At 51.7% G+C, this 115343-nt stretch carries 96 protein-coding genes and 2 pseudogenes (2 of these 98 only partly in view); 45 read left to right on the forward strand and 53 right to left on the reverse strand.

Annotated features, from left to right (window positions below; genetic code table 11):
* The 3 genes from cysI to E2566_RS16805 all read right to left on the reverse strand — a co-directional run.
* Positions 1 to 719 carry the 5' portion of an assimilatory sulfite reductase (NADPH) hemoprotein subunit gene (gene cysI / locus E2566_RS16795; RefSeq protein WP_107169037.1) on the reverse strand. The gene continues 1015 nt to the left of window position 1, outside the view, so the window shows 719 of its 1734 coding nt (coding positions 1-719); it begins with the start codon at positions 717 to 719; the stop codon falls past the left edge of the window.
* Entirely contained in the window at positions 719 to 2542 is a 1824-nt protein-coding gene (gene cysJ / locus E2566_RS16800) for an NADPH-dependent assimilatory sulfite reductase flavoprotein subunit (RefSeq protein WP_107169036.1), read from the reverse strand. Before cysJ ends, cysI begins: the two co-directional genes overlap by 1 nt.
* 278 nt (positions 2543 to 2820) lie before the next feature.
* Positions 2821 to 4545 (reverse strand): PilZ domain-containing protein, encoded by a 1725-nt coding sequence (locus E2566_RS16805; protein WP_107169035.1) that lies wholly within the window; start codon positions 4543 to 4545, stop codon positions 2821 to 2823.
* Positions 4546 to 5073: 528 nt separating this feature from the next.
* Here E2566_RS16805 and E2566_RS16810 point away from each other — a divergent pair.
* Both E2566_RS16810 and E2566_RS16815 read left to right on the forward strand, forming a co-directional pair.
* Complete coding sequence (locus E2566_RS16810) at positions 5074 to 5814, forward strand: EAL domain-containing protein (protein WP_107169034.1); 741 nt, start codon at positions 5074 to 5076, stop codon at positions 5812 to 5814.
* 205 nt (positions 5815 to 6019) lie between these two features.
* Complete coding sequence (locus E2566_RS16815) at positions 6020 to 7699, forward strand: hypothetical protein (protein WP_107169033.1); 1680 nt, start codon at positions 6020 to 6022, stop codon at positions 7697 to 7699.
* Positions 7700 to 7735: 36 nt separating this feature from the next.
* Here E2566_RS16815 and E2566_RS16820 read toward each other — a convergent pair whose 3' ends face one another.
* Positions 7736 to 9028 carry an ABC transporter substrate-binding protein gene (locus E2566_RS16820; protein WP_107169032.1) on the reverse strand — a complete coding sequence of 431 codons (1293 nt, stop codon included), beginning with the start codon at positions 9026 to 9028 and terminating at the stop codon, positions 7736 to 7738.
* 68 nt (positions 9029 to 9096) lie between these two features.
* Here E2566_RS16820 and E2566_RS16825 point away from each other — a divergent pair, with 68 nt between their 5' ends.
* The 3 genes from E2566_RS16825 to queD all read left to right on the forward strand — a co-directional run bounded on the left by E2566_RS16825 (position 9097) and on the right by queD (position 11368).
* On the forward strand, positions 9097 to 9264 hold the full coding sequence (locus E2566_RS16825; protein WP_165800644.1) for a hypothetical protein: 168 nt from the start codon (positions 9097 to 9099) through the stop codon (positions 9262 to 9264).
* 311 nt (positions 9265 to 9575) lie between these two features.
* On the forward strand, positions 9576 to 10910 hold the full coding sequence (locus E2566_RS16830; RefSeq protein ID WP_107169031.1) for a glycoside hydrolase family 28 protein: 1335 nt from the start codon (positions 9576 to 9578) through the stop codon (positions 10908 to 10910).
* A 95-nt stretch (positions 10911 to 11005) separates the two neighbouring features.
* Positions 11006 to 11368 carry a 6-carboxytetrahydropterin synthase QueD gene (gene queD, locus E2566_RS16835; protein ID WP_039306667.1) on the forward strand — a complete coding sequence of 121 codons (363 nt, stop codon included), beginning with the start codon at positions 11006 to 11008 and terminating at the stop codon, positions 11366 to 11368.
* A gap of 77 nt (positions 11369 to 11445) precedes the next feature.
* On the opposite strand, the gene queE is transcribed toward queD, so the two are convergent.
* Positions 11446 to 12117 carry a 7-carboxy-7-deazaguanine synthase QueE gene (gene queE / locus E2566_RS16840; RefSeq protein ID WP_107169057.1) on the reverse strand — a complete coding sequence of 224 codons (672 nt, stop codon included), beginning with the start codon at positions 12115 to 12117 and terminating at the stop codon, positions 11446 to 11448.
* Positions 12118 to 12307: 190 nt separating this feature from the next.
* Here queE and E2566_RS16845 point away from each other — a divergent pair, with 190 nt between their 5' ends.
* On the forward strand, positions 12308 to 13291 hold the full coding sequence (locus E2566_RS16845; RefSeq protein WP_107169030.1) for an MBL fold metallo-hydrolase: 984 nt from the start codon (positions 12308 to 12310) through the stop codon (positions 13289 to 13291).
* Between the two features lie 8 nt (positions 13292 to 13299).
* Positions 13300 to 14046 (forward strand): SDR family oxidoreductase, encoded by a 747-nt coding sequence (locus E2566_RS16850; protein WP_107169029.1) that lies wholly within the window; start codon positions 13300 to 13302, stop codon positions 14044 to 14046.
* Between the two features lie 234 nt (positions 14047 to 14280).
* On the opposite strand, the gene bglB is transcribed toward E2566_RS16850, so the two are convergent.
* The 3 genes from bglB to E2566_RS16865 form a co-directional block, all read right to left on the reverse strand.
* Entirely contained in the window at positions 14281 to 15420 is a 1140-nt protein-coding gene (bglB, locus tag E2566_RS16855) for a beta-galactosidase BglB (RefSeq protein WP_107170051.1), read from the reverse strand.
* A gap of 43 nt (positions 15421 to 15463) precedes the next feature.
* Positions 15464 to 17023, reverse strand: coding sequence for an MFS transporter (locus E2566_RS16860; protein ID WP_107170050.1), 1560 nt, complete (start codon positions 17021 to 17023; stop codon positions 15464 to 15466).
* Positions 17024 to 17325: 302 nt separating this feature from the next.
* A complete protein-coding gene (locus E2566_RS16865; protein ID WP_107170049.1) occupies positions 17326 to 18216 on the reverse strand; it encodes a LysR family transcriptional regulator in 891 nt (296 codons plus the stop codon).
* 170 nt (positions 18217 to 18386) lie between these two features.
* On the opposite strand from E2566_RS16865, the gene E2566_RS16870 reads away from it, so the two are divergent.
* A complete protein-coding gene (locus E2566_RS16870) occupies positions 18387 to 19805 on the forward strand; it encodes a coniferyl aldehyde dehydrogenase (RefSeq protein WP_107170048.1) in 1419 nt (472 codons plus the stop codon).
* Positions 19806 to 19852: 47 nt separating this feature from the next.
* Positions 19853 to 20530 (forward strand): type 1 glutamine amidotransferase domain-containing protein, encoded by a 678-nt coding sequence (locus tag E2566_RS16875; protein ID WP_107170053.1) that lies wholly within the window; start codon positions 19853 to 19855, stop codon positions 20528 to 20530.
* 78 nt (positions 20531 to 20608) lie between these two features.
* Here E2566_RS16875 and E2566_RS16880 read toward each other — a convergent pair whose 3' ends face one another.
* The 7 genes from E2566_RS16880 to rlmD form a co-directional block, all read right to left on the reverse strand.
* A complete protein-coding gene (locus E2566_RS16880) occupies positions 20609 to 21691 on the reverse strand; it encodes an ABC transporter substrate-binding protein (RefSeq protein ID WP_107170047.1) in 1083 nt (360 codons plus the stop codon).
* A gap of 5 nt (positions 21692 to 21696) precedes the next feature.
* Complete coding sequence (locus E2566_RS16885) at positions 21697 to 23889, reverse strand: TonB-dependent receptor (RefSeq protein ID WP_107170046.1); 2193 nt, start codon at positions 23887 to 23889, stop codon at positions 21697 to 21699.
* Between the two features lie 563 nt (positions 23890 to 24452).
* Positions 24453 to 25748: a phosphopyruvate hydratase gene (gene eno / locus E2566_RS16890; RefSeq protein ID WP_107170045.1), complete on the reverse strand. Its 1296-nt coding sequence runs from the start codon at positions 25746 to 25748 to the stop codon at positions 24453 to 24455.
* A gap of 98 nt (positions 25749 to 25846) precedes the next feature.
* Positions 25847 to 27484: a glutamine hydrolyzing CTP synthase gene (gene pyrG, locus E2566_RS16895; RefSeq protein WP_107170044.1), complete on the reverse strand. Its 1638-nt coding sequence runs from the start codon at positions 27482 to 27484 to the stop codon at positions 25847 to 25849.
* A gap of 226 nt (positions 27485 to 27710) precedes the next feature.
* Positions 27711 to 28523 carry a nucleoside triphosphate pyrophosphohydrolase gene (gene mazG / locus E2566_RS16900; protein WP_107170043.1) on the reverse strand — a complete coding sequence of 271 codons (813 nt, stop codon included), beginning with the start codon at positions 28521 to 28523 and terminating at the stop codon, positions 27711 to 27713.
* Positions 28524 to 28911: 388 nt separating this feature from the next.
* Positions 28912 to 31149: a GTP diphosphokinase gene (relA, locus tag E2566_RS16905; protein WP_107170042.1), complete on the reverse strand. Its 2238-nt coding sequence runs from the start codon at positions 31147 to 31149 to the stop codon at positions 28912 to 28914.
* Positions 31150 to 31202: 53 nt separating this feature from the next.
* Positions 31203 to 32552, reverse strand: a complete 1350-nt coding sequence (gene rlmD / locus E2566_RS16910; protein WP_107170041.1) for a 23S rRNA (uracil(1939)-C(5))-methyltransferase RlmD — start codon at positions 32550 to 32552, stop codon at positions 31203 to 31205.
* Positions 32553 to 32661: 109 nt separating this feature from the next.
* Here rlmD and barA point away from each other — a divergent pair, with 109 nt between their 5' ends.
* On the forward strand, positions 32662 to 35457 hold the full coding sequence (gene barA, locus E2566_RS16915) for a two-component sensor histidine kinase BarA (RefSeq protein WP_107170040.1): 2796 nt from the start codon (positions 32662 to 32664) through the stop codon (positions 35455 to 35457).
* Between the two features lie 262 nt (positions 35458 to 35719).
* On the opposite strand, the gene E2566_RS16920 is transcribed toward barA, so the two are convergent.
* The 5 genes from E2566_RS16920 to E2566_RS16940 all read right to left on the reverse strand — a co-directional run bounded on the left by E2566_RS16920 (position 35720) and on the right by E2566_RS16940 (position 41735).
* A complete protein-coding gene (locus tag E2566_RS16920; protein ID WP_107170039.1) occupies positions 35720 to 36865 on the reverse strand; it encodes a glycerate kinase in 1146 nt (381 codons plus the stop codon).
* A gap of 176 nt (positions 36866 to 37041) precedes the next feature.
* The gene (garR, locus tag E2566_RS16925; RefSeq protein ID WP_010285153.1) at positions 37042 to 37926 is read right to left on the reverse strand and encodes a 2-hydroxy-3-oxopropionate reductase; all 885 of its coding nucleotides are present in this window, start codon (positions 37924 to 37926) and stop codon (positions 37042 to 37044) included.
* Positions 37927 to 38179: 253 nt separating this feature from the next.
* Entirely contained in the window at positions 38180 to 38950 is a 771-nt protein-coding gene (gene garL / locus E2566_RS16930) for a 2-dehydro-3-deoxyglucarate aldolase (RefSeq protein WP_011095077.1), read from the reverse strand.
* A 69-nt stretch (positions 38951 to 39019) separates the two neighbouring features.
* On the reverse strand, positions 39020 to 40360 hold the full coding sequence (gudD, locus tag E2566_RS16935; protein WP_107170038.1) for a glucarate dehydratase: 1341 nt from the start codon (positions 40358 to 40360) through the stop codon (positions 39020 to 39022).
* A 37-nt stretch (positions 40361 to 40397) separates the two neighbouring features.
* Positions 40398 to 41735: an enolase C-terminal domain-like protein gene (locus E2566_RS16940; protein WP_107170037.1), complete on the reverse strand. Its 1338-nt coding sequence runs from the start codon at positions 41733 to 41735 to the stop codon at positions 40398 to 40400.
* Positions 41736 to 42400: 665 nt separating this feature from the next.
* Here E2566_RS16940 and E2566_RS16945 point away from each other — a divergent pair.
* Positions 42401 to 42567, forward strand: a pseudogene (locus E2566_RS16945) (integrase core domain-containing protein); the annotation flags it as partial.
* 166 nt (positions 42568 to 42733) lie between these two features.
* A complete protein-coding gene (gene yjjJ, locus E2566_RS16950; protein ID WP_107170036.1) occupies positions 42734 to 44038 on the forward strand; it encodes a type II toxin-antitoxin system HipA family toxin YjjJ in 1305 nt (434 codons plus the stop codon).
* 147 nt (positions 44039 to 44185) lie between these two features.
* Here yjjJ and E2566_RS16955 read toward each other — a convergent pair whose 3' ends face one another.
* Positions 44186 to 45538: an MFS transporter gene (locus tag E2566_RS16955; protein ID WP_107170035.1), complete on the reverse strand. Its 1353-nt coding sequence runs from the start codon at positions 45536 to 45538 to the stop codon at positions 44186 to 44188.
* Positions 45539 to 46092: 554 nt separating this feature from the next.
* Here E2566_RS16955 and garD point away from each other — a divergent pair.
* The 4 genes from garD to E2566_RS16975 all read left to right on the forward strand — a co-directional run bounded on the left by garD (position 46093) and on the right by E2566_RS16975 (position 51022).
* Positions 46093 to 47667: a galactarate dehydratase gene (garD, locus tag E2566_RS16960; RefSeq protein WP_107170034.1), complete on the forward strand. Its 1575-nt coding sequence runs from the start codon at positions 46093 to 46095 to the stop codon at positions 47665 to 47667.
* 668 nt (positions 47668 to 48335) lie between these two features.
* Positions 48336 to 49871: a methyl-accepting chemotaxis protein gene (locus tag E2566_RS16965; RefSeq protein ID WP_165800661.1), complete on the forward strand. Its 1536-nt coding sequence runs from the start codon at positions 48336 to 48338 to the stop codon at positions 49869 to 49871.
* 181 nt (positions 49872 to 50052) lie between these two features.
* A complete protein-coding gene (locus tag E2566_RS16970; protein WP_107170032.1) occupies positions 50053 to 50469 on the forward strand; it encodes a FlxA-like family protein in 417 nt (138 codons plus the stop codon).
* Between the two features lie 196 nt (positions 50470 to 50665).
* The gene (locus tag E2566_RS16975; RefSeq protein ID WP_107170031.1) at positions 50666 to 51022 is read left to right on the forward strand and encodes a FlxA-like family protein; all 357 of its coding nucleotides are present in this window, start codon (positions 50666 to 50668) and stop codon (positions 51020 to 51022) included.
* A 91-nt stretch (positions 51023 to 51113) separates the two neighbouring features.
* Here the strand turns inward: E2566_RS16975 and E2566_RS16980 are convergent, their stop codons facing one another.
* The 5 genes from E2566_RS16980 to E2566_RS17000 all read right to left on the reverse strand — a co-directional run bounded on the left by E2566_RS16980 (position 51114) and on the right by E2566_RS17000 (position 59264).
* The gene (locus E2566_RS16980) at positions 51114 to 51335 is read right to left on the reverse strand and encodes a DUF3820 family protein (RefSeq protein ID WP_107170030.1); all 222 of its coding nucleotides are present in this window, start codon (positions 51333 to 51335) and stop codon (positions 51114 to 51116) included.
* A gap of 4 nt (positions 51336 to 51339) precedes the next feature.
* Positions 51340 to 53394 (reverse strand): NAD-dependent DNA ligase LigA, encoded by a 2055-nt coding sequence (gene ligA, locus E2566_RS16985; protein ID WP_107170029.1) that lies wholly within the window; start codon positions 53392 to 53394, stop codon positions 51340 to 51342.
* Between the two features lie 137 nt (positions 53395 to 53531).
* Complete coding sequence (hldE, locus tag E2566_RS16990; protein ID WP_107170028.1) at positions 53532 to 54968, reverse strand: bifunctional D-glycero-beta-D-manno-heptose-7-phosphate kinase/D-glycero-beta-D-manno-heptose 1-phosphate adenylyltransferase HldE; 1437 nt, start codon at positions 54966 to 54968, stop codon at positions 53532 to 53534.
* A gap of 56 nt (positions 54969 to 55024) precedes the next feature.
* Positions 55025 to 57880 carry a bifunctional [glutamate--ammonia ligase]-adenylyl-L-tyrosine phosphorylase/[glutamate--ammonia-ligase] adenylyltransferase gene (gene glnE / locus E2566_RS16995; RefSeq protein ID WP_107170027.1) on the reverse strand — a complete coding sequence of 952 codons (2856 nt, stop codon included), beginning with the start codon at positions 57878 to 57880 and terminating at the stop codon, positions 55025 to 55027.
* Positions 57881 to 57932: 52 nt separating this feature from the next.
* Positions 57933 to 59264, reverse strand: coding sequence for a CYTH domain-containing protein (locus E2566_RS17000; RefSeq protein ID WP_107170026.1), 1332 nt, complete (start codon positions 59262 to 59264; stop codon positions 57933 to 57935).
* A gap of 286 nt (positions 59265 to 59550) precedes the next feature.
* Between E2566_RS17000 and E2566_RS17005 the strand changes: the two genes are divergently transcribed.
* Together E2566_RS17005 and E2566_RS17010 are read left to right on the forward strand one after the other, a co-directional pair.
* Entirely contained in the window at positions 59551 to 60171 is a 621-nt protein-coding gene (locus E2566_RS17005) for a TIGR04211 family SH3 domain-containing protein (protein WP_107170025.1), read from the forward strand.
* Positions 60172 to 60279: 108 nt separating this feature from the next.
* Positions 60280 to 61524, forward strand: coding sequence for a multifunctional CCA addition/repair protein (locus tag E2566_RS17010; RefSeq protein WP_107170024.1), 1245 nt, complete (start codon positions 60280 to 60282; stop codon positions 61522 to 61524).
* Between the two features lie 63 nt (positions 61525 to 61587).
* Here the strand turns inward: E2566_RS17010 and bacA are convergent, their stop codons facing one another.
* Both bacA and folB read right to left on the reverse strand, forming a co-directional pair.
* The gene (gene bacA / locus E2566_RS17015; RefSeq protein ID WP_107170023.1) at positions 61588 to 62406 is read right to left on the reverse strand and encodes an undecaprenyl-diphosphate phosphatase; all 819 of its coding nucleotides are present in this window, start codon (positions 62404 to 62406) and stop codon (positions 61588 to 61590) included.
* A 147-nt stretch (positions 62407 to 62553) separates the two neighbouring features.
* A complete protein-coding gene (gene folB, locus E2566_RS17020) occupies positions 62554 to 62907 on the reverse strand; it encodes a bifunctional dihydroneopterin aldolase/7,8-dihydroneopterin epimerase (protein ID WP_107170022.1) in 354 nt (117 codons plus the stop codon).
* Between the two features lie 107 nt (positions 62908 to 63014).
* Between folB and plsY the strand changes: the two genes are divergently transcribed.
* Positions 63015 to 63650 carry a glycerol-3-phosphate 1-O-acyltransferase PlsY gene (gene plsY, locus E2566_RS17025; protein ID WP_107170021.1) on the forward strand — a complete coding sequence of 212 codons (636 nt, stop codon included), beginning with the start codon at positions 63015 to 63017 and terminating at the stop codon, positions 63648 to 63650.
* A gap of 54 nt (positions 63651 to 63704) precedes the next feature.
* On the opposite strand, the gene E2566_RS17030 is transcribed toward plsY, so the two are convergent.
* Positions 63705 to 65291: a methyl-accepting chemotaxis protein gene (locus E2566_RS17030; protein ID WP_107170020.1), complete on the reverse strand. Its 1587-nt coding sequence runs from the start codon at positions 65289 to 65291 to the stop codon at positions 63705 to 63707.
* Positions 65292 to 65539: 248 nt separating this feature from the next.
* Between E2566_RS17030 and ppa the strand changes: the two genes are divergently transcribed.
* Positions 65540 to 66070, forward strand: a complete 531-nt coding sequence (gene ppa / locus E2566_RS17035) for an inorganic diphosphatase (RefSeq protein WP_039486249.1) — start codon at positions 65540 to 65542, stop codon at positions 66068 to 66070.
* Between the two features lie 131 nt (positions 66071 to 66201).
* Here the strand turns inward: ppa and E2566_RS17040 are convergent, their stop codons facing one another.
* The 3 genes from E2566_RS17040 to tamA are packed head-to-tail and all read right to left on the reverse strand — an operon-like array spanning position 66202 to position 72292.
* Positions 66202 to 66549 (reverse strand): gamma-glutamylcyclotransferase family protein, encoded by a 348-nt coding sequence (locus tag E2566_RS17040; RefSeq protein WP_107170019.1) that lies wholly within the window; start codon positions 66547 to 66549, stop codon positions 66202 to 66204.
* Between the two features lie 2 nt (positions 66550 to 66551).
* A complete protein-coding gene (gene tamB, locus E2566_RS17045) occupies positions 66552 to 70580 on the reverse strand; it encodes an autotransporter assembly complex protein TamB (protein ID WP_107170018.1) in 4029 nt (1342 codons plus the stop codon).
* Positions 70577 to 72292, reverse strand: a complete 1716-nt coding sequence (tamA, locus tag E2566_RS17050; RefSeq protein WP_107170017.1) for an autotransporter assembly complex protein TamA — start codon at positions 72290 to 72292, stop codon at positions 70577 to 70579. Before tamA ends, tamB begins: the two co-directional genes overlap by 4 nt.
* 480 nt (positions 72293 to 72772) lie before the next feature.
* Between tamA and msrA the strand changes: the two genes are divergently transcribed.
* Both msrA and paeA read left to right on the forward strand, forming a co-directional pair.
* Positions 72773 to 73411, forward strand: coding sequence for a peptide-methionine (S)-S-oxide reductase MsrA (msrA, locus tag E2566_RS17055; RefSeq protein WP_107170016.1), 639 nt, complete (start codon positions 72773 to 72775; stop codon positions 73409 to 73411).
* Between the two features lie 171 nt (positions 73412 to 73582).
* Positions 73583 to 74908: a polyamine export protein PaeA gene (gene paeA / locus E2566_RS17060; protein ID WP_107170015.1), complete on the forward strand. Its 1326-nt coding sequence runs from the start codon at positions 73583 to 73585 to the stop codon at positions 74906 to 74908.
* Positions 74909 to 74967: 59 nt separating this feature from the next.
* On the opposite strand, the gene E2566_RS17065 is transcribed toward paeA, so the two are convergent.
* Positions 74968 to 75174 carry a DUF1107 domain-containing protein gene (locus E2566_RS17065; protein ID WP_005974755.1) on the reverse strand — a complete coding sequence of 69 codons (207 nt, stop codon included), beginning with the start codon at positions 75172 to 75174 and terminating at the stop codon, positions 74968 to 74970.
* Between the two features lie 348 nt (positions 75175 to 75522).
* Here E2566_RS17065 and E2566_RS17070 point away from each other — a divergent pair, with 348 nt between their 5' ends.
* Positions 75523 to 76101 carry a YtfJ family protein gene (locus E2566_RS17070; protein ID WP_107170014.1) on the forward strand — a complete coding sequence of 193 codons (579 nt, stop codon included), beginning with the start codon at positions 75523 to 75525 and terminating at the stop codon, positions 76099 to 76101.
* A gap of 2 nt (positions 76102 to 76103) precedes the next feature.
* Here the strand turns inward: E2566_RS17070 and cysQ are convergent, their stop codons facing one another.
* Positions 76104 to 76844, reverse strand: coding sequence for a 3'(2'),5'-bisphosphate nucleotidase CysQ (gene cysQ, locus E2566_RS17075; RefSeq protein WP_107170013.1), 741 nt, complete (start codon positions 76842 to 76844; stop codon positions 76104 to 76106).
* Between the two features lie 204 nt (positions 76845 to 77048).
* Here cysQ and E2566_RS17080 point away from each other — a divergent pair, with 204 nt between their 5' ends.
* Together E2566_RS17080 and E2566_RS17085 are read left to right on the forward strand one after the other, a co-directional pair.
* A complete protein-coding gene (locus E2566_RS17080; RefSeq protein WP_107170012.1) occupies positions 77049 to 79001 on the forward strand; it encodes a bifunctional 2',3'-cyclic-nucleotide 2'-phosphodiesterase/3'-nucleotidase in 1953 nt (650 codons plus the stop codon).
* A gap of 185 nt (positions 79002 to 79186) precedes the next feature.
* Complete coding sequence (locus E2566_RS17085; RefSeq protein WP_107170011.1) at positions 79187 to 79741, forward strand: flavodoxin family protein; 555 nt, start codon at positions 79187 to 79189, stop codon at positions 79739 to 79741.
* 53 nt (positions 79742 to 79794) lie between these two features.
* Here the strand turns inward: E2566_RS17085 and E2566_RS17090 are convergent, their stop codons facing one another.
* A complete protein-coding gene (locus E2566_RS17090) occupies positions 79795 to 80217 on the reverse strand; it encodes a DUF2502 domain-containing protein (protein WP_107170010.1) in 423 nt (140 codons plus the stop codon).
* A 301-nt stretch (positions 80218 to 80518) separates the two neighbouring features.
* Here E2566_RS17090 and ipdC point away from each other — a divergent pair, with 301 nt between their 5' ends.
* On the forward strand, positions 80519 to 82186 hold the full coding sequence (gene ipdC / locus E2566_RS17095; RefSeq protein WP_107170009.1) for an indolepyruvate decarboxylase: 1668 nt from the start codon (positions 80519 to 80521) through the stop codon (positions 82184 to 82186).
* Positions 82187 to 82353: 167 nt separating this feature from the next.
* Positions 82354 to 83019: an iron-sulfur cluster repair protein YtfE gene (gene ytfE / locus E2566_RS17100; protein WP_005974769.1), complete on the forward strand. Its 666-nt coding sequence runs from the start codon at positions 82354 to 82356 to the stop codon at positions 83017 to 83019.
* 109 nt (positions 83020 to 83128) lie between these two features.
* On the opposite strand, the gene fklB is transcribed toward ytfE, so the two are convergent.
* The gene (gene fklB / locus E2566_RS17105; protein WP_107170008.1) at positions 83129 to 83749 is read right to left on the reverse strand and encodes a BamJ family beta-barrel-assembly machinery protein; all 621 of its coding nucleotides are present in this window, start codon (positions 83747 to 83749) and stop codon (positions 83129 to 83131) included.
* A 353-nt stretch (positions 83750 to 84102) separates the two neighbouring features.
* Between fklB and E2566_RS17110 the strand changes: the two genes are divergently transcribed.
* Positions 84103 to 84816 carry a LysM-like peptidoglycan-binding domain-containing protein gene (locus E2566_RS17110; protein ID WP_107170007.1) on the forward strand — a complete coding sequence of 238 codons (714 nt, stop codon included), beginning with the start codon at positions 84103 to 84105 and terminating at the stop codon, positions 84814 to 84816.
* Here E2566_RS17110 and E2566_RS17115 read toward each other — a convergent pair.
* The 6 genes from E2566_RS17115 to yjfP all read right to left on the reverse strand — a co-directional run bounded on the left by E2566_RS17115 (position 84813) and on the right by yjfP (position 87693).
* A complete protein-coding gene (locus E2566_RS17115; protein ID WP_107170006.1) occupies positions 84813 to 85175 on the reverse strand; it encodes a DUF488 domain-containing protein in 363 nt (120 codons plus the stop codon). The genes E2566_RS17110 and E2566_RS17115 overlap by 4 nt on opposite strands.
* A gap of 139 nt (positions 85176 to 85314) precedes the next feature.
* The gene (gene rplI / locus E2566_RS17120) at positions 85315 to 85767 is read right to left on the reverse strand and encodes a 50S ribosomal protein L9 (protein ID WP_107170005.1); all 453 of its coding nucleotides are present in this window, start codon (positions 85765 to 85767) and stop codon (positions 85315 to 85317) included.
* Between the two features lie 41 nt (positions 85768 to 85808).
* Positions 85809 to 86036, reverse strand: coding sequence for a 30S ribosomal protein S18 (gene rpsR / locus E2566_RS17125; protein WP_005974788.1), 228 nt, complete (start codon positions 86034 to 86036; stop codon positions 85809 to 85811).
* A 4-nt stretch (positions 86037 to 86040) separates the two neighbouring features.
* Positions 86041 to 86361: a primosomal replication protein N gene (gene priB / locus E2566_RS17130; protein ID WP_107170004.1), complete on the reverse strand. Its 321-nt coding sequence runs from the start codon at positions 86359 to 86361 to the stop codon at positions 86041 to 86043.
* A gap of 5 nt (positions 86362 to 86366) precedes the next feature.
* Positions 86367 to 86759, reverse strand: a complete 393-nt coding sequence (gene rpsF, locus E2566_RS17135) for a 30S ribosomal protein S6 (protein ID WP_005974793.1) — start codon at positions 86757 to 86759, stop codon at positions 86367 to 86369.
* Positions 86760 to 86940: 181 nt separating this feature from the next.
* Positions 86941 to 87693, reverse strand: a complete 753-nt coding sequence (yjfP, locus tag E2566_RS17140) for an esterase (protein WP_107170003.1) — start codon at positions 87691 to 87693, stop codon at positions 86941 to 86943.
* 294 nt (positions 87694 to 87987) lie between these two features.
* Here yjfP and E2566_RS17145 point away from each other — a divergent pair, with 294 nt between their 5' ends.
* The 3 genes from E2566_RS17145 to prfH all read left to right on the forward strand — a co-directional run bounded on the left by E2566_RS17145 (position 87988) and on the right by prfH (position 92099).
* Positions 87988 to 89928, forward strand: a complete 1941-nt coding sequence (locus E2566_RS17145; protein WP_107170002.1) for a methyl-accepting chemotaxis protein — start codon at positions 87988 to 87990, stop codon at positions 89926 to 89928.
* Positions 89929 to 90357: 429 nt separating this feature from the next.
* Complete coding sequence (locus E2566_RS17150) at positions 90358 to 91479, forward strand: RNA ligase RtcB family protein (protein ID WP_107170001.1); 1122 nt, start codon at positions 90358 to 90360, stop codon at positions 91477 to 91479.
* Positions 91476 to 92099, forward strand: a complete 624-nt coding sequence (gene prfH, locus E2566_RS17155) for a peptide chain release factor H (protein WP_107170000.1) — start codon at positions 91476 to 91478, stop codon at positions 92097 to 92099. Before E2566_RS17150 ends, prfH begins: the two co-directional genes overlap by 4 nt.
* Positions 92100 to 92207: 108 nt before the next feature.
* Here the strand turns inward: prfH and E2566_RS17160 are convergent, their stop codons facing one another.
* The gene (locus tag E2566_RS17160) at positions 92208 to 92606 is read right to left on the reverse strand and encodes a DUF350 domain-containing protein (protein ID WP_014701248.1); all 399 of its coding nucleotides are present in this window, start codon (positions 92604 to 92606) and stop codon (positions 92208 to 92210) included.
* A 356-nt stretch (positions 92607 to 92962) separates the two neighbouring features.
* On the opposite strand from E2566_RS17160, the gene E2566_RS17165 reads away from it, so the two are divergent.
* A complete protein-coding gene (locus tag E2566_RS17165; protein WP_107169999.1) occupies positions 92963 to 94498 on the forward strand; it encodes a methyl-accepting chemotaxis protein in 1536 nt (511 codons plus the stop codon).
* 56 nt (positions 94499 to 94554) lie between these two features.
* On the opposite strand, the gene rlmB is transcribed toward E2566_RS17165, so the two are convergent.
* The 3 genes from rlmB to nsrR form a co-directional block, all read right to left on the reverse strand.
* Positions 94555 to 95286: a 23S rRNA (guanosine(2251)-2'-O)-methyltransferase RlmB gene (rlmB, locus tag E2566_RS17170; protein ID WP_107169998.1), complete on the reverse strand. Its 732-nt coding sequence runs from the start codon at positions 95284 to 95286 to the stop codon at positions 94555 to 94557.
* Between the two features lie 103 nt (positions 95287 to 95389).
* On the reverse strand, positions 95390 to 97846 hold the full coding sequence (gene rnr, locus E2566_RS17175; protein WP_107169997.1) for a ribonuclease R: 2457 nt from the start codon (positions 97844 to 97846) through the stop codon (positions 95390 to 95392).
* Between the two features lie 41 nt (positions 97847 to 97887).
* Positions 97888 to 98313, reverse strand: a complete 426-nt coding sequence (gene nsrR, locus E2566_RS17180) for a nitric oxide-sensing transcriptional repressor NsrR (protein WP_103160677.1) — start codon at positions 98311 to 98313, stop codon at positions 97888 to 97890.
* A 288-nt stretch (positions 98314 to 98601) separates the two neighbouring features.
* Here nsrR and E2566_RS17185 point away from each other — a divergent pair, with 288 nt between their 5' ends.
* Positions 98602 to 100173 (forward strand): methyl-accepting chemotaxis protein, encoded by a 1572-nt coding sequence (locus E2566_RS17185; protein WP_107169996.1) that lies wholly within the window; start codon positions 98602 to 98604, stop codon positions 100171 to 100173.
* Between the two features lie 511 nt (positions 100174 to 100684).
* Complete coding sequence (locus E2566_RS17190; protein WP_107169995.1) at positions 100685 to 102517, forward strand: sensor domain-containing diguanylate cyclase; 1833 nt, start codon at positions 100685 to 100687, stop codon at positions 102515 to 102517.
* Here the strand turns inward: E2566_RS17190 and E2566_RS17195 are convergent.
* A complete protein-coding gene (locus E2566_RS17195) occupies positions 102486 to 103502 on the reverse strand; it encodes a type IV pilus twitching motility protein PilT (RefSeq protein ID WP_107169994.1) in 1017 nt (338 codons plus the stop codon). The genes E2566_RS17190 and E2566_RS17195 overlap by 32 nt on opposite strands.
* Before the next feature lie 21 nt (positions 103503 to 103523).
* Between E2566_RS17195 and E2566_RS17200 the strand changes: the two genes are divergently transcribed.
* The 9 genes and pseudogenes from E2566_RS17200 to E2566_RS17240 all read left to right on the forward strand — a co-directional run bounded on the left by E2566_RS17200 (position 103524) and on the right by E2566_RS17240 (position 109013).
* Positions 103524 to 104237, forward strand: coding sequence for a YggS family pyridoxal phosphate-dependent enzyme (locus E2566_RS17200; protein ID WP_107169993.1), 714 nt, complete (start codon positions 103524 to 103526; stop codon positions 104235 to 104237).
* A gap of 86 nt (positions 104238 to 104323) precedes the next feature.
* A complete protein-coding gene (proC, locus tag E2566_RS17205; RefSeq protein ID WP_107170052.1) occupies positions 104324 to 105145 on the forward strand; it encodes a pyrroline-5-carboxylate reductase in 822 nt (273 codons plus the stop codon).
* Between the two features lie 49 nt (positions 105146 to 105194).
* Positions 105195 to 105749 carry a YggT family protein gene (locus E2566_RS17210; protein WP_107169992.1) on the forward strand — a complete coding sequence of 185 codons (555 nt, stop codon included), beginning with the start codon at positions 105195 to 105197 and terminating at the stop codon, positions 105747 to 105749.
* Positions 105746 to 106036 carry a DUF167 family protein YggU gene (yggU, locus tag E2566_RS17215; protein WP_052902894.1) on the forward strand — a complete coding sequence of 97 codons (291 nt, stop codon included), beginning with the start codon at positions 105746 to 105748 and terminating at the stop codon, positions 106034 to 106036. The genes E2566_RS17210 and yggU overlap by 4 nt, the downstream gene beginning before the upstream one ends.
* A 17-nt stretch (positions 106037 to 106053) precedes the next feature.
* Positions 106054 to 106647, forward strand: a complete 594-nt coding sequence (locus E2566_RS17220; RefSeq protein ID WP_107169991.1) for an XTP/dITP diphosphatase — start codon at positions 106054 to 106056, stop codon at positions 106645 to 106647.
* A complete protein-coding gene (hemW, locus tag E2566_RS17225) occupies positions 106640 to 107779 on the forward strand; it encodes a radical SAM family heme chaperone HemW (RefSeq protein ID WP_107169990.1) in 1140 nt (379 codons plus the stop codon). Before E2566_RS17220 ends, hemW begins: the two co-directional genes overlap by 8 nt.
* A gap of 231 nt (positions 107780 to 108010) precedes the next feature.
* A pseudogene (locus E2566_RS17230) lies at positions 108011 to 108160 on the forward strand (ribbon-helix-helix domain-containing protein); the annotation flags it as partial.
* A 72-nt stretch (positions 108161 to 108232) separates the two neighbouring features.
* The gene (locus E2566_RS17235; protein ID WP_107169988.1) at positions 108233 to 108796 is read left to right on the forward strand and encodes a hypothetical protein; all 564 of its coding nucleotides are present in this window, start codon (positions 108233 to 108235) and stop codon (positions 108794 to 108796) included.
* A complete protein-coding gene (locus E2566_RS17240) occupies positions 108783 to 109013 on the forward strand; it encodes a hypothetical protein (RefSeq protein WP_133169871.1) in 231 nt (76 codons plus the stop codon). Before E2566_RS17235 ends, E2566_RS17240 begins: the two co-directional genes overlap by 14 nt.
* 550 nt (positions 109014 to 109563) lie before the next feature.
* Here the strand turns inward: E2566_RS17240 and E2566_RS21995 are convergent.
* From E2566_RS21995 to E2566_RS17260, 3 genes are all read right to left on the reverse strand, one after another.
* On the reverse strand, positions 109564 to 109836 hold the full coding sequence (locus E2566_RS21995) for a GNAT family N-acetyltransferase (RefSeq protein ID WP_338090073.1): 273 nt from the start codon (positions 109834 to 109836) through the stop codon (positions 109564 to 109566).
* Positions 109837 to 110103: 267 nt separating this feature from the next.
* On the reverse strand, positions 110104 to 110433 hold the full coding sequence (locus tag E2566_RS17255; protein ID WP_107169986.1) for a hypothetical protein: 330 nt from the start codon (positions 110431 to 110433) through the stop codon (positions 110104 to 110106).
* Positions 110434 to 110534: 101 nt separating this feature from the next.
* A protein-coding gene (locus E2566_RS17260) for an IS3 family transposase (protein WP_107171070.1) occupies positions 110535 to 111700 on the reverse strand; the annotation gives its coding sequence in 2 pieces (ribosomal slippage) (positions 110535 to 111454 and positions 111454 to 111700; 1167 coding nt in all).
* 565 nt (positions 111701 to 112265) lie between these two features.
* Here E2566_RS17260 and E2566_RS17265 point away from each other — a divergent pair.
* Positions 112266 to 112835 carry a histidine phosphatase family protein gene (locus E2566_RS17265; protein WP_107168108.1) on the forward strand — a complete coding sequence of 190 codons (570 nt, stop codon included), beginning with the start codon at positions 112266 to 112268 and terminating at the stop codon, positions 112833 to 112835.
* A gap of 230 nt (positions 112836 to 113065) precedes the next feature.
* A complete protein-coding gene (locus tag E2566_RS17270; protein ID WP_025919328.1) occupies positions 113066 to 113194 on the forward strand; it encodes an entericidin A/B family lipoprotein in 129 nt (42 codons plus the stop codon).
* Positions 113195 to 113283: 89 nt separating this feature from the next.
* Here the strand turns inward: E2566_RS17270 and E2566_RS17275 are convergent, their stop codons facing one another.
* The 3 genes in view from E2566_RS17275 to aas are tightly spaced (at most 11 nt apart) and all read right to left on the reverse strand, a layout consistent with a single transcriptional unit that may run on beyond the window.
* A complete protein-coding gene (locus E2566_RS17275) occupies positions 113284 to 113739 on the reverse strand; it encodes a GNAT family N-acetyltransferase (RefSeq protein WP_107168107.1) in 456 nt (151 codons plus the stop codon).
* Positions 113740 to 113750: 11 nt separating this feature from the next.
* Complete coding sequence (lplT, locus tag E2566_RS17280) at positions 113751 to 114974, reverse strand: lysophospholipid transporter LplT (protein ID WP_107168106.1); 1224 nt, start codon at positions 114972 to 114974, stop codon at positions 113751 to 113753.
* Positions 114971 to 115343, reverse strand: partial view of a bifunctional acyl-ACP--phospholipid O-acyltransferase/long-chain-fatty-acid--ACP ligase gene (gene aas, locus E2566_RS17285; RefSeq protein WP_107168105.1) — the final stretch only. Its footprint extends 1799 nt past the window's final position; the window shows 373 of its 2172 coding nt (coding positions 1800-2172); the start codon falls outside the window, past its right edge; its stop codon occupies positions 114971 to 114973. The genes lplT and aas overlap by 4 nt, the downstream gene beginning before the upstream one ends.

Consider the following 115343-nt stretch of genomic DNA (forward strand, 5'->3'; position numbering starts at 1 on the left):
TCGTTCGCATGCAGATCGATATCATTCTGCGGCGGGATCACCACTGTGGTTTTGAACTTACGCGGCAGATATGTCGAACCCAGAATTGGCTCCTCATCCGTCGTTGCCACCTTTTCCTGATCCATCCAGATCTCAGCATAGGCGCGCGTGCGCGGCAGCAGATGCTCAGAAATCTTTTTCGCCCACTCATACGCCTGCTGATGCAGTTCGGATTCTATCGGGTTAGACGTACACAACACGTTACGGTTCATGTCGTTCGCCGTCGCCAGCGCATCCAGACCGATGCTATTCAGCATCTGGTGTACCGGTTTCACGTTCGATTTGAGAATACCGTGATACTGGAACGTCTGACGATTCGTGATGCGAATGCTGCCATAGATCGTATTTTCAGTCGCAAATTTGTCGATCCGCAGCCACTGCTCTGGCGTCATCACGCCACCGGGCAGACGGCAGCGCAGCAGCATCGCATGGCGCGGCTCCAGTTTCTGCTCAGCACGTTCGGCGCGAATATCGCGGTCATCCTGCTGATACATTCCGTGGAAACGGATCAGCAGAAAGTTATCGCCCTTAAAGCCGCCGGTCAGACCATCGTTCAGGTCGTCAGCAATCGTGCCGCGCAGAAAGTTACTTTCTGTCTTCATGCGCTCAGCATCAGCGAGTTTCCCTTCTACCACCAAAGGACCGGGGTGTTTTTCACTGAAAACGTATTTTTCACTCATTAGTACACATCTCGCTGATAACGGCGCTCAAGGCGCAGATCGCTTAAAAACTCATCGGCCTGTTCACTGTCCATGCCGCCATGCTCAACTATCACATCCAGCAGTGCCCGCTCGACGTCTTTCGCCATACGGTTGGCATCACCACACACGTACAGGTGCGCGCCATCCTGAATCCAGCGCCAGACTTCCGCGCCTTTTTCCCGCAGTTTGTCCTGCACGTAAACTTTATGCGCCTGATCGCGCGACCAGGCCAGATCGATGTTGGTTAGCAGGCCATCTTTAACGTAGCGCTGCCATTCAACCTGATACAGAAAATCTTCCGTAAAGTGCGGGTTGCCGAAGAACAGCCAGTTTTTCCCTTCAGCCCCATCGGCATCGCGCTGCTGCATAAAGGCGCGGAACGGCGCAATTCCGGTGCCCGGCCCGATCATGATGACCGGCGCGTCGGAATTAGCAGGCAGACGGAAGTTATCGTTATGCTCGATGAAAACACGAATTTCATCGTCTTCACTCAGTCTGTCAGCCAGATAGCTAGAGGCGCCACCGGCACGCTCGCGGCCTTCGTATTCGTAGCGCACCACGCCAACGGTGATGTGCACTTCGCTTTCGACTTCCGCCTGCGAGGAGGCAATAGAGTAAAGGCGCGGCGTCAGCGGACGCAGCAGGCTCAGTAGCTGTTCTGCCGTCAGTTCAGTCGGCGCCTGTCGCACCATATCCACCAGCGGCGTTCGCTGTGCAAACTGCTGGAGAGCTGGCTTATCGGCCAACAGCGACAGCAGCGTTTCATTACGCGACAGTGCCGCGTATTTCTCGACAATCGGTGCGGTGTTCTGCGTCAGCTCAAAGTGACTTTTCAGCGCCTGCGATAGTGGCAGCGTCTTGCCGTCAACGCTGACGGACTCATCGCCTTTCAGCCACAGTAATTCCAGCAACTCCTGCACCAGCGCGGGGTCGTTATCGAACCACACGCCCAGCGCGTCGCCCGGCTGGTAGCGCAAACCGGAATCGCCCAAATCGATCTCGATATGGCGAACATCCTTTTCGGAATTACGCCCGGTCACTTTCTGGTTCACAGCAAACGTGGCATGCAGCGGTGAGGATTTGCTGTACGGGCTGCTGGTAATTTCATCCAGTGCACCCTGAGAGGCAATTTGCGCGACGGCTTCGCCCTGAACCGGCACTCGAGCCTGCAAAATATCAACCAACTGGCGTCGCCACTGTTCGGCGAGCGCCTGATAATCGACATCGGCATCGACGCGATCCAGCAGGCGTTCAGCGCCCAGCTCAGCCAGACGGTTATCGAAATCTTTACCCGCCTTACTGAAGAATTCGTAAGAGGTATCACCCAGGCCAAACACGGCAAACGCGGTGTCTTTCATCTCCGGGGCTTTTTTGGACAGCAGGAACTTATGCAGCGCGACCGCCTCTTCCGGCGGCTCCCCTTCCCCCTGCGTCGAGGCGACGATTAGCAGCAGCTTTTCCTGTCCGATTTGCTTGAACTTGTAATCACCCGCATTGACCAGATTGACAGACAGCTTGGCCGCCAGCAGATCGTCACGCAGTTGTTCCGCGACCCGACGCGCATTACCTGTCTGCGAGGCGGAGATCAGCGTAATGGTTTGCACTGGCACCGTGACAGCGGACGCCGCCGTGGCCGTTATCGCGCCTGACTGCACGTTCCCAGGCTGCTGTACCAACCCCCAGAAATAGCCAGATAGCCAGGCCAGCTGCGTCGATGAGAAATCACCGGTTGCCGCCTGTAAACGCGTTAATTGCTCCGCACTCAGCGGAAGCAATGAAGTGGGGGAAACCGGAGTAGTCATTGTGATTTCTGTTTCCTTGTGCCTGTGCAGTTAGCCAACGACGCTAATACAAAAACATGCAATAAAAAGATGAATGGAGGATAAGGGTAACGATCTGCATCTTAACAATTAAAGAAATGATGGAAATATTAAATAACCAAAATGACTAAATGGTTTTTCTGATAGTCCTTATTGCTTAAAGTGTTATAGCTGATGGCATGCGCGTTGCGTGGCGATATCGGTAAGAATGCATTCAGAAAGAGGGGCTGCCGCGCAGCCCCATACAAACAGGATGTGGGCTAAATTTTCAGCACTTTCATGCCAAAATCGTCGGGATGTACGACGTTTTCAAGCTGGCCGACCTGCAACAAATCCCCTTTAGAGACGACGCTGCTGATATTGGTATCAGGAAAGCGCAGATTCTTGACGAGGTGCACCACGATCGGTTTACCCTTTTTATCAATATCCATCACCCAGCCAAGAAACCCCCCCGAGTATTTAGCCAGACTACCTATTGGATAGAGGCCGTAAATCTGCACGTAATTGACCAACACCGCTTTATCATAGGCACCGTTCGCCTCATAGATTTTCCGGTAGGCTGCCAATGGCGTACGGGGAGAAATGCCATTGCGCGTATGCCTCAGCTTATTAATCGCCTTAATCACGGAGACTAAGCGGACGAGCTCCGATAGTCGATCGCCGTGTTTACCCTGTGGATAGCCGCTGCCATCCAAACGCTCGTTAGCATTCTCAATCACATCGCGACACGTGGGGGTTATCACCCAATTTAGCTCACGTAATTTCGCACACAACACGCCCACATGGCCGCTAAGGATCGCTTTCTGCGCCGGGTTCATGTTTACTTTCAGCGACGGAAGGCTGGCGTTCACCAACAGCGGCTTGCCCATGGTGTGAAGTAACGCACCTAGCACCGCCTCACGCACGTGAGGCGCATGGGGATCGGAAATTAACAGCATATCGGCCAGTTTCCCCGCGACCTGCACGGCATGCCTGACCCAATCCGCCTCATCACGCAGGAACGACAGCGCATACAAAAAAGCCTTTCTCTCTTTTTTGACCATATAAAGCAGAGTGTCAACACAGTCATAGAAGATCTCAATAGGCAGTTGATTGCGCGTTTTCATGTACATCAGCCCAATCTGAAGCCGATGGGCGACTTCCATTACCCCGCGTTCCATCGGCGTTTGCCGGGTACGTTTCTCTCGCTCCTGACTTTCTCGCAGCAATAGACTTTTCTCCTTGGTGCCCGGAATAAACAATGGGGACGAATACACCATGCTGCCAGTCACGCCGGTTCGGTATGCTGCTTCTCTTTCCGATTCATTCGTATAACGGAGCAACGCTTCAGACTGTGATGAAGACAAATTAATAAATTGGATGCCAACAGCGGCGTAGCCATTATTCCCAAAAGGTCGTATATGGCGAATTTTCCCCTCGGCATAAAAGCTTTCTCCGTTAGGGAATTCAAGCGCGACGCCGGGAATGTCTTGACCAACTTCAATTGCAATGCTCTCAACCAGATCGATTTCGACCATACACCCACCGGTCGATAAATTGCGTAACGTTCCAGGTACGTTAAGCGTGTGCATATAGACTTCAAGGCGAGCACGAGCCTGCATGCCAAGAATAAAAGGAATACGAATCGCGCCTCTGTTTTCCGTGACAAAAACAGATTCCGGCAAACGACATTCCAGACGATAAAACATACTGTCCATCTTGAATAATTGTGTGGAAATATTACAAAGACTGTAGGTTTCTCGTTCGATGTTCTCCGTCCCTTTGAGAGCTTCCAGATCAAAATTCAAACCACCATCTGCAAGATATCTGTCGATATCCGAACCAGAATATTCCACATCCAACACGATTCGACTTTTATCCAGATTCAGTTCTGCAACATCTGCTTTTAATGCATATAGCATATCTTTAGCATAAATAGACATCACATAAGTATGTTGCAGCAATGCGCTAATCACTTTAGCGGGAGGGGGAGAAAATTTTTCCACTATAAGATCCACCTATTAACGCGATGGTGATATATCCCAAAAAATCCCCAAAAGGACTTCTCTCTTTTTAATAAAACGAATTCTACCGTGGGATGTAATGATCTAGAAATGTGCCTACTTTTACTGGGTAAAACGTCAACCAGGCTCAATTTCTTATTTTTCTCATCCCAATATCATTACGAAACGACGATTTCATCGTTGTTTATCATCCTAACAAGGATACCCAAAAGCCACAACGACTACACATACGCCAAAATAAGATCAAAATACAAACAAAATGAATTTTAAATTCAAAATACTAAAAATAACAAAAATTAAAAACCACAAAAATACAAATTATCAGAGCAAAAAACCAACACCAACATAGATTTAAACGATCATTATTTTTTAATCAATAGCCAATGACTATCAAATGAGAATTATTGATCATTTAAAACAATTTCCAAACATTCTAAATTACTGTGTAGAATCCAGACGAGCCATGTTATGAAATTGCTAATTCTATGGAGAGGGTGAGTAATCAGTAAAATGAATACAACAACATTGCATATCGATGGGAAAATTTTTAGGCTGTCAGCAGAGTTTCAGCCTATTATCCATCTCCCTCAAAATAAAATATTTCGCTATGAAGCCCTTGCCAGGTTTTATAACTCCGAAGGTGTGTTAGCACCAACCCAGCAAACAATAGATAAAATTGAGAAGTGTGAAGCAATTGATGAAGTAACAGATTTCATGTTTGATGTTGTCTGTCAGGTAATAAAAATCAAAAGCAGCATGACAATATCATTTAATTTGTCACACTTGCTTTTTAATAACTCAGCGTATTTGGAAAAATTGTATCAAAAATGCGTAATACATAAAGTCAGCCCACAGAATATAGAAATAGAGATCAGTGAAAAAACAACTCGACAACAGTTGATTGATGGAATCCCCTTTTTAAACCAGGCTAAACAATATGGTTTTATGATTTCATTAGATGATTTCGGCGCAGGAAATTTACAGATAGACAGCCTGAGCTTGTTTAACTTTGATACAATAAAAATCGATCGTTCCATTATCGATGGCATAGGTAAAGAAGAGACAAAATCACAAAAGCTGAAAATCTTATTGAACAAACTCATTCCACTTGGGGTAAATATTATCTGTGAAGGCGTTGAAAAAGCCACCGATTTGAATCGGTTAAATAAATATCATCCGATTGGGATTCAAGGGTATATTTTCTATCGCCCATTAACATTCAGCCAATTAAGGCTGCTGGAAGGTTTTTAACTGATATCCTTGGCTTCAGTTGTCTAATTCCCCATTGGTCAACGCATTTTTGACCTCAATGCCCGCCAAAAATCCCCCGCCAACCACACCTTAGACGATCGACATTAGCGAACAGGCTCACATTTCTGGCGTTCGCCGCAGGAATTTATCCTTTGCGATAACCCATCAATGCGATACTCACGCCAGTGGCAACGGGAGAGAAATGATGTGGCAACGACGCGCGCTGGAACTTAATACGCAAGATATTTGGCACTGGCAACAGGTCATCTCGGTTGTCGATTACGCTCGTGAACAGGGCTTCAATACGTTAGTGCTGGGGGCGGCAGATTTACTGGATAAACTGGTAACGCCGGATGCCTACAACAACGCGCGTTTTGACGATCGCATCAGCAGCCAGCAGCGTTCCCGCTGCGTTTACCTGAATCAAGTCGCAGCGCACTGCCGCGAACAAGGTCTGGCGCTGTATCTGCAATGCAAAGAGCTGTCGTTTCCCACGGATCTACTGCTTCATCATCCAGAATTACTGGACGACAAACATAGCCTCCGCATGGATACCGATTTTTGGTGCGACTACCTTGCAGCCAAAGTCGAACTGCTGATGCAGCAAATCCCGCGATTGAGCGGCCTGCTGCTAGCAATCTCCAACAGCGACAGTTTACTGCGCTTTTCTGCGCCTTCCGGCGATGAGATTAACGGCACCGTTCCTGTTACCACACACTGGCCGACCAACGCCACCAGCGAGCAGATCTACCACCGTTTGTTCTCCGCCGTCGCCCGTGTGATGCATTATCACCAGCGCCATCTGGTGTTGCGCGCCTTTCCCGCCAGCCATCAGGATATCGGTAACGTTCTGAACGCGATTCACACACTGCCGGAGTCCGTTTCCGTCGCGATCAAAGTCACACCGGAACGCTTCTGGCCTGAGTTTCCCAATAATCCGACACTTCTGGACGTCAACGGGCGTGAAGTCTGGGTTGAATTGGACCTGGCAGGCGAAGAAGTCGGCTGGGGCAATCTCCCTTTTCTACGTTACACCGAAGTTCAGGGTCGACTGCTGTGGTGTCGGGAGAAAAATCCCGCGATTGTCAGCGCACTGTGCCGCATCAGTTGGGAAGGCGTAGACAATCACAGCGTGATAGGCACACTCAGTGAGTTCACCCTGTTCGCCTGCTCTCGCTTACTCACGAACCAGACTGCATCGGCAAACGAAAGTACGCTATTCGCACAGTGGGTAATGGCACGCTACCAGTGGCAGCCGGACGATAACGTACTGCACACCATGCAAGCCTTGTTGGATCAGGCGCATCAGGCTATTTCACTGTCGCTCTATGCCAGGCACCACGTTTTTCATCGTCACAGCCTGCTGCCGACCAGCTTTGGTCAGGCAATCTGGAGTCTGTACGGTCAGCTAAATCGTAATCACTGGCTACCGGGCTCTGGGCAAGATATTACTTTCGACCCGCAGCACGCAGAGCTCGCATCGCAAAACCTCTATCACATTGCAAAAGAGAAAGATGCCGCGTGGCAGTTGGCGGAGCAGTGCCAACAGGCCGCACTGCAATTTTTTCGTGAACACACGATGCCGGAGGCGCTCAGACAGCGCTGGCAGCAGGAATGGCGTGGTCTGGCGCTGTATTGCCGCGCCTTTGTTCACGCGCAGAAAGCCTTCTTTACGCTGCACTACTGCAAACAGGTGGAAAACAACTGGACGCTGCGGGAAATCGCCAAAACCAATATTCAGGCGCTATACGGCATCGGACATGAAATGGAGGATTTCTGCCTGCAACACCGGGATTACCCGGTGAGCATGCATGTGATGTTTGATGCCGGACGCCCACGCGCGTTAGCCGATAGCCTACAACAGCAGTTGGCTGAACTGACGTAACGCGCTGGCCAGTAACGATCTTAGCCCTTCATTCGATTAGCGAATCACCCGTTTCAGGATGCGCTCCCCTGAACTACTGAAGTTTTTCGCCGATTCTTCTACGCTCTTTTTGCCATAATCAAGCTGTTCAATCGTTTGTAGGATCAGACTCGCCAGTTGGGGATCTTCAAGATAAGAGGAAACGGGCGTTTGCATCGGCTTTTGCAGCGCCAGCGATAATCCGGCAACCGACAGATCGTTAGTATCCAGCCTCTGCTTTTCTTCCAGCGCTTGTCTGGCGATGCGGCTGAGCGGAATACCGCGCTCGGTCCCCATCAGCAGCGCCCCTTCAGGATCGTTCATCAGGAAATTCAGCAACAGCGCCGCTTCTTTCGGGTGTTTGGTATTTTTGCTAATGGCAAACAGCATCGACGGTTTGAAGAACTGCCCTGAATTCTCCGAACCCGGCGTCATGATGTACGGTCCTAATTCGAGCTTGCCGGGCGCGGCCAGCGGATCGGCGTATTTTTTCACGACCGAAATCCACAGATGTGCACCACCGTATTCCCCGTTAATCCAGGGGCGCGTTTCATACATGCCAACTTTGCCAAACGCGTTGTAATACTTCGAAGACGGCATCACATGTTCATCGATCAACCGCTTATAGAAGCGAAATGCCTCAACCCATTGCGCCTCGCTGTAGTTAAAGCGTTTGTTCTTTTCGTCGATCATGCCGATCTGATATTTCTGCGTCATGTAATAGTTGATCAATTCCAGCACGCCTTCACCGCTGTCCTGAGCAGGCGAAGCAATGGGGAAATAGTTATCACCCAGTTTTTCTTTAAATACCTTACCCGCATGGAACAGATCATCCCAGGTCGTGGGATACAGTAGCCCGGCCTTCTTCCAGGTTTCCGTGTTGTAGTACATCATCAGCGCATTTAGCGAGGTGGAAATCGCGTTCACCTTGCCATCAATGGTCGCTGGCTTCAGGGCATCTTCGGGGAAATCCTGTAATTTCAGCGTATCTTTCAGCTTATTCAGATCATAAAAACCAGTGCCCGTCTTGGAGAAAATCGGCAGCCAGTTCCAGTTTACCTGAAGCACATCCGGTTCTTCGCCGCTGGCAATCTGCGTCGTCAGGCGAGATAGGTGCCCATCCCAACCGGTATATTCGGGTTTTACGCTGATATGCGGATATTGTTTCTGAAACGCTTCCAGCGCGGTCAATGTCGCCTGATGACGACTGTTTCCTCCCCACCAGGAGAGGCGTAATTCCACGGGTTCAGCAGCCTGCGCGAGTGAACAGAGCGCAGAGAAGGCGATGGCAATCAGTCCAGGTAATCTCATTTTTCCCCCAACGACATTATTATTGTGGTGTGTCTGGTGTGGCGTATAGATGAGAACAGGTAGGGTACATGGCTACATTTCTCGACCCTGACAAGATAGGCAGAACCTTTTTTATCGCGCCAGTCGCCACGGCGAGAAAACGCGTGATTTGCGGGGCTGATGGAAGAAATATCGCGGACAACGCAGCGCTAATGAGCGTTTCAATCACATCTCGTAAGCGCTATCTGGCGCGGTAGGGATATCCCTCACATCATTAACCGACGCATCACACCAAAAAGAGATTTAATTCACAAATAAGATACACAAAAACAACAAAACCACTTCAGGCATGCGGCAAAAGAGAAAAATCGGCGTAAAAGCGTGATGAAACACACACGGAATGAAACAGTACGCCGCCCTCTTCGTTATGCCTTTCACATTCTCTTGAGCGGTATACCCTGCGCTGTGAAGCCCGCTCCAAGCTCCACAGATTTCATCGTGGCAGCGCCTGCCGAACACGCCAAAACGTGCTGCAATGCGCTCATGAAGGACAACATGGGATCTCATCATGAAACACTCTATTCAGTCATACTCCCCCGCCGCTGATGGCATCACACTGGATACTGTCATTTTTCAGCAGGCTATCGATCGAATTGCGGCACAGGGCGGCGGCACGCTGACGGTGGAACCGGGACGTTATCTGTTAGGGGGATTACTGCTGCCCTCCAATTTTTGTCTGCAACTGGAGGCGGGTGCGGAGCTCATCGTCAGCGGGGACTATGAGCAATTTACGCAGGCCACGACGATCAGCATGGCCGAACTGTCGCATCGTGCGTTTCTTTATGCCTATCAACAGCGCAATATCACGATCTGCGGCCAAGGTAAGATCATGGGGAATGCCGACGCCTATTTCTCTGCGGAACCGGACGATCAGGGCTATCGTTTGCCCGCAAAACATCGCCCACGCATTGTGGTCTTTGAGGATTGCGAACACGTTCGCTTGTGTGATTTTACGATTGAACACGCCCCGATGTGGACCGTGCATCTGGTCAGCTGTCGCCAGATCATCGTTGAACGTCTAACAATTGATAACGATCTAAGCATGGCGAATACCGATGCGCTGGATCTCGACAGTTGTCAGCAGGTGCAAATCAGCAACTGTTCATTGAGCGCCGCCGATGATGCGCTGTGTATCAAAACCACCCATAAACCGCCCCCTCTGCAACGTAAAGTACAGCAGGTTGTCATCAGTAACTGCCTGCTGCGTTCCAAGAGTTGTGCACTGAAAATTGGTACCGAAACCTTTGCCGATATTGAAGATATTTCCGTCAGCAACTGCGCTATTTACGACACTAACCGCGCAATCGGCCTGATCTCCCGCGATGGCGGCGCATTCAGACGCCTGCAATTCAGCAACATCACGTTCCAGTGCGTCGCTGCGCATCCGTGCCATTGGGGCAAAGCCGATCCGATCTTTATCTCCGTGCGTTATCGCGATCCGGCCATCGAACCGGGCCGGATCGAAGCCGTACAATTTTCACAGATCTCAGGGATCAGCGAAGGAGCGATTAACCTGCATAGCACGCCCGCAGGCTACATTCGTGATATCCATTTCCACGCGGTGCATCTCGAACAGCGGCAGAGCGATTCACCGGAACAGGGCATGTACGATGTGCGCCCGCCCTGCAACCCGGAGCGACCAACAGGGATGGGGCTGGACAATGCCTATCGGGTCGATCCTGAAACGGGTCGCGCCTTCGGTGTTGAGCACTACCCTAACGGCATGCCTGCACTCTTTGCCCGTGGCGTACTGAACCTGACCACCAGCCACATGACGATCCACCGCCCCGATCCGCTGCCATCCGGCTGGCATCACGCCGCGATCGTGCAACAGGAAGAATAAGTGATTCGCGCGACACTTTCGGGTAGTATGCGACGGCTTTTTGCATACTATGTTCTGAAAGCCCCTTTTTTCAGAACGAAACCGGGAACATCGCTATGGTCACGACACTCTTTAAAGATTTTCAGTTTGAAGCCGCACATCATTTGCCTCACGTGCCGGAAGGCCACAAATGCGGGAGACTGCATGGGCACTCTTTCATGGTGAGACTGGAAATTACCGGTGAAGTCGATCCATATACCGGCTGGGTAATGGATTTCTCTGAACTGAAAGCCGCGTTCAAGCCGACATGGGAACGGTTGGATCATCACTATCTGAATGAGATCCCCGGTCTGGAAAACCCGACCAGCGAAGTGCTGGCGCACTGGATCTGGCAGCAGTTGAAACCGACGTTACCGCTGCTCAGCGCCGTGATGGTAAAAGAAACCTGCACCGCGGGCTGCGTCTATAAGGGCGAGTAACGAGGAAGTGGTAAGAAGTGGTATGTAGTCTGGCGTGAAGATCCCTCTCTCACGCCCTTACTATCTATCGATAACTATCAGGCGATATTCAGGTATTTGTGTGTCTGCATGGAGAGCCGCCAGTTGCGGGCGATGCAGGTTGCGATGCACAGTTTCGTTGCATCCTCTTTCTGACTAATCGGCTGTAGCGCCACAATACGCGGCTTATCATCATCAAGCCGTGCCAATAACGCATCCAACGCTTCAATATCACGTTCACGCGCTACCGGATGTTTGATCTCATCCGCCCGTTGCAGCGCTTGATCGAGTACCTTCATGCCGCCGCGCATGTTCACCTTTGGCGATACCGTCACCCAGGTTTTAGGCGAACAACGCACGTCGTGCGTGCCGCTGGTTTCAATCTGGCAGCTGAAGCCCTGCTTTTCCAGCTGTAGCGTCAGCGGAGCCAAATCATGGATACAGGGTTCTCCGCCGGTGATGACGATGTGGCGTGCCGTATAACCCTGCTGCGCCATCAGTGCCAGAATATCGTCCGCACTCGCCGCGCCCCAGGCATCGCTTTCTTCCGTTTTTACCAGCACCTGATCCAATGAGGTTTCCCGCTCTGCCAGTTTGTCCCAGGTGTGTTTGGTATCGCACCAGCTACAACCTACCGGGCAACCTTGCAGACGCACAAACACCGCCGGTACACCGGTAAAATAGCCTTCGCCCTGTAACGTCTGGAACATTTCATTAATCGGGTACTGCATGTTTTTCACTGTCTCGCTCACTTAAAAATGCATTATACCCTAAATCCTTCGCGTTGCAGGACAGTGGCGATGCGGCGGAAACACGCCAGTCTGAGGACAGTTGAGTAATTCGGAACATGCGTCAATAATCAATCTGTTGTTACGATTTCGCCTGCTTTTTATGTTTCATTATTAACAAGGACAACAATAAATGAAGTTATTGAAACCATTAGCCTTATTACTCGCCTCGTGTGCATTTGTACCTGCGATTGCGCAGGCACAGGATATTGCCCAGGTTAAAACTCAACCAGGCTATTACCGCATCATGCTCGGACAGTTTGAAATCACCGCCCTGTCTGACGGCACCAACACCATGTCCATGGATAAACTGCTACAGCGCACGCCACCGGAAAAAATCACCGAGCTGTTAGCGGAAAAATCGCTGTCACCTCAGGTGGAAACATCGATCAACGCCTATTTGGTCAATACCGGGAAACACCTCATTCTGATCGACACGGGCAACGGCAAACAGAGTAATCCTACGGTAGGGAAAGTGCTGCCACATCTGATTGCGGCGGGCTACAAACCTGAGCAGGTCGATACCGTGTTGATGACTCACCTGCACGGCGACCATTTTGGTGGTTTGGTGCAGGACAATAAGCTGAATTACCCGAATGCCACCGTGTATGTCAGTCAACCAGAAACCGATTTCTGGCTCAGCCCGGAAAGCCTGAAGAACGCGCCAGAGAACAGAAAGGCGGCGTTCCAACGCGTGCAAAACACCTTTGATGCCATTAAGAAAGAGAACAAACTGAAAACCTTCCCGGCCCAGCAGACAACACTGCTGCCCGGCATCACCGCCATTCCAAGCCCAGGCCATACGCCGGGACACACCTCATTTATGGTCGAAAGTGAGGGGAAAAAACTGCTGGTATGGGGAGATATCATTCATGCAGAAGCGGTACAGATGAGCTTACCCACCACCACCATCAGCTTTGACTCAAATATGGATCAGGCGACGGAATCCCGTAATAAAGCGCTGGCCGACGCCGCCAGTCAGGGATACTGGGTCGCGGGCGCTCACCTACCTTTCCCCGGTATCGGCCACGTAGGTACACGTCTGGAACGCAATGGAACCACCAACGGTTACCGCTGGCTCCCTGCGAATTACAGTATGGCGGGGCTCAAAAACTAAGGGGCAGAATGGAATTCATTACGTTGATTACTGGCGGTTCGCGCGGCATCGGTCGCGCAACGGCATGCTATCTGGCAGGAAAAGGTCACAAGATTTGCATCGGCTACCGCACCCAGCAGGACAGTGCGAATAGCGTTCTCGAAGAGATACGTGCGAACGGCGGAACCGCCATCGCCGTTCAGGTCGATATCGCGGATGAAGAGCAGGTCGTCGAGCTTTTTAAGCGAACGGATAAAGAACTTGGCTGCCTGACAGGTCTGGTGAATAACGCCGCGATGCTGAAACCGCAAGCGACCATTGAACAGCTTGATGCCGTGCGGCTTAACGCTATTTTTGCTACCAATACGGTGGGCAGTTTTCTCTGTGCCCGGGAAGCGGTCAAGCGTATGGCCTTCAGGCATGGCGGAAAAGGCGGGGCCATCGTCAACGTGTCATCTGCGGCTGCCCGGTTGGGTTCACCGCATGAATATATCGACTATGCGGCATCAAAAGGCGCACTCGATACGCTGACGATTGGCTTATCGCTGGAGGTCGCCGATCAAGGCATTCGTGTTAACGCCGTGCGGCCCGGTTTTATCTATACCGATATGCATGCTGACGGCGGTGAGCCGGCAAGAGTGGATCGCATCAAGCATTCACTACCGATGAAACGGGGGGGTCACCCGATGGAGGTCGCGCAAGCGATAGGCTGGCTGTTATCGGACGAGGCGTCCTATGTGACAGGGAATTTTATCGATTTAGCTGGCGGCAAATAGACGCAACCTATGCAGGTTCCCACCACTTAGCCTGTCTCTTAATCACACTTGTATGCAGATTAAGAGGGGCTTTCGTGCGCCATACTACGGTAATTCATGTTGCGATACCGTATACGCGCCCTGCGTCGGGCGCGTATACGGTATCGCATATGAATAGCGACGGTGTGGCGCACGAAACTGCCCCTTAGCCAGCATAACCGATATGACTAAGAGGCAACGCTCGCGTTAACCCAATTACAGATAGACCCGCAGGTATTCCGCCAGACATAGGATCGCCATAGCCTGGCCGTACGGCATGGAGGTCAGGGCGATGTTGCGGTAGAAATCCAGATCGTTGCCCATCGCCGTGCCGAATGATACCTGCGTTAGCTCACCATCCTCATTAACGTGATTAATCACGCCGCGAATCGCTTTCTCCGCCACCTCAGCGTAGCGTGGGTCGACGTAGCGCTTGCGCACCGCTTTCAAAATACCATAGGCAAAACCAGCGGTTGCCGAGCTTTCTAGGTATGAGTTTGGATCGTCGATCAGCGTGTGCCACAGGCCGCTGTCATCCTGATATTTCGCCAAGGCTTCAATCTGACTTTCCAGCACCTGCAACAGGAAGCGACGCGTCGCATTGTTTTCCGGCAGATCCAGCAGTTCGATAAATTCAGGAATAACAATCGTCAGCCAGCTGTTACCACGCGCCCAACGCGCTTTCGCGTAGTTGTGCTGCCCCTCAAACGTCCAACCGTGGAACCACAGGCCACTTTCGCGATCCATCAGATATTGCACATGCAGCAGGAACTGATACGTGGCTTCTTCCACAAACTCTGGCCGGTTTAACAGCTTGCCGATTTTCGCCAGCGGCAGCACGCTCATCATCAGCGTGTCGTCCCACATCTGCTGGTGGTTTTCATTGTTATAAACAATGTGCTGCAAGCCCTGCTTGTCCGTGCGCGGCATTTCGTACATCACCCACTCCGCCCAGCGCTCCAGATACGGCAGCCAGCGGGCATCGCCCGTTTCTTCATAGCGATAAGCCAGCGTCAGGAACGGGCACACCGTGTTCACATTCTTCGTTGGCGTGCCTTCAGCCAGACGTTCGGTAAACCAGTCGTCAATGATGGCGCGCATCTGCTCGTCACCCGTCTGCTGGTAATACTGATAAATCCCGTACAGCCCGATGCCGTGCGTCCACTCCCATCCCGCCCAGCCTTTGGTATCAATCACCCGACCATCGTCCAGCCGTAACAAGAACTCACCGGTTTTATCCTCAATATTCACCAGGTTGTCGGTGATACGGCAAATCAGCGCCTTCAGATCCTCACGGGAGATGAAGCGTTCCGGCTGACGTAAAAGCGGGCTATGTTTTACACTGAATACGGTCATAGTCATTCATCCAATTGAGTTATCAGTTAACAGTTCAATACAGTTACGACTGCGTGGCGTGCGTTACCGGCTTGTCACCTTTATGACGGTTCAGGTAGCCGATATTGTTGTTACCCCACAGCGATTCATACGGCATACCCGCCAGCATTTCGACCGTGGCTCGCGCCTGCGGCGTAATCTTCTCTGGCACAGGACGCCCAGCCTCACGCATTTTGAGCGTCTCCTCGCGCAGCACGCTGTGTGTTTGCAAATTGAGTTTAAAGCGCAGAGAGACCAGGAAGCCCAGCGCCAACACGCCTACGGTGCCGAAGCTCAGAATCATCAGAATCGTGTGGCTAACGCCCGGCGCTTGTACGCTCTGCCCGGATACGAAGCCAGACAGTTGCAACACAATCCCCACCAGCATCACCGCACCAGCCTGAGAGGCTTTGCGCGTCAGCGTCATAATCCCGGCAAAGATCCCTTCACGACGCTGCGCGGTGATCACTTCATCCACGTCAGCGATGTAAGTGTAGGTGTTCCACGGTACATAGTTGATCCCACCACGCCCGATGCCCGCCAACGCAGAAATCAACAGCAGCAGAGAGAAGGTGTCATGCAGGCCGCTGTGCCACAGGACAGCGTAGGAGAGCGCACTCAGGCCAAACAGGCACACGACCAAGCGGTAAGACGGCGCTGGCCCAAAGCGAATACACAACGGGATCATGCCAATCACCGCGATGAATTGCAGAATTGCCATCGTTCCCATCAGGTTAGAAGCCATCGTCGGGCTTTGCATCAGCACAAAGACCACGTAGTAGGTAAATACGGCGTTGAACACATCCTGCGCAATATACCCGCCCAGATACATCCCAAGATGCTGGCGGAAAATGCGAATACGCAGCGTTGAAACCAGTTCAACGTTCAGGCGTTTCAGGCTTTCACCCAGCGTCAGAGACTGGCGCTCTTTTTCCGCCCGTAGCGAGGCTTCCGACATCTGATCGCGCGGCCGCTCCCAGGTAAAGAAATAGACCAGCGTCAGCACCAGCGCGCAGATAACGGAGAACACCAGGCTCGAATAGAAGAAGGAAACCGCATTGTCTTTGCCAAAGTAGCCCAGCAGGATACCCGGCAGGAAGGCAGCTAAAATGGCAGACAGCTGCGCCAGCGCGATACGTGCGCCGGAGAACTTGGTCTTTTGTTTGAAATCGTCGGTCATTTCCGGCACCAGCGTTTCATACGGCACCAGCACCATGGTGTACACGACATCAAACAGCAGGTAGGTCAGCAGATAGTACCAATAGCTCATATCCCCCACCCACATGAAGCTGTAGCTGAACACGAAGGGAATACCGAGCAAAATAAAGAACTTGCGGCGGCCAAAGCGTTTGCCCAGCCAGGTTGAACCGAAGTTATCAGTCAGGAAGCCCATCAGCGGGCTGACGACGGCGTCGAGCACACGCGCCATCGCAAAAATAAACGTTGCCTCAATCGGCGTTAAGCCACAGAACGTGGTGTAAAAATAGAGTAACCAAGCGGCCGTCAGCGCCGTTGTACCAGCACCAAGAAAGTCCCCTGAACCGTAGGCTAAATAGTTAGCCAAACCGATCTTACGCGTTTTCATCGCCATCCTTCCCCGAACATTTTTAATTATGAAGGTGTCACGCTGATACGGTAGCGCCCGGCGATCGTGAAAACCTTTGCGCTTTTGCCACCACGCACCGCACGCTGGCAGCACAGGGAAGATTGGTGCGATCCGCGTCAAAGATTTTATAAAAAGCTATTTTAACTGAACAAAACCAACAGTTCGTTTATGGCGATCACAGGATGGAAAGTGAGGGGCAAGCAAAAAGGAAGGCGGAACAGGCAACGGGCTACGCCTCATTATGTATTGAAAAACAGCATTTTTTTTAACCGAGGACGAGATTACTCCGCATGCTGCAAGCGCCACAGGAAAGTTTGCCGCGCATGGGCTAAACGCGGTTGGCGCAGTGCGCCCGGCACCCAGACCAGATAGTAATCCAACTGCGTGGTGCCGACAGGCGGCGGGATAATGACAAGTTCCCCCGAGTCCAGCAGATCCTGACATAAATATATCGGCATCACCGTCCAGCCAAACCCGCTGGTCAGCACACGGCGCAGCGCACGCAGATCCTGACTCACCACGGCAGGCACCAGCCCTCTGTCCTGTATGCGGTTCTTCTTCAACCAATGGTCAATCAGAGGAAGTTCAAGGTCATACGCCAGCATCGGCTCCTGCGCCAGCGCCTGCGGCAGGTCGTCCGCCTGTACCAACCGTTCGACAATCGCGGGAGACGCCACCGCCTGGAGGGTTGCACTCTTTAACAGATCGCTTTTCAGCCGCTTATCTGTCACGGGGTGCGCCGTTATGCCAAGATCGCAATGTCCTTCGAGCAACATCTGCTTGATCAAGTCACCATCACCAGTATGCATATGCACCCGCACGCCCGCCTCAAGTAGCGGCAACAGCTGTTCTGACACCACTTCAGCCATGAAATCCGCATGACCTATGATATGCAGTGTTCCCGCAACGTCCATTGACCGCGCGCGTGCAGAGGCTAACGCGGCTTCGGCTTCATCTAGCTTATCTCCGAGATCCGCCGCTAAGTCGTCTGCTGCCGACGTTGGCGTCACGCCGTTAGCCTGACGCTCAAAGAGACGCCGTCCCACCGCCACCTCCAGCCCGGCAATGTGCTGCGACACCGCAGGCTGAGTCAGATTGAGCGCGCGCGACGCTCCGCTAATCGAGCGCTGCCGATAGACTTCCACAAATGTGCGTAGACGAATGAGTGACATACGGTACCTATAGAAACTGAGATATAAAATTATTTATACCCCCCGAATAATAATCTTGTTGGCGGGAGGATCAACCCCTGCCGTATCCTTTATCCCATCTTGAGCGACCCGGAAACCCCGGTTAACTTTCTGTTTTCTCTGGTACTCGACGACAAAAAAGGGGACAAAACATGTCGACACAACAATCCAAAAAGGATTTACAAGCTATCCTGAATACGATGAAGCGTGCTCACATTGCATCTGGCCCAGCCGATGCCGCGCTGCGTCAAGATCGCTTACAGCGCAGCATCAACCTGCTCCGTGAAAACCATGCGGCGCTCGCACAGGCCATGAGTGAGGATTTCGGCCATCGCAGCCTGTATCACTCCTTCGCCGCCGATATCGGCATCACACTGAAAATACTCCAGAATGCCATCGACAACGTGGAACGCTGGATGCAACCAGAGCCGGTTGATGAACCCGCTCCCGGCATGCAGGCGTGGATTCAACATCAGCCTCTGGGCGTGATCGGCGTGATTAGCCCGTGGAATTTCCCGGTGAACCTGTCATTCGGCCCGCTGGCTGACATTTTTGCCGCCGGTAATACCGCGATTCTGAAACCGTCAGAACTCACGCCGCGCACGTCTGAGCTGCTGGCGGAATTGATCGCCCACTATTTTGACCCGCTAGAATTGGCCGTGGTGCTGGGCGATGCGGAAATTGGTCAGGCATTCAGCGAACTGCCGTTCGATCATCTGGTTTTCACTGGCAGCACCGCCGTAGGGAAGCATGTGATGCGTGCGGCGGCTGAGAATCTGGTGCCGGTCACACTGGAGCTGGGTGGTAAATCCCCTGTCGTGATTGATCGCAGCGCAGACATCACCGAAGCCGTTGAACGCACGCTGACGGTGAAAACCTTCAACGCCGGGCAAATCTGCCTGTCACCGGACTATGTTCTGCTGCCCGCAGGTCAAGAGCAAGCCTTCCGCGATGCCGCGAAAGCCTTTATGCAGAAAAGTTTCCCGACGTTACAGGCGAACCCAGATTACACGTCTATCATTGCTGACAGGCATTACGATCGCCTGATTCGTATTCTGAAAGAAGCTGAACAGCAGGGCGCAACCGTCGTCAGTCTGGCACCGGAAGGCGAAGCGCCCTACGATGCGAAAAGCCGCAAGATTGCCCCGCATCTGGTGTTCGGCGTACATGATGATATGACGATCATGCAGGAAGAAATTTTTGGCCCGCTGCTGCCGATTAAAACCTATCAGGCAGCAGAGGAACCGATTCACTACATCAATGCACATCCACGTCCGCTGGCGGCGTATCTGTTCAGCCATGATGAAGCCATGCAGCAGCGCTTCGCAGCCAGAACGACATCAGGCGCGCTGGTTATCAACGATGTAATGACGCACGTGTCTATCGAGACACTTCCGTTCGGCGGCGTTGGCGCATCCGGCATCGGCGCATACCACGGCGTTCACGGATTCCGCCGTTTCAGCCATGCCAAACCGATTGTCATACAGAGTGAAGATGGGGCGTCTAACCTAACGCTACGTGCGCCTTACCATGAGAAACAAGACGCAATTGTCGCCGTACTCAAAGGGTAACCGGCAGCTATTCACCCGATCATCCTGCAACTATAGAGAGAAAAATGATGAAAATTTTAATGGTCCTGACTTCTCACGACACACTGGGCAACACGGGTAATAAAACCGGTTTCTGGCTGGAAGAGTTTGCTGCCCCTTATTACACCTTTAAAGACGCCGGTGCCGAGCTGGTACTCGCCTCCCCTGCTGGTGGCCAGCCACCTCTCGACCCGAAAAGCGATCTCGCTGATTTTCAAACCGAGCTAACACATCGTTTTAAAGCCGATCCTGCCGCACAGCAGGAACTGGCCAATACGGTAAAACTCGATACCGTCAGCGAACAGGATTTCGATGCCGTCTTCTATCCGGGCGGCCACGGCCCGCTCTGGGATTTGGCAGAATCACCGGTTTCTATCGCGCTCATCGAAGCCTTTGTTCGCGCCAACAAACCGACTGGTTTTGTCTGTCACGCACCGGGCGTACTGATTCATGTGAAAGCAGAGAATGGCGACGCCCTGATTAAAGGCCGTAAAGTGACAGGCTTCACCAACGGTGAAGAAGCAGCCGTTCAATTGACGGACGTGGTACCTTTCCTGATTGAAGATGAATTCAAGAAACTCGGTGGCCTGTATGAAAAAGGTCCCGACTGGGCACCGTACCTCGTTGAAGACGGCAAGCTGATCACCGGTCAGAACCCGGCTAGCTCAGAAGTCGTCGCCAAAGCGATCCTCAAGCAGCTGGCGTAATCTGCGCGATACCTCATTTTTCTGTGTCTAAAAAAACAGGGCCGCATCACAATGCGGCCCTGTTATCAAGTCACTCCCCTAATGTACTGGGGGAGACAAAATTAACGCTACCTGTTGCGCAGTCAAATCGATCCCGTAAAAGCGCTGATAAAAATCATGCGTCTCTTTTGCCATATCGATGTGCTGCATCTGCTGCGGATAGAGCATTTTTGCCAGCCAAAGAAATTGCAGCGCCTGCTCCGACGTTTCTCGACACCACCAGAACATGCCCAGCGGATTGACGTAAACACGCCCTTCTTTTACCGCACGCAGCTGCTGCCACTTTGCATCCTGACGGATAGCTTTCGCATCTTCAGCCTGCATCGTAATAATCACATCGGGATCGGCCTGAAAAATTTGCTCAAGCGAAACAGGCGCCGTTGTCACACCACTTTGGCTAAACCACGGCTCAGCCACGTTAATCGCACCGCCCAGATCCATCCAGTCCTGATTCAATGAAGGACGTCCCGATGTCGTCAACGGATCGCCAACCGAATGGTAGACCTTTACACGCTGCTGTGGCGGAATGCGCTGGATAACCTCCGTCACTCGCCTGACGTTATCCTGATAGTAGGCGGCAAAATCCTGTGCCCGACGCGACGCCTCCGGCCCCAGAATCTCACCGGTAATCAACGTGCGCTCCACCATCGCCGCCAGCGAATTGTAACGCAGTGGCACCACGGCAATTCCGGCTTTACGCAATACCTCAGCTTCAGCAATAGGCACATTTTCCGACACGAAAAAGACCTGAGCACGGCGCGCAATTAGTGCTTCAGTATTAATTCCCATATTTCCACTCTGGGAAACCAGCGAAGCCTGCGTAATGGACGGCACAAACTGGCGGAACAGCGGCATATCGCGCACGAGCTTCGTCGTCCCGACAATACGATCGCCATAGCCCAGCATCGCCAGTATTGAGTTTTGCGCATTCCACGAGGTGGCAACCCGTTCAACCGTCGCGGGCACCGTCACCGTGCGATCGCCGTAATAGTGAATCGTCCGCTGCGGCGATTCAGGCGTTTCCGCCTGAACCCACTGCACACCGGAGAAACTCACCGCCAACAGCACTAACGCATTGAGAAAATACTCGCGATACCGCGTGGTAAGGTTACGTTTCAGCATCACACTCACCAGTCTACGGTCAGAGAAGCGCGAATTTCACGCGGATCGCCGACAAACGCATTGGCACCGCCGTTAATGCCGTCCGTGCTGCCAGGGAATATGGAAGCCCAGTAATGTTCGTTGGTGACGTTATTGAGCGCAATGCGAAACGCCGCAGGTTTATCATAAATTTTAAAACCGTAGCGTGTACCCAGATCCAGCGTGACATAACTATCCGCCCAGGCCGTATTAGCATCATTAGCTGCGCGTTTACCGGTGTAGTGAAGGTTCGCCATATAGACCATATTAGGGTAAGACGGGTGGCTATATTCCGTCAGCAAATTAGCTTGGAATTTCGGCACACCAACCACGCGCTTATTACGTGTTACGGCTAATTCAGTGTCTTTCAGCTTAGGATCTAACAGTGTCATGCCGCCATAGAGATGCAAGCCGGAAAACACTTCACCATCCGCCATCAACTCCAGACCCGTATTGACCTGATTACCCTGCTCTTTGAATACGTTATCTGCTGCGACATACGCGAAGGGGCGCTCCAGACGGAAAATAGCCGCGTTCAGATTCAGCCCATCCCACTGCGATTTCACCCCCGCTTCATACTGGGTACTGCGATAAGGCTTCAGCGTCTGCCCTTTATTCACCACATAATCATCTGTTGGCGCGGTGCCGCCCTGCTCCAACGAATCGGCATAGGCGACATACGTCATCACGTTAGGCAAAGGTTTGTACATCAGAGACAGCGTCGGGCTAGTGCCCGTATCACGGGTCACTTCACCATCAGAGCCAAAACTGCGTGAGGTAATCCAACTTTGGCTCACGACGCCCATGGCCGACCAGCGATCGTTAAACGTAATGGTATCGCCGGCGGTGATCGCCTGCTGACTGGTACGGCTGGATTTATAGCGTCCCGATCCCATATAGAAACGCCCGTCGCTAGGATCGGTATAACTACGCGGTGAATCAATGGTGCTGTTTCCCAGCGGGAAGCGCTTGCTATTACCCAGTCCGTTATAGATTGTCCACTGGTATCCGGTGGTGCTGAAGACCACGTCATGAGAAGGCCCGTTCGTATCGATATGGCCATTCAGTTGCAGCGTATTGCTCAATACCTTAAAGCGCCCGGCACTGTAAGGCTGCGTCAGAGAAGTACTCACCGCGCCCTGATTGTTAGTAATCGTATTCGACAGCGAGCGCATACCGCGATCGGCAGTTTGATAGCCCACCCCGCCCGAGGCATACCAGTTATTGTTGAAGTAGTGCTTCAGACGCGTGCTGGCGGTTTTCGTCACCAAATCGAGCCCCGCAAAGCTCTGCCCGTATCCCTGTTTCGTCACGTCCGGTGCGCTGGGTAACTGAATCGTCGGGCCATAGGAAAAGCCACTGGCATAGCCCATTTTTCTGAAGCGATACTCGCTGGCATTGACTTCCAACACCGTGTCGGGCGAGAGGTTCCAGTCAAACGCGACGCTGGCGAGCTGCCGTCTCAGCGTGCTGTTGCTGATACTCCCCTCACCTTCATCGTGCAACAGGTTGATGCGATAACCGAACTGGTTTTCGTCACCCAGATGTCCGCCCAGATCGGCATGGCCCATCGCCGCACCTTTACCAGAATAGCCTACGGTAAAACGGTTTAACGTCTGCGCCGTTGGCCTTTTCTGCGTAAAGTTAAACTGTCCGGCTGGGCTGGCAGGCCCATACAGTGCGCCAGTCAGGCTATTAATCACATCCAGTCGCTCCAGCATCTCAACCGGAAAGGCGGTGGTGGAAATAATATTTAACCCATCCAATCTGCTATTCGCCAGCACGCTTCCTTGCATACCACGGCTTTGAGGACGACCCACGTCAATGCCGCCGCGCGCCTGCATCTGGCTGGACGCGTTATATTTGAGGAGATCGTTAACATTTTTTGCCTGCTGATTGGCTATCATGGCTTCCGTCACAGTCGTGGTCGAATACGGCGTATCCAACCTTGAGCGTTTGCCTAATGGCCCGATCTCTACATCGTCGGCCGTCATACCTGCACCAGCCAGATTCGCATTCGCCTCGCTGCGATCGGCTTTGACGACCATCACGTCAGCCGCTTTTGTCTTTTCGCTGTCTTTGATCGTTGCCGGTTCGGCGCTTAATACCGGTGGAACAACCACCATTAATGCTGGCAATAACCACTGTGCTTTTTTTCTATTATTTTTTCGGGCTTTCATCCGCTATATCCCTGTTGGTCAATATTATGTCAATTATCGATATGTAATCATTTATATATCGACGCATACTATACAGACATGACAAGAAGAAAATAAGGAGAGCGATAGAGGGATTTATTTTATAAAACGTTGAATTTTAAATATTCAAATATAAAAACAGGGTGTATGAAAAGTACTACATTGTAGGTATTTCCCTACCTGCAACAGGAAATATAGCGGACAGGAATGTCCTGTCTAAAAACGTCGGGAACGTTTTTCAACGTTGCGCAAGCAACGGCCCGTAGGGTGGCAGACAAGGATGTCCGCCATAAAAAAACGTCGGGAACGTTTTTCAACGTTGCGCAAGCAACGGCCCGTAGGGTGGCAGACAAGGATGTCCGCCATAAAAAAACGTCGGGAGCGTTTTTCAACGTTGCGCAAGCAACGGCCCGCAGGGTGACGGACAAAGATGTCCGTCATAAAAAAAATCCAGAAACGCTTTCACGCTTCTGGATTGTTATCGTTAATCACGTTGGTGCGTATCAGGCCGCCTTCTCAGCGACCGAATTACCCCAGAGACGTAATTACTGGCCTTTAACTTCTTTCAGGCCGTTGAACGGCGCAGAATCACCCAGTGCTTCTTCGATACGAATCAGCTGGTTGTATTTAGCAACGCGATCAGAACGGCTCATAGAACCGGTTTTGATCTGGCCTGCTGCGGTACCTACTGCCAGGTCAGCGATGGTTGCATCTTCAGTTTCGCCTGAACGGTGAGAGATAACAGCCGTGTAGCCTGCGTCTTTCGCCATTTTAATTGCAGCCAGCGTTTCGGTCAGAGAACCGATCTGGTTGAATTTGATCAGGATAGAGTTAGCGATGCCTTTCTCGATACCTTCTTTCAGGATCTTGGTGTTGGTTACGAACAGATCGTCACCAACCAGCTGGATTTTGTCGCCCAGAACTTTAGTCTGGTAAGCGAAGCCAGCCCAGTCAGATTCGTCCAGACCGTCTTCGATGGACACGATTGGGTACTGTTTGGTCAGATCTTCCAGGAAGTGGGTGAATTCTTCAGAGGTGAACGCTTTGTTGCCTTCGCCAGCCAGAACGTATTTACCGTCTTTGTAGAATTCAGATGCTGCACAGTCCATCGCCAGCGTGATGTCTTTGCCCAGCTCGTAGCCTGCTGCTTTTACCGCTTCAGCGATAACGGCCAGCGCTTCGGCGTTGGAACCCAGGTTTGGCGCATAGCCACCTTCGTCACCAACAGCCGTACCCATACCTTTGGATTTCAGAACTTTAGCCAGAGTGTGGAACACTTCAGAACCCATACGGATGGCTTCTTTCAGCGTTTTTGCACCAACAGGCTGAATCATGAACTCTTGGATATCAACGTTGTTATCCGCGTGCTCGCCACCGTTGATGATGTTCATCATTGGCAGAGGCATAGAATATTTACCTGGGGTGCCGTTCAGCTCAGCGATATGCGCATACAGCGGCAGACCTTTTGACGCGGCAGCCGCTTTAGCAGCAGCCAGAGACACAGCCAGAATGGCGTTAGCACCGAACTTGGATTTGTTCTCAGTACCGTCCAGGTCGATCATGATCTTGTCGATGTTCGCCTGATCTTTCGCGTCTTTACCCAGTACAGCCTGAGCAATCGGGCCGTTAACCGCAGCAACGGCTTTCGTTACGCCTTTGCCCAGAAAACGGGATTTGTCACCGTCACGCAGTTCCAGCGCTTCGCGAGAGCCAGTAGAAGCCCCTGATGGCGCAGCAGCCAGACCTACAAAACCACCTTCCAGATGAACTTCAGCTTCAACAGTTGGGTTTCCGCGTGAGTCGATGATTTCACGGCCGATGACTTTAACAATTTTGGACATTAGATTTTCCTCAGTACAAGTTAAACTAAAACTTTAGATAGAACTAAAACCCTAGACGAACAACGCGCGATAGCGATCGCGCGTTGCTGATATAACTCTTACTTCACCTGACGCTTCTGGTACGCGCCAGCGGCTTTGACAAAGCCGGCAAACAGGGGATGTCCATCTCGCGGCGTTGATGTGAATTCCGGGTGGAATTGACAGGCAACGAACCAAGGATGATCGGGTAACTCGATAATCTCCACCAGTTTGCGGTCGGCGGAAAGACCAGCAACCCGTAATCCCGCCGCTTCAATCTGTTTCAACAGCATGTTGTTAACTTCATAACGATGGCGGTGACGTTCGATAATCGTTTGTTCACCGTACATCTGACGCACCAGACTACCTTCGGTCAGATGGCATTGCTGCCCGCCAACACGCATGGTACCGCCCAGATCGCTGGCTTCATCACGGACTTCAACATTGCCGTTCTCATCACGCCATTCCGTGATCAACGCAACGACAGGGTACTTACAGTCTGGCACAAACTCTGTTGAGTTTGCCCCTTCCATCCCAACAACGTTACGGGCAAATTCCATTAATGCGACCTGCATCCCCAGGCAAATGCCCAGATAAGGGATGTTGTTCTCACGGGCGTAATTCGCCGACATGATTTTCCCTTCGACGCCACGATAGCCGAAGCCGCCAGGAATCAGGATAGCGTCCAAATCTTTCAATACTTCGACACCACGGGTTTCAACATCCTGTGAGTCGATCAACTTGATGTTCACCGTCAGGCGATTCTTCAAACCACCGTGTTTCAGTGCTTCAATCACAGACTTGTAGGCATCCGGCAGCGCAACATACTTGCCGACCATACCGATAGTGACTTCGCCGCCCGGGTTGGCTTCTTCGTACACAACCTGTTCCCATTCTGACAGGTTTGCCTCGGGACAGTCCAAGCTGAATCGTTTACAAATATAATCGTCCAGCCCCTGCGATTTCAATAGCGACGGGATTTTATAAATTGAATCAATGTCTTTAAGGGAGATTACTGCTTTTTCCGGCACATTACAGAATAAAGCAATTTTTGCACGCTCGTTGGCAGGCACGGTGCGGTCGGAACGGCAAATCAGCACGTCAGGCTGAATACCGATAGAAAGCAGTTCTTTAACGGAGTGCTGCGTTGGCTTGGTTTTCACTTCACCCGCCGCCGCCAGATACGGCACCAGCGTCAGGTGCATAAACAGCGTGTGCTCGCGGCCCACTTGTACCGCCATCTGCCGAATCGCTTCAAGGAACGGCAAAGATTCGATATCACCGACAGTACCGCCGATTTCTACCAGAACAACATCGTGACCTTCGCCACCTTCAATGATGCGCTCTTTAATTGCATTGGTGATATGTGGGATCACCTGGATGGTCGCACCCAGATAGTCGCCGCGGCGCTCTTTGCGCAGGACATCAGAGTAGATACGGCCAGTGGTGAAGTTGTTGCGGCGCGACATTTTGGTGCGGATGAAACGCTCGTAGTGACCCAAGTCCAGATCGGTTTCGGCACCGTCTTCGGTGACAAACACTTCACCGTGCTGCGTCGGGCTCATCGTGCCCGGATCCACGTTGATGTACGGGTCCAGTTTCATGATGGTAACGTTGAGGCCACGGGCTTCAAGAATAGCCGCCAGAGAGGCTGCGGCAATGCCTTTACCCAGAGAGGAAACGACCCCGCCGGTCACAAAAATATAATTAGTTGTCATGCTGAACCTGAGAGTTTAGGTTTAAAGACGATGGAAGTACCAAGACGGGAAAGTAGTATACCTGAACCTGATGAACGCCACAAATGTTCGTTTTACACAATGTGGCGATTCCAACACACTCGCAGACGAGGTAAAACCACATTCACCCCAACCTACAATTACCTTTAAAAACAGATAAATAAAAACAATAAAATCGCCAAAAAACGGTTTTACGGTTAAAAACGGATCAATGGCCGGTTTCTTGTTTTTTCACCTGCTGCCACGCGGCTTCCATTTCATCTAACGTCGCCTGTTCCAGCGTTTTTCCCGATGCGGTAACGATTTGTTCTACCTCACGAAAACGACGAGTAAACTTGCGATTGGCAGCCTGTAACGCATTCTCGGCCTTGTGTCCCAGATGACGAGAGAGATTAACCGTGGCGAACAATAAATCACCAATCTCTTCGCCCAATTTTTCTTCATCGACAACGGCTTGCCGCGCCTCAAACATCACCTCATCGATCTCTTCATACACTTTATCGAGCACCGGTCCCAGACTGTCCCAATCGAAGCCAACAGACGCACAACGCTGCTGAATTTTTTGCGCTTTCATCAAGGCAGGCAACGCATCAGGAATATCATCCAACGGCGAATGACGATCTTTCTCCGCGCGCTCCTGCGCTTTGGTTTGTTCCCAGTTTGCCAACACAGCATCGCTATCCGTCAGCGTCAGTTCGCCGAAAATATGCGGATGCCGGCGCTCTAGCTTGTCGCTGATGGCGTTACACACGTCGGAAAAATCGAACAATCCTTTTTCCTGCGCCATCTGCGCGTAAAACACCACCTGAAACAGCAAATCACCTAACTCACCGCGCAAATCATCAAAATCCTGACGACTGATGGCATCCAGCACCTCATACGTTTCTTCCAGCGTATAAGGCGCGATGGTATCAAAAGTCTGTTTCTTGTCCCACGGACAGCCATTTTCGGGATCGCGGAGGGTTTTCATGATGGCGAGCAGACGCTCAATGGAAGGTAAATTCGTCAAAGATACGGTCATAATATTCCTGAAAAAATTTGTTTAAAAATAGCAAAATACGGCAGCTAACTTGTGCTAAAAAGCGCAAAGACATCACTATTTTCATTTCAACGGCGTAAAAAATTGTGCTGAGATGCACATGGCCGCCGAGTGAGCCGCATGGACGCGGCGAAAACCTGTGCCGCGTCAGGAACGCGTCACAGGTGGCTCGACAGCGGACATGTACATCGAAGGAACCGCAACGCGGCACAATTCTCGCCAAAAGCCAGGGTTCTGAGGGATGCGGCACCTGAGCATCCCTCAGTCGGGCGTGGCAATGGTGCCACAAAGAACAATATTGCTAACCACGCACGAAACTTTTCACCACGCTCGCACAAGGTTTTCAGCTGGCTGATGGTGAAACCATCATTTACGCCCCCTGCTGGCGCCGTGCATCAATCACATCCGGTAGTTGGTTGAGCTTCGCCAGAATGCGGCCCAGCACTTGCAGGTTGTAGATTTCAATATCCATATCAATCGTCGCCAACTGCTGCTTGGTGTCGCTACGGCTGGCGACGCCCAGTACATTGACTTTCTCATTCGCCAGAATCGTGGTGATATCTCGTAGCAGACCGCTGCGATCGTTAGCAATTACCCTCACCACTAGCGAATAGCCGCTGGAGTAACTTTCACCCCATACCGCATCCACAATCCGCTCCGGCGAGCTGGCTCGCAGTTCGTCCAACTGTTCACAGTCAGCGCGGTGAATCGAAATTCCCCGTCCGCGTGTGATAAATCCGGTGATTTCATCACCCGGAATTGGCTGGCAGCAGCGGGCAATGTGATGCATCAGATTGCCAACACCTTCAACGACCACACGGCCATTGTCTTTGTTATTGCTGCGCGCTGGCGGCTGATGCGTTTTTTGCGTCAGCTGGCGCAGGGCTTCGCGATCCAGTTCTTCCGCACTCGGCTGTTTTAACTGCGATTGCAGGAAATTCACCATTTGGTTCAGACGAACATCACCGCCGCCAATCGCGGCCAGTAATTCATCCAGCGAATTCACGTTGTAGCGCGGTAGCAGCAGTTTTTCCGCCGCTTTCAGGCTAACTCCCAAATGCGCCAGCTCGTCATCCAGAATCTGTCGACCTGCCAGAATGTTCTTGTCGCGATCTTGTTTACGGAACCAGTTCTGGATCTTGGATCGTCCGCGGCTGGTGGTGATATACCCCAGATTCGGATTCAGCCAGTCACGGCTTGGGTTAGGCTGCTTCTGGGTGATAACTTCAATTTGATCGCCCATTTGCAGTTGGTAGGTAAACGGCACAATCCGTCCGCTGATTTTCGCCCCGATGCAGCGATGCCCGATATCACTGTGGATGTGATAAGCGAAGTCCAGCGGCGTGGAACCGGCAGGAAGATCGACCACATCACCTTTTGGCGTAAAGACATAGACGCGATCGTCGAACACCTGACTACGGACTTCGTCCAGCACGTCATTCGAGTCGGCCATCTCTTCCTGCCAGGCAAGCAGTTTACGCAGCCAGGCAATACGGCCTTCATAGCCAGAACGCCCACCCACGGAGGTGCCTTCTTTGTATTTCCAGTGTGCTGCGACGCCCAGTTCAGCGTCTTCATGCATCTGACGCGTACGAATCTGGATTTCGAGCGTCTTCCCGCCCGGCCCTAACACCACGGTGTGGATGGATTGATAGCCATTCGGTTTGGGGTTAGCAACGTAGTCGTCAAACTCATCCGGCAGATGACGATAGTGCGTATGCACGATACCGAGCGCGCCGTAGCAATCCTGTAAACGCTCGACAACAATGCGTACCGCACGCACATCGAACAGTTCATCGAACGACAGTGCTTTTTTCTGCATCTTGCGCCAGATGCTGTAGATATGCTTGGGACGGCCGTAGATCTCTGCCTGCACGCCCTCTTCTTTCATCGCATCGCGCAGCGTTTTGACAAAATCATCAATGTACTGCGCACGATCGATGCGCCGCTCGTGCAACAGTTTGGCGATTTTTTTATATTCATCAGGATGCAGGTAGCGGAAGCAGAAATCCTCCAGCTCCCATTTCAGTTGGCCGATGCCCAAGCGGTTAGCCAGCGGCGCGTAGATATTGGTACACTCTTTGGCCGCCAATACCCGTTCTTCTTCCGGGGCATCTTTCACTTCTCGCAGGTGTGCAATCCGCTCGGCGAGCTTGATCACCACGCAGCGGAAATCTTCCACCATCGCCAGCAGCATGCGGCGGATGTTATCAACCTGCTCAGACGCGCCCGAATCATTCTGCGTCGCTTTGAGCTGGCGGATTGCATCCATATCGCGCACGCCATGCACCAAATCAACGATGTTTTTCCCAAACGCGGCTTCCAGCGTCGGTTCATCGACCACGTTTGCATCTGCCAGCGGAAAGAGCAGCGCTGCGCGCATGCTGTCATTGTCCATGCTGAGCGTGGACAGGATTTCCACCATTTCGATGCCACGCCACAGCAATAACGAGGCATCGGCGTGATCTTGCGTTTGCTGTTCACAGTAACGCCAGGTTTCGGCTAAACGTTCACACGATTGCTGACTGGCAATGCCCAGTGAAGCAATCCACGCGTCAGGGACAAATTCACCTGCCGTATTCAAATGCGCACTTCTTACCGCAACCATAATTTCTCCCTACGTTACCCTTCACCTTGCAAACGACGCTGTGCTTCTGTTTATTAAGCCTTCCGCGTGCCGGAATCGTGCAAAAACAGTGCCATCGATTCAAGGTGTCCGGTATGTGGAAACATATCCAACATCGCGACATTCGCTAGCCGGTAACCGGCGGCGAGTAATACTTTGCTGTCGCGTGCTAGCGTCGTGGCGTTACAGGAAACATACACCACCCGTTTCGGTGCCAGTCTGGTTATCTGCTCCATCACGCCTGCTGCGCCCGCACGTGCCGGATCAAGTAATATCTTATCAAAACCCTGAGCCGCCCACGGCTGCTGCGTGACGTCATCCTCAAGATTTTGGTGAAAAAATGTGACATTCGACAGCGCATTGCGTCGGGCATTCTCGCGCCCTTTCTCGACTAACGCAGTAACCCCTTCCACACCGACAACGCTGGCAGCACGCTGTGCCAGCGGCAGCGTGAAATTGCCCATGCCGCAAAACAGATCCAATATTCTATCCTGCGGTTGCACATCCAGCCACGTTAGCGCCTGCGTGACCATCTGCTGGTTAACCGCATCATTAACCTGAATAAAATCACGCGGGCTAAATGCCAGCGTCAGCCCGGCGACGTGATAGACCGGCTCTTCACCGTGTAGACACGTCAACGAATCGGCATCCGATGCCAGATAAACCGAGACACTCTGCTGCTGGGCAAAATCACGTAACGCCTGCTCATCCGATGGATGCAGCGGATCAAGATGCCTCAGCACCAGCAGCGGACCGTTCTCCGCTTGCACCAGTTCTGCATGCCCAAGACGCTTTACCGCTTTTAGTCGATTCAAACATTCGCGCAGCGGTTGTAGCAGTACTTCAAGCTCGGGACGCAATACCGGACAGGTTTTGATATCCACCAGATCGTGAGAATTTGCCTGCCGATAGCCCATCAACAATCGTTGCTCTTTTGCCTGAAAGTATAACGCAAGCCGCGCACGCCTCCGATAGGCATAAGGTGTGCCAGCAATCAGCGATGCCGCAGGCAGCTCAACGCCCGTTTCCCGCGTCATCATGCGCATCAATGCCACCGTTTTGCTGCTCTGTTGCAACGTAATTTCTGCATGCTGCTGCTGACAGCCGCCACAGCGGGTAAAATGAGGGCACTGAGGCTCAACGCGCTGCGGGCTAAGCGTCAACAGGCGTTTAAGTTTTGCATGCGAAAACTGACGCTTCTCTTCCGTCAATTGCACCTCGGCCTGCTCTCCCGGCAGCACACCTGTAACAAAAACCGTCTTGCCTTCGTGACGCGCCACGCCCTGCCCAAATGGATCAAGTGACGCCACCGTGACAGTAAGGTTTTTCGCTGGAACTGCTTTCCGGGTCGTCACACGCCGGTTTGGAGAGTAGAATTGCGCCATAATGTACTATCGATTTTTCTCTTGAGTTGAACGGCTGTAACAGATAAACGCAGTACCCAATAAACATTAGGGTACCCAGCATCCTCTAATTCTCCCACATTGGAACCTCATGACCAAATACAGTCTTCGTGCACGGATGTTGATACTGATTTTGGCACCAACGCTGATGATCGGGCTGTTGCTCAGCTCGTTCTTCGTTATCCATCGTTACAATCAGTTGCAGTCGCAGTTGGCCGATTCAGGCACCAGCATCATCGAACCACTGGCAACCATCAGCGCCTATGCCATTACCCATCGCCAGATGGACACAATTCCTGCGTTAATCAATACACTTCATCGCCGCCACTCCGCGATTATTCGTACCATTAGCGTATTCGATGCCCGTAATCAGCTACTAGCCACCACTAATGTACGCAATAATGTGGCGTTGCAGCCGCTCAGCAGCGATGCGCTTTCGTACAATAAGCTGCATCTGCACCACACGAGTGATGCGCTGATTCTGCACATGCCGATAGTTAACGACAGCGAATTCATGCCTGGCGGGGGAGCCCCCCTATTCCCTGGTACAGCGACACCTCTCGGCTATCTGGTCATTGAGCTGGATACCAGTACCATTCGGCTTCAGCAGTATCAGGAAATCTTTATCGCCGCGCTCCTACTGCTGTTATCGTTGGGTGCAGCCGTTGTCTTTGCCTATCGTCTGATGCGCGATGTCACCACGCCAATCCGTAATATGGTGGATACCGTCGATCGTATTCGCCGCGGGCAGTTGGATAGTCGGGTGGAAGGCTACATGCTCGGCGAGCTAGATATGCTGAAAAATGGCATTAACTCAATGGCTATGTCGCTGACCGCCTACCACGAAGAAATGCAGCAAAACATCGATCAGGCGACCTACGATCTGCGAGAGACACTGGAGCAGATGGAGATCCAAAACGTTGAACTGGATCTCGCCAAAAAGCGGGCACAGGAAGCCGCACGCATCAAGTCCGAGTTTTTGGCGAATATGTCACATGAACTGAGAACGCCACTGAATGGCGTGATCGGTTTCACCCGCCAGACATTGAAAACCCCACTGAACACCACCCAGACTGACTATTTGCTGACTATCGAGCGATCTGCCAATAACCTGCTAAATATTATTAACGATGTACTGGATTTCTCTAAGCTGGAGGCCGGAAAGTTGGTGCTGGAGGATATTCCATTCTCCCTGCACAGCACGCTAGACGACGTTGTGATGTTGCTGGCACATACGGCACATGAAAAAGGGTTAGAGCTGACGCTCAGCATTCAGAATGACGTTCCTGAACAGTATGTCGGCGATCCGCTACGGATACAGCAGATCATCACTAACCTGCTGGGCAATGCGATTAAATTTACCGAACAGGGCAACATTGACATTCGCGTAGAGAAGCGGCGGCAGGAGCATCATCAAATTCAGCTAGAGGTGCAAATACGCGATACTGGCATCGGTATCGCCGAATTGCAGCAATCGCAGCTGTTTCAGGCTTTCCGTCAGGCTGACACCAGTATTTCACGTCGTCATGGCGGCACAGGGCTTGGGTTGGTCATCACTCAGCGTCTGGTCAAAGAAATGGGCGGCGATATCAGTTTCCAAAGCCAGCTCAACAAAGGCTCGACCTTCTGGTTCCACATCACGCTGCCGCTCAATCCCCACGCCATACCAACCGAACCGGCCTATACGATGCTGCAAGGTAAACATCTGGCCTACGTGGAGTACCATCCTATCGCCGCACAGGCTACGCTGGATATCCTGAGCCAGACGCCGCTTATCGTGAGCTATAGCCCGACGTTTGAGCAACTGCCGGAAGGGGAATTCGATATCCTGCTGCTCGGTATTCCCGTGCAATATCGCAACTCTCTGCTCGACTACACGCCCAGACTGCGCGATATCTGCCGCCGTGCGCCTTGCGTCATTCTGGCACTACCCAGTCTGGCGCAAATGGATGCCGAGCAGTTGAAAACTTTCGGCGTACATGCCTGTCTGAGCAAGCCGCTTGCCTCATCACGCCTGTTGCCACTACTACAGGACAGCACGCTGTTCCAGCTCTCTTTCCTGCCGAGCGACACCGCAGCGAACCAGAATGCACTACGCCACCCAGCTCGTCTGCCGCTGAGCGTGATGGCGGTAGATGACAACCCCGCAAATCTGAAACTGATCGGCACACTGCTGGAAGAACAGGTCGATACGATTATCCTGTGCGAAAGCGGAACAGATGCGATTGCACAGGCGCAAATACATCAGCTCGATATTATCCTCATGGATATTCAGATGCCGGGCATGGACGGTATTTGCGCCAGCGAACTGATCCGCCAGATCCCTCATCATGCTACGACGCCCATTATCGCGGTGACTGCGCAGACCATGACGGGTGAACGCGATCATCTATTGCGCTCAGGTATGGATGACTATCTGGCTAAACCGATAGACGAGCAAATGCTGAAAAGCGTGCTGACACGTCATGCCCGAAAAAATCCGTTGAAGCGCGATCGAGGCGATATTACACGTCTGTTGAACGAGCACGATGATAGCCAACTGTCACTTGACTGGGCATTGGCACAGCAACAGGCCGCTAACAAGCCGGAGCTGGCGCGTGACCTGTTACAAATGCTGCTGGATTTCCTACCGGAAGTACGACGAAAGATCGAGAACGTACTCAACGGTCAGACGGATGACGACATTATTGAACTGGTTCATAAACTGCACGGCAGTTGCAGCTACAGCGGCGTCCCACGTCTGAAGCGCATCTGTCGCTATCTGGAACAACAACTGCGTAAAGGCGTTCACGCCAGCGATCTGGAACCCGAATGGCTGGAGCTACTGGACGAGATCGACAATGTCAACAAAGCCGCCCAGCCGCATATCAATCCCATGCATTCGTAATCAATCGTCCCGCTTCGCCACATTTTATGTGGCTGCGGAGACAGTTTCGTGCGCTTTGCTGTTATCCGGCATAATTTACGCCGAAAGCCTAGGGGTCACGGGGCAAGCGGCGATGGAGCCGCCCCGTGTCGGGCGCGTGCTGCGAAGTAGCATGGAATAGCAGTATTGTGGCGCACGAAACCGCCTCAGCCTCCGCGTCTACATCTACGTCTACATAAAAAAGTGTAGTAAGACCAACATTGAATCTAAATCACGATGGCGCTCAGCACGATACTGACTGCGCCAGTCGGATCGTGGCGGCGATATTACGCGCCGTCATTCGCACATTCTCTGCCGCATTATCCAGCGCTTCTTCTAGTGAGCAGATGTTGTAAAGCACGCTGAATACGGCATCTAGGCCATGTTCATGCACCACCGCGACATCTGCCGTTAGGCTACCTGCAATGCCAATCACCGGTTTATTGTACTGCTTGGCGACGCGTGCCACGCCAATCGGTACTTTGCCATGGATCGTCTGGCTATCGATGCGCCCTTCCCCAGTAATCACCAACGTGGCATCTCGAACCAGTTCGTCCAGTCCCAGCGCTTCCGTAACAATCTCAATACCCTGACGAAGTTCAGCGCCGCAAAAAGCCTGTAACGCCGCGCCCATTCCGCCCGCAGCACCCGCTCCAGGAACGTGTTCCACGTCCATGTCCAGACCGTGCCGGATCACCGTCGCATAATGCTTCAACGCATTATCCAACTGTTCGATCATCTCCGGCGTTGCGCCTTTCTGAGGACCAAAAATAGCCGATGCCCCAAGTTTCCCCGTCAACGGGTTGGTTACATCGCAGGCCACTTCAAAACGGCAACCTTTAATACGCTCATCCAGCTCGCTGATATCAATGCTGGCAAGCTTATCGAGTTCACCGCCGCCAAAACCAATCTGTTCGCCCTGCTTATCCAGCAACTTCGCGCCCAGCGCCTGCACCATGCCCGATCCGCCATCATTGGTTGCGCTTCCGCCAATCCCGATGATGCAGTGCCGAACGCCGTGATCCAACGCGCAGCGAATCAACTCGCCCGTGCCATAGCTCGTGGTCTTTAACGGATTACGCAGTTGAGAAGGCACACGTTCCAGGCCACTTGCCGCCGCCATTTCAATAAACGCCGTTTTCTCATCGCCAGACAGGCCAAAGAACGCGTCAATATTATCGCCTAACGGTCCTGTCACCTTAACATTAACAATCTTGCCATCGGTCGCAGCAACCATGGCTTCAACCGTGCCTTCTCCACCATCTGCAACGGGCAATTTGACATAGCAGGCATCGGGAAATATTTCACGAAATCCCTTTTCAATCTGCGTAGCAACCTCTTGTGCAGACAGGCTTTCTTTATAAGAATCCGGTGCGATCACTATTTTCATAAACGATCCGATTTCATCAACGTTCCGATTGCATCAATAATCCGCGCGCTCATGAAATAGCGCTTATACCCATCAGTTTTCAGGGCAGAGATCCTGAAATCTCTTGGGTAGATCAGAATGCTTATCTGTCAGTCGGCTGGCACCTTATGCCAGCCGACTGACTATCGCTTCACGGCTTATCGCGTAACTTCTACTTTAGCCAGTTTCTCGTAATAGCACGCCAGCGCACTGTGGTCAGCCGATCCCAGATCGTCCGCTTTCAGCGCCTGCATCATTTCCATCACCGCCGCCGTTAACGGTAACTGTGCACCAACGCCGTGTGAGGTATCCAATGCATTAGCCAGATCTTTGATATGCAGATCGATACGGAACCCCGGCTTGAAGTTACGATCCATCACCATCGGTGCTTTCGCATCCAACACCGTGCTGCCCGCTAACCCACCGCGAATCGCCTGATAAACCAGATCGGGGTTAACACCCGCTTTCGTCGCCAGCACCAGCGCTTCAGACATGGCGGCAATGTTCAATGCCACAATGACCTGGTTCGCTAGTTTGGTGACGTTGCCCGCACCGATATCGCCGGTATGTACAACGGAACCTGCCATTGATTTCAGAATTTCAAAGCAGCGGTCAAACTGCGCCTTGTCACCGCCAACCATCACGGACAGCGTGCCGTCGATCGCTTTGGGTTCACCGCCGCTAACCGGGGCATCCAGCATCGCGATCTCTTTCGCGGCCAGTGCGGTCGCAATTTCACGGCTAGCAAGCGGGGCGATTGAGCTCATGTCCACCACAATGCTTCCGGCACGCGCACCGTCGATGACGCCGTTTTCACCCAGCACTACGTCTTTAACGTGTGGAGAGTTAGGCAGCATGGTGATGATGACATCGCACTGCTCTGCAACCTGTTTCGGCGTTGTAGCCGCCGTGGCGCCTGCCGCAACCACTTCCGCGACCGCGTCCAGATTTCGATCCATCACGACTAATGAGTAACCTGCTTTCAGCAGATTTTTACTCATCGGTTTTCCCATGATGCCCAATCCAATAAAACCAATTTTCATCGCCCTAACCTCATTGTCTGATGTAGATATCACTTCAATTCATGATGAACCCGCCTCATGGCAGATTCGATTCGCTACGGAATGACTGAGTTTGCTAACAAAGTACGCCGAGCGGTGATAATGGGTAGATCGTAAAGTCGCTGCAAGTACGTCCCTGTAAGCTCGAGCCGCGCCATCCCTGGCGCGGACGCTTTACTCTTCTATCCCATTCCCACCGTTTTCATTCTGTAAGTAAGTTTGTCGGCAGTCTGAATCACTTCTTGTATTTGTCGCTCAGCGCCTGTGTTGCACTGCGGAATACGCCCAGATCGCTGCCTACCGCGACAAAGCTTGCGCCCCATTCCAGATAGCGACGCGCATCGGCTTCAACCGGTGCCAGAATGCCGCACGGTTTGTTATGTGCTGCTGCGCGATCGAAGATGTGGCGGATCGCCTTCTGCACATCGGGGTGGTTAGGCTGACCGAGATAGCCCAGCGCCGCAGACAGATCGCTCGGGCCAACAAATACGCCGTCTACGCCATCTACCGCGATGATCGCATCCAGATTGTCTAGGCCATCCTGACTTTCGATTTGCACCACGACGGTAATGTTGTCGTTAATCTTGGCGAAATAGTCCGGTTCAGTGCCATAGCTGTTGCTACGATGCGCCACGGAAACACCGCGAATCCCCGCTGGCGGATAACGGGTGGAGGCCACCGCACGCGCGGCTTCTTCCGCCGTTTCTACGAAGGGGATCAGGAAGTTATTGAACCCAATATCCAGCAGCCGTTTGATGATGATTGGCTCATTACATGGCGGGCGGACAACGGGCGCGCTGTGACTACCTTTCAGCGCCATTAACTGGGGAATAAACGTCACGATATCATTAGGCGCGTGTTCTCCATCCAGCACGAGCCAGTCGAATCCCGCCAGCCCCAGCACTTCAGTTGAAATCGGATTGCCTAGCGCGCACCAGCAGCCAATCAGCGTTTTCCCCTGCTGCAAATCTTGGCGAAAACGGTTAGGTAACAGCGGAGTCTTCATTTTTTATCCTCGGTCATTCCAGCGCCGCTTACCTGAAGCGGCGCGCTCAAAAAACGGAAAAGCAGAACGTTAGCGAACCAGACAAGGACGTTTATTATCAAACGTCCACTCAGGAATAAGGTACTGCATTCCCATTGCGTCGTTACGTGCGCCTAATCCCATGTTTTTATACAGTTCGTGTGCTTTCATTACCTGATCCATATCCAGCTCGACACCCAGACCCGGTTTCTTCGGCACTTCCACCATACCGCCAACAATCTGCAACGGTTCTTTCGTCAGGCGTTGGTTGCCTTCCTGCCAAATCCAGTGCGTATCAATCGCCGTAATCTTACCCGGAGCCGCTGCGGCAACTTGGGTAAACATCGCCAGTGAAATATCAAAGTGGTTATTGGAGTGAGAACCCCAGGTTAAGCCCCATTCGTGGCACATCTGCGCCACACGAACCGAACCTTGCATCGTCCAGAAGTGCGGATCGGCCAACGGAATATCGACCGATTGCAGCGAGATAGTGTGGCCCATTTGTCGCCAATCGGTAGCGATCATGTTGGTCGCGGTAGGCAGCCCCGTCGCCCGGCGGAATTCCGCCATGACTTCACGACCGGAGAAACCCTGTTCCGCACCGCACGGATCTTCTGCATACGCCAGCACGCCGCGCAGCTGTTTGCCTAAACCGATGGCTTCATCCAGCGACCAGGCTCCGTTCGGGTCTAGCGTGATGCGCGCCTGCGGGAAGCGTTTCGCCAGCGCAGTCACCGCTTCGGCCTCTTCGCTACCGGCCAAGACGCCGCCTTTCAGTTTGAAATCATTGAAACCGTATTTTTCATACGCAGCTTCTGCCAAGCGCACGATGGTGTCAGGAGACAGGGCTTCTTCGTGGCGCAGACGATACCAATCACACTTCTCATTCGTCTGGCTCTGATAAGGCAGATCGGTTTTATTACGATCGCCGATATAGAACAGGTAACCCAGCATTTCTACCGCATCACGCTGTTGACCATCACCGAGCAGCGAGGCCACGCTGACATTGAGGAATTGCCCCAGCAGATCGAGCATGGCGGCTTCAATCCCTGTGACGACATGGATGGTGGTACGTAGATCGAACGTCTGCAAACCGCGCCCGGATGAATCACGGTCAGCGAACTGCGTACGCACCGCTGTCATCACGTTTTTATATTCACCCAGCGTTTTCCCCACCACCAACGCGGCGGCATCCTCCAGCGTTTGGCGGATTTTTTCACCACCAGGAATTTCACCGACACCGGTATTCCCAGCGTTATCTTTCAGAATCACAATGTTGCGCGTGAAATAGGGTGCATGTGCGCCACTCAGGTTGAGCAGCATACTGTCGTGACCTGCAACCGGAATAACCTGCATGTGGGTAATAACCGGCGTTGAACTTTGCAATGTCATTTTCTTATCCTTATCTCTCTAATTTTTCACTGTAGGGTTAGCGGCCAAAAACCGGGCGTTTGCGATCAAACTTCCAACCAGGAATCAGGTACTGCATGGCGGCGGCATCATTACGTGCCCCACTCGGTAATTTTTTGTACAGATCATGGGCTTTCATCACCTGTGCCATATCCAGCTCGATTCCCAAACCGGGTCGTTCCGGCACCTTAATTTTACCGTTGACGATTTGCAGCGGTTCTTTAGTCAGGTGCTGGCCTTCCTGCCAGATCCAGTGCGTATCAATCGCTGTCGGGTTACCCGGCGCCGCTGCGCCCACGTGTGTGAACATCGCCAGGGAGATATCGAAATGATTATTGGAATGGCAACCCCATGTCAGACCCCATTCGTCACACATCTGAGCAACGCGCACCGCACCGTGCATCGTCCAGAAATGCGGATCGGCCAGTGGGATATCGACGGCCTGCAACATCACGGCATGATTCATTTCACGCCAGTTGGTGGCAATCATGTTGGTCGCCACCGGCAGTCCGGTAGCACGGCGGAACTCAGCCATCACTTCACGACCAGAGAAACCCTGCTCAGCACCGCACGGGTCTTCCGCATAGGTCAGAATACCCTTCATGTCTTTGCATAAATCAATCGCTTCATCCAGCAGCCAGGCTCCGTTGGGATCGACGGTAATGCGGGCATCCGGAAAACGTTTCTTCAGTGCCTTCACAGCATCGATTTCCTGCTCGCCGGGCAACACGCCACCTTTGAGTTTGAAATCTTTAAATCCGTAGCGGTCAGTGGTGGCTTCGGCCAAACGCACAATCGCCTCACTGTCCATCGCCTGCTGGTGACGCAGGTGATACCACTCGTGTTTGTCTTTCTCACCCGACAAATAGGGTAAATCCGTCTTCGTACGGTCGCCGATATAGAACAGATAACCGAGCACGGTGACTTCATCACGCTGTTTACCCGGCCCCAGCAGCTCAGCAACAGGGACACCCATAAATTGCCCCAGCAGATCGAGCAGTGCCGCTTCGAGTGCTGCCACCGCATTCACGCGCAGTTCAAACGTCCAGGCACCTTTGCCGAAAGAATCAAAATCAGAAGATTGGTTGCCGAGATGAATGTCATGAACCAAACGGTTCATACGGGCGATTTGTTCGCCTTTTACGCGGGGAATCGCTTCAACCAGCGTGTTGTAAATAACGTCACCACCGGGCGCTTCGCCGACACCGGTATGCCCGGCGCTGTCGGTTAAAATGACGAGGTTACGAGTGAAGTAAGCGCCATGTGCACCCCCGATGTTCAACAGCATGCTGTCATAGCCTGCAACAGGAATGACTTTCATATCGGTAATTACAGGGGTTGCGGAAAAACTTGTCATCACAGGCTCCTTTCATGAATGGAGCGCACAGGGTTTACGCTTAGGTTTCCGATGTTTGCCAAAATGCAGGAACACATTGAGGCAGATGAAAATAATTCAGTCATACAGAAAGAAAAAACAGATGGTGCACCAGTAGATGATTTCATATTGTTTTCCTACTTTATTAGCGCGACCTTGTTTTTACTCTGATTTAGAATGAACCATGCTTGTAGGGTTATCAGAATAAAAACAGGTATAACTGCCTTAATACCGAAATAACACGGTCAGAAAAGCGGTGTCGAACTTCGTATCGCCTTACCAACCTCAGTAAAAAGTATAAGTTTTCTTATTTCACAACTCATTGGGCAATAGCACAGCATTCCCTGTCTAAATGCAGATTAAATATGTCATTATCACAGTCGAATGGGAGATGTTTCACGAAAACGAGGAAAAGCGAATTTCTTTAACTTATGTTGTGTGAGAATTCAGCTAGTAAAAAATCTTAACTTATTGTTTTTATTTAAATAGTTAACATCAATAATTGTCCACAATTAACACACTTCATGAACTAACGCTGTGTCACTCGTTTTTTAGGCTTTTTTATACAAGTTGATAGTCACAGTTTACGTTCCCTCTCACACCACACTTTTAAAACTAATCTTCTAAATTACACAGAATGAAGGTCGAATGCCTTTATCGAGCGTTTTAACCGGACATACCGGACTGAAGTCTGTTCAGAATGCTGAATTAAGCACGAGAAATCACAAGGCGTTAGCTAACAGAATACAATAGCGAGCAGTCTCACGAATCGCTGAACGATCTAACGCAGGAAAACTACCTGCTGATGGCTGAAAAACTGGGAGCGCCAACAGTACGTGTGACTAAAACAGGTCTACTTGCAAGCACATCAATAGAGAAGCGCCCTACGAATATGACATCTTATAAAATAACTGATAGATTACCATTCATTTTCTATTCAATAATCTATTCATTTTTAATTCATTAAGTGGTTCGGCGTTATGAAAAATCGCTTTGACATGATACGCAAAATGCTACGCTTGGGGCCAATGACCGCAAGGCAATTATCTGATATTACTGGCGTTAGCCAACCTACTGTTTCCCGAGATTTAAATTCACTTGGTGATAACGTTGTTCGATTTGGATCAGGTTCATCTATTCAATATGCTTTGCGTGACGATTTTCGCGGGTTTGATCCTACCCCCATTTACCGCATAACCGAAGGGGGTCAAGTAACATCACTTGGTAAACTCATTCCCGTTCACCCAGACGGATTTGTCATGGAGGAGACTAGCAATGAGTGTATTCATAGTGACGGGCTGCCCTGGTGGTTATTTGACATGCGGCCGCAGGGATATCTTGGGCGAGCATATGCATCAACATATTCAGCCGAGCTCGGTTTACCTCCTAATCCAGAAGACTGGACTGACGCTAATGTTATTAGAGCCTTGTTAGCTCATGGGTACGATGCGGTAGGAAATCTATTGATAGGTGAACAGGCAAGAAACCAATTTGTGGAGATGCCGTTACCTACTCCCGTTGATCGAGCTACAGCCTATCCCACGCTAGCGTTGGCTGTTAGCTCCGGTGAGGTACCAGGTTCATCTGCTGGAGGTGAGCAACCAAAATTTTGCACCTATACAGAAAGTGGCCATGTGCTAGTGAAATTCACAGCTCTGGACGATAACCCCATAAGTGAACGCTGGCGCGACCTGCTACAGTCCGAACATCTTGCGTTAAAAGTGCTCGGAGTAGACACAGAGGTGTTTGATTTTGGAGGGCGACGCTTCCTTGAGATCCCGCGGTTCGACCGTGCAGGCCTGTTAGGCCGTATTGGTATCTTTTCTTTACGGTCGCTAGAGGCTGAGTTTGTAGGTCGCGCGCGGGACCCTTGGCCCATTTTGGTCAATGAGCTGGTTAAGCAAAGACATGTTCATCCTGATGCCTCAATTGGCACGGCACGACTTTGGGCGTTTGGGACGCTGATCGGCAATACCGACATGCACCACGGTAACCTGTCGTTCATTAGTAGCAATGGCCGCCCATACAAGCTTGCGCCAGCCTACGACATGCTGCCAATGGGTTTTGCCCCTAAATCAGGTGGCGAAAGAGTGAATACACTTCGACCAGCGAAACTACTTGAAGTGATCGGCGGGGAAATCTGGCAGGAAGCATTGGAGCTGGCAGAGAATTTCTTAGCTTTAGCACGTGATAGCAGCCACTTATCCGCCAATTTTGGCCCATGCCTTACGGCGTTGCGTAGCCACCTTGACGAGGCTAGATCGCGTATATCGCGCTTGGGATAATGGCCTGTAATTGCTAAGAGGGTCACTTAAGAGAGTGACTCCTCCCGCCGATAATAGACCACAATATTTTCCATGATATAAATAAACGCCGAGCTATCAGCATGATGGCTCGGCGTGTTGTATTACAGCTACATTCAGAGATGCTAATTAACGCTTAACGAACGGCTTCAATTCGATACGTTTAATATCTTGCACGATGAACAGGTAGCTAACGATAGCAACCAGCGCGTGAATCCCGACATACACCAGACCACCATTAAAAGAGCCGGTCATCCCGATGATGTAGCCAATTGCAATCGGCGTGACGATGCCTGACGCATTACCGAACATATTGAACAACCCACCGCTTAACCCGCTGATTTCTTTCGGTGCCGTATCAGCCATAACCGCCCAGCCCAGCGCACCAATGCCTTTGCCGAAGAAAGCCGCAGACATCACCGCAATGACAACCCACTCAGTTTCCACGTAGTTACAAATCACCATCGACATGGAGAGCAACATACCAAGAACGATAGGCGTTTTACGGGCAAAGGTCAGCGAATTCGTCCGGCGCATCAGATAATCGGAAATGATGCCCCCCAGTACACCGCCGACAAAACCACAGATAGCAGGCACCGAGGCGACAAACCCCGCTTTGAGGATCGACATCCCGCGCGCCTGAACCAGATAAAGCGGGAACCAGGTGATAAAGAAGTAGGTTAATGCGTTAATGCAATATTGACCGATATAAACGCCAAGCATCATACGGGACTGCATTAATTGCTTGATCTGATGCCATTTCTCACCCTTCACGGTCGCATTCTTCGACCCTTTGGCATCCATATTAATTAGTGCACCACCGGCTTCAATATAATCCAGTTCAGCCTGATTCACGCTAGGGTGATCCTTCGGATCATGGATCACTTTCAGCCAGACAAAGCTGAGGATGATACCCAACCCACCCATGAACCAGAACACATGCGCCCAACCCACGGCATGTACCAGCCAGCCCATGATAGGGGCGAAGATCACCGTCGCAAAGTACTGTGCCGAGTTGAATATCGCAACAGCTGTTCCACGCTCTTGAGCAGGAAACCAGGCAGCGACAATGCGGCTATTTCCTGGGAAGGAAGGCGATTCGCACAGACCAACCATAAAGCGTAAAAGGAACAGAGAAATAACAATGCCCGCGCCACTGAATATATCGACAAACCCTTGTAATAAGGTAAAAATCGACCAGGTGAAGATACTATAGAAGTAGACTTTCTTTGAGCCAAAGCGATCGAGCAGCCAGCCTCCCGGTATTTGACCAATAACGTATGCCCAGGAGAACGCAGAGAAGATATAGCCCATCCCTACCGCATCCAACCCAATTTCCTTAGACATTGCTGAACCAGCAATGGACAAGGTCGCACGGTCTCCATAGTTAAATGACGTGACAATAAACAACATCACGACAATCCAGTAGCGGGCGTTTGTTCTCTTTTGTATCGCGCCAGCTGCTGAGCTTACTGTATTCATGATGAACTCCTGCTTCAATCGCGGTTCGCTCATTCATTCCAAATAACAGATAACGGCGTAGGGTTATCAGAATGAAGATCAGTGGATTATTTAGGGTATAGTTAAATTCCCATTTTTATTTTTTTTGCGAATAGCCAGGCTATATAGCTTCAGAGTAATTAGCTGACATCCTCAACTCGCAGGAACATTATAATTTTTACCTGCTGGGTGCTCACTAGATAAAAGCACAACATTAAAAATCCCCTTTGGAATATGTTGGTGCACTTGCCCTATATAGTGCGAGGTGTTTCACGAAAAATGCCGTTATTCTCTATTTACATTCATACACATTATTTTCATTTCCGCCTTAGAAACCACGTGCAGACAGAATGTGATCAAACTCACCGAAAACTGGAACTTAGCCTGATAAATAAGAAACAAAAAGCGCCGGCTTAGGTCAATTGCATAATGTATGAGAAGAGAACCTCACGTATACTCATTAGCGAGCAATGAAGTAATAGCGTGGTAATAGTGACTACTGCGTTTCTGATAAACCAATAATAAAGGCTTGCATCATGTCAGATAAATCAGAAAGTAATGCTGCACAAGAGCAGCCACTTTATATTAAGGTTCATGATTCTGATAATGTTGCCATTGTTGTTAATAATAATGGCTTACGTGCTGGAACCCGTTTTAATGATGATCTGGAATTAATTGAGCATGTTCCACAGGGGCACAAAGTTGCCCTTGTTGATATCGCCAAAGCAGGTGCAATCATCCGCTATGGAGAAATTATCGGGTATGCACTGCGCGATATTGCCCAGGGAAGCTGGATTGATGAATCCCTGGTCGAATTGCCTCAGGCTCCTGCGCTAGAAACTCTGCCGCTGGCAACCAAAATCCCCCCCGCGCTTCCCCCTCTGGAAGGCTATACCTTTGAAGGTTATCGTAACGCCGATGGCAGCGTGGGTACGAAAAATCTGTTAGGCATTACCACTAGCGTGCATTGCGTCGCGGGCGTAGTGGACTATGTGGTCAAAATTATCGAACGGGATTTATTGCCCAACTATCCCAATGTAGATGGCGTGGTCGCACTCAATCACCTCTATGGCTGCGGTGTGGCAATCAATGCCCCTGCCGCAGTGGTTCCTATCCGCACCATTCACAATCTGGCATTAAACCCAAATTTTGGCGGCGAAATACTGGTGGTGGGTCTGGGTTGTGAAAAATTACAGCCGGAACGTCTGCTGGAAGGGACGCCGGATGTACAGGCCATTTCTCTTGATGACACCAGCATTGTCCGCTTGCAGGATGAACAACATGTTGGCTTCCGATCGATGGTGGATGACATTCTGACGATGGCAGACAAGCACCTGCAACGATTGAACAAACGTCAGCGTGAAACCTGTCCGGCATCAGAATTGGTTGTCGGCATGCAGTGTGGCGGCAGCGATGCTTTTTCTGGCGTCACCGCTAACCCGGCCGTTGGTTTTGCATCCGACCTGTTGGTACGCTGCGGCGCAACCGTCATGTTCTCTGAAGTAACCGAAGTGCGTGACGCCATTCATCTGTTAACGCCACGCGTTATCAATGAAGACGTGGGTAAACGTCTGCTGGAAGAGATGGCCTGGTACGATAATTATCTCGACAGCGGTCAGACTGACCGTAGCGCTAACCCATCGCCGGGCAACAAAAAAGGTGGCCTCGCGAATGTGGTGGAAAAAGCGCTTGGCTCTATCGCCAAATCCGGTACCAGTGCAATTGTCGAAGTTCTGTCTCCCGGTCAACGTCCCACCAAACGCGGGTTGATTTACGCCGCAACGCCAGCCAGCGACTTTGTATGTGGAACACAGCAGCTCGCTTCTGGCATCACCGTACAGGTCTTTACCACCGGTCGCGGTACGCCCTATGGTCTGCTTGCCGTACCCGTGATCAAAATGGCAACCCGAACCGCATTGGCAAACCGCTGGCACGACCTGATGGACATTGACGCGGGTACGATTGCAACCGGAGAAGCCACAATTGAAGACGTCGGCTGGCAGCTTTTCCATTTCATTTTGGATATCGCCAGCGGCAGGAAAAAAACCTGGTCCGATCAATGGGGACTTCATAACGCCTTGGCCGTTTTCAACCCGGCCCCGGTAACCTGATTATCTTTTCCCGCAGGTCAGAGTCATTCTCCGGCCTGCGGATGGCGTTATTTGATCTGCAATAAATTCCGCTTTAATGCGAAGGGGAAAAAACGGAGAAAAAGAATAACAAATAGCAATGCAGCAACATTTCATTCCATTGATGCAATGAAATAATATAAAAAAATTAACAAGTGATTATTCTTAATCAGAAACAATGTTTATATAGAACACATTTCAAGTAAAAATTCTATGTTCTACTCCCCTATTCTTCATCATTTTTTCTCTAATTATTTATTGCCAATAAAATGAATCAATTGACAGGTAATCGTCCTCATCATAAATTTACGCCTGCTGAAAAAGCGTGCTAACAATGATGAAATATTTGTTACAAATATATAGTTACAAAATCTCCATCACGCACAATATAGGGTTAATAGCCCGCTCATTATTAAATAGTGCTTGGCATTATTTTATATAAGCGAGTAAGCCACCCAAGAAATTTCAGTATACCCATTTGAATAACTTGAATATTTACACAGCAATATGCCTGACAGATTTCACAGTATCGTCACGCGGCAGCCTTGCAACGTCTTAGCCTCTGGAATAGCCAGAATCGCTGAGACGAGAAAAGCGGTCGGCATGGCTGAACTTGGAAACTGAGCGGGATACGTACGCCGGGGTTTCTAATGAGATTAAATACACCTGTCACACAGCAGGAGTATCTGTTAGACATGGACACCATATTGATGTCCACAACAAATATTCACAGCCACATTACCTATGCCAACTCTGCCTTTATTAAGGTTAGCGGTTTTTCTGAAGAGCAGCTCATCAACCAGCCGCACAATATTGTGCGCCATCCAGACATGCCCGTTGAGGCCTATGCCGATCTGTGGTTTACGCTGAAACAAGGCGATAGCTGGACCGGATTAGTCAAAAACCGCCGTAATAACGGTGACCATTACTGGGTTCGTGCCAACGTGACCCCGGTTTACCAGCAAGAGCAGCTGGCAGGCTATATCTCGGTACGTAACACACCCAGCGCCGAAGAAATAAAAGCGGCTGAAATGTTGTACAGCGCCGTGCAGAAAAAGCAGGCTGGCAGCCGTAAATTCTACAAAGGATTGGTTGTTCGCACCGGGCTTTTCTCTCCGCTGTCGCTTTTGCAGAAATTGTCAGTCCGCTGGCGCTTGCGTGCTGCGGTATTGGCTGTCGGGCTTATTCCCACATTACTTGCTTTCAGTGGCATGAACCCCCTGTGGCTGTTGGCGCTGACGTTACCACTCATCGTCATCATGGATCAGTTTCTACAGCAGCAAATTGCACAGCCAATCAAGATGATACTCAAACAGGCGCAGCATGTGGTATCAGGCCGTAAAGTAAAACATATCCACCTCAATCGGATAGACGAAATTGGCTTACTGCTACGTTCAGTTAACCAGTTTGGCCTGAATCTGCATTCGCTTGTCGATGACGTCAGTACGCAAGTTAACGGCATCACGAATGTCAGCCGTAAATTGGCGGAAAACAATGTCGATCTGAATAGCCGTACAGAAGAAACGTCGGCAAATCTGCAACAAACCGCCGCAGCCATTGAAGAAATTACCGTTGCTGTGCAGCAAAGTGCAGAAACGGCGGCACAAGCGACAGTAATGGCAGAAGCTGCCAGCAGCACCGCGCTTAAAGGTGGCAATATCATGAAGGAAACCATCGGCATGATGGATTCCATTTCCAGCGCCAGCGATAAAATCGTCGATATTATTGGTGTAATAGACAGCATCGCTTTCCAGACCAATATCCTCGCGTTGAATGCCGCCGTTGAAGCCGCTCGCGCTGGCGTACAAGGGCGAGGGTTTGCCGTGGTCGCCGCCGAAGTCCGCAATCTGGCACAGCACTCCGCTTCTGCGGCTAAAGAAATTAAAACCCTGATCGATGCCAACGTTGAAAGTGTGAAGCAAGGCAGCACAATGGTAGAAACCGCGGGTAAACATATCAGCGATATCGTTGATGAAGTATTCCAAGTCTCCACCATGATCAAAGAGATCAGCAATGCGACACATGAGCAGACTTCTGCATTAGGCCTGATCAATACCTCGATTGCGCAGATAGAACAAATGACACAGGGCAATACCGATATGGTTACGCAATCAACCGATGCCGCCGAAGGGTTAAACCTTCAGGCTAAGCGACTGAACAGCGCAATTAACGTGTACGGGAGCTAATTGCCCCCATCCCAGCACGATTACTGGCAAGGGAGTAAGGAAACACTCTTGCCAGCGCCCATTCTTCTTTGCAACAAATGCCTAGCCGCTCCTCACCCCATTTCATTTGTAAGCTTTTCGTAAAGAAAATAACGATACCGCCGATAGTAACTGAAGAACTGACTTATTTCAGGAGGAAGTGATGTCCAACGATATCAGCCGGATTACCATGAATACGTTGTCAAAAGCCACGGTGGCTCCGACAACCAGTAAAGCGACATCAAGTAAGGCTACCTCTGCTACAGAGAGTAAGTCTGCGTCTGCGGCAGGTAGTGGAGCTCAACAAAAGATTGCCGCATTACAAAATCAAATCCAACAGCTAACCAAAAAGCTAAAAGAGTTGGGTGAGTCAGCCGCCAGTGCGAAAAGTGAAGATGAACGCAAACTCATCAAGCAGCAGCAGCAGATGATCCAGGCGCAAATACAAGCCCTGTATGCCGAAATTGCCCGTATCCAAAAAGAAGAAGCTGAAAAGAAAGCGCTTAGCGCAGCGTCAGACAAAGCATCACAACCTGTAGAAAATAAAGGAAAAAAAGACGGTGTTGATATCTACGTCTAATCACCATCTCTGACGAATCTCCCCTTTCTTTCTCTCTCTTTCCTGGTAGATATATTTTGTTACATTAGCTATCAGGAAAGTGAGTATTTCATGTTTCATTGCCAACAATGTCACCTTCGATAAAGTGTTTAAATTGCCGATATAAGGGCTTGTCCCGCCAATAATTCGGGTATTAGGCATATTTTCAGGAGGGAAGATGTCAAACACAATCAGCAGTATTAGCGTATCGGCAACAACCGCAAGCAGCAGTAAAAGCAGCAGCACGTCAGAACAACAGATTGCGCAGCTCACCAAGCAGGTCCAGGCGCTCACCAAACAGGCGAGTAAGCTGACCGAATCGGCTTCCAGCGCAGAAAGCGATGAAGATCGTAAACTGATCGAACAGCAGCAGCAGGCAATTCAGGCGCAGATCCAAGCGTTGCAGGCGCAAATTGCCCGCTTGCAGAGTGAAAAATCAGAGCAGCAGTCTGATTCCTCTGCTTCGACGCAACATGCTAAACAAGAGGGCGTTAATCGTCCGACAGCAGACAATAAAATTAATATCTACGTCTAGCCTGCGTCAGGGATGGGTAACCAGTTAACGTGAAAGGTCGCTTCAATGAAGCGACCTTTTTTCGTCAGATCCTGTGGCAGGAAGTTAATAATCAGGGGCGGGACCGCTTCAGCGGCGTGACTAACCCTTGCAGACCCTCTATCTTGATTGCCAGCGTAATTTGCATCAATTCTCCCAAGCGACCATGAGGAAATTCATCCTTGCGGGAGAACCACAGCAGGTACTCTTCTGGTAAATCAATCAGCACCCGCCCCTTATATTTACCAAAGGGCATCTGCATCGTGGCAATGTCTATCAGGTCTTCTTTTTCCATCCGTTTACGCCCCTAATAATCGGATCATTTCCGCCTCATCGATCACCGGAATCCCCAACTCTTGCGCCTTTGCCAGTTTAGAGCCTGCGGCTTCACCGGCAATCACCATATCGGTTTTCTTCGAGACGCTACCACTGACTTTTGCCCCTAATGCCGTTAGCCGATCTTTGGCTTCATCGCGGGACAAAATACTCAGCGATCCGGTCAATACCACCGTTTTTCCCGCAAACGGGCTGTCAATCTCTTCGGCATTGATGATTTCAACCTCAGGCCAGTGGATGTTGATGCCGGCAGGATCGGTCAGCTCGCGGATCACCGTTTGGTTGTGTTCTTCTTCAAGAAAATGGCGTACATGCGCAGCAACAACTTTACCGACATCCGGCACCGCCAGCAGCGCTTCTTCATCTGCCGCAAAAAGCGCCTCCAGTGAACCGAAATGAGCAGCCAGATTGGCAGCCGTCGATTCGCCAACGTCACGAATCCCCAACGCATACAGGAAACGCGCCAGCGTAGTGCTTTTCGCTTTTTCCAGCGCATTGACCAGATTTGTCGCAGACTTCGGCCCCATGCGATCCAACCCCGTCATGATCCCGGCGCTTAAACGAAACAGATCGGCTGGCGTTTTGACGTACTCTTTTTCCACCAGTTGATCGATGATCTTATCGCCCATGCCCTCAACATCCAGCGCACGGCGAGAAACAAAGTGCTTCAGTGCCTCTTTACGCTGGGCACCACAGATCAAGCCACCGGTACAACGCGTGACGGCTTCCCCTTCCACACGCTCAACGTCAGATCCACACACGGGACAAGCCACGGGAAAGACGATCGGTTGTACGGTTTCTGGCCGCTCAGATTCAACAATACCAACGATCTGCGGGATCACATCCCCCGCTCGACGTACAATGACACGATCGCCAATCTGCAAACCCAGCCGCTCAATTTCATCAGCATTATGCAGGGTGGCGTTGCTGACAATCACACCCGCTACGGCGACCGGCTCCAGACGCGCAACGGGCGTAATCGCCCCCGTCCGCCCTACCTGAAACTCGACATCGCGCACCCAAGTCAGCTGTTCCTGCGCGGGGAATTTAAACGCCACTGCCCAGCGCGGTGCGCGGGCAACGAACCCTAATCGCTCTTGCAACGCCAGCGAGTCAACTTTGACAACGACGCCGTCAATATCAAAACCTAACGCACTGCGGGTCTGTTCAACCTGACGATAAAAATCGAGCACCTCGACCGAGCCAGTACAGAGCTTGATTCTGTCACTAACGGGTAGCCCCCATGCCTTGAACTGCATCAGGCGCTCCCAGTGACTGGCGGGCAATTCACCGCCTTCCAGCAGGCCGACGCCATAGCAGAAGAAGGTCAGTGGGCGTTTAGCCGTGATACGGGGGTCAAGCTGACGTAGCGATCCAGCGGCAGCGTTACGCGGGTTGGCAAAGACTTTGCTTCCTGTACGGCGAGCCTCTTCATTCAATTTTTCAAAGCCGCTATGCTTCATAAACACTTCACCGCGTACTTCAACACGACGCGGAATATTTTCACCCTCAAGGCGCAACGGGATCGCTCCAACGGTACGGATGTTGCTGGTGATGTTTTCCCCCGTCGTTCCATCCCCACGCGTGGCAGCCTGTACCAGAACGCCCTCTTCATATAACAGGCTGACAGCCAAACCATCCAGTTTCAGTTCGCAGCAGAATGTCAGGTCATCACCGTTCTTCAGTCTGTCGCCAATTCGCTTGCTGAAGGCCAGATAGCTCTCTTCATCAAAGACGTTATCCAACGATAACATCGGCACTTCATGACGTACCTGTTCAAATGCCGCCAACGGTGCCGCACCGACGCGCTGCGTAGGAGAATCACTCGTCACCAGCTCTGGGCGATCGGCCTCCAATGCCTTCAGTTCCTGCATGAGCTTGTCATATTCGATATCAGGAATTTCGGGCGCATCTTCAACGTGATATTTGTATTCGTGATGGCGTAAGACCCGGCGCAACTCCGCTACCCGCAGTGCGGCCGCATTCACTTCGGCTGGTTCTTTCTTCACTGGTTTCATACCTGTTTTATCTGACGTGTCGCCCTGTCGGCGTTATGATTTTTATAATTCTCGCCCGTGGTGTATCAGAGCGAGAATCATTAGCTTGCGGACTGAGCGGCGCAGAAATCGTTTGAGCGCCGTCAGTTTTATTTCGTTTACGGTTTAGACGTGCTGGCTTTAATCGTGTTGATGATATTTGTCGTGGAGCAACCGTCCTCAAAATTCAGAACCTTCACTTCACCGCCGTTGGCCCAGACCTCTTCACTACCAGCGATTTCATGTGGCTGGTAGTCTCCGCCTTTCACCAGAATATCCGGCAGGATGCTAGCAATCAGGCGCTGTGGCGTATCTTCTTCAAACGGCACAACCCAATCGACAGCTTCCAATGCTCCTAGCACGATCATCCGCTGCGGCAGTGGGTTGACGGGTCGCGTTGGTCCCTTCAGCCGCTTGGTGGATGCATCGCTGTTTACCGCAACGATTAACCGATCGCCAAGCTTGCGGGCATTTGCCAGATAAGACACATGCCCGGCATGCAGAATATCGAAGCAGCCGTTGGTCATCACAATCTTTTCGCCACGCTGACGCGCCAGCTCAACGGCATGTTTCAACTGTTCTTCAGTCATCACGCCAAATCCGGTTTCGGCACGACCGCGGATAGCATTCTCCAACTCAATCGGCGTAACGGTAGACGTTCCCAGCTTGCCAACGACAACACCGGCGGCGGCATTCGCCAAGAAACAGGCTTCTTCCAGCGGATTACCCGCCGCCAGCGCAGCAGCCAGAACACCAATTACGGTATCGCCTGCACCGGTCACGTCATACACTTCCTGCGCCTGCGTCGGCAAATGCAGCGGTGCTTTACCTGGCTGTAGCAGCGTCATCCCTTGCTCGGAACGGGTGATCAACAAGGCAGACAGATCGTAATCCGCCACCACCTGCATACCGCGCTCGACCAGTTCTTCTTCCGTTTTACTGCGCCCTGCAACGGCTTCAAACTCAGACAGATTCGGCGTCAGCAGCGTCGCACCACGGTAACGAGAAAAATCGGTGCCTTTCGGGTCGATCAACACCGGAACACCAGCCGCTTTTGCCGTCTGAATCATGGCTTGCACATGCGCCAACGCGCCTTTCGCATAGTCAGACAGCACCAGCGCACCCATTTTTGGTAACGCCAGTTGAATACGTTCGATGATCGGCTGAGGATCGATCCCCTCAAAGCCCTCTTCGAAATCCAGCCTGATCAACTGTTGATTACGAGACAGCACGCGCAGCTTGGTGATAGTGGGATGCGTGGGAACAGAAACAAAGTCACATTTCACATTCACTTCAGCCAGTTTGGCATTCAGTGCACGTGCAGCATCATCAATTCCCGTTAATCCCACCAGACGCGAGCCAGCCCCCAGTGCGGCGATGTTCATTGCAACGTTCGCCGCCCCACCCGGGCGCTCTTCGATCGTATCAACTTTGACCACAGGCACCGGTGCCTCTGGTGAAATTCGGCTGGTAGGGCCATACCAGTAACGATCCAGCATGACATCACCCACCACTAACACACCCGCTTGACGGAAATCAGGCAGCGTCACTTTCATCCTCTACTCCAGGCTTATTTCGCATAATGCGCGTAATAATATCATAGGCACGATCATTACACGCCCACCAGCCACTTATTCCAACTCACCAGCACCTGCTCCCGCTCCGCAACAAACCGCTCCTGGCTGACACGGCCAGAGAGTTCCTGCAAAGCCAGATGGTGCAATTCATTGCGCATGGTGACATAGGCCAGCTTGAGTGCATTAGCTTCGCTCTCTTCCATCACGCCATACTGCGCCATCAGTTCCAGAATTCGTACATTGTCTGACCAACGGGTCAAACGCGGCTCCTGAGCGGCGTAGCGCAGTACCAAATACTGGGCGATAAATTCAATGTCCGTAATGCCGCCCGCATCCGTTTTGATATCAAAAAGCGTTTTACCTTTGTTCGCCAGATGCTGACGCATTTTTTCCCGCATTTCGCGCACTTCGGTTCGCAGAGTATCCGCGTCACGCTCTGCGCAAAGAATACGACGGCGAATAGACTCAAAGGTCTGCTGCACACCGCTTTCGCCATACACCATACGTGCACGCACCAACGCCTGATGTTCCCACGTCCACGCCTCGTTGCGCTGATAATCATCAAACGCTTCCACCGTGCTCACCAACATGCCTGCCGCGCCCGATGGACGCAGACGAGCATCCACTTCATACAAAATGCCTGATGACGTCCGAGTACTAAACAGATGCATGACTCGCTGTGCGAGGCGCAGATAAAACTGGCGACCATCAATACTGCGTTCCCCCTCCGTCATCACGTCAGACGGACAATCCAAGAGGAAGACCAGATCCAAATCAGAGCGATACCCCAATTCCCAGCCGCCAAGCTTGCCATAGGCAATGACGGCGAACCCTCGCCCTTCACGGTGTTGCAAATGGGATGGCTGACCGTAGCGCGCGACCATCTGTCCCCATGCCTGCTGAACTACTGCCGCGATAATCGCTTCCGCCAGATACGTTAAGTGATCGCTCACTTTCATCACCGGTAGGACGCCGCCGATGTCCCCTGCGGCAATGCGCAACTGCTGTGACTGTTTAAACTGGCGCACGGCTTCCAGTTGTTGTTCTTCATCGTCCTCAGGGACACGCATCAAATACTGACGCAGCTCATCAGAGTAGGCGCCCGGTGCCGTCGGCTGATACAGCGTTGAGGCATCAAGCAATTCATCTAACAGGAGGGGATAGCGCGCCAGTTGGCTGGCAACCATCGGCGAAGCCGCACATAGGCGAATCAACTGAGCCAAAGCTGCACGAGACTCCAGCAACAGCTCAAGATAGGTGGTACGTGTGACGATGCCCAACAGTAACGGCGTCAAACGAGATAGCACCGTATCCGCCTCCTGCAGAGCGCACACTTCCGCCAGTAAACACGGCATGAGCTGATCCAGCACATCCCGCCCGCGCGGCCCTATTGTGCGTTTCGCCACATCGTGACGGAATTCCACAATCGTCCGCATCAGCTTCTCACGCACGGTTTCCGTAAGATGCGGCGTTAGCGGAGCCAGTTCACCATCATCCAGCGTATCCTGCCATAGGCTGCTGTAGCTGCTATGTTCGGGGATATCGTTATTGTCTGGTGCATCATCGCCGATCAGCTCATCAAATACGTTCCGCACCGCCTGCATATGCTGTGCCAGCATGGATTGCAGTACGTCCCAGTTGTCGAAACCCATTCCCCATGCCAGCCGTTGCTGATTGAGTTCATCGCCCGGCAGCGTTTGCGTCTGCTCATCGGCAATCGCCTGCAACAGGTTCTCCAGACGGCGCAGAAACAGATAAGCGCCACTGAGATCGAGCACCTGCTGCGGCGTTAATAACCCCAGAGTCCCCACATGCTGGAGCGTAGGTAGCAGCGATCGTCCCTGTAACCCCGGTTCACGCCCGCCACGAATCAGTTGGAAAACCTGCGTGATAAATTCGATTTCACGAATCCCCCCGGCTCCCAGCTTGATGTTGTTGCGCAAATCCCGGCGACGCACTTCACGGGCAATCATGCTCTTCATATTTCGCAGCGATTGGATCACGCTGAAATCAATATAGCGACGGAAAACGAAGGGCTTCAGCGTACTACGCAGTTCCTGGCTGTAAGCATCATCCATTCCCCCCATCAGGCGCGCTTTGACCATTGCGTAACGTTCCCAGTCGCGGCCCTGCTCCTGATAATAATCTTCCATCGCTGCAAAGCTGAGTACCAGTGGCCCGCTGTCGCCAAAGGGACGTAGCCGCATATCCACACGGTAAACAAAACCATCGACAGTCGGTTGATCTAGCACCTTGATCAGCCGCTGTCCCAGACGCGTGAAGAACTGTGCATTATCCAGTTCACGCCGTCCGCCTTGCGTATGACCATTTTCGGGATAGACGAAGATGAGATCGATATCCGAAGAGAAATTGAGCTCTCCTCCACCCAATTTTCCCATGCCAAGAATCAGCAGAGGCTGAGCCACACCCTGCGCATTGCAAGGTGTTCCCCACTCACGACAGCAGGCCTGATATAGCCAGCTTCTGGCCGCCACAATGACCACTTCGGCCAGTTCACTCAACTGACGCAGCGTGTGTTCGGTGGTGCTGGTTTGCAGCGCCTGTGACCACGCAATTCGCGTCAGCATATGCCGACGAAACCGACGCAATGCCGCCATCAACGCATTTTCGTCGTTAACATCGGCCAATGCGTTACTCAGCCAGTCGGCGTAGTGCTGCCATTCTTCAGGCTGCGGCGGTTGCTGATGAATCCCTTGCCACCAGTCAGGATGCAGCGCAAGCGCGTCACTGACAAAATCGCTCAATGCCAAAACAGCGGCATCGTTGTCCGTTATCAGTGCATCAGGTGCGGCTTCCCGCAAACGCGATAGCGCACGCTGAGAGTGTTCCGTCAGAAGCGCAGGTAAAGCTGGCAAAGGAAGTATCGACATGGGTGTTCCCTTGATGTGCCGCCTATCCTCACTGACAAGCGGCAGTTAACGGTTACTGTCCGCCGCTATGTAGCCAAAACGGGGACAAGGTCAGCACGGCTTTACGCTGGGCTTCCAGATAGACGGAAGGAGCCTTCCCGGCAGCAAGCCGCTCAATCTCCTGGAGTAACGCTCGCCAGTGTTCAGTGTAAGCTTCGACTTGCTCTGCCGGATAGGCACCAGATAAGAGGAGAAATGCGCAGAGATTACGTTGAAGACGAGGAATTTGCTGCTCGTACTGCGCATCCGTCAAGGTAGAAGAAAAGGCGCTTTTCAGCTCCGCCGTACTACGGCTTAGCATAATGTCAGCAAAGCGTTTGAACGATCCCTGTAGCTTAATGCGATCTTTATTATCCATATAGTCACGCCAGCCAGACTCGACTAGCCAGGAAGTCAGTACTAACTTACTTTGCAGGTAGTCAGCGCTATAACAGATCTCCGCGCCACCGGGGCCTTGTAGCCGATTTTCCAGAGTAGTGAGCGCAGAGCGAAAAAGCGTAGTCACCTTACGTAGCACGACGCCGCCCACCAGCACCAGCATTTCACGCATCAACGCGCTGGCCTGTGGCAGGGCTTCACGAGCAGAGGAATCCCCTCTTACCCAAAGCTCTTCGTGGTATTGCCAGTGAGCCAGCGCCAATTCTAACGCCGCGCGGATGGCCTGATCGATGTTGGTTTTTGCATCCACGACCAATGTATTGAGCGGAAGACATTCGCGTACGGGATTGCCTTTAGCCAGATGGTATCCACGTGCCGCTTTACTGAGGCTCCCCTGCCGCATACCACCAAATTCCGCGATTTCTTTTGCCAAGGCCAACAGATGAGTGGTTTGTCCAAGCTTAAGCTCCATCTCCAGTTCGCACAGTGGTTCACTCAGATCGCCAGCACGAATTTCGCCGCGGTCTAATGCAACCTCAATCACGCTTTGGTAGTAAGTAAACACCCACTTCTCACGCGTAAAATCCGTACTAAACAGTGGATTAAGTGAGGGTTGCAGCACCTCAATATCGCAATCTTCCGGCCACATTTCCGCGGGAAATAGGCTGAGATCCAACTCTGCTTTCTCCAGCGCAACGTTATACTCAGGGTGTTGGTGCAAGCCACCAATCACCTTACCCGCTGTTTTCGCTGTCATTTCGTAGCGTTCATTCTCGCCGCGAATACGTAGGCCGATCCCATTACGACGCAGATAGTTATCTGCGGTTTCATAATAGACATTGCTCAGACGCTGAGCGCGCATATGCTCATACTGGCTGTAATCACTCTCCCATTCAGCCAACTGCGTCAGCAGCGATTCAACGCTGTCAGGATGAACAATAAACTTCAGTTCAATTTCTTCACTCATAGCTTTCACAACACCAAGATCGCGTTCATTATTATGTCAGTAAATAACATTTTACTTCACCTTACTACCCTTACCGCACACACTCTTTTTCACCTGCGAACAAGCGCGCATTTCTTATGCAAACCGGCCATCAAGAACATTCTCCTTTCTGTTTAAATACGGAGAGCACAGCCTTCCTAGCACAACCTCCGCCAAGAGTAAGACTGTTCTCATTTCGGTTTATACATTGCCTCGTCAGACTTAAGCCTCTACTATCAGACCACCATTAACGCAACATGATGATCTTATGCAGAAATTAGGCTTACTCTGTTTCACTTTATTTTCTCTCACGCTGAGTTGGACCACTCAGGCGGAAGAAAAACGCTACATTTCCGATGAGTTATTGACATATGTCCACAGCGGGCCGGGCAATCAATATCGTATCGTCGGCACGCTGAATGCAGGCGCTGAGGTCACGCTACTCAGCGTTAATGAAAGCGCAGGCTATGCGCAGATCCGTGATGATAAAAACCGTACCACCTGGATTCCTCTCGACCAGCTTAGTGATACGCCAAGCCTGCGCACCCGGGTGCCGGAATTGGAAAAACAGGTAAAAGACCTGACTGACAAACTGAATAATATCGATCAGACTTGGAACCAGCGTACCGCCGATATGCAGCAAAAAGTGGCTGCCAGCGATGATATTATCAACGGATTACGTCAGGAAAATCAGGATCTGAAAAATCAGCTTACCGTGGCACAGAAAAAAGTCAGTGCGGCAAATGTCCAGCTTGATGATAAGCAGCGCACCATCATTCTACAGTGGTTCATGTATGGTGGTGGGGTTGCGGGGATAGGCTTGCTGCTAGGCTTGCTGCTGCCGCACATCATCCCGCGTAAAAAGAAAAATGACCGTTGGATGAATTGATTGGAATATATGCCTGCTTCTCGCAGGCATTTTTCTCTGCGGCCAACGCAACAGCATAAAGATGATAGTATGTTGCGAAACATTGGTTATTTATTCAGGAGCCCAACGTTGAAGATTTACCTTGTCGGCGGTGCTGTTCGGGACAGCCTGCTGAGTTTACCCGTCACCGAAAAAGATTGGGTGGTGGTCGGCGCTACGCCGGAGAATCTGCTTGCACAGGGCTACCAGCAGGTTGGAAAGGATTTTCCCGTTTTCTTGCATCCTGTCAGCCACGATGAATACGCCCTCGCACGAACCGAACGCAAATCCGGCAAAGGCTATACTGGGTTTGTCTGCCATGCCGCACCGGATGTCACGTTAGAGCAGGATTTACTCCGCCGCGATTTGACCATCAATGCGATTGCCCGTACTGAGCAGGGCGAGCTGATCGATCCGTATCACGGTCGTCGCGATCTCGAAAACCGCGTACTGCGCCATGTCTCTGGCGCCTTTGGCGAAGATCCGTTACGCGTCCTGCGTGTCGCCCGTTTTGCCGCTCGTTTTGCCCACCTCGGCTTCCAGATTGCAGAAGAAACCATGGTATTGATGCAAAAAATGGTGCATGAGGGTGAACTGGCTTACCTGACGCCAGAACGCGTCTGGAAAGAGACGGAAAAGGCTCTCGGAACGTCGTCGCCGGATGTTTATTTTCAGGTGCTGCGTGACTGCGGTGCGCTGGCTGTACTGTTCCCTGAAATCGATAACCTCTATGGCGTACCCGCTCCAGCCAAATGGCACCCGGAAATCGATACCGGCATTCACACCATGATGACGGTGGCAATGGCCGCACGCCTCAGCCCTGAGATTGACGTGCGCTTTGCCACACTGTGTCACGATGTCGGAAAAGGGCTAACGCCCCCCGAACTGTGGCCACGGCATCATGGCCACGGCCCTGCGGGTGTCAAACTGGTTGAAGCCCTGTGTCAGCGTTTACGTGTGCCTAATCCCATTCGCGATCTGGCGAAATTGGTTGCGGAATATCATGACCTGATTCATACCGTGCAGGTACTGCAACCCAAAACGCTATTGAAGTTATTTGATGCAATTGATGTCTGGCGCAAACCCCAGCGTCTGGAGCAGCTAGCGCTGACGAGCGAGGCCGATGCCAGAGGCCGAGCCGGTTTTGAAGAGAATCCTTATCCACAAGGCGATTACCTGCGTGAAGCCTTCCGCGTTGCCGCTCTGGTCAGCAGCGCAAGCGTCGTCGCCGACGGTTTTAAGGGTATTGACGTGCGCAATGAACTGGCTCGCCGCCGTATTCACGCTCTGGCAGAGTGGAAAGCACAACAGCCTGATATATTGGGCACATCCTGAAAAAAAAGAGGCCACGCATTAGCGCGGCCCTTCTCTATCTAACGACAGAATACGCTCTCAATCTTACATAAACACCATGTAAACCACGCCCGCGACGATAAAACGGTAAATGGCGAAGGGGACAAACGAGATACGCTTGATGATTTTCAGGAAGGTTTTAATCGCAATCAGCGCCACGACAAACGCCGTCACAAACCCCACGGCAAACATTGGCACATCAGCCAGAGACAAGAAATGCCAGCTTTTATACAGATCCAGAACGGTCGCGCCCATCATCATGGGAACCGCCAGAATAAAAGAGAATTCAGAGGCCGCATAGCGGCTGACGCCCACCAGCATTCCGCCGGAAATGGTCGCTCCCGAACGTGAAAAACCGGGCCACAGCGCCAGACATTGAAAACAACCAATCATAAACGCCTGACGATGCGTAATGTCATCCAGCCCAACGGCACGTGGTTTTTTAGGCTTGAGCCATTCAGCCGCTAATAGCAGAAAACCACCGATCACCAACGCATACATCACATTTTGTGGATAAAATAACGATTTGATCACGTCGTGGAAAACCAGCCCAAGCACCACCGCGGGGATCATAGCCAGCAAGATGTGCGTCAACTTCAGTCGGCCAGCCGTATGCCCTTCATGCGGCACCTTGCCAAAGTGAATCCCAATCAGGCCAAAGAGACGACGCCAGAACATGACGACAACCGCCAGAATTGAGCCAAGTTGGATAATCACTTCAAACGTCTTGGCTTTCTCATCAACAAACCCCAACCAATGACCAACAATAATCATATGCCCCGTAGACGATACGGGCAGAAACTCGGTCAACCCTTCGACCACGCCAAGAATAAATGCGATTAGCAGCGAATGCAGGTCAGTCATCTAAAAATCCTTGCCTCTAATAAAAACGAAAATTGAGCCCATAAAAAAGCGGCCGCGTACTTTCGCGAGCCGCTACAATTGGCTTATAGACTATTTGGGTTACGGTTTAGTTGCACGTAAATCAGTATTTATTCTATTAAATCAGATTTATCGCGTACCGCGTTCGATAATGACCCCAACCTGACGCGCCTGCGCGACGGCACCTGGCTTGCTGAGCTTGATCCGCAGCCAAGGGATCGAGAAGCGCTGCATCAGCAACTGTGCGACTTCTTCAGCAACGCGCTCCACCAGAGCAAAGCGCTGGTTTGCCACATGGGCAATCACCGCATCGCTAACATCGGCATAGCTCAGGCAGTCCTTAACATCGTCACTGGCCGCGGCCTGACGGTTATCCCAGCCCATTTCGATATCGAACACCAATTTCTGCTGGATAGTCTGTTCCCAATCGTAAACACCAATGGTAGTGATTACAGTAAGTTCTTCAATAAATACGATATCCATCACGCCGTTCTCTGTTTTTGTCGCTGTCGGATACCACTTCCGACGGAATATGCGTATTATCCACAGATGAGAAGAGTAAAACGACCCTTATTAAACGGAATGGCGTTATGAGTGTTACCGCGCTTGGTATGATGTTAATCGCGTATCTGTGTGGCTCTGTTTCCAGTGCGATTTTGTTTTGCAGAATTGCTGGGCTACCCGACCCGCGTCAGCATGGTTCTGGCAATCCTGGAGCCACTAACGTATTGCGTATTGGCGGCAAAGCGGCCGCAGCAACCGTGTTGGTTTTTGACGTTCTGAAAGGTATGTTGCCAGTCTGGGCTGCTTACGCATTGGGCGTTGCCCCGCTGTATCTCGGGTTAACCGCCATTGCTGCCTGCCTCGGTCATATCTATCCCGTTTTTTTCCACTTTCGCGGGGGGAAAGGTGTGGCAACCGCTTTTGGTGCCATCGCCCCTATCGGCTGGGATTTGACAGGCCTGATGACCGGAACCTGGCTACTGACCGTTCTGCTGAGCGGCTATTCCTCACTCGGTGCCATCGTCAGTGCGCTTATCGCCCCGTTTTATGTCTGGTGGTTCAAACCACAGTTTACCTTTCCCGTTGCGATGCTCTCTTGTCTGATACTGATGCGTCACCACGACAACATCCAACGCCTATGGCGCGGACAGGAAAGTAAAATCTGGGATAAACTGCGCAAGAAGAAGCAACCAGAAGACGAGAATACGTCCCCCGAAGAGTAAGGCAAAAAAATTCCCGCGTTCACGGGAATTTTTTTATGAAGTATGAAGGGGGAATTAGAATCGGCCGATGGCGGCAAACGTCTGCGACTGGACTTTAAACTGAGACATACTTTCTGCCAGCAGGCGCGCCTGATCTTCCAGTGAGCGCGTGGCTGCCGCAGATTCTTCAACCAGAGACGCATTTTGCTGTGCGACCTCATCCATCTGCGATACCGCCAGATTCACTTGCCCAATCCCATTACTCTGTTCACGCGTTGCCGTTGAGATTTCACGCATCAAGGACGTCACGCGCGCCACGGCGTCAGAGACGTCATCCATCGTTTCGCCCGTCATTTTTGCCATAATGGTGCCTTCACTGACGCGGCTCTGGGATTCCTCCATCAGCGTTTTGATCTCTTTCGCTGATTGTGCACTGCGCTGCGCCAGATTACGGACTTCACCCGCGACCACGGCAAATCCACGTCCCTGTTCACCCGCTCGCGCGGCTTCAACTGCTGCATTCAGCGCAAGAATATTGGTCTGAAACGCGATACCGTCAATCACCGCCAGAATATCGCCAATACGGGCGGAACTGCTGGAGATCATCTGCATCTTCTCAATCATGTTCCCCACCATCTCGCTGCCTTTATTGGCGATATAAGACACATTTTGCGCCAGCGTATGGGCTTGTTCCGCACTCTCGGCGTTTAGCGTTACCGTAGCGGTGAGTTGTTCCATACTGGCTGCGGTTTCTTCCAGCGATGAGGCTGACTCTTCCGTACGGGCGGCCAGATGGGTGTTGCCGGAAGACAGTTCGCGCGTACCAACATCGATCTGCATACCCGCATCGCGGACACGCCCTACGGCGGTTGCCAGCGAATGCTGCATTGCTTTCATCGCCTGAATCAGGCGACCAATTTCATTATTACCACCATCGGCAATCTGTTGAGTCAAATCGCCATGGGCAATAAATTCCAACTGTTCGACCGTCTCTTCAAGCGGAGACAAAATAGAACGCTTCAGGGCGACCCAGGCAGCCAACACCAGCAGCAGAACGAATAGACAAGCAATACCGATGATCGTCAAGCGCTCGAACGCAAAGCGTTCTGCTTCTGCCAGCATGTTTTCCCCGACTTCCAGGCCAAAGTCGCGAAATTCATTCGCTACCTTATCCATCTTCACGCTAAGCGGTGGTAGTACGTCCTGCAACAGCACGTAATAGGCATTCACATCGCCGCGTTTCAACGCATCGACCATCGGCTGAACGCCAAGATTCATATATTGCTCGTAATTGCTTTTGACCTCTGCCGCCATTTTGGCGCCGCGTTCCGTTACGGTGCCATAGGAAAGAAAACGCGCCATTTCTTTGTGGGAAAGTGCCGTGTAGGCTTCTGCTCTCGCCACTGACGCATTCGCGAGATCGGTCAGTCCATTTTCCATCTGGCGGGCAGCCAATGCTGCCCCCGTTCTGGCACGCAGCGAGGCCGTGTAACTCCCTGCCAGCGCCGTCACTTCTTTGCCCTGAATCTTGTCAATGGTCGTGAGCGATGTGATCCCCTGATTGATTGAGGTGATGCCAATTCCGCATACGAGTAATAAGAGCAGTACCATCGTGCCCAACAAAGCAATCAAGCTCGTCTTGATTGTGATGTTTCTTAACATTTTTGTTTCCCTGGAATTACAAACGATAAATAAATGCGGAGAAATGCTCCACATAACGTGATCTCGATCATGTTCCTATCGGTAACAAGCCTGCTTTCTTTAAAGAAACTTTAGTAACGAAAGTATTTTTACTTAAACGACTCACGCGAATGCATAGTGCTTCGACACGCTAAAAATCGGCGACATTAAATGCTTTTTGGCTATAATGACGGCCACGCTATTTCAGGTTTTAAGAGAAGGAAACTGACATGAGTCTGAACAATGTTCCGGCAGGTAAAGATCTGCCAGAAGATATCTATGTAGTGATTGAAATTCCCGCGAATGCCGATCCGATTAAATATGAAATTGATAAAGATACTGGTGCGCTGTTTGTAGACCGTTTCATGTCTACCGCCATGTTCTACCCATGCAACTATGGCTACATCAACCACACGCTGTCTCTGGATGGCGACCCGGTTGACGTGCTGGTACCAACCCCGTATCCGTTACAGCCTGGCTCAGTGATCCGTTGCCGCCCTGTTGGCGTACTGAAAATGAGCGACGAAGCTGGTGAAGATGCCAAGCTGGTTGCCGTTCCGCACAGTAAGCTGACCAAAGAATACGATCACATTAAAGACGTTAACGACCTGCCTGAACTGCTGCGTGCACAGATCGGCCACTTCTTTGAACACTACAAAGATCTGGAAAAAGGCAAGTGGGTGAAAGTTGAAGGTTGGGATAACGCTGCTGCGGCGAAAGCCGAAATCGTTGCTTCCTTCGAGCGCGCAAAAAACAAATAAGCGCCTTTCAATACGCAATCAAAAGCATTGCGTATGCGAAAACATGACGTGCTCAAAAATAGCACGATCAAAAACACCGCATTACGCGGTGTTTTTATTTATACCGACCATGATTTGGTGGTTACTCGACCTCAAGCCTCTTCATCACGTTTCAACCAGTCGCCGCTGGCAATACGCGTCAACCCTTCAGTCGGGTGTTTATATAGGTAGATCCAGGCACTACCCAGAGGAGTGGAAATCAGCTCTCGCTGGTATTCATGGCCGTCTCGCTTTAAAGCATCCAGCTCCGTCAGTATCGACGAGCTGATGCGATAAACCTCACAATGGATTTCTCCATTTCCGGGGACGACTGCCGGATAATGGCCGAGATCGTACAGCTCGAAACCGGCGAGCTGACAATCCCCTAACCATTGCGCATTCGTCATCCAATGACTATTTCCCTGTTTGCGTCGTAAACTGCCGTAAACAATAATTCGCATCGCTAGAACTCAAACTGATAGAGCACATCTAGTGCCTGGCTAATTCCAGACACCGCTTCCAAGTATAGCTTTGGCATCAGGCGGTAACGCAGCGTTAACGTTGCCAAAGAATCGAATATGCCAACTCCATATTTCACTTGCAGACCCGGAAGGACGTAGCCGCTGACGACAACCTGAGAATTATCGCCAACACCCTGTGTATCCAGAGCTAAATTACTTACGCCAAAGGCCTCGCCGATTTTACCCACAACTTGACCACTTTGTGCAACCCCTAAACCTACTAACATTGAGGTCATCGCCGAGCTATCTGCTCCACCGCTGTCCAAACCCTGTCCACGCAGCAGATAAGAGAGCGCTTCTTGCTGTGACATCGCCGGATCGGAGAAGACTTCCAGCTTCGGCGTGGCGGCCATGCCCGTAACGCGAACACCAGCCGTAACGTCATCAGCTGTGTTGTCTGGATTACGAATCGCTTCGATATTCAGGATCGGCTGATCTGGTGGGCCAGAGAACAAAATCAGTCCTTTACGAACGATCAGATCCTGCCCATAGGCTTTAAAACGACCGGATGGAATATCGATTTGGCCGTTCAGCCCTAATCCGCGCTCGTCCTGAACCATCTTCAGGTCACCCTGTAGACGAGCGGCCAACCCAAACGCATCCAGTTGAACATCATTCCCGACGCGGATCGTTAGATTGCTGTTAATCGGAATCGCAGCGCTGGCTTTCTTCAACGGCTGGCGTTGGGCATCGAGCATCACTTCATCCGATGACACCGCCACCGCGCTTTCCGGCATGTCTTTAACCACAATGCGCGCCCACGGAATACTGACCGATCCATTGAGCGCAAACAGCTGCGGCGTCGCTTCAAAAACAATATCCGGCGACACATCCAACCGCGCCATCGGTGGAATCGTCACCCGCAGCTTCTGGCCTTTCGCGGCAATGCGCGCACGCCAGGCGTCAGGCCGAGACCAGTCGGCATTCCCACCGAGGTTCAGTTGCCCATTGTCCGTTTTCAAAAAGCCTTGCAGCGTTGACGACATCCCGCTGAAGTTTACCGCCAGCCGCCCGTTAGTCAGATCGATAGGCATCCAGTTACCATCAATATCCAACCGTTCCAGCACCATTTGGCCGAATATCTGCGGGCGAGCGACATCGCCCGCCAGACGCAGGTTTGCATTTAGCATGCCTGCCGCCTTTTCTCCTTTGCTCAATGCGGGGTTGAGCAAGGCCAGCGAAATATTATTGATCGTGACACTGCCGCCGAGATTGCGCCGCCCCTGTGGATCGCTCACCTGAATATCGCCGCTGAAGCGCCCGTTTTCCCGAATTGCCATCAGCCAACCGAGCTGTGCTCGTCCACGATCGAGCCCAGCATTCAACGTAAAGGTATCGAAATCAATCGGCAGCGTATTGCCCTGCATCTGTTGACGCACGCTCACGCCGTTACCCACCAGCGAAATTTTCGCCTGTGGTAAACCTTGTCCCGCCTGCCAACTGATATCGGCACCGCCCGTGAACGTCCCAGCCAGCACCGTATCTTCCGTCAGGAACGGTTTTAACATCGCGAGATCGAAGCGGTTCAGTCGGATACTCGCCTGCCCGCTCGGCCCTGCTTCAATCGCTTTTGGTACACACAGCTCGGCGTTCGGATTGCGCCAGCAGTGCGTTCCAATCGTGATCTTCTGTTGTGTATTCTGGTAATCCAACGCCATATCCTGCGCCAGACGCCATTCCCCCACCGGCGTGTCGAAACGGGTATTGTTCAGCGTTCCACGCCAGCGTTGTTCCTGACGATCAAAGCTACCTGAAAGCACCAGTTGCCCCGCGACCGGTTCCCCCTGCATAGTCAACCGAAGCTGATGCTGCTTCTCATTGCCGCTGGCATCCAGCGTCAACAGGGCAATATTCAGGCCGTCCTGCTTCAGCGCTTCAAGGCGCACCGCGAGTTTGCCCTGAATCTGCTGTTCAGAACGCACATCACCTTCTACCCTCACCTGACTAATGGTGATCGCCTGCCAGCGCAGACCAGAAGCCGTAATATCCGCCAGCATCTGCGGTTCACGCAGATTACCGCGTAGCTTGAGTGTGCCAATGGCGCGCCCCGCCAAACCGGGCAACATCCCATCCAGCGACGGCGCATTGATGTCGGCATCCAACTGCCACTTGTCGCTCAGATCGCCTTTGACGTTAAGTTGGTTACGCCCTAACGCCAGATTCAGCTCAGGTATTGTCCACTGCCCCGCCGCGTTACCGCGCAGTTCACCTCTGGCCGTGAGCTTATTCGCTTTCACGTTACCATCCAGCCGCAGTTCCGGCACCTGCAACTGCCAGCTACCGCCATAGACGCTACCGCGCGTTGTTATCTTGCCATCTATTTTCGCGGGCCATTCGGGCCACTGTTTCGCGGTGTTAATCCCGTTCAGCAACAGCTCACTGCGCCAACTGATTGCTTTACTCCAGTCGATAAGGGCGTTCAGATCGGCATTGCCCTGCAACGCCGCCAGCCGTAGGCGACTCAGCGTAAACTGCTGCTCATTACCTTTGCCATCCAGCAACAGTGTCGCTGGAGGAATATCTGCCCCGCTCAAGTCGCCGCGCAGCGACAGGGCATAGTCTGTCACTTTGCCGTTAAAACGCAGCATGACGTTGCTGGCCTGATACTGTGTTGCGCCCGTCAACGGCCAGCGCACGCGTTCGGTTTGCAGCGTCAACGCCAGCGGTAGCCCGGCTTCTACCAATTTGGTTTGCAGCTCCAACTGCGCACGCTGTGGCCCCGAGAGATTCAGCGCCACATTCAACTGTTCGCGCAGTCCGCCATCGACCGTCAGCTTCAGCGTCTCCCCCTTGAGCGGATCGACGTTCAACACGCCGTTCGCCGCCAGTGAAACAGGCCAGTTATCACTGAGCGTCGCCTCACCGCGCACATTCAATCCCCCCTGCGGCGATTGCACGATCAGCTTATCCAGACGCAAATGCTGTTGCTGGGTTGACGCCTGCACGAACAGGTTATTAATCAAAATATCCTGATCGCCCGTCAGCCGCAGCTGTTCACCGTGAATCTCAACGATGTTCAAATCCAGCGGTAGCGTGAACTGCGGTAAATCCGGCAGCAGCGGTTTGGAGAATAGTTCACTGAGGCGTTCACCCAGAGGCTGTTCAGGCACCGCGGGTTTGTCCGAGGCATTATCCGTTTTCGCCGTTGGTATCGGTGTCGTCGTCGTGGCTGTCGCTACCGTGTTATTTGCTTCTAGCACGTTATCGATTTGAAGCGTTTGTGAGGTGCCTTGTTCAGCTGCCTCGCGGACATTTTCCGCCGTTTCTTTGATGACGGACGCCATTTCCGCTGCCGTCACTTTGCCATCTTCCAACACATCAACAGGCGTTTTCGGCAAAGCCACCAGCAGCGCACTAATTTTGGTCGGTAACAGCGTCAACGCGCGTCCTTCCCACTGCATTCCCGTACGGAATTCACCCAGTGAAATCGCCGTATCATCGACGGTAACCTGAACGCCGTTGAGCACCAGTTGACGCAGAGAAATAGGGAAAGGCGCGGAGATTTCTGTGACTGGTTCTGAAGGCGTTGTAGGTTCTTCTGATGCAGGCAACGCTTTGGTATCTACCACCACGTCAATGCGATTAGCCGAGAGGTCATTGATGCACAGCTGGCTTTTACGCAGACAGCCCAGCGCGAGCGACAGATGAAATTCTTCGCTCTTTACCGTTACGCCCGGCATTTCGTAGCTGACATTTTTCAGGGTTAAATCACGCCAACCACCGCTCACGCTGGCGATCTCCAACCCCGGCACCACGCGCGCGGCGGTATTCAGCAACAGGTGCAGACCCGGTGTGGTCCCGACTAACAGGCCCACGCCAACCACGAGCAGCAGTAAGAATGCAACAAGGCCAATCCCGATACGTTTCCACCAGCGTCCTTTTCGTACTGGCACCGCCGATACATGATCCTGCGCGACCTGTTCTTCCGTCACCGCAGCGGGTGTGCTGTTGTCGTTTTTATCATCCATCATAATTCAGGCCCCAGTGCGATATAGAACTGAACATCGTTCTTCTTCTCTGCATCGCCAATCGGCATGGCAACATCGAATTTCACCGGACCAATCGGCGAGGCCCAGCGTACACCGACACCCGTGCCGGTCTTGAAGTTACTCCGTTTGATGTCATTCACCGCTTCACCTGAATCAACAAAAACCGCGCCCCACCATTTTCCCGTCACGTTGTATTGGTATTCGAGCGCTCCGGTCGCCAGTTTAGACGCACCGGTCAGTTTGCCGTCGCTGTCGCGCGGCGAAATAGATTTGTATTTATACCCACGGATGCTGCGATCGCCACCGGCAAAGAACCGCAGTGAGGGCGGCACACGGGAGAAATTATTGGTTTCAATCCAGCCCAAATTGCCGCGCGCGACGAAACGGTGTTTATCCGCCAGCGTGCGAATCCAGACGTTTTGTGCCTGAACCACGGCAAAATCGATATCCGATCCCCACGTGGTGTCGGAAATGTCGATAGAGTAGCGCTGCGTATCGCCCCATACCGGCATCAGCCCACCGCGCTGGCGGGTTCGGTTAATGCTGACACCCGGATAGATCAGCATCGTGGTATCCGTTACGCTCGCCTGCGTAAAGTGGTCGAGACTCCAGCGCAGATTAATCGCCCGCTGCCACCCGCTAGAGAGATCCCAGTAGCGAGCGACATTCAGCGTGGTGCCATCAGATTGGGTATCGTTGAGATCTTCGCGCTTGAAACCGCCTTGCAGCAGGTAATACTGCTCGAGTGGGTTCTTCAACAAAGGAATTTTGTAGCTAAAATCAAGCGATTGCTCTGGCGCGGAGACGCTCAGGCTGCTTTCCAGGCTGTGACCCCGTGAATTCACCCAAGGCTTATTCCAGGTGGTTTTAAAACGGGGGCCAACATCCGTCGCATAACCCACCCCGGTTTCGATGCGGTTACGGGTCCGCGGCGTTACCACCGCATCCAGCGGCAGAACTTTGGTACTTTTTGACTGGTCAAAATTGGGCGACACCACGACAGAATTGAACCACCCGGTCGCGGAAAGGCGGCGGTTTAACTCGCCGAGATCTTCGCTGGTATACACATCACCGTCATGAAACGGCACCAGATTTTGCAGATAATCATCGCGGATTTGTGCGCCCTGAAAGTGTACAGCGCCAAAGCGATAGCGTTCCCCGCTGTCAAAATCGATATCCCAAAAGGCTTCTTTTTCTTCACGCATCACACCGAGCTGACTTTGCAGGAAGCGCGCATCAAAGTAGCCTTTGCGTAACGACAAACCGTTCAGCCCGCTTTTAAAACGATCGTAATCACTATGATTCAGCACCGAGCCAATCTCGGGGCGATCGTCTTTAACCAGCTGTTGGTAATCTTTATCATCATGCGCACCGCCGCGCAGCGTGATGTTCACCCCTGCAATTTTTACCGGGTCGCCAGGGGTGACAGTGGCAATCAATACCGGTCGCCCACCATTAACGGCAGGCCGAAATTCAAAACCTATCTGTGGATCGTAATAGCCGAGTGCTCGCAACCCCTGACGGATCGCTTCATCAACGCGTGAGCGGAAACGTCCGTCGGCATTCACCTCATCGCCCGCTATGGTGGATAAACGCGCCCGTACATTCTTTTGCAACTGCCCTTCTAGCCCCATGACTTGCAGACGCACATTCGCCGCCTGGCTTTCAGGCACCAACATGAGCAACGCGCACATCAGGCCAAGAATCCGGTATCGAGAGACACCACCGCAGCGAGCAAGGCCGGTTTTTCTTCCCGCTATGCCTTTTTTCCCGGTGGCACTTTTTTGCCCAATGAAACGGTTCTTTGAAGTAAAACGTCTTTTTGCAATGAAAATAGTCACTGAGCTCCCTGATAAATCGATCTGTCACCCAAAACCTATAGCATGGCTTTCATCACTTCGCCCGCCACGCTGACGGTCATAGAGGTTCATGTTTCCAAACAAAACATCATGTAAAGCAGCAACAGGCTAATAACCCCGCATGAAATCAGTGATAAATACTAATTTTTTATCTTAGCGTTAGATATTAATCTGCAATTATCACTTTTTCGCGTTATGGACACGCATTACCTTAACATTAAACACTTTTAAGATATAAAGACAGGTCAATACTTCTTAGTTATGCTCTCAGTGAGAGAGGGTCATTCACCCAGTCCTGTTGGAGTTAACAACGTGATGAGTTCGATTGATAAGACACAGCGGATTACGCAATCCGATGCTTTACCGGGGCGTTCCACCCCGATGCCAGTGGCCAGACTGCATGTCGTGAATGAACATTCAATGACGCATGTGCCAGACCATATGTCCGTGGCTATTTTTGCCATGGGTTGTTTCTGGGGAGCGGAGCGTTTGTTCTGGCAACAACCGGGGATCTACAGCACAGCGGCGGGATATATTGGCGGTTATACGCCCAATCCAACCTACCGTGAAGTGTGCAGCGGGAAGACTGACCACGCTGAAGCGGTACGTGTCGTTTTCGATCCTGCGGTCATCAGCTACGGTCAATTGTTGCAACAGTTCTGGGAAAATCACGATCCTGCGCAAGGCATGCGTCAGGGCGGGGATATCGGCAGCCAGTACCGTTCCGCCATCTACACGCTCACGCCTGAGCAGGAACAGGCAGCACAGGAAAGCCTTCAGCGCTTTCAGCAGGCGATGAGAGAGAACGGTGATGGCCGCGCGATCAGCACAGAAATAGAGCCTGCGGGTCCGTTCTATTATGCTGAAGATGATCACCAGCAATATCTGCACAAGAACCCGAACGGCTACTGTGGGTTAGGCGGCATCGGCGTCTGTCTGCCGCCACCGCGTTGACCGCTGGCGGTAATTTCACCGCTCCTGCTATAATGCGCCCGAACCGGGCCCATCCTCGCCCGGTTTTGACCTTCAACAATGATCATAATGTGTTCACCTTTATGTGTTCACCTTTCTGAGGATCGCTGCGTCAATTTCGGCTCATGCGAAAACTTACCTAAAGTAAAAACTATGTTAAACAGTCTATTACTGATTCTTTTTCTTATTGCCATCAGTGCATTTTTCTCGTTGTCCGAGATATCGCTGGCGGCGTCTCGTAAAATTAAACTCAAACTGATGGCCGATGAGGGAAACCTCAACGCCGATCTGGTGCTCAAGTTTCAGGAAACGCCGGGCATCTTCTTTACCGTGATTCAGATTGGCGTCAACGCCGTCGCCATTCTGGCCGGTATCATCGGCGATGCGGCATTTTCTCCTACCTTTTCCATCCTGTTTGAACGCTTCATGTCACCTGAAGCCGCAGATAAAGTCAGCTTCATCTGCTCATTCGTCCTTGTCACCAGCCTGTTCATCCTGTTTGGCGATCTCACCCCGAAACGCATTGGTATGATTGCGCCGGAAACCGTAGCGGTCCGCATAATCAACCCCATGCGCTTCTGCCTGTTCCTTTTCCGCCCGCTAGTCTGGATATTTAACGGCCTGGCTAACGTCATTTTCCGTCTGCTCAAACTGCCGATGGTACGTAAGGATGACATCACATCCGATGATATTTATGCCGTGGTGGAAGCTGGCGCATTGGCTGGCGTACTGCGTAAGCAGGAACACGAACTCATCGAGAACGTATTTGAACTGGAATCCCGCACCGTACCTTCCTCAATGACCTCGCGCGAAAGCGTGGTTTACTTCGATCTGCGTGAGCAGGAAGACAGCATTAAGGAAAAAATCGCCCAGCAGCCGCATTCCAAGTTTCTGGTTTGCGATGGCACGATTGATCAGATCGTCGGCTACGTGGACTCCAAAGATCTGCTGATTCGGGTGCTGGGAAACCAAAGCCTGACGCTAAGCAGCGGCGTGCAGATTCGCCCGGCGCTGATCGTACCGGATACGCTGACGCTGTCCGAAGCATTGGAAAGCTTCAAAACGGCGGGCGAAGATTTCGCAGTCATTCTGAATGAATATGCGCTGGTCGTCGGTATCATCACGCTTAATGACGTGATGACCACCCTAATGGGCGATCTTGTCGGTCAAGGTATGGAAGAGCAGATTGTGGCGCGCGATGAGAATTCCTGGCTGGTAGAAGGCGGTACGCCAATAGAAGACGTGATGCGGGCGCTGAATATTGATGACTTCCCGCACTCCGGCAACTACGAAACCATTGGCGGCTTCATGATGTATACGTTGCGGAAAATCCCCAAACGTACCGATGCCGTACGTTTCTCAGGCTATAAGTTTGAAGTGGTGGACATCGATAGCTATAAGATCGATCAGCTGTTGGTCACCCGTTTGGAAGACCGACCTATCGTCGCATCCAGCGCGCGGGCTGATAGCACGGACTAACCTTGTCAATCAGCGAGTGATATACCAGAACGGCCCGCTATGGGCCGTTTCTTTATCATTCATCCCATCTCGGCCTGAAGCCGGATGACCTGGCGATTCACCTCGGACATCACCAGAAGATGCTGCTTATCCTGTTTCTTTGGCAAAAGAATTTTGCCGTAGTCGAACTCAAAAGCACCAACCCCTTTTATGTACAGCCGCCCACGAAACAGGGTTTTTACATATTTAGCGACTTTCAAAGGGTTGTAACGTTCGAAGATCCTCATCGTTTTACTCTCCCGTTTTATTTTTCTACGCTCTCCCTATCGCCAACATGGCTGAGGTTCTGGAGCGCTAATGAGATAACGGATACTGCTAATTAGTCCTGTAAAACGGCTTTTAGTTCCCCACTATTCAGTATTCTTAACTGCTTTTACAGATTTTTACAGAACAGTGTTTAAATAAACCCTTAGCCATCAGTATAAACCTTCAAAAGTAAGGGTTTTGTGCACTCGACCACAAACCGTTTCAGCACGGAGCAGGACAGACCAGTTTCCTGAATCTACGCTTATTCCATAGCCTGACATTTTCCATAATAGACATCGCATCAGGCTCCCCACACTGAAGGACATGCCATGATAAAAATACGCCACCTGCTGCTCGCGCTCTCTATCACTCCCTTACTGGGGCTTATTTCGCTCTCCACGTCAGCGCATACGCTGGTGCTCAACCAATTAGTTCCCCCTATCGGCGTCGCAGATCGGGGAGAACTTCAGTACCTTAATAATCAGTTTAGTTATAAAAACTGGAACAGCGCGCAATTGCCCGGGAAAGTACGGGTGATACAGCACATCGCTGGCCGAACCTCGGCAAAAGAGATGAACGATCCCCTCATCTCCGCGCTGAAGGCCGCTAACCTACCGCATGATTATTACCAAACGACGACAATCGTGAATACCGACGATGCCATCATCGGCACCAGCATGTTTGTGCGCAGTAGCCTTGAGGACAACAAGAAAGCCTTTCCATGGTCGCAATTCATTGTCGACAGCAACGGCAACGTGCGCAAAGCCTGGCAGCTACAGCCGCAAAGCTCCGCTATCGCGGTGCTGGATAAACAAGGGAAAATTCGGTTCGTGAAGGATGGAGCATTAAGCGGGCAGGACGTGCAGCAGGTGATGTCCCTGCTGCGTCAGTTGCTGGAAGAGAAATAGCGCTAAAATAAAGAGACGCGAAAACCGGGGTTGAGGAAAGATTCACGCGGCGTGTAGGACAGCGGTTGCCCCTGCCAATCGTGAATCTGCGCCCCTGCTGCCACCGCCACCGCATGGCCCGCCGCGGTATCCCAAATGTTAGTTGGCCCGAAGCGGGGGTAAAGCTGCGCTTCGCCTTCAGCCACCAGACAGAATTTTAGCGATGATCCAATCGCCACCGTCTGGTGCTCGCCTAGTTGGTTGAGATAATCCTTTAACTCGCTATCGGCATGAGAGCGGCTGACCACCACCAGCGGCGGATGCGCCTGCTTCACCGAAATTTGCCGCCGCTGACCGTTCTCTTCTTTCCAGGCTTTGCCTTCCGCTGCGGAGTACATCACACCCGTGACCGGTACATAAACCACGCCCAGCACCGCCTGACCGTTCTCGATCAGCGCAATGTTTACCGTGAATTCACCGTTGCGATTGAGGAACTCTTTAGTGCCATCCAGCGGGTCAACTAGCCAATAGCGCTGCCAGTGCCGGCGAATTTCCCACGCTGGTGGATCTTCTTCTGACAGCAGAGGAATATCAGGAAACGCGGCGGCCAGCCCGTCTTTAATCACCCTATGCGCGGCAAGATCGGCAGCGGTCACGGGTGAATCATCTTTCTTGTGTGCGACATCCACCGGATGTTGCCCATCGTAAACGTGCATAATGGCAGCACCGGCGTCACGGGCCAGTTGGCAAATCGGTTCTAACATGCTCTACCTCATCGTTATCGGTTGCGCGTAACGCAGACTTCATCTCTACCCTTCATTATACATCTGTGAGGCAATCTACGATTATTGCCATTATTGATGTCATCCTCAGGATTTAGAGGCGATAATCACTTTAACTTCATCATGATATGAAAAACACCCCCGATCGCCTTACGCATCGACAATCACCGCACAAGGAGTTACCCAATGAAGCATTCACTGGCACTCAGCCTGCTTGCAACGCTGGTCGCCACGACCGTTCATGCCGCTACCGTTGATTTACGGGTATTGGAAACCACCGATCTGCACAGCAATATGATGGATTTCGATTACTACAAGGATACGCCAACCGATAAGTTTGGTCTGGTGCGTACCGCCAGCTTGATTCACGCCGCACGCGAACAGGCCACCAACAGTGTACTGGTCGATAATGGCGACCTGATTCAGGGCAGCCCGTTAGGCGACTACATGGCGGCAAAAGGGCTGAAAGCGGGCGATGTACACCCGGTTTATCAGGCGATGAACACGCTGGATTATTCCGTCGGCAATATCGGTAACCACGAATTCAACTATGGCTTGGACTACCTGCACAAGGCGCTGTCCGGCGCGAAATTTCCTTACGTGAACGCCAACGTGCTGGATGCAAAAACGGGTAAGCCGCTGTTTACGCCTTACCACATTGAAAACAAGTCAGTCACGGATCGCGAAGGTAAGCAGCATACCCTGCGCATTGGCTATATTGGCTTCGTCCCGCCGCAGGTAATGGTGTGGGATAAAGCCAATCTGACAGGCAAAGTCACCGTGGAAGACATCACGGAGAGTGCCAAAAAATGGGTGCCAGAAATGCGTAAACAAGGTGCCGATCTGGTCATCGTTATCCCTCACTCCGGCCTGTCTGCCGAGCCGTATAAAGCCATGGCAGAAAACTCCGTTTACTACCTCAGCCAAATTCCTGGGGTTGATGCAATCATGTTTGGCCATGCTCATGCCGTTTTCCCCAGCAGTGACTTTGCCAACATCAAAGGCGCGGATATCAAACAGGGAACGCTTAACGGCGTACCTGCCGTCATGCCGGGGCAATGGGGTGACCACCTCGGCGTCGTCGATTTTACGTTGAATAACGACAGCGGCACATGGAAAGTGGAAAAGGCGACAGCAGAAGCCAGACCGATTTATGACAAAGCGCAGAAGAAATCACTGGCAGCGGAAGACGACAAGCTCGTAAAAGTGCTCTCCGATGCGCACAAAGACACGCGTGAGTTCGTCAGCAAACCCATCGGCAAATCCGCAGACAACATGTACAGCTACCTGTCGCTGGTTCAGGACGATCCGACCGTGCAGATCGTCAACAATGCCCAGCGCGCCTATGTCGAACACTTTATTCAGGGCGATCCCGATCTGGCCGATCTGCCAGTGCTCTCCGCCGCCGCACCGTTTAAAGCCGGTGGACGTAAAAACGATCCGGCCAGCTATGTCGAAGTAGAAAAAGGCCAGCTCACTTTCCGTAACGCCGCCGATTTGTATCTCTACCCAAATACGCTGGTGGTGGTGAAAGTCAACGGGCAGCAGGTGCAGGAATGGCTGGAGTGCTCTGCGGGCCAGTTCAAACAAATTGATACGAGCAAGCGTGAACCACAGTCGCTACTCAACTGGGATGGCTTCCGCACCTATAACTTCGACGTGATCGATGGCGTCAATTATCAGATTGATGTCACGCAACCTGCCCGCTATGACAGCGAGTGCGCGTTAATCAACGAGAAATCACACCGTATCAACGCGCTGACGTTTAACGGCAAACCAATCGATCCTAAAGCAACCTTCCTGATCGCCACGAATAACTATCGCGCTTATGGTGAGAAATTTGCCGGTACGGGTGAAAAATATGTGGCCTTTGCCTCGCCGGATGAAAACCGTTCCGTGCTCGCGGCTTACATTAGTGCGGAAACGCAAAAATCGGGAGAAGTGAAACCGCAGGCGGATAACAACTGGCGTCTAGCACCTATCATCAGCGACACGCCGCTGGATATCCGTTTTGAGACGTCACCGTCAGAGAAAGCCACGGCGTTTATCAAAGAGAAAGCGCAGTACCCGATGACGTCCGTCGGGAATGATGACACCGGCTTTGCGGTTTATCGTATTGACCTGCAACACGCTAAATAAACGCTGACAGCCCTGTCAGGCTCCTGCTGCGGTGGGAGCCTGAACTCCCCGTAACTCAAACCCGGTTATCTCGCATTTTCACTCCAGTATCATAATGTTACAGAGTAATGAAACAGAGATAATCTTTTCTCGGTGTAAAGTAGGTTATCGACATACCGATACAACATAGAAAAATGGGGACAATAATGTCAAAAAGCGTCGTTATTTATCATTCCGGCTATGGCCACACACAACGTCTGGCACAATCCGTAGCAGAAGGCGCGCAAGCAGCGCTGATCGCGATTGATGCTGAAGGAAACATTACCGATGCCGAGTGGGAGCAACTCGCCGCTGCCGACGCGATTATTTTCGGTGCACCGACTTACATGGGCGGCGTTCCCTGGCAGTTCAAGAAATTTGCGGATGCCAGCTCTAAAGTTTGGATGTCCCGCAGTTGGAGCAACAAAGTGTTTGGCGGCTTTACTAACAGTGCCAGCCTGAATGGGGACAAACAGGTTACGCTGATTTATCTGCAAACGTTGGCTTCACAGCACGGCGGGATTTGGGTCAGCCTGAACCAGTTGCCTTCCAATGCCAAAGCGGCAAAACGTGACGATCTGAACAATTTAGGTGGCTCCGTGGGTCTGCTGGCACAAACACCTTCTGATGCCAGCGCAGATGAAGTGGTCGCCGGCGATCTGGCGACCGGTAAACTGTATGGCCAGCGCATCGCAGACATCGCTGCAAAACTGGCAAACTAAACGCCCTTCGCTGACGAACATGCGCCGCCCCTTAGCGGCGCTTTTTTATTTAGCTAATCGCGGAACGCCCCTCGCCCATTGCGGTAATAGCCATTTCCTCGCTCATGTCCACGCCTATCCCAATCACCGCGACGCGGGCCCCGCTCGTCAACATAGCGTGGAGGATCAAAACGGCGATTGTCGTAATCGCGTCTATCGCGTTGGCTCTCACGCCACCAGCGAGCATCCCGCCAGCGCCAGCCATCCCAGTAGTAACCGTGTCGATTACGTTCACCACGATGGTAACCCCGGTGCTCCTGCCACCAGCGCTCGCTGCGCCAGTCATAGCCATCCCAGTAATTACCGCGTCTGTCACGCTCGCCGATATTCAACGTAACGCCAGGCATCAAATCGATGCTTGCACCCTTAGCCTCTGGCGCTGGCATAACCGCAAACATTCCCACAAACAGGGCACTGATGACGAGTGGCTTAAACATAGAGGGTACTCCTTGCTCACCGCGACTGCGGCCTGGCAAAGATATACGGGGAATTCCTCTGTCCCACTATCAGATAAATGCGCATTTTCCTGATTTTACCGTTCTTAACGTTTCGCTAACGCCAATGCACGCTATTCATCAGCACCCTATTAATTCATTAATAAATTTAATGCCAAATATCCCTTTCAAGCACGAATAGACGCAAATTATAGGGTTAACCATAGGGAATAAGTATTAGAAATATTCACCTTATCGCTAATACTTATTCTCAGAATATCCGTCATTCATAGAGGGAACAGCGATGGGCAAAAATTATACGGTGGGCGATTATTTACTGGATCGTCTGGCACAGATTGGTATCCAGCATCTCTTCGGTGTGCCGGGCGATTACAATCTGCATTTTCTCGATCATGTCATCAGACACCCAGAGATCGCCTGGGTGGGCTGCGCGAACGAATTAAACGCCGCTTACGCCGCCGATGGCTATGCGCGATGTCGTCCAGCTGCGGCGCTGCTCACCACCTTCGGCGTAGGTGAACTCAGCGCAATTAACGGCATCGCAGGCAGCTATGCCGAATACCTGCCCGTTATTCATATTGCCGCAGCCCCCAGCCTGACTTCACAACGCAACGGCGAATTACTTCATCACACATTAGGCGATGGAGACTTCAACCACTTTTCTCGCATGGCGGCAGAAGTCACTGTTGCACAAGCCCACCTCACCGTCGAGAACGCAACGACAGAGATCGACAGAGTCATTGGGGAAGCGCTTTCTCAGCACAAACCGGTATACCTGTTCCTGCCATTGGACGTCGCGGCGGCTCCCGTCAACACACGCTCCTATCCGCTCGTTATCCCCGAACCATTACGCTCTGATGACGCTCTGCGAGCCTTTACCGCCGCGGCCACCGGTATGCTAGGTAAGGCAAAATCAGTTTCGTTGCTGGCAGACTTTCTGGCTCAACGCGTTGGCGTCGCGGAACAAATCCAACGCTGGCTTGATAAAACGCCACTTCCCCATGCCACCTTACTGATGGGCAAAGGTACGCTAAACGAACAGCACCGTAGCTTTACCGGCACCTACGCGGGTGGCGGCAGTCACGATGCGATCCGGGCACACATCGAGGACGCAGATGTCATCATCAGCATCGGCGTACGCTATACCGATACGATTACCACCGGTTTTAGCCATCAGATTCCGAGCGAAAAAAATATCGACATTCAACCAACGTTAGCTCGCGTAGGGAATCAGGTTTTCTCCTCCGTACCAATGTCAGATGCTATCGCCGCGTTGGAAAAAATCACCGCGCCGCTCGCGCCCCGCTGGGATCATCACACCATTACGCCTCCGGCCTTACCACAAGCAGAATGCAAGAACGCGCTCAGCCAGCATGAATTTTGGCAACAGATGCAGCGCTTCCTCCGCCCTGGCGATATTCTCGTGACCGATCAGGGTACCTCGTGTTTTGGGGCCGCGACGCTCCGGCTACCAAGGGACTGCCATTTCATCGTCCAACCGCTGTGGGGCTCGATAGGCTATTCTTTGCCAGCGGCATTCGGCGCGCAGATTGCTGAACCAGAAAGACGTGTAGTTCTATTGATCGGCGATGGCTCATTTCAGCTTACCGTACAAGAACTCGGTTCTATCATTCGGGATCGCTTAAACATGGTCATTGTGGTGCTGAACAACGAAGGCTACACCGTCGAACGGGCTATTCATGGCCCAGAACAGCGCTATAACGATATTGCGGCCTGGAACTGGACACGGCTTCCCGCTGCGCTAGGTGCGGATGAAAACGAGATACTCTGCGAACAGGTACGTTCGCCCGCCGCGCTCGCGCAGGTGCTTGAGCTCGTGAACGCAGAATCTCGCTTGTCACTTATAGAGGTCGTATTGCCGAGGATGGATATTCCCGCATTATTGCAAACCATCACCCAGTCGCTTGAGACCCGCAATACCGTGCAGTAGAACAATCAGACTGTTGACGAACCTGTTTATTGAACTCACACCGCTATACGGACTTTGTCAGCAACCTCGGCATGCTTTTTACCGCCTACCTCGTAAGCGGTATATTCAACACCAAAAGATGCATTTAAAATGCAATTTATAAACTGCATTCGTTGAGAGGCATCATCATGGCATACCGCGATCAATCCCTGGGTGAACTGGCTATCGCTATTCCGCGCGCCACCAAGCTCTTTCGTGAACTCAATCTGGACTTCTGCTGCGGCGGAAAACAAACGCTAAGCCGCGCGGCTGGCAAAAAAGATCTCAATATCGATGAGCTAGAAGCCCAGTTAAATGAGCTGGCTGCACAGCCTTCTGATGCACGAGACTGGCGTGAAGCACCACTGGCTGACATTATCGCGTACATCATTCCTCGCTTTCATGACCGCCACCGTGAACAATTGCCGGAACTGATTCTGATGGCAGAAAAAGTCGAGCGGGTGCACCACGATAAAGCAGACTGTCCGCACGGCCTCGCAGCACAATTGACCGCAATCTATAACGAACTGTCCCAGCATATGATGAAAGAAGAGCGCATCCTCTTCCCAATGATTAGTCAGGGAATGGGGGCAAATGCTGCCGCACCGATTTCAGTGATGGAACATGAGCATGATGACGCAGGGCGTGATGTGGAAGTGGTCAAAGAGCTGACCAACGGCGTCGTGCCACCAGAAGGTGCCTGCAACACCTGGCGCGCACTGTACTCAGGTATTAACGAGTTTATTACCGATCTGATGGAACACATCCATCTGGAAAACAATTTGCTGTTCCCACGCGCACTGCGTGGTGAGTAATGTCGCTGTAGTAAAAAAATAAGAAAGTCCAAAAAATAAAAAAGTCAGTAAAAACCATTCAGTAGAAACAACAAAGGCGCTCAGTGAGCGCCTTTTTTTTGTCTGGAGATTACAGAATTTCCAGCAGTTCTACTTCAAAAATCAGCGCGCTGAACGGCGGAATGGAAGCGCCTGCACCGCGTTCGCCATATGCCAGGTTATGCGGGATATAGAGCTCCCACTTAGAACCGACTGGCATCAGCGTCAACGCCTCAATCCAGCCAGGAATAACGCCGCTGACCGGGAACTCTGCAGGTTGGCCACGCTCAACGGAGCTGTCGAACACACTGCCGTCAATCAGGCGACCGGTGTAATGCACACGAACACGATCCTGACGAGCAGGAATTGCTCCTTCACCCTGAGTTAACACACGGAATTGCAGACCGGACTCTGTGCTATCCACACCTTCTTTCTGCGCGTTTTCCGCCAGGAACTGTTGGCCTTCTACCGCCAGCACCTGTTGGCGCTCACGACGTACCGCATCAGCACGCTCATGGATTTCACGCAGCGCACGATGAACCACATCCACAGGCACCGCAGGCGCGTTACCTTCCAGCGCATCGCGTAGACCAGCAAGCAGGGCTTCTGGGATCAGACCTTCAAGCCCTGATTCCTGTAACTGTTGACCAACCTGTAAGCCGATGCCGTAACTTGCCTGCGCTTCGACGCTATCAAAAGAAGGAGTTGTCATGGATGTTCCTTTTAATCTGTAAAAAACTGAAAGCGCAGCATAACAGCGACGGGGATTGGGGTAAAATCCTGTGTGCAGGTAATCACGTTAACTGAACGCGAGCCAAGCCATTGCCGGAAGCTGGCCTATACTGGTGATTCTACTATTCCTAATACATCGGCTGCCTTGTTCATCAACGTGTTAACTAGTCAGCTAAGGGAAATTATCGGTATACTGAACGCATTCTTATCCTGATACGGTTTTTATGCTGACGCAGCGTTATTGTTGGCATAGCGTGGTTAATGACATCATTTTTATCTGATGCGTTTTTATACTGACTGTTTTTATACTGAATTGTAGTAAGAGAGGTCACCATGGGCAGAATTGCGCCCAGGAAGCGGAAAACCACCTGGGATTATCAAACGCTAGTGCGCTTCTGCCAGCGAATTATCCAGCGGCAGCCCTCAGATGCTGTAGCCGTAGAAAATGATGAGGCGAATGAAGAGCAGGAGCGTCTGTCTCCCCCTTCCCTGCGTGAACGTATGAGTGTCACGCTGCAAAAAATCTGGCATCTGCCCGACAGCTACCACTGGATGGAACCGTTGCCTCTCCTCCATCGTCGCTGGATTTTAATCGCTATCGCACTGCTGCTGGTCGTATTGCTCTGGCCTTACAGCGCGCAACATCCGCAGCCTGCACGTAGCACCCCCGTACCTCTTACTCAGGCGGATAATCAGGCTGCGATGCAGGCCGTGATTATTGAAAATCCGCCTTCCACATCACAGCAGCAACATGCGCCTACACCGCCACCGGCTCAGCATTCAGCGCCGTGGCGGAACTATGAAATATCATCAGGGCAAACACTGGCACAGCTCTTTCGCGATAATAACTTGCCCGTCAGCGATGTGTTCGCTATGGCGCAGGTGGAAGGCAGAGATAAGCCACTCAGCAATTTGCGGGCAGGTCAGGCGGTCAAATTACAACTGAATGCGCAAGGCATGGTGGCAGAGCTGGAAATCGAAACCACAGCAAACCAGACGATTCGGTTCACGCGCGGTGCGGACGGCGCGTTCACCCGCACACGCTAGCGGGCCAGCTGTTCCAATAGGAAATCGCGCAGGACGAGAGCATGGTTGTGCTGCGCATCTTTACTGCCATAAAGCAGCGTTATAGTCTTCTTCTGCTCAAGTAACGCCAACAGCCTGTTGCACGCCGTCCCCTGCGCTAACTCATTACGATAATAATCCACAAACTCCGCCCAACGTTCAGGCTCAGCGTGGAACCATTTTCGCAGCTCGCTGCTCGGCGCAATGTCTTTAAACCACTCAACCCCTTCCAGGCGCGTTTTACTGATGCCACGCGGCCACAGGCGGTCAATAAGAAAAGTGGGGGAAGAAAAAGGGGCGTGCGCATCATACACGCGGATGAGGTGAATCAAATCGGACATACGGCCTCCTTTTTAGCGTCTCCTTTTTAGGGTAGTCAGGTAAGGATAGTCCATTTCCCAATCCCTAAAATGCAAAACGCTGGCACAAGGCCAGCGTTTCACATGTTAACTAAAGCGTTAATTCAACGATAAACGTAAATTATGCTTCAGCAACAACAACGACATTCAGTTCAGCAAAGACATCGCTGTGTACCTGGAAGCTCACTTCGTGCTCACCCAGAGTACGCAGAACGCCGTTCGGCAGGCGAACTTCGCTCTTAGCGATTTCAACACCGGCAGCCGTTACCGCATCAGCGATATCGCGAGTACCGATGGAACCGAACAGTTTACCTTCGTCGCCTGCTTTAGACGCGATGGTAACGCTACCCAGTTCTTTGATCTTAGCGGCGCGAGCTTCAGCAGCAGCCAGAACGTCAGCCAGTTTGGCTTCCAGTTCAGCACGGCGTGCTTCGAAGAACTCAACGTTTTTCTTAGTTGCCGGCACAGCTTTGCCCTGCGGAACCAAGAAGTTACGAGCATAGCCCGCTTTAACGTTTACCTGATCACCCAGGCTGCCCAGGTTTGCTACTTTATCAAGCAGAATAACTTGCATTACTTTATCCTCTCAAAGTCTCGTTAATGGACAGTGGCCGATTACTGATGACGGTCAGTGTACGGCAACAAAGACAAGTAACGCGCACGCTTGATAGCGCGGGCCAGCTGACGCTGGTATTTTGCACGAGTACCGGTGATACGGCTCGGAACAATCTTGCCGCTTTCAGTGATATAGTTTTTCAGCGTAGCGATATCTTTATAATCAATCTCTACAACGCCTTCCGCGGTGAAACGGCAGAATTTGCGACGACGGAAATAACGTGCCATGTGGCTAGTCTCCAGAATCTATCAATTCAATCTGCTCGGCATGTAACACTATCTTGCTTAGACCATTGCGCCCTTGATGGCAGCTAATGAATCCGTGCACGGTAAGTTGCGTGCCGACCGTTATACTGTGGGTAACTGCTTGTGACGAAAGTCCGCTGACAATCACGGGCATACGACACCATGCTTGCCGCTTCAATCCGGCTTCCTCTTGCGTCGAGCGGTGCTCAAGCACGAACTGACAGTGAGGAATACCTGACGGGCTGACCTTACGAATGGGCGTCTTGCACACGGTGCCAGACAACACCAGACGGTTCACCGTCACCACAACAATTACTCTTCAGAATCCCCTGCATCCACATCATCGCCAGCTTCAGCGAAATCTTCACGACGCTCACGGCGTTCGTCTTTCGCTTTCACCATTGGAGATGCTTCAGTTACCGCGTGCTTAACGCGCATAACCATGCTGCGGATAACGGCATCGTTAAAGCGGAAGTTTGTTTCCAGCTCATCGATCGCTTCCTGCGGTGCTTCAACGTTCAGCAGAACGTAGTGAGCTTTGTGCAGTTTGTTGATCGGGTAAGCCAGCTGACGGCGGCCCCAGTCTTCCAGACGGTGGATCGTGCCCTGCGCACCAGTGATGGTAGCAGTGTAGCGCTCGATCATGCCTGGAACCTGTTCGCTCTGGTCAGGATGAACCATAAATACGATTTCGTAATGACGCATCGAATTGCTCCTTACGGATTATTCAGCCTCCTGTCTGGGTCAACCGCGGCCCGTGGAGGCAAGGAACGTGTATGTGTGCGGCTGAAAAAATGACGCGTAAGTATAGTGCTCGACATTAAAGAACACAAGGAAGAAACACAGGAGTTTTCTGCGTGGTGATATTTCAGCGTTAGGAGCAAAATTACAGCGTCCGCTGGAAGAAATCAGCCCCCGCCTGCAACGCCGTCGGCGTAATACGATGCGCCACACCTGGCTCGGTCAAATACGTCAGATTAGCAAGTTGCTCGCGCGCCTGTAATGCCTGGTGGAGACGTGCGCTTTCTGCCGCAGGCACGACATCATCCGCCTCACCATGCCACACAAACAACGGCCGACTGGACAGTGCCTCCAGCCGCGTGGTGACATCATAATCAGCGAGCTGGGCCGCTAACGCCTGCAACACCGCCTGATTCTCTTCGCGATCGGCCGGAACCGGAGGAAATAGCGTTGAGGATAACGTGGAGAAGTAGCCAGAACCCATAAATGCCGCCACCGCCGTAATCCAGGGATAGCGCGCCATGCACCCCAGTGCGCTCATTCCGCCAAGTGACGCGCCGCAAACGCCAACCCGTTCCCCGTCGATCAGACCACGTTGCCGATATTCCGCTACATAACCAGGAAGTTCTTCAATATTCGATCGCAGGATATCCCAAAAATGACGCAACCGCTGCGCTTCATCCCCGTCATAACGGGCACCATGCATGGCAGCATCGGGTAGAATCACTCTGAATCCAGCCTGAGCCAGCGCATAGCCAAAATACGAGTACACCTCTTTTGACGAGCAGTAACCGTGGAAGAAAAAAATCGTCGGCAGAGGCTGTTCCTTTCTTCCCGCAGGCACCGCATGAATCACATCTATACCGCTGCCGAGTTTATCCAGTGACATTTCAACCATATTTCCCTCGTATTCCGTTCTGTCAGCACACTTTTATGTAGCGAAATCGTATTTAGCAACAAGGTCACAACCTTTTACGATAAACCCGCTCACAATAATCTTCCTATCTCAGTAATGTTATTAATTTCATGCTTATTTAAGCAGCGCATTTATGTAAATAAAAAAATTGCATTGATCCAGATCAATTACTGAAATGGATATTTACACTCCGTGATTAAATTTTTTTTATTTACTGCCGTTAACGCATGTGAAGTAAGACTAAAAAATAACCTTTTTATTATAAGAGACACACATATGTTGGGACTTTCCTTTAAGCACTGGGGTTTGGGTATCAAGTTATCAATTATCGCCTCCCTAAGCGTGGCGATATTGTTCATAGCTTTCACCCTTACTCTTACCCGCTCCGCAGGCGATCAACTAAAATCGTTGACCCTCAATGACATGCAGAGCCAGGTGAATGGAGTCACCGACATGATCAACATGTACGATACCAGCCTACAAGCCGAGGTCAGCAACTATACGCGGCTGCTAGCGAGCTTTCTGCCGACGCGGTTTTCACTGGATACCGTTAACCGTATCCCTTTCGGCAACACACCTCAGCCGACACTAAAGGCTGGCGATACGGTATTGAACCTTAACACCGAGGTGACGGATGACTTTCTGAGCCGTACTCACGCAATCTCAACAATTTTCGTCCGCGATGGAGAGGATTTTACGCGCATCACTACTTCACTGAAGAAAGAAGATGGATCGCGCGCAATGGGCACCAAACTCGATCGTGAAAGCCCGGCCTATGCACTTGTCATGAAAGGTGAAACTTACAGTGGGTTAGCAACGCTGTTCGGCAAACAGTACATCACCCAGTATCAGCCGATACGCGATAGTGAAAACAAGGTCATCGGTATTCTGTTCGTCGGCGTCGATATCACGAAGCAATTTACCGAGATGCAACACACTATTCTGAACAAGAAAATGGGTGAGACAGGCCATTTCTTTGTCCTTAGCACGAAAAAAGGAAAGGATGCAGGTAACTACCTTTACCACCAAAGCAATGCCAACCAACGTCCTGACTGGTCAGAAGGTGCATTAGAGAAAGTGCTGGCAACCGGTAATGGTACGATCGAATACGACAACAACACGATGACGGGCGAAGAGAAAACCCGGATCATGGTGTATCGCAGCATTCCGCAGTGGAACTGGATTGTTGCAGGCACGGTGAGTAAAGAAAGCTTAATGGCAGAGATTAATCATACCCGTAACCTGTTCTTAGGCGGCGGTATTATTCTGGTTCTGCTCTTCGCTGCATTCTTTGTCGTGCTAACGCGCAAATGGCTGAGCCAGCCGCTGGTTGAAATCGTCAAAGTGGCAGAACAATTTTCTGCCGGTAACCTGACGGCCACGCTTTCCAGCAACCGGAGCGATGAAGTGGGTCGCTTGATCGATGCGATTAACGGCATCGGGCAGGGGTTAACGACTATCGTGTCGCAGGTAAGAAGCTCCTCTGAGGAAATCAGTGCCAGCACCGATGCGCTTGCCGCTGATAGTGAAAATATCAGTGAGCAGATTGCCCGTCAGGCCAGCAGCGTCGAAGAAACCTCTGCCAGCATGGAGCAGCTCTCCGCCAGCGTGAAGCAGAATGCCGATAATGTCTCCGCCGCCAAAGATCTGGCAGAGCAGAGCGCAGCGGCGGCACGCAACGGCAGCCAGACCGTCACCGACTCGGTTTCTACGATGAGTGACATCAAAAATTCATCGCAGCGGATCGCCGATATCACGACGGTGATCGAATCTATCGCTTTCCAGACCAATATTCTGGCGCTTAATGCTGCCGTAGAAGCCGCTCGCGCGGGCGAGCACGGCAGAGGCTTCGCCGTGGTTGCTGCTGAAGTGCGCGCGCTGGCACAGCGCAGTTCTACTGCGGTGAAAGAGATCGAAAGCTTGATTGATGAGTCGCTGGAAAAAATCGAAGCGGGCTACCATTTCTCAGAAAAAACGCAGGCGGTAATGGACGACTTACGTAACCGCATCCTGCAAGTCAGCACCATCGTGAACGATATTGATATCGCCTCACGCGAGCAGTCCGCCGGTATCAGCCAGGTAAACATCGCGATTGTACAGATTGGTCAGGCAACGCAGGAAAACGCCATTCTGGTCAACAATTCGGAAGACACGGCGCAGAGTCTGCGTCAGAAAGGCCACCACCTCAGCGAGCTGGTCAGCGTCTTCCGTATTTAACATCCACCCATACCCTAAATAATTCGAGTTGCAGGCAGGCGGCAATCGCACGAATCCCCAAGAGCTTACATAAGTAAGTGACTGGGGTGACAAATCTGCCGGGAGCAGATTTGAACGCTGCTTGCAGCGGCCCTTTAGGGCGAGGCCCACGACGGGCCGAGTATTTAAGAGAAGCCAACGCACATGCAGCTTGAAGTATGACAGGTATAGCGGCCATCAAAGGTATTGCGCGATGGCCGCCACTTAAGTATTATGCCGACGTTTTTTCACCCATCCCCCCACTGACAAAGGAGACGACATCATGACAACACTTACTCTGATTCTTTGCAGGACATCTCGGGACTAATTCCGCATTCTTTTCCGCTTTGCGTTATCCCCCCAGCTGTAGCCTGCCTTACCCTATTTTTAAATTGATCAGCAGGATGATCTATGGGCAATGCTATTCGCTCTATTTCGGCGCGCGTCAGTGTGATCGCGACGGAAAATACCTGGATTGAAGATAAAGCAATCCAACAGCTTCAAATTACCTCACAGCTTCCCGATATGGTACGTGTGGCCGGTATGCCAGATTTGCACCCAGGCCGCGGTTACCCCATTGGGGCAGCATTTTTTTCACAACAGCGCTTCTACCCCGCTCTGGTTGGAAATGATATCGGCTGCGGCATGGCGCTATGGCGCACTGGCCTGAACGCCAACAAAATTTCGCTGGATAAGCTGGAAAAACGGCTTGGCAATATCGATGGGCCACTAGAAGACGATGACAATATTCCACCCAAGCTGGCAGATTTCCGCTATTCGCTGGGCACCATCGGCGGCGGTAACCACTTTGCAGAATTGCAGCAGCTTGATGAAATTTATCAGCCAGATACGCTGCACGATCTGCGCATTGATCCTAAACAACTGCTGTTGCTCGTGCATAGCGGCTCACGCGGATTAGGACAAACCATACTGGAAGCCCACGTGCGGGAATTCGGTCATCAGGGTCTTGAAGCCAACACACCAGCCGCAGAAGCCTATCTGGCACAGCATCAGTTTGCGCTGACGTTTGCCACCCACAATCGGCGACTGATCGCTCAGCGAATGCTGGAACGTTGGCATACGGAAGGCGATGCCGCACTGGACGTGAACCACAATCTAGTGACACCGACAACGATTGAAGGCATTTCCGGCTGGCTGCACCGCAAAGGCGCGACACCCGCCGACTGCGGCCCGGTTATCATCCCCGGCTCACGCGGCGACTACAGCTATATCGTCCAACCTATCCCTCACGCCGACAGCCTGTATTCACTGGCACATGGCGCGGGGAGAAAGTGGATGCGCACGGAGTGTAAAGATCGTCTGTCTTCACGTTACAGCGTCCAGCAACTGGCGCGTACTCGCTTCGGCAGCCGCGTAATTTGCCAGGACAGGCAGTTGATTTTTCAGGAAGCCCCGGAGGCCTACAAACCGATAGACAGCGTGATTGGCGCGATGCAGCAGGCGGGATTAATCACGCTGATTGCACGCCTGAAACCGGTGCTCACCTATAAAACGCGCGGGGAGGATAAATGATATTACTTCAACTTTCTGCCGCGCAGGGACCGGACGAATGCATGCTCGCAACGGCAAAAGCGTTACAAGCTCTACTACGCGATGCAGCACGACAAAGTATCGAGTGTGAAATTATCGAAACCGAAGCAGGGAAACGTTCCGGTACGCTACGTTCCGCACTGGTTCTGTTAAACGGCGATCGGGCGGAACCGCTGGCTGCCAGCTGGTGCGGTACGCTCCAGTGGACGTGCAATAGCCCCTGGCGTAAAGGGGGTGGACGTAAGAACTGGTTTATCGGCGTCGCACGCTTTCATCAGGAGCAGGCGTTTGCCGATAACGAGATTCGTTTTGAAGCCACGAAATCCTCCGGTCCCGGCGGGCAGCATGTGAATAAAACCGAGTCTGCCGTCCGCGCTACCCATGTCGCCAGCGGCATCACGGTGAAAGTGCAGAGTGAACGCAGCCAACACGCGAATAAGCGTCTGGCCTGTTATCTCATCGCCTACCGTCTGGAAACGCTACAGCAACAGCAACACGCCGAACTACGCGCGCAGCGGCGTCTGTTCCACCATCAGATAGCGCGCGGCAATCCGGTAAAAGTCTTCAAGGGCGAAGATTTTACGCTGGTTGCTTCCCACTAACCTCAACTAACGGGCGGGCATCGATTGCCTGCCCGTGATTTTCCCCCTCGCTAAAGAGAGGGCTATCAGTGCGCTGAGAGCGTTCCCGTATCATCACGCAATGGCGCATCAGTACGACATACACGCCGCATTCAGAATCCCACCGCTGAGCGAAGCAGCACAGAGAAAAGCACCGGACGCAATATCGTTATTCTGGATATGTTGGCTGAGACGCGGCATATACAGGCGCACCGCGAAATAAATCAACAGTTGCACCACCAGCGCGACCACGCCCCAGGTGATGTAATCCACGAGGCTCACCGAATTAATCGCCGCACTGGAAAGTGGAATCACATAACCAATCAACGCCCCACCAAATCCAATCGCGGCCGTACCGTTGTTCTCTTTAATCAGCGCCCACTCATCATGCGGCGTAACGCGGGTATAAATAAACAAAAAGGCCAGCACCATGGCAAACCCGATAAAGAAATAGGACGCGAAAGCGAGTAGCGACGTAATAATAGGCATAGCGATATTCCTTTTAAATGAGACACGTTGGCGCGCCAGCAATAGGTAAGGGAAAGAATGGAGAATTATAGATGATTCGTGCAGAGCAAAGCGCTTATTGATAAACAATGCAGGAATCCCCCGCACGGCGCTTTACCACTCTGGCCGTTGTATCCACACGAATATCCTCACATTGTTTGAGAAAATGAATAAGTATTGCGTCTGAAATGCCGATAACGGATGAGGCATTTTTTATCAGTGATATAGGAGTCTGTTCCACTTTCATCACCTGCCCTTTTTACACAACACACAACGACAACTAATCCGTTATTGGCCTGCTATGACGGTAATAATTAATGAACAAAAGGAAGAAGTTTATGCTGCGCTGGATGTCATTTCAAAACCTGTCGGTAACACGCAAGTTATTGGTAGGGTTTGGTTTATTGCTCATCATGGGAGTAATCCTTTCCATGGTCGGCTTTTATGGATTATACAATAGCGACCAATCATTAAAGCGCATCAGCCGTCTGGGTGCCATTTATGACAAGACCGTTGTCGCCCGAGAAGGTAACTTTGGTTATGCGCTAGAACGTAAGGCGCAGTATCTGGAACAGCATGACAGCGCTATCGGCAATATCAGTGGAGAGCTATCAGCACTGCTGAAGGAAATTGATACGGGACACTGGCCTGCGGAAGATAAAAGCGCCATTCAGGATATCAGCGCGTCGCTCAATACCTACCTGACCCAGCGCCAGCAGGTCATGAGCCCGGATGTCAGCCAACAGCGGCTCAGTGAATTGAACGATCAAATGGCGCTGTTGCAGGAAAATATCAATAAGCTTTACTTCACGGAAGAGAGCCGCGCGGGCCGTAACGTCATCAGCAGCGATATTCAACTGGGCGTGATTACGCTGATTGCCATCATACTCGGCCTGACCACCGCAATTGTTATTTCACGGCAGATCGTTCGCCCATTACACCAGGCGCTACACGCGACTCGCGCCATTGCAGAAGGCGATCTCACGGTACACCTTCACAATGAACGCCGTGATGAGTTAGGCCAGCTGATTTCGGCTATGGGGCAGATGAACAACAATCTGCACAGCATGATTGATAAAATTCGCCTCAGCGCGAATCAGATCTCCTCTGCCGCAGGGGAAATTACCGCCGGTAATGCCGATCTTTCCGTCCGAACCACGCAGCAAGCTGCTGCACTGGAAGAAACCGCCGCCAGTATGGAACAGCTGACGTCAACGGTAAAACAAAATGCCGATAACGCCCATCAAGCCAACCGGCTGGTTATGGACGCCTCTGATACCGCAAATCAGGGGGGAGAACAGGTTTCTAAAGCGGTTAATACCATGCACGGCATCGCACAGAGTTCTCACCGTATTGCTGAAATCACTTCAATGATTAACAGCATCGCGTTCCAGACTAATATTCTGGCGCTCAACGCAGCAGTAGAGGCTGCGCGAGCCGGTGAACAAGGTCGTGGTTTTGCCGTCGTCGCCAGTGAGGTACGCAATCTGGCACAGCGCAGCGCGCAGGCCGCAAAAGAGATCGATACGCTCATTGGCGAGTCAGTTTCACAGATTAATAACGGTGCGGCACTCGTTAACAGCGCAGGGAAAACAATGGAGGGGATTGTACAGTCCGTGACACAGGTCCACACCATAATGAAAGACATTACTACCGCCTCGGACGAGCAACATCGCGGTATTTCTCAGGTCGGTCAGGCAATCATAGAGATGGATCAGAACACGCAGCAAAATACCGTGCTGGTCGAGCAATCCTCTTCTGCCGCTCACTCGCTGGAGCAACAGGCGATCGTGCTTTCTGATGCCGTTTCTGTCTTCCGGCTTTTACATCCTTCACAGCAAGACCTTCGCAGGCTGGCAAACCCCGCGGCCTAACCCCAACGACAGAGAGGTGCCTTATAGCACCTCTCTGCTATCAGATACGACGCTAATCACCCGCGCTGGCGAACGGCTTCAAACAGACACACGCCAGTGGCAACAGACACGTTCAGTGAAGACACGCTGCCCGCCATCGGAATACTGATCAGCTCATCGCAGTGCTCACGGGTCAGGCGACGCATCCCTTCCCCTTCCGCGCCCATCACCAGCGCCAACGGCCCGGTCAGTTTACTTTGGTACAACGTATGATCTGCTTCACCCGCCGTGCCGACGATCCAGATATTACGCTCTTGCAGCAGGCGCATCGTGCGAGCCAGATTGGTCACGCTGATGACTGGCACCGTTTCCGCTGCCCCACAGGCCACCTTCTTCACCGTCGCATTCAACTGTGCCGAACGATCGCGGGGCACAATCACCGCATGCACGCCAGCGCCATCAGCATTACGCAGGCACGCGCCCAGATTATGCGGATCGGTCACGCCGTCCAATATCAACAGGAAAGGCGTTTCCAGATTGTCTAACATCGCAGGCAGATCGTTTTCCTGATATTTCCGCCCTTCTTTGACCTTCGCTACGATCCCCTGATGCACCGCGTCTTCAGCCTGCTTATCCAGCCACTGCCGATTCGCCACTTGAATGACGATACCTTGCGCTTCCAGCTCGGCAATCACAGGCTGAAGGCGACGATCGTCGCGCCCTTTCAGAACAAAAACTTCCAGAAAACGCTGCGGGTCGCGCTCAAGCAGTGCTTTAACCGCGTGGATACCGTAAATAATTTCGCTCATTAATACTCTTCAAATTAACCATAACAGGCAGAGCCTGTTCATTAGAGATAGAGGCTTACCCGGCTTCCTCCTCTACATCGAGGAGGAAGCTGGCTAGTTAACCTTACTCAGCAGATTTTTTCTTTGCGCGTTTAGCCTTGGTTGCAGCGGCGATTTTACGCGTTTTCTCTGCGTTCTTTTTCGCTTTATCGCGGTTCTTTTTCGGTTTGGCTTTTGGCTTATCCGATTTCGCGTTGCGTTCGCCTTCTTTGCGGAATGCCGCATCCGGCTCAAAGTTTGCAGCAGCTTTGCTTGGACTACGACGACGTCGACTTGGCTTAGCCTCACGCGACTCAGGTTTCTTCGTCCGGTCACGCGCAGTTTTGCCTTCGCCGCGCACCTTGCGCGTACTGGAAATCAAGGCGAAATCAATGTTGCGTTCGTCCATATGCACAGCTTCAACGCGGATTTCTACTTCATCACCCAGACGATAAACCTGCCCACGCGATTCGCCGATCAGTCGTTGACCGATATTATCGTAACGATAGTAGTCATTATCCAGCGTAGAAACGTGCACCAGCCCATCGATAAACAGATCTTTCAGGCGCACGAAGAAGCCAAAGCCGGTCACGCTGGAGATAATCCCCGTAAAGACTTCACCCACATGATCCTGCATAAAGTCGCACTTCAGCCAATCCGCAACGTCACGTGTGGCTTCATCCGCACGGCGCTCCGTCATCGAACAGTGCATACCCAGCTGTAGCATCTCGTTAATATCGCTATGCCAACCGCCCGTTGACGTCCAGCGCTCATGGCGATCGCTCAGCAGGTACTTAATCGCACGGTGCAGCGACAGGTCAGGATAACGACGAATTGGCGATGTGAAGTGGCCGTAAGACGTCAAGGCCAGCCCGAAGTGACCGCGGTTTTCCGGGTCATAAATCGCCTGCTTCATCGAACGCAGCAGCATGGTTTGCAGCATTTCCCGATCGGGACGCTCCGCGACCTCGTTCATCAATTCCGCGTAATCTTTCGGCTGCGGCTTCATTCCACCTTTCAGCGTCAGCCCCAGTTCGCCCAGCACGCTGCGCAGGGCTAATACATGGTCTTCGCTCGGCTGATCGTGTACGCGGAACAGCGCGGGTTCTTCGTTCTTCTCCACAAATCTCGCGGCGGAGATGTTCGCCAGAATCATGCACTCTTCGATCAGCTTGTGCGCGTCATTACGCACCACGGCTTCCACACGGTCGATGCGACGTTCAGCGTTAAAAATAAACTTCGCTTCTTCGGTCTCAAACGCGATGCCACCGCGCACTTCACGCGCGTGTTCCAGCGCTTTATACATATGGTGTAGCTCTTCCAGCCCGCCGACCAAAGGCTTGTAGTGCTCACGCAGCTCGGCATCGCCTTGCAGAATGTTCCACACTTTGGTGTAGGTCAGACGTGCGTGTGAGCTCATCACCGCTTCATAGAATTTGTAGGACGACAGCTTGCCCTGTGCCGAGACAGTCATTTCACAGACCATACACAGGCGATCAACCTGCGGGTTAAGCGAACACAGCCCGTTTGACAGCACTTCCGGCAGCATCGGTACAACCTGCGACGGGAAGTACACCGATGTGCCACGCGCCCGCGCTTCATGGTCAAGCGCCGTATTCGGCCGAACGTAATAGCTCACGTCCGCAATCGCGACCCACAAGCGCCAGCCGCCGCCACGTTTCTGTTCACAGTACACGGCGTCATCAAAATCACGGGCATCTTCGCCGTCAATCGTGACCAGCGGCAGCTTACGCAGATCCACACGACCTTTTTTCGCGGCTTCCGGTACCTCTTCGGAAAGATCCTTCACCTGCTCTTCGACTTTAGGCGGCCAGGTGTGCGGAATATCGTGGGTACGCAGGGCGATATCCACCGCCAGCCCAGTACCCATATTGTCACCGAGGATCTCAACGATCTTACCGACCGCCTTCGTGCGGCGCGTTGCGCGTTGCGTCAGCTCAACCACGACCACAAAGCCCATGCGAGCGCCGTTAATTTCTTCTTTCGGGATCAGGATATCGAAGCTCAGACGGCTATCATCCGGTACGACGAACCCAACACCGGCATCGACAAAATAACGGCCGACAATTTGTCCAGTACGCGGTTCCAACACCCGAACAATACGCCCTTCGCGGCGTCCTTTACGATCCGCACCCAGCGGCTGTGCCAGCACAACATCGCCGTGAATCGCCCGTTTCATCTCTTCAGCCGACAGATAAAGATCGTCTTTGCGACCTTCCACACGCAAGAAGCCGAAGCCATCACGGTGGCCGATCACCGTGCCACGCAGCAGATCGAGCTTTTCTGGCAGCGCATAGCATTGGCGGCGGGTAAAAATAAGCTGACCATCGCGCTCCATCGCACGCAGGCGACGGCGCAGCGCTTCGAGGGGTTCTTCTCCGGTTAATTGCAGGTCGGCGGCTAATTCTTCCCGGCTGATCGGGGTATCGCGCTTGGCGATGTGCGCCAAAATATATTCACGGCTAGGGATAGGGGATTCGTATTTTTCTGCTTCTCGTTCCAGGAATGGATCTTGTGACATTGCGGTTCCTCCGTTGTCATCAGCAGGAGGCTGAACAAAATTCATTCAACCAACAATAATTTATAAAGCGGCGGGTTTTCTTTGACCATATCAGCCAGCGTGTATTGATCCAGCTCATGCAGAAAATTTTGTACCGCCTGTTGAAGCACCTGCTTCAAGCGACAGGCTGGCGTAATGTGGCAAAATTCATGGTTACAGTTAACCAGCGTGAGCGGTTCCAATTCGCGTACAACATCGCCAATCCGAATAGTTTCTGCCGGTTTCCCAAGACGAATACCGCCGTTTTTGCCGCGCACGGCCATTACCAACCCAGCACGGCTAAGTTGATTGATAATTTTGACCATATGATTACGAGATACGCCATACACTTCCGTTACCTCCGAAATGCTGGTCATTTTCCCGCTCGGCAGTGACGCCATATAAATCAGCGCCCGCAAACCATAATCCGTGAAACTTGTTAACTGCACATAAACCTCGGATACCTCTGGGTATCATTGACAGGCGTATGGGGTACGCCCCTGAAAAAACAATGCTATTGACAGATAATAAACCAGGCACAAACACTACGGCTAATTATTTATACCCTTTGGGTTGCAAGAGATTGGTCGGTGGTGCCCTGCTTACCAAACCTTTTTACCTCTGCCATATCTTTTTAATTTTATCTCACCGCAACACAGATAACGTATTCTCTTTTGTTACACATCACATCTAGCGTGGGCTATCCCCCACGGAAGCGGCGTAAGGAAAAGGACACCATGGGGCTGAAAAATATTTCTATCCGCACCGGCTTATTAACGTTATTGCTGTTAACGACCCTGTTGCTGCTTATCGTCAGTAGTATGGGCGTCGTCGCGATTAAGAAAGACAGGGAAACACTGACTGCACAAAATCAAATTCAGGGGATTGAGCTGGGCAACCTGATGAACGGATACAATCAAACGCTTAGCGCCCGCGCCTCAGCAACGCTCGCCGTCAGGAAAATCGAAATCGGATTGCTGGATGACGGTGCTAAAGAAACCGGAATCGTAGAAAAACACCTCCACCAGTCACAGGAAGACATTGAACGCGCCATCAAATCGGTCGATGCCGATCCAAAGCGTCAGGCGCTGGCACAGGACGTGTTAAAAACCTATCAAGCCTATTTTCAGCAGGGTATGAGCCCGATGCTGAGCGCGCTGCAAAAGCAGTATACCGACGAATATTACGACGTACTGGAAAAACAGCTCGGCCCGCTGAGCGAGGCCTTTGATTTATCAATCCAAAACTTCCGTCAGTATGCCCAACAGCTTTCCGAACAGGGCTTGGCGCAGTCTGAACGTAATGAACGCATGATGCTGTTGCTGATTGCCATTGCCAGCCTGTTATCCATTACGCTGGTCGCATTAGCCTGGGTCGCGCTGCGGCACATGCTGCTCAAACCGCTGGATTATGCCATTGAGCAGTTGGAACTGGTTGCCGCTGGTAACCTGACCCACCGCCTGATGCAAGGCGGGGACAACGAACTGGGTCGACTCAATGATGCTATCGGCCGCATGCAGGGTGCGCTGCTGGAGTCGGTCAGTCAGGTACGCGACGCCAGCACGCAAATCGATCTCGGTAGCCGCGAACTGTTTGAAGAAAACGCTCAGCTTTCCCAACGCACCGAAGAGTCCGTTGCCGCGCTAGAGCAGACGGCGGCAAGCATGGAGCAATTGAGTGCCACGGTGAAGCTCAATGCCGATCACGCCGAGCTTGCACATCAACTCGCCAATAACGTCTCGAACACCAGCAGCCGCAGCAACGAGTCAGTCTGCTATGTTATTGAAAAAATGCAGGAGATCGCCACCAGCGCCAAACGCATCAATGACATCCTCAGCGTCATCGACGGCATTGCGTTCCAAACCAACATTCTGGCGCTGAACGCCTCCGTCGAATCCGCCCGCGCAGGCGAACAAGGCAGAGGTTTTGCCGTCGTCGCCGGAGAAGTACGTAATTTGGCGCAGCACAGCGCGCAAGCCGCGAAAGAAATCCGCTCACTGATTGTAGATTCACAAACTCGCGTGTCTGAGGGGCTTGAATTAGCCTCTAAAGCAGGCGAGACCATGGATGAGGTGACCGACGAAATCATCCGTATTACACAGCTGATGCGCGACATTTCCACCGCGACACAAGAGCAGCATCGCGGTATTGAGCAAGTAAATGTTGCCTTTACGCAGATAGATAAAGTGGCTCAACACAACGCACAGCTCGTCAAAGCCTCATCCGCCACCACGCAGTCGTTGGAACAGCAGTCTCAACAGCTCATGCGGTCTATGTCGCTATTTCAGGTAGAACCTCGCCTTTCCTAATCCACAGATCTACATCACCAGTGGTCAGCCTCACGTTGACCACTGGCATTATAAAAAATCGTCACTGCTTTCTACTCATTACGTACAGCACAGAATAAATAATGAGAAAAAGCAGGAACCCGCTACCCACTTAACGCACATACTTCATACATATACTTTCAGATAATTTGAGTATTATTTTTTTGCCGCTATTCTCTGTTTTTGCACATAAGCGTATAAATAGAGTTTCAGCGTAAAAACGGCCAGAACCACCACGTCAATACATTGAATAAAAAGACAATGAGAGAAACACCTTATTGGTGGTAGGCGTTGTGCATTTCAGGTCATTAATTACATGCCAATAAAATATTTATTAATATAATTAATAGCTCGCTATTTTATTAATTCGGCCCATTGCTTTTCGCGTAAAAAAGGACTGCCGATAACATCGCAGACGGCGTTGTGATAAACGAATGCCTCTGGCAACAGCGAATCAAGGGTAAAGACAGAAAGAACATAGGCAAATATAAACATGAATAATCAGTCAGTTGATGTTGATTTGATTACCAGGTTTGACAATGAAGCCAAACTGCACGCGCTCAATTCCGTTTATGCCATCGCCGAGTTTGATATGGCAGGGAAACTGGTTGAAGCCAATCCTCTTTTTTGCAAAATGCTGGGCTATAAAAAAGAAGACATTATTCAGAAAAATCACACGTTCTTTCTGCCAGAAGGATTGCGCCAAAAACACGATCATTTCTGGCACGATGTGATCAAAGGAAATATCAATGCGGGAGAATTCCAACGAAAAAACCAAAAAGGGGACATTATTTGGCTCCACGCCGCTTATACGCCAATTATTGATCATTCCGGTCGCCACATTGGCGTAATAAAATTGGCGCTTGATATTACTCAGGAAAAGCGTCTGATGTCGGAACATCGAGCACAGCTAGAGGCAATTGAAAATGCGCAAGGCGTGATCGAATTTGATAAAGATGGCTACATCACCCACGTCAACAAACACTATCTGATGCTAACAGGCTATGAAGAAAAGGAAATTCTTGGCCTGCACCACAAATCGCTTTGCGAACCCACTTATACCGAACAGGCTGACTATCAAACATTCTGGGAGACCTTGCATCGAGGCCACCCCATTAGCGGACGCTTCCACCGACTGGGTAAGGATAATCATTCATTCTGGATACAGGCGACCTACAGCCCAATCATGGATAGTGAAGGTAATGTGAGAAAAATCATTAAATATGCTCACAACATCACGCAAAACGTTGAAACCGAAAAAAAAGCCCATCAGCAAGGTATCATTCTCGATATCCTGTTATCAGTCCATGACAGCTTTCTACTCGACCATAATCTCCCCTCAGCCTGCGATAAAGTCTTTGAACGCCTGCTCGACGTGACCAACAGCAGCTTCGGTTTTATCGCCACGTTGCAGGAAGATGAGGACGGGCAATCGCTCTATCTTCCCGCTATATCCAATCTTACCTGGGATGAAGAAACCCTGGCTTGGTACAGGCACCAGCGAAGAATCCACGGTGGTCTGAAGTTACGTAAGCTTGATAACCTGTTTGGCCATGTTGTAACCCAAAATACGGTGGTCTGCACCAACAACCTGCTGAGACAAAAGGCCGGGCGGGATCTTCCCCCCATCCATCCTGCGCTGTATTCCCTGCTCGGCATTCCTATCACCCACAACGGTAAAGCGATCGGAATGATCGCGCTAGCTAACCGTCGGGAAGGTTACGATCAAACGATGATCGAACTACTGGCACCGTTGGTGAAAACGCTCGGTATTATTATTCACGCCCGTTCGCTGGAAGATGAGCGCACACAGGTAGAGGCCTCTCTCCGCTTTAGCGCGGGGCATGATTTTCTTACCGGCTTGCCCAATCGCAGCAGTTTCTTCGAGCAGGCCAGTGCTTTTTTCCAACTCAGGCAGCAAAACCAGCACGCGGACAAAAGCTGTCTGGCCATCATTGATATCGATTTCTTCAAAAATATTAATGACAAATATGGCCATCTGGCTGGCGATGCCGTTCTAAAAGAGCTGGCGATGTTGATGCGTATGTCATTACGTCAGGAGGATCTGGTTGCCCGTCTCGGTGGTGAGGAGTTCATCATCTTGTTAAAAGATGTCTCCTATCAAACGGCGGTAATGACGATTGAGCGTATTCGTAAATCGATTGAGCAACATACGCTGGAATACGACCGCCAGAGTCTGCATTTTACGATCAGTGCAGGCATTGCCGCCTACCGACCTGAACTTGCCTCCGTTGAAGATTGGATTCAGCTAGCCGATGAAAACCTTTATTCCGCTAAACGGCAAGGTCGCAACTGTGTGAAATAAGCCCGTCCCGACAGCGCTGCTGATAGCTTTGTTCGAACGTTTGCATTCCCACTGCCGTTCCCGTCTGGATCAAGCCGGGAAGCTGGTGCGTTTTCCCCTCACGAATCAAGTTGCTGACTGCCGCTGTCGCCGTCAGCACTTCATAAAGGGCGATTCGGCCACCTTGCACTGCGGGCAACAACTTTTGCGCCACTACGGCTTGCAAACAGGTTGCTAACTGGCTGCGAACATACGCTTTCTCTTCACCGGGGAAGACATCAATTAGCCGATCAACGGCCTGCGATGCACTGCGTGTATGCAGCGTTGATAGCACCAAATGGCCGGTTTCCGCCGCCGTCAACGCCAGACGAATCGTCTCCGTATCGCGCAGTTCCCCTAGCAGAATAACATCGGGATCTTCCCGCAATGCCGCTCGTAGCGCCTGCGCAAAAGATGCGCTGTGTGCACCGATCTCTCGCTGTTGGATCAGGCATCGTCGGCTGGTATGGATAAACTCGATCGGATCTTCCAGCGTGATCACATGGCGATCGCTGCTGTCGTTTAAGCTCCCAACCATTGCCGCCAGCGTCGTGGATTTACCGCTGCCCGTCGCACCAGTGATCAGAATCAGCCCGTTTGGCTTCCCCAGCAGTGTCGCGAGGACGGGTGGCGCATGTAATTCATCCAACGAAGGTTGAACAAACGGGATAATACGCAGCGCGACAGACAACCCTTCCCGCTGGCGAAACACATTGACCCGCAGGCGCTGCCCATCAGGCAACATTAACGCCCCATCCACCTGCCCTGCCTGGCGCAATTGCTCTTTCTGAGTCGGTTCGAGCCAGGCATCGCACCATTGTGCCACCTGCTCCGGCGCTAAACATGGTAAGGTATTTTCAGGCTGTAGCCGCCCATCCATACGTAACACCGGAGGATGCCCGCTACAAAGGTGCAGATCCGAGGCATTATGTTTTACACTACGCGCCATCCACTCATCCAACTCCATAGATTAACCTCCTGAATAACCATGACGACAATCCAGCAGAATCTACAGGACATCCGGCAACAAATCGCCACCGCCGCACAGCATTGCGCACGGGCACCAGAAGAAATTACGCTACTTGCAGTCAGTAAAACCAAACCTGTGAGCGCGATCGAAGAAGCCATTGCGGCAGGGCAATGTACGTTTGGCGAAAACTACGTTCAGGAAGGCGTGGAGAAGGTTCATTATTTCCAGAAAAATCACCCGGACACGTCGTTGGAATGGCACTTTATCGGCCCACTACAGTCCAATAAAAGTCGACTGGTAGCCGAGAATTTTGACTGGTTTCACACGGTGGATCGCCTGCGTATAGCGCAGCGCTTGAGCGAACAACGTCCGACCGCCCTGCCGCCGTTAAATGTTCTGTTGCAGATTAATATCAGCAACGAACCGAGCAAATCCGGCATTATGGTGGCTGAACTTGCAGAACTCGCCGCCAGTGTCGCCGTATTACCTAACCTGCGTCTGCGCGGCCTGATGGCGATTCCGGCACCGGAAACCGATTATGAACAGCAGCTTGCTGTTTTCAAACAAATGGCAGCGCTGTTCCAAACATTGTCAGTAAATTATCCGCATATTGATACACTCTCTATGGGAATGACAGACGACATGCGCGCAGCGATTAATGCAGGCAGCACGCTGGTGCGCATCGGTACGGCAATCTTTGGCGCACGGGACTATTCGGCAAAAAACGCATAAACAGTCAGCCAAAAGCGTATAAACCGCAGAGACAGCGCCTGAACGGCACGCCGTCTTTGACAAACAGGTGAGCAACGAGGATGCAGATGCAGCAACATAAAATAGCGTTTATTGGTGCCGGGAACATGGCGCAGGCCATTATCGCCGGATTAGTCAACGGCGGTTACCCCGCTCAACATATCAGCGTCTGCGCCCCTTCGGGCAAAAACCGCGATGCACTGGCAGCACAATATGGCGTCATCAGCAGCGCGGATAACGTGCGCTGCGCGCAGGAAGCGGACGTCATTGTTCTGGCCGTCAAACCACAGATGATGGCGACAGTGTGTGAGCCACTGGGTGAGCAGGTCAACTTCACCGGTAAGCTGGTGCTCTCGATTGCGGCGGGAATCAACATCGCCCGTTTTCATGCGCTGTTGGGTGAGCCGCTGAATATCGTGCGGATCATGCCAAATACACCGTCTCTGGTCGGCAAAGGGATGAGCGGGATGTACGCCCCTGCGTCCGTCAGTCAGGCCGATAAAGACTTCACCGCACAGCTAATGCAGAGCGTCGGTAAAATTTGCTGGGTAGATAGCGAATCCGGCATTAATGGCGTGATCGCCGCGGCGGGCAGCGCACCAGCCTATTTCTTCCTGTTTATGGAAGCGATGCAGCAGGAAGCGATTCGCCAGGGGTTTGATCAAGAAACCGCTCGCCTACTGGTGCAACAGGCTGCGTCAGGCGCGGCAGCATTGGTTGAAGCCAATCCTGATACGCCGCTGTCGACTCTGCGGGAGAATGTCACCTCCAAAGGTGGCACCACGGCAGAAGCGCTACGGGTGTTTAACGAACAGCAGTTAACGCAAACCGTGGCTGAAGCCATGCAGGCGGCGATTGCTCGCGCACAAGAAATGGAAACGCTTTTTTAATCAAAAGCGAGCCCCCGATTCTTTATCTGATTAAGGAAAAGACGTACTTATGCTCACCCTGACTTTTCTGGTCAAAACGCTGGTTGACCTCTATGTAATGGTCCTGCTGCTGCGCATCTGGATGCAGTGGTCACGCAGCGATTTCTATAACCCGTTATCGCAGTTTGTCGTCAAAATCACTCAGCCGATTGTCGGGCCGCTGCGTCGTATTCTGCCGTCGCTAGGACCGATTGATAGCGCCTCACTGCTGCTGGCCTTTATTCTCACGACCATTAAATACCCTTTGCTGCTATTGATTCAGGTGGGTGCAATTTCCCTCAGCCCAATGAATCTGCTGGTCGGGTTTATTTCGCTGATTAAATCCGCGGGTTATTTGGTCTTCTGGGTCATCATTATCCGTTCTATCATGAGCTGGGTCAGCCAAGGCCGCAGCCCCATTGAGTATCTATTGCATCAGTTGACCGAACCGCTAATGGCACCGCTCCGCCGCATTATTCCCGTAATGGGCGGCATTGATTTCTCTGCCATGGCCGTCATTCTGATTCTGTATATGCTCAACTATCTGGGCATGGATCTGTTTCCGGGGCTATGGTTCCTGCTGTGAGTGCCATTACTCGCCACGGCGATGCGCTGGTGATTCGGCTGTATATTCAGCCGAAAGCCAGTCGCGATCAGATCGTGGGTTTACATGGCGATGAACTGAAAATCGCCATTACCGCCCCCCCGGTTGATGGGCAGGCTAATGCCCATCTGACCAAATTTCTCGCCAAACAATTTCGGGTCGCCAAGAGTCTAGTTGTGATTGAAAAAGGCGAACTCGGGCGGCATAAACAGATTAGAATTACCCATCCGCAACACATCCCGGCTGACGTCGCGGACTTCATTGAATAAATACGCAGGACAAGACGATGCAAAAAGTGGTTTTGGCTACCGGAAACCCCGGTAAAGTGCGCGAGCTCGCCAGCTTGCTGGCCGATTTCGGTCTGGATATTGTGGCTCAAACTGAACTCGGCGTGGATTCTGCCGAAGAAACCGGCCTGACCTTCATCGAAAACGCCATCCTGAAAGCACGTCATGCGGCGCAAATTACAGGGTTACCGGCCATTGCCGATGATTCCGGGCTGGCTGTCGATGCATTGGGCGGCGCACCGGGCATTTACTCGGCGCGCTACGCGGGTGCAGAAGCCAGCGACCAGCAAAATCTGGATAAGCTGCTACTGACCTTAAAAGACGTACCGGATGAAGAGCGGCGCGCCAGCTTTCACTGCGTGCTGGTGTATCTGCGCCACGCGGAAGACCCGACACCGATTGTCTGCCACGGCAGTTGGCAGGGTGTGCTGACGCATGAAGCCGTGGGCAGCGGTGGCTTTGGCTATGACCCGATCTTCTTCGTCCCTGAGCTGGGTAAAACAGCAGCAGAATTAACGCGTGAAGAGAAGAACGCACAGTCCCATCGTGGTCAGGCGCTGCGCCTGCTGTTGGATACGCTACGCAATGCTTAAGCTTCCCCCGCTCAGCCTGTACATTCATATTCCGTGGTGCGTACAGAAATGCCCGTATTGCGACTTCAACTCGCATGCACTAAAAGGCGATGTGCCGCATCAGGAATATGTCGATCATCTGCTGGCGGATCTGGATGCCGATTTGCCGCTGACGGGTGGCCGTGCACTGCACTCGATTTTTATCGGTGGTGGCACGCCTAGCCTGCTGAGCGCAGAAGCGATGCAGGCGTTGCTCGACGGCGTTCGCGCGCGTATTCCGCTAACGCCGGATGCCGAAATTACGATGGAAGCCAATCCCGGTACGGTTGAAGCCGACCGCTTCAGCGGTTATCAGCGTGCGGGGATTAACCGTATCTCCATCGGTGTGCAGAGCTTCGATCCGCAAAAGCTGACGCGTCTTGGGCGTATTCACGGCCCGGACGAGGCCAAGCGCGCCGCACAGCTGGCGACGGGGCTGAAATTGCGTAGCTTTAATCTGGATCTGATGCACGGCCTGCCGGATCAGTCGCTGGACGAAGCGCTGGACGACCTGCGTCAGGCCATTGTGCTCAATCCGCCGCATTTATCGTGGTATCAGTTGACCATCGAACCTAATACGCTGTTTAGCTCACGCCCGCCAACGCTGCCGGACGACGATGCGCTGTGGGACATCTACGAGCAAGGTCACGCACTGCTGAGCGCGGCCGGTTACCAGCAGTATGAAACCTCCGCGTATGCCAAGCCGGGCTACCAGTGCCAGCACAACCTGAACTACTGGCGTTTCGGTGATTATTTGGGAATTGGCTGCGGGGCGCACGGCAAGCTGACCTTCAGCGATGGTCGCATTCTGCGCACGGTAAAAGTTCGCCATCCGCGTGGCTATATGCAGGGTACGTATCTGGATAAGCAGCACGATGTCGCCAACGACGATCGGCCTTTTGAGTTCTTCATGAACCGTTTTCGCCTACTGGAAGCCGCCCCGCGTGCGGATTTCACGGCCTATACCGGTCTGGAAGAGCACAGCATCCGCTCACAGTTGGATCAGGCGCTGACGCAAGGTTACCTGACGGAAACCGCCACGCACTGGCAAATCACCGAACACGGTAAACTGTTTCTGAACTCCCTGCTGGAGCTGTTTCTGGCGGAAGAATAGCAACAATCAAGTGGGCACGTTTTCTCTGGTAAATCTGCTCACACTTTCCCCTTCTGGTTCTCTTTTTGCAACTTTTACAACGTTTGTTGCGAACCGCCTCCCTTTCCCATCAAGCACCGCTTGTACGCGGTGCGGAAATCCTTTTTCCTTGTACTAGAAGACGATGTCATCGTTAAGTACGCTACAGGCTTCTGATAAGAACAAATCTTACATCTGAGAACCGGAGGCATGATGGTCAGAACCATGACAATTGACCTTGGCGATGAACTTCACCATTACGTGGAATCAGGCGATTACCGCACGCAAAGTGAAGTCATTCGGGAAGCGCTGAGAATACTACGGGAAAAACAGGCGGAGTCAGACCTGACGGTCTTTCAGGAGTGATTTGACACAATCTGATAAGTACAGAACAAAGAGTACCCATAACTTAAAATACTTCTCAAAGGACGATAAGTGCGTATAGAAGAAGAGGTTTTTCTCAGTGATTATGGCATGAGGCGAAAGAGGTTCGTCTATGATCGTCGTGTTCACCACAGCTACGTTTTTGTTGCTGGTAACGAAGTATATACGGTCATCGTTGGTAGCTTGGCTAACGAACCGACTTTTGCTCGAATTGGGTACAAAATGCCGACTGGTGTTCCATTCCCGGTTAACGGAATGGCAGAAGTTTATTTTGACGTCTTCGACGGCAATGATTTGGCCGATTTTCGTCACGTCAGTTTTGAGGGATTAGGGAGTGCTGTCGTTTTGCAAACGGTCTCGTTGGCGTTAATCGCACACTTTGAGAAATTTAACATTGGTGGTTTCGTTTTCCAGGCCGCATCAGGTGGAGTGGTTGATGTCGGTCGCCGCACTCCCCTGGAAGAGACGTATGACTATATGCTTGGGTTAAAAAATGAACCGCGCTATAATGAACGTACAGGGTTGCCAAAAAAAACTCCGCGACCACTGATACCTGAAGATTTACATGCGTACAAAACAGTTACAGAGGGGAGAGCCTGCTATGTCGTATTATAATAATCGCGAACGCTACATGCTTCTCCCTCTTATCAATGGTGAGAAGAAAGTGTTACAAGCGTTAGTTTCTGCAGAGTTGCAAACTCACTCTATCAACGCTGAGGCACATCTGCATGGCCTTAAAGCCAGCCTTACTGATGGTAAAAAACATTCTTCTTCTACCTTGCTACGCAGAAAATTGAAAGGTCGTCTTGTGCGCGAATTGCACGAGATTTAACAAAACCCTTTTTGCAACGTTCACAGCCTTAATTTCCAGTTGCTTCCCTTTTATATCAAGCAGACGCAACAAGATAGGCCTTGAACGTAAGTTGCTTGAGCAGGGCTCGTACTCATTTCCCGTCGTCAGACATACGCTATTTTTTCTGTACGAAACAGATAGCGTCATTATTGTCAGAATACTTCATTCGTCGCAGGACATTGTGCGGCACCTCCAGCGGCCATGAGCTGCATTAGCTCAGACTTTAACTGACCGTTTTTCGCGGACAGAACACAATCACATCTGACTGGCTGTAATGAGCGACAGCGGACATAGCGACTCGCTATTAAGGCTGGTAACTAGAGTGCCTACTTTGCTTTATGAATTGGTTGTATATTCTTGCACATGAAAACACTTAGTGGATCTGCGATGTCAGGGGGAAAAGCCTCACAAACAACATATCCGCATCGGCGATATAGAGCTATAGCTACTTGCTGATGAATACCTGTTTCCAGGCGTAATTGGTAGCAAGCATTACTTAGCGCAAGATTTTCAAGAGATGCAACGACCTCTATCCTAGTTTACGGCCCCTAAACTCTGGGCGAATGTAGACCCGCTTCACCTCACCAAAGCCACCTTCCTGAAAGAGCAAAGCGCCGCAACCTGTTGGAATTCCATGCTCATCTCTTGCAATGACACAGCGCAGTTTCTCATCACTGACAGTGGAAAAATCCAGACAATGATCACTTTCGACTGGATAAAGCTCACGTTGAAAAGCATCAAGCTCACCCACCAGACAGCCCAACTCAGCATCATCTTTATTAACTTCTGAAATGTAGAACATTGATCATCTCCAATTTATCTTTGGTCTGATGAATCTATCACTGAATTTCAACCCTGTTTTAAAAACCTTTGACTAACTAATTACTATTTATAAGAAAATATTTTATTGACCTAATGCACTAACTTCCACTTCTGGCACAAAGCCGTCGTTCGAGTCGGATTGAAGGTCTGGTATGAGCGAGGTGCGAAAGCTGGATTTAATACACATTTCTCTTTTTATCACAAGCCAGCTTCTGCATTAATCAATAGCTAGACACTTGATGGATACTCATACTGCTCGCTGATTACCAAATTGGTTTTCATATACATCCAAATGATTTTTAAAGTATTTTCTATAATCATCAGCGGAATTTATTAAAATTGTCACCTCAATAAATGTTTCATCCAGTTCTTCTGAATAATCTTCGATAGCGATGAAACCATTAGCTATTTCTTCATCTATCCCTTTAATGAATAGTTTACATCCCGTTTTATCAGCATTTGGTGAATAAAACTGAGTAGGTATAAAAGCTCCATGAACTATGCCCATAGGGGGATCGCCAAACTCTAATTCAGAAACACCAATAATTTTATCTTCTTTTCTAATCTCGAATGCCACGTAATTACTCCTAAGTTATTGATTCTTGTTGTCGGTAAACCTGTTTATAAACCAAGTGACTATATCTATACCCTAAATAATTCGAGTTTCAGGTGTAGTGGTCAACAAAAACTGGCCACCGTGTTAGAGTTTTTCCAGTATCGGTTTTCCGATTCGTTTGGGGGCAACCCACCGTTATAGTCATGCGGCCTGAGTGAGCTGTAATATCCCACGATGTAGTCCGTGATAGCGTGAGCGGCTTCGCTGAAGTTCATATAGCCCATTACGGGTATCCACTCATTTTTCAGGCTTCTAAAGAACCGTTCCATCGGACTGTTATCCCAGCAGTTCCCGCGTCGGCTCATGCTCTGTTTGATCCGATAGCGCCACAGCAACTGCCGGAACTGCCTGCTTGTATAATGACTACCCTGATCACTATGGAACATGACACCCGCAGGTTTGTCTCGGGTTTCCCAAGCCATATCGAGTGCCTTAGACGTGAGCTTACTGTCGGGTGAGAATGACATTGCCCAACCCACCGGCTTTCTGGCAAACAGATCGAGAACAACAGCAAGGTAAGCCCAACGCTTGCCTGTCCAGATATAGGTCACATCGCCGCACCATACCTGATTGGGTTCTGTCACTGCGAACTGACGATCAAGATAATTTGGGACGGCAACATGCTCCTGACCTCCTCGCTTATACCTGTGCGCGGGTTGCTGGCAACTGACAAGTCCCAACTCTTTCATCAACTGACGAGCCAGCCAGCGTCCCATTCGGAAGCCCTTAAGTGTAGCCATGGTTGCGATACTTCTTGCTCCTGCGGAGCCATGGCTGGCGCAGTGCAGTTCCTGAACCAGACTGCGACAATGTATCCGGTGGGCATCCGGTTCGATTGGTCGTGCTTTCCAGTATTTGTAACTGCTGCGATGAACCCCGAACACATGACAAAGTGTTGCCACGGGATAACGCGTCTTGAGTTTCCCGATTAACGAGAATTGTTCAGGGAGTCTGACATCAAGAGCGCGGTAGCCTTTTTTAATATTTCGTTTTCCATTTCAATACGTTGTAGTTTTTTCTTTAACTCACGTATCTCAATCTGTTCAGGTGTAATGGGTGACGCTTTTGGTGATTTACCTTGCCGTTCTTCTCGTAACTGTCTGACCCAGCGCGTCATAGTCGACAGGCCAACATTCATGGCATTGGCGGCGTCAATAACAGTGTAATTTTGGTCGAGAACCAACTGAGCAGATTCACGCTTAAATTCGGGGCTGAAACGTCTTCTCATTGTGTCACCTGTGTTGTTATGAGATGAAGAATATCACCTCTTATCAGGTGGCCAAATTCATTAAACCACTACAAGGCAGGCGGCAAGAGAAGGACAAATTCGTCGGGAACGAATTTGACCAGCCAATGGCTGGCCTTCGGTGAGAGACAGGATGTCTCTCATTCCATCCCAATGAGTTTACTCAGGTAAGTGATTCGGGTAGGTGCAGATTTGAACGCTGCTTGCAGCGGCCCTTCAGGGCGAGGCCCACGACGGGCAGAGTATGTGAACGCAGCCAACGCACATGCAACTTGAAGTATGACGGATATATATTGGTTGTTTTCATCGTATATAAGTAAGCGCTCTATGTCATGAGATTCGGTTTCTAATACGTAGCGGCCAAAACCAAGGGCCTATCAGGTCTGCTATGAGCTATTTAAAAATATTGTGGTACTTTCAGCCGATTTTGTCCGGCATCCTCTGGACTCTCGCAACCTGTATGGTCAATTCAAAAAATGGTGGTATAACATCATCGCTTCAACGCATTAATCTGCGAGACCGATAAACAATAAACAAGAAGCAATATATGGAAATTATTTTGATGCGTCATGGAAAGCCCACTTACACTGGCAATCCGAAAGTGACTTGCGATGAAATGTCTGAATGGGTTGCACAATACAATCTTTCGGATACGGGCAGCGATATGCCTCCAGAATCAAGCAAATCAATGGTATCCAAAGCATCGCTGATAATCAGTAGCCCTCTGCCAAGAGCACTTTCTTCTTTAAGTGCGCTCGGATGTGAACCAGACATCATTGACGACGTGTTCAGGGAAGCTGACCTACCTTTAATCAGGATACATGGCATTAAGTTACCCCCCACATACTGGACAGTTTTTTTTCGTGTCATGTGGCTCTGTGGCATGTCAAATAGGGCTGAGAGCTTAGGAATGGCAAAAAAACGTGCTTTCAAGGCCGCAGAATTACTGGTAAATCATGCTAAAAAATCAAATCGTCCCGTGTTGCTGATGGGACACGGCGTTATGAATCGGCTTATTGCAAGAGAACTCATATCGTTGGGTTGTATAGAAGGCTGTCGCCAGGGAAGAGAGTACTGGAACGTCGGCGTTTACAAACTTCCGCAAGTAAAATCTTAAGTACATATACAATGTATTTCCACCACTACCACAAAGCGACCTGCCAGATTAGGTTTAGCTCTGTGCAGCAACAGAGCCAATTCAGACCTGAGCTACTACGCATAGGCAGCAACATAATCTCAAACAATATCAGCCAGTTCAGGCCATACACGGATTGAATTTTTACCTGCGGTTATGACACAGTAGAAACCTATCACGCTCTGTTTATCAACCACCTGCGGGTAACGATGATGAAACGTATAACAACAATCGTAGTAGCGCTGCTGGTCACAGCAACATTGAGCGGCTGCAATACCACGCGCGGCTTTGGCGAAGATGTGCAGAAACTAGGGAGTAAAATTTCCCACGCAGCCAGCTAATTCACCGCCAGATAAAAAAACCGGCAATCACTATGCCGGTTTTTTCTTTACGCTGCGCCCCAATCCCTTTCACGACCGAATAATATCCCTCAGAACGCCGACAGCATATCAATGTGCGGAATGCCGTCTTCGTCGTATACCTCACCGGTCGGCACAAAGCCAAACGCGCCGTAGAACGTTTGCAGATGGGCCTGCGCAGACAGGAAAAGATGCTTTTGCGGCCAGTGACGTGCGCAGGCAATCAGCGCGTGTTCCATGAGCTGATGCCCCAGATGTTGTCCGCGGGCGTGCGGCGCGACAATCACCCGCCCAATCGTTACCACATCATTGTTCGGATGCGGCGCGAGCAGCCGGGCATAGGCGGCCAGCTTACCGTCGCGGTATGCCGCAATATGGCGATTGCCTTCCACCAGATCGCGACCATCAATATCCAGATAGGGGCAGGTTTGCTCCACTACAAATACCTGACTGCGCAACGCCAGTATGTCATGCAGTGCATACACATTAAGGTCTGTCACATTCCAGTCATGCCATATCAGACTCATTTTCACCCTTCCTATTCTGCACTGGCAGAACGCGCACGACGCTTAGCCAGAATCAGCCATACCCACAGCAGCGCAATCGACAACGCAAACAAAACGCCAAAGCCTATCCCGATCGCGATAACCGAGACGCCCAGTTTCACCACCAGAGAATAGAGCCCCAGCATTAGCAGCATAGCGCCGTTTTCGCCCAGATTCTGTACGGCGATTGCATTACCCGCGCCGACGCTGGCCTTCCCACGTTCCTGCAACAGTGCATTGAGCGGGACAATAAAGAACCCACCGAGCGCCCCTAGCAGAATCAGCAGAGAATAAGCACTCATAAGATTATGCTGAAGCGTGAAAATCACCACCACCACGCCGATCAAGAACCCCGCAGGCAAGCAGCGCCGTACGTTATCAAGCGTCACCAGTTTGGCTGCGCCACCCGCTCCCAGCACGATCCCAACGGCAACCATTGCATTAAGCAGCGTCGGCGTCGCGTTATCGGTAATCCCAAGCGCATGTGGCACCCACAGAACCAGCAGAAAGCGCAGCGTTACACCCGCGCCCCAGAACATGCTGGTGCCGATCAACGAAAGCCGGGCATCGCCATCACGCCACAGCACCCGACAGGCAGAAAAGAAGCTGCCCGCCATCTGTACCGGATGCCACGGCTGCCCTGGACGCGCGGCGTTGAGATGTGGGATCAGCATATTCGCCCCCAGCGCTACGCCGTAAGCCACCGCGCAAACTGACAGCGCCCCGTAAATATTCCAGTCTGCCAGCACGCCCCCTGCGACAGAGCCAGTCAGGATCGCTGCAATGGTCGAGGCTTCCATCAAACCGTTGGCTTTTACCAACTGATCGCCACGTGTGATCTCACCCAGAATGCCGTATTTCGCGGGGGAATACGCGGCGGCACCAATGCCCACCAGCGTGTATCCCAGAAACGGATTACCGCCTACGCAAATGAGCAGCGCGCCCGCCAGTTTCAGGGTATTGGCGAACATCATCACCCGACCTTTGGCAAAGCTATCCGCTATTTGCCCAACAAACGGCGCTAAAACGATGTATGCCGCCACAAACCCCATCTGCAAAAATGGCTGGCTCCAGTCGGGATACACCAGCTGTTTGATCAGCGCTAACGTAGCAAACAGCAACGCGTTATCACCAAACGCGGAGAAGAACTGCGCGATAATCACCGCGCTCATACTGCGCGACAGCAAAGGCGTCGCGGGTTCAGTCTGTTGACTCATGCATTCGGCTCCGACGCGTTAGTTGCTGGTTCTTCGGCCATGTGACGCAGCGTGACAAAGTCAGGCTTGCCGCTGCCAAGTAGCGGTAAGGCTTTCACATAGCGAATATCGCGCGGTACTGCCAGTTCTGGTACACCGCTGCGGCGGGCTTGTGCAAGCAGCACATCACGAGTTATTTGGCTGTCTGTGGTAAACAGCACCAGCGCCTCACCTTTGCTGCTGTCGCTTTTCGCACTCGCAGCATGCTGCGCCTCCGGCGACACCTTCACCGCCAGTTGTTCCACGCTTTCGAGCGAGACCATCTCCCCTGCCAGCTTGGCAAACCGCTTCACACGGCCGATGATGGTGCAGAATCCTCTTTCGTCCAGT

The sequence above is a fragment of the Pectobacterium punjabense genome (assembly GCF_012427845.1).
Taxonomy (GTDB): domain Bacteria; phylum Pseudomonadota; class Gammaproteobacteria; order Enterobacterales; family Enterobacteriaceae; genus Pectobacterium; species Pectobacterium punjabense.

Excerpts from the sequence above, each read along its gene's own strand:
- cysJ (WP_107169036.1), bottom strand. The coding sequence starts at position 2,542 with ATGACTACTCCGGTTTCCCCCACTTCATTGCTTCCGCTGAGTGCGGAG.
- E2566_RS16810 (WP_107169034.1), top strand. The coding sequence starts at position 5,074 with ATGAATACAACAACATTGCATATCGATGGGAAAATTTTTAGGCTGTCA.
- E2566_RS16815 (WP_107169033.1), top strand. The coding sequence starts at position 6,020 with ATGTGGCAACGACGCGCGCTGGAACTTAATACGCAAGATATTTGGCAC.
- E2566_RS16820 (WP_107169032.1), bottom strand. The coding sequence starts at position 9,028 with ATGAGATTACCTGGACTGATTGCCATCGCCTTCTCTGCGCTCTGTTCA.
- E2566_RS16825 (WP_165800644.1), top strand. The coding sequence starts at position 9,097 with ATGGCTACATTTCTCGACCCTGACAAGATAGGCAGAACCTTTTTTATC.
- E2566_RS16830 (WP_107169031.1), top strand. The coding sequence starts at position 9,576 with ATGAAACACTCTATTCAGTCATACTCCCCCGCCGCTGATGGCATCACA.
- queD (WP_039306667.1), top strand. The coding sequence starts at position 11,006 with ATGGTCACGACACTCTTTAAAGATTTTCAGTTTGAAGCCGCACATCAT.
- queE (WP_107169057.1), bottom strand. The coding sequence starts at position 12,117 with ATGCAGTACCCGATTAATGAAATGTTCCAGACGTTACAGGGCGAAGGC.
- E2566_RS16845 (WP_107169030.1), top strand. The coding sequence starts at position 12,308 with ATGAAGTTATTGAAACCATTAGCCTTATTACTCGCCTCGTGTGCATTT.
- E2566_RS16850 (WP_107169029.1), top strand. The coding sequence starts at position 13,300 with ATGGAATTCATTACGTTGATTACTGGCGGTTCGCGCGGCATCGGTCGC.
- bglB (WP_107170051.1), bottom strand. The coding sequence starts at position 15,420 with ATGACCGTATTCAGTGTAAAACATAGCCCGCTTTTACGTCAGCCGGAA.
- E2566_RS16860 (WP_107170050.1), bottom strand. The coding sequence starts at position 17,023 with ATGAAAACGCGTAAGATCGGTTTGGCTAACTATTTAGCCTACGGTTCA.
- E2566_RS16865 (WP_107170049.1), bottom strand. The coding sequence starts at position 18,216 with ATGTCACTCATTCGTCTACGCACATTTGTGGAAGTCTATCGGCAGCGC.
- E2566_RS16870 (WP_107170048.1), top strand. The coding sequence starts at position 18,387 with ATGTCGACACAACAATCCAAAAAGGATTTACAAGCTATCCTGAATACG.
- E2566_RS16875 (WP_107170053.1), top strand. The coding sequence starts at position 19,853 with ATGAAAATTTTAATGGTCCTGACTTCTCACGACACACTGGGCAACACG.
- E2566_RS16880 (WP_107170047.1), bottom strand. The coding sequence starts at position 21,691 with ATGCTGAAACGTAACCTTACCACGCGGTATCGCGAGTATTTTCTCAAT.
- E2566_RS16885 (WP_107170046.1), bottom strand. The coding sequence starts at position 23,889 with ATGAAAGCCCGAAAAAATAATAGAAAAAAAGCACAGTGGTTATTGCCA.
- eno (WP_107170045.1), bottom strand. The coding sequence starts at position 25,748 with ATGTCCAAAATTGTTAAAGTCATCGGCCGTGAAATCATCGACTCACGC.
- pyrG (WP_107170044.1), bottom strand. The coding sequence starts at position 27,484 with ATGACAACTAATTATATTTTTGTGACCGGCGGGGTCGTTTCCTCTCTG.
- mazG (WP_107170043.1), bottom strand. The coding sequence starts at position 28,523 with ATGACCGTATCTTTGACGAATTTACCTTCCATTGAGCGTCTGCTCGCC.
- relA (WP_107170042.1), bottom strand. The coding sequence starts at position 31,149 with ATGGTTGCGGTAAGAAGTGCGCATTTGAATACGGCAGGTGAATTTGTC.
- rlmD (WP_107170041.1), bottom strand. The coding sequence starts at position 32,552 with ATGGCGCAATTCTACTCTCCAAACCGGCGTGTGACGACCCGGAAAGCA.
- barA (WP_107170040.1), top strand. The coding sequence starts at position 32,662 with ATGACCAAATACAGTCTTCGTGCACGGATGTTGATACTGATTTTGGCA.
- E2566_RS16920 (WP_107170039.1), bottom strand. The coding sequence starts at position 36,865 with ATGAAAATAGTGATCGCACCGGATTCTTATAAAGAAAGCCTGTCTGCA.
- garR (WP_010285153.1), bottom strand. The coding sequence starts at position 37,926 with ATGAAAATTGGTTTTATTGGATTGGGCATCATGGGAAAACCGATGAGT.
- garL (WP_011095077.1), bottom strand. The coding sequence starts at position 38,950 with ATGAAGACTCCGCTGTTACCTAACCGTTTTCGCCAAGATTTGCAGCAG.
- gudD (WP_107170038.1), bottom strand. The coding sequence starts at position 40,360 with ATGACATTGCAAAGTTCAACGCCGGTTATTACCCACATGCAGGTTATT.
- E2566_RS16940 (WP_107170037.1), bottom strand. The coding sequence starts at position 41,735 with ATGACAAGTTTTTCCGCAACCCCTGTAATTACCGATATGAAAGTCATT.
- yjjJ (WP_107170036.1), top strand. The coding sequence starts at position 42,734 with ATGAAAAATCGCTTTGACATGATACGCAAAATGCTACGCTTGGGGCCA.
- E2566_RS16955 (WP_107170035.1), bottom strand. The coding sequence starts at position 45,538 with ATGAATACAGTAAGCTCAGCAGCTGGCGCGATACAAAAGAGAACAAAC.
- garD (WP_107170034.1), top strand. The coding sequence starts at position 46,093 with ATGTCAGATAAATCAGAAAGTAATGCTGCACAAGAGCAGCCACTTTAT.
- E2566_RS16965 (WP_165800661.1), top strand. The coding sequence starts at position 48,336 with ATGAGATTAAATACACCTGTCACACAGCAGGAGTATCTGTTAGACATG.
- E2566_RS16970 (WP_107170032.1), top strand. The coding sequence starts at position 50,053 with ATGTCCAACGATATCAGCCGGATTACCATGAATACGTTGTCAAAAGCC.
- E2566_RS16975 (WP_107170031.1), top strand. The coding sequence starts at position 50,666 with ATGTCAAACACAATCAGCAGTATTAGCGTATCGGCAACAACCGCAAGC.
- E2566_RS16980 (WP_107170030.1), bottom strand. The coding sequence starts at position 51,335 with ATGGAAAAAGAAGACCTGATAGACATTGCCACGATGCAGATGCCCTTT.
- ligA (WP_107170029.1), bottom strand. The coding sequence starts at position 53,394 with ATGAAACCAGTGAAGAAAGAACCAGCCGAAGTGAATGCGGCCGCACTG.
- hldE (WP_107170028.1), bottom strand. The coding sequence starts at position 54,968 with ATGAAAGTGACGCTGCCTGATTTCCGTCAAGCGGGTGTGTTAGTGGTG.
- glnE (WP_107170027.1), bottom strand. The coding sequence starts at position 57,880 with ATGTCGATACTTCCTTTGCCAGCTTTACCTGCGCTTCTGACGGAACAC.
- E2566_RS17000 (WP_107170026.1), bottom strand. The coding sequence starts at position 59,264 with ATGAGTGAAGAAATTGAACTGAAGTTTATTGTTCATCCTGACAGCGTT.
- E2566_RS17005 (WP_107170025.1), top strand. The coding sequence starts at position 59,551 with ATGCAGAAATTAGGCTTACTCTGTTTCACTTTATTTTCTCTCACGCTG.
- bacA (WP_107170023.1), bottom strand. The coding sequence starts at position 62,406 with ATGACTGACCTGCATTCGCTGCTAATCGCATTTATTCTTGGCGTGGTC.
- folB (WP_107170022.1), bottom strand. The coding sequence starts at position 62,907 with ATGGATATCGTATTTATTGAAGAACTTACTGTAATCACTACCATTGGT.
- plsY (WP_107170021.1), top strand. The coding sequence starts at position 63,015 with ATGAGTGTTACCGCGCTTGGTATGATGTTAATCGCGTATCTGTGTGGC.
- E2566_RS17030 (WP_107170020.1), bottom strand. The coding sequence starts at position 65,291 with ATGTTAAGAAACATCACAATCAAGACGAGCTTGATTGCTTTGTTGGGC.
- ppa (WP_039486249.1), top strand. The coding sequence starts at position 65,540 with ATGAGTCTGAACAATGTTCCGGCAGGTAAAGATCTGCCAGAAGATATC.
- E2566_RS17040 (WP_107170019.1), bottom strand. The coding sequence starts at position 66,549 with ATGCGAATTATTGTTTACGGCAGTTTACGACGCAAACAGGGAAATAGT.
- tamB (WP_107170018.1), bottom strand. The coding sequence starts at position 70,580 with ATGATGGATGATAAAAACGACAACAGCACACCCGCTGCGGTGACGGAA.
- tamA (WP_107170017.1), bottom strand. The coding sequence starts at position 72,292 with ATGTGCGCGTTGCTCATGTTGGTGCCTGAAAGCCAGGCGGCGAATGTG.
- msrA (WP_107170016.1), top strand. The coding sequence starts at position 72,773 with ATGAGTTCGATTGATAAGACACAGCGGATTACGCAATCCGATGCTTTA.
- paeA (WP_107170015.1), top strand. The coding sequence starts at position 73,583 with ATGTTAAACAGTCTATTACTGATTCTTTTTCTTATTGCCATCAGTGCA.
- E2566_RS17065 (WP_005974755.1), bottom strand. The coding sequence starts at position 75,174 with ATGAGGATCTTCGAACGTTACAACCCTTTGAAAGTCGCTAAATATGTA.
- E2566_RS17070 (WP_107170014.1), top strand. The coding sequence starts at position 75,523 with ATGATAAAAATACGCCACCTGCTGCTCGCGCTCTCTATCACTCCCTTA.
- cysQ (WP_107170013.1), bottom strand. The coding sequence starts at position 76,844 with ATGTTAGAACCGATTTGCCAACTGGCCCGTGACGCCGGTGCTGCCATT.
- E2566_RS17080 (WP_107170012.1), top strand. The coding sequence starts at position 77,049 with ATGAAGCATTCACTGGCACTCAGCCTGCTTGCAACGCTGGTCGCCACG.
- E2566_RS17085 (WP_107170011.1), top strand. The coding sequence starts at position 79,187 with ATGTCAAAAAGCGTCGTTATTTATCATTCCGGCTATGGCCACACACAA.
- E2566_RS17090 (WP_107170010.1), bottom strand. The coding sequence starts at position 80,217 with ATGTTTAAGCCACTCGTCATCAGTGCCCTGTTTGTGGGAATGTTTGCG.
- ipdC (WP_107170009.1), top strand. The coding sequence starts at position 80,519 with ATGGGCAAAAATTATACGGTGGGCGATTATTTACTGGATCGTCTGGCA.
- ytfE (WP_005974769.1), top strand. The coding sequence starts at position 82,354 with ATGGCATACCGCGATCAATCCCTGGGTGAACTGGCTATCGCTATTCCG.
- fklB (WP_107170008.1), bottom strand. The coding sequence starts at position 83,749 with ATGACAACTCCTTCTTTTGATAGCGTCGAAGCGCAGGCAAGTTACGGC.
- E2566_RS17110 (WP_107170007.1), top strand. The coding sequence starts at position 84,103 with ATGGGCAGAATTGCGCCCAGGAAGCGGAAAACCACCTGGGATTATCAA.
- E2566_RS17115 (WP_107170006.1), bottom strand. The coding sequence starts at position 85,175 with ATGTCCGATTTGATTCACCTCATCCGCGTGTATGATGCGCACGCCCCT.
- rplI (WP_107170005.1), bottom strand. The coding sequence starts at position 85,767 with ATGCAAGTTATTCTGCTTGATAAAGTAGCAAACCTGGGCAGCCTGGGT.
- rpsR (WP_005974788.1), bottom strand. The coding sequence starts at position 86,036 with ATGGCACGTTATTTCCGTCGTCGCAAATTCTGCCGTTTCACCGCGGAA.
- rpsF (WP_005974793.1), bottom strand. The coding sequence starts at position 86,759 with ATGCGTCATTACGAAATCGTATTTATGGTTCATCCTGACCAGAGCGAA.
- yjfP (WP_107170003.1), bottom strand. The coding sequence starts at position 87,693 with ATGGTTGAAATGTCACTGGATAAACTCGGCAGCGGTATAGATGTGATT.
- E2566_RS17145 (WP_107170002.1), top strand. The coding sequence starts at position 87,988 with ATGTTGGGACTTTCCTTTAAGCACTGGGGTTTGGGTATCAAGTTATCA.
- E2566_RS17150 (WP_107170001.1), top strand. The coding sequence starts at position 90,358 with ATGGGCAATGCTATTCGCTCTATTTCGGCGCGCGTCAGTGTGATCGCG.
- prfH (WP_107170000.1), top strand. The coding sequence starts at position 91,476 with ATGATATTACTTCAACTTTCTGCCGCGCAGGGACCGGACGAATGCATG.
- E2566_RS17160 (WP_014701248.1), bottom strand. The coding sequence starts at position 92,606 with ATGCCTATTATTACGTCGCTACTCGCTTTCGCGTCCTATTTCTTTATC.
- E2566_RS17165 (WP_107169999.1), top strand. The coding sequence starts at position 92,963 with ATGCTGCGCTGGATGTCATTTCAAAACCTGTCGGTAACACGCAAGTTA.
- rlmB (WP_107169998.1), bottom strand. The coding sequence starts at position 95,286 with ATGAGCGAAATTATTTACGGTATCCACGCGGTTAAAGCACTGCTTGAG.
- rnr (WP_107169997.1), bottom strand. The coding sequence starts at position 97,846 with ATGTCACAAGATCCATTCCTGGAACGAGAAGCAGAAAAATACGAATCC.
- E2566_RS17185 (WP_107169996.1), top strand. The coding sequence starts at position 98,602 with ATGGGGCTGAAAAATATTTCTATCCGCACCGGCTTATTAACGTTATTG.
- E2566_RS17190 (WP_107169995.1), top strand. The coding sequence starts at position 100,685 with ATGAATAATCAGTCAGTTGATGTTGATTTGATTACCAGGTTTGACAAT.
- E2566_RS17195 (WP_107169994.1), bottom strand. The coding sequence starts at position 103,502 with ATGGAGTTGGATGAGTGGATGGCGCGTAGTGTAAAACATAATGCCTCG.
- E2566_RS17200 (WP_107169993.1), top strand. The coding sequence starts at position 103,524 with ATGACGACAATCCAGCAGAATCTACAGGACATCCGGCAACAAATCGCC.
- proC (WP_107170052.1), top strand. The coding sequence starts at position 104,324 with ATGCAGCAACATAAAATAGCGTTTATTGGTGCCGGGAACATGGCGCAG.
- E2566_RS17210 (WP_107169992.1), top strand. The coding sequence starts at position 105,195 with ATGCTCACCCTGACTTTTCTGGTCAAAACGCTGGTTGACCTCTATGTA.
- E2566_RS17220 (WP_107169991.1), top strand. The coding sequence starts at position 106,054 with ATGCAAAAAGTGGTTTTGGCTACCGGAAACCCCGGTAAAGTGCGCGAG.
- hemW (WP_107169990.1), top strand. The coding sequence starts at position 106,640 with ATGCTTAAGCTTCCCCCGCTCAGCCTGTACATTCATATTCCGTGGTGC.
- E2566_RS17240 (WP_133169871.1), top strand. The coding sequence starts at position 108,783 with ATGTCGTATTATAATAATCGCGAACGCTACATGCTTCTCCCTCTTATC.
- E2566_RS21995 (WP_338090073.1), bottom strand. The coding sequence starts at position 109,836 with ATGTTCTACATTTCAGAAGTTAATAAAGATGATGCTGAGTTGGGCTGT.
- E2566_RS17265 (WP_107168108.1), top strand. The coding sequence starts at position 112,266 with ATGGAAATTATTTTGATGCGTCATGGAAAGCCCACTTACACTGGCAAT.
- E2566_RS17270 (WP_025919328.1), top strand. The coding sequence starts at position 113,066 with ATGAAACGTATAACAACAATCGTAGTAGCGCTGCTGGTCACAGCAACA.
- E2566_RS17275 (WP_107168107.1), bottom strand. The coding sequence starts at position 113,739 with ATGAGTCTGATATGGCATGACTGGAATGTGACAGACCTTAATGTGTAT.
- lplT (WP_107168106.1), bottom strand. The coding sequence starts at position 114,974 with ATGAGTCAACAGACTGAACCCGCGACGCCTTTGCTGTCGCGCAGTATG.